The organism is Pseudomonas sp. Larv2_ips, from assembly GCF_963879675.1.
Lineage (GTDB): Bacteria > Pseudomonadota > Gammaproteobacteria > Pseudomonadales > Pseudomonadaceae > Aquipseudomonas.
In genome coordinates, this window is record NZ_CAWOAW010000031.1 from 81,606 (window position 1) to 165,970 (window position 84,365).

The window sequence follows — 84,365 nt, forward strand, 5'->3', positions numbered from 1 at the left end:
TTAACTGATCCACCGCATTCGCGAGCAAGCCCGCTCCCACATTTGATCTGCGCCGCCTGTTAGACTCACCCCATCTTTCCGCCCGCGAGCCGCCCTCATGCTCCACGTGTTATTCAGCGTTTACCTGAAGATGCTGGTGCTCTACAGCCCGTTCTTCGTGCTGTCCTGTTTTATCAGCCTGACCCGCGGTTACTCCAGCAAGGAGCGGCGGCGACTGGCCTGGAAAGTAGCGCTGGCAACGCTGGTCTCGAGCGTGTTGCTGTACCTGTTCGGGCGAGTGATTTTCAGCGTGTTCGGCATCACCGTGGACGCTTTTCGCATTGGCGCCGGCAGCGTGCTGTTCATCTCGGCGCTGGGTATGGCCCAAGGCAAGTCGGCAGTGCAGACCGACAACGTGCAGCAGGACGTGACCATCGTGCCGCTGACCATCCCGCTCACCGTCGGCCCGGGCACCATCGGTGCGCTGCTGGTAATGGGTGTGAGCCAGCCGCACTGGGATGACAAGATCATGGCCATCCTCAGCATTGCCCTGGCCAGCCTCACGGTGGGCGTGGTGCTGTACCTGTCCAATCGCATCGAACGCATTCTGGGCGACCAGGGCTTGCAGATTGTCAGCCGGTTGATGGGATTGTTCGTGTGCGCCCTCGCCGCGCAGATCATCTTTACCGGCGTACGCGGTTACCTGGTGCCCTAGATACGGTACTTGGCGATGGCCAGCTGGACCTTGTCACCGGCGCTCTCACGCATCAGCTGAAGCGTCGTTTCGTTGACCACCGCGGTATTGAGCACCAGGCAGGTTTGCCCGCTGAAGGCCTCGAACGAGGCGCTGTCCCATTCCAGAAAGGGCAAGCCCACCTGTTTGCTCACACCGTGGCTGCTGTAGGTCACCAGCACCATCATCACTTCCCCTTCGGTTTCGGCGCAGGAAGCCAGGCCGAAATCACCGCCCTGATGCACCGAGCTATTGCGTTTGAACAGGTCGAACGTCGCGGGTTGCTGCTTCAACGCCTCCAACGCATCCGCCGCCAGCTTGGGCAGTGCGGTGAGCAAAGGTCCGGCCAGTGACATCGAGGCCAGCATCGCCGCAATGATGTTCAGCGCCGCCAATTGCACGGTCAGGCCTTTGCCCGAGCGCGTGACCCGCTCGAAGCGGCTGCGCACCGGCAGCCAGCCCAGGCTGACCATCACCTTGATAAATTCGTCGTACCAGGCTTCGGTGCCGCGCTGAACCTTCAACACATCGCTGACGTAGCTGCTCGCAAGCAAGTAGCTCTTGCGAACGTATTCGCGGTTCAGGGCGGACATCCCCTCGATAAACGAGATCACGCCGTTGTTCACCACCGCTGCATTGCTGTCATCGTCCGCGCCCATCGGCACAGAGGTCTGTGCACCCGGCGCTCCCGGCAACTTGTAGGCGGCAATCAACTTGCGCCTCTTTACGCTGTTGATCCTTCGGTGCTGTCGCTCCATTTTCAGTTCTCCACAAGCACCCCACATGGGGCGTGTGTTCACACTAGTCCAGCCGCGAGAGCGCTTTCCAGGCCACAAACATCACTTGCCGGCATGCGGCAAGTCCCGCCACCCAACGATTGCTGGGCGGCCCGTGGGCCCTTCCGGATTTCGTCGATAAAAAAAGAAAAAGCCCCGAATAACGGCGGGCGTTCACCCAGCGTTACTCGGAGCTTTCCGGCGTGCGACAGGCCGTTTTCAGGAGGCGGGTTTTTCACCATACCAGCGCGGCGTGTACACCCACTCACCGCCACCGGCGCGCGCAAATACGCACGTGGTGGACGAGCCAATCAGCACCATGGTGCGCATATCGACCTGTTCGGGCGTCAGCTGCCCAAGCGTGGTGACACGCAGTGTCTGGCCTGGGCGACCGATATCGCGCCCCAGCACCACCGGCGTTTCAGGCGTGCGGTGCAGCGCGACGATTTCCAGCGCGCGCCCCAATTGCCATGGCCGCGAACGCGAGATCGGGTTGTAGAACGCCAACGCCAAGTCGGCCTGGGACGCGAGGTCCAGGCGCTTTTCGATGATCGACCAGGGCTTGAGGTTGTCCGACAGCGACATCACACAGAAGTCATGCCCCAGCGGCGCACCCGCTTGCGCAGCGGTGGCAAGCGAAGCCGAGACGCCTGGCAGAATCTGCAGGTCAACCTGATGCCAGGCCGGGTCACTCGACTCATGCAAGGCCTCGATCACAGCCGCCGCCATGGCGAATACGCCGGGGTCACCGGACGATACCACCACGACTGAGCGCCCTTGCGCAGCCAGCTCGAAGGCATGGCGCGCACGCTGCATTTCTTCGCGGTTATCGGTGCAGTGCTGCACCTGGTCGTCACGAAATGGCCCGGCCATGCGCACATAGGTTTCGTAACCGAGCACATCGGTGCAGCGCGCCAGTTCAGCCTTGACCGCCGGCACCATCAATTCGGCGGCGCCAGGGCCCAGGCCAATCACCGCCAGACGGCCGCGCGGGCGACCAACATGCGCCAGGTCCAGGGGCTGCTCGGCGACGCTGATGACGATGTCCGCCTCCTGCGTGACGCTGGAAAACAGCAGCGGCACACTCAATGCCAGCGCAGCCTCGTGCAGCGAAGGTTCGGCCATCTGTGTATCGCTGGCCAACACGCAGGCCAGGGATTGAACGGCAATACCCGCGTCGTGCAATGCCGCCCGCACACGTTCAGCCAGGTGCGCGCCGGGCTTGCAGGTGACGCACACGTTCTGCGGGTAAATCAGCAACTCGTTGGCGGCGGGCACGCGCTCGGCGCTGCCCACATGAATCGCCAGGCGTGCCTGCTGATCCTGCGGCAGATTGGCCTGAGCCAGCCAGGGCGCTGCGCCTTCGATGCGCACGCTTTCGCCGGCCAGCAGGTCCGAGACAAAACGCTTGCCCAGCTCCAGATCCGCCAGTTGATAACCCGCAGGCGGGTTGAGCAGGCAGGTGCCGAACCGCAACTCGCCACTGGTGGTGATCGCGGCAGACACGCCCAATGCAGCGCCAATGTCGCGCGCCATCACGTTCACGCCACCGAGGCCGCCGAGCAACGGCACCACGGCACTGCCGTCTTCCGCCACGGCCAGCACGGCGGGTTCCTCGCCTTTTTCCAGCAGCAGCGGCGCCAGGGTGCGGATCACGATGCCGGCAGCGCACAGCGCAATCAGCGGCGTACCCTGTTGATACAGCTGGCGCAGGGTCGCGCCGAACTCGCTGTAGGTCTGGTCGGCGCCTTCAACGCGCCCGGCCAAACCGTGGATCAGCGCGCCGGGGTAAACCTGCGCAATTTTGCGCGCCGTGGCCAGGCTGCCCTGGCCCAGAATGACAATCGCCGGGCGCATCAACCTTGCCACCGTTCGCCAGGCACGATGATCAGCGAGAAGTACGGTGAAGACGCCGGGTCGACCTGATCCAGCGGCACGATTTTCTGGTTGGCCATGGTCGCGCGCTCGACATACAGCGCGCGCTCGGCCAGGCCGAGTTCTTCCAGCACCTGACGCACCTTGGGGAAGTTACGCCCCAGCTTCATGATCACCGCCGCATCGGCATCCGCCAGGCGACGCTTGAGGTCGTCATGGGGCAGCACGCCCGAGAGCACCGACAGGCTCTGATTGCGATACACCAGCGGCGCGCCGAGTACCGAGGCGCCGCCGAGCATCGAGCACACGCCGGGAATGACCTGGGCGTCATAGCGCTCGGCCAGGCGGTCGTGCAGGTACATGTAGGACCCGTAGAAGAACGGGTCACCTTCGCAGATCACCGCCACGTCGCGGCCGGCGTCCAGGTGCGCGGCCACGTCCAGGCTTGCCGTGTCGTAGAAGTCGCTGATGACTTGCTCGTAGGACAGCGGCGCCGGCAGCACTTCGGTGGTCACCGGGTACACCAGTGGCATCAGGGTCTGCTGCGCAACCAGGTGGTCTTCGATGATGCCGAACGCATTGCCCTTCTTGCCCTTGGCCACGAAGTACGCCACCACTGGCGATTCGCGCAGCAGGCGCAGGGCCTTGAGGGTGATCAGTTCCGGGTCGCCGGGGCCCACGCCCAGGCCGATCAAACGTCCGCGTGCCGACATTATTCGACCTCCGTGGCCAGGGCGTTGACCGCAGCGGCCGCCATCGCACTGCCGCCCAGGCGCCCTTGCATGATCACGAACGGCACGCCACGGCTGTCTGCTGCGAGCATCGCTTTGGATTCGGCAGCGCCGACAAAGCCGACCGGGAAGCCCAGAATCAATGCAGGTTTTGGCGCACCGGCATCGAGCATCTCCAGCAGGTAGAACAGCGCGGTCGGCGCGTTGCCGATCACCACCACACTGCCTTCCAGGTGTGGGCGCCACAGCTCCAGGGCAGCAGCGGAACGGGTGTTGCCCAACGCGCGCGCCAGTTCCGGCACGCTGTCGTCGCGCAGGGTGCAGATCACCTGATTGTTGGCCGGCAGGCGCGCACGGGTTACGCCTTCAGAGACCATCCGCGCATCGCACAGGATCGGCGCACCGGCGGCCAGCGCATCGCGCCCGGCCTTGCCTGCGCCTTCGGAGAACTGCAGGCCATCGATGGCCTCGACCATGCCGCAGGCGTGGATCACCCGCACCGCGAGTTTTTCCAAATCAGCCGGGATGCGGTCCAATTTGGCTTCCGCGCGAATAATGGCGAAGGAGTTGCGATAGATCTCCTGACCGTCGCGGATGTAATCAATCATCGGTGTTGCTCCGTGAGCGTGCGCGTAACAGGGCGCCCGCCGCTTCAATGGAAAGAGTGCGCGCGTGCAGCCGGCCGAAACCTGGCTGGGCTGCATCGCGAAAATAGACGTCGTAGTGGCCGGGGCTCACTGCCAGTAACGTGACTGGCGCGGTGTGCGCGGCCGCGCAGGAGCGTGCGCAGCCGGATAAGTGCACCTCAACGCCAGGTTGCAACGCGGCCAATTGCAGGGCGTCGGCCTTGGTATCGGCCAGGCCTTTGCCACAGCCGCTTGAGCCGGTGCAGGCGATCAGGCGCGCCAGGGGTTGGTCGACTGAGCAGAGAAAGCCCAGGTGCTCCAGACGCTCAGTCACTGCGCCGTGGCTTTTAATGTTGGGCAGCAGCACGCCCTGCCATGGCGTGAAACGTAAAGTGCCGTCGCCCAACTCCATGGCCAACTGCGCGGCGCCTTTGAGCATGGTTGAATCCAGGCGACCCAGCGGTGCAACGGCGGCGACGTAGAATTGATCTTTTTGCCGCTGTGGATAACTGCCCAAGTGCAGCAAAGCCCCACTGGCCGGGCGTTTGAAGCCCTCCACCGGCAGCAGCGGCAGGCTCAGACGGGCCAATAAGTTATCCACAGACACCTGACGCATGCGGGTTTGCGTCGGCGTCGCCAAGTCGAGAAACAGCTCCAGCACTGCGACGACCAGGGCATGACCCTGCTCCAGGGGCACGGCCGCCACCGGCGCATCCAACCCAGGGCAACCCGCCAGCCCGAAGGCCAATAATGTTTCGCCATCGCGCTCAAACGCCGACAGCCATAGGTCGTGGTGATGCTCGAGCATCGCCAGGGCTTCACCGCCATCGAGCTGCACGGCGAACTTGGCCGACAACTCATGGAAACGTGGACGGTTTTGCAAGGTGGCGAGGATCTGCCCGGCCAACGGTCGGGTGTCGAACAACATTTGAGTATCGATACCGGCGCTGGGGCTGAGCATCAGGTTGCGCACATCATCGCCAGCAGCGTTGTTCGGGCCCAGGCCTGCGGCCAGCAGCGCGGCGATCAAGGCCTGCTGCTCGGCACCGATCCCGCGAATCTGCAGATTGGCGCGGTTGGTGGCCTCGATCACTCCACCGGCGTAGGCCTGGGCCGCGTCCGCCACGGCCACCGCCTGCGCGGCGCTGATGGACCCACCGGCCAATTTGATCCGGCAAATGCCGCCATCCAACGCCTGGACAATACGCAGCAACCCCGGACAAGCCGAGGGGCGCAAGGTGTTCAGAGCGGGTGTTGGGTTCACGGGGCTACCGGTTGACGGGTAAAGGCGCGGTATTATGCCTGCTTTGTCCGGCGGCATGAAAAGCCTGCCCGTCGGATGTCGTTCAAGGAATTGATATGTCGCCCTGGCTGACGGTAGTAGGCATCGGTGAAGACGGCTTCAAGGGGCTGGGCAGAAACGCCCGGCATGCCCTGTTGCGCGCCTCCCGGATTATAGGCGGCCAGCGTCAGTTGGACCTGTTGCCGGTGTGTATTCGTGGTGAGCGGCAGCTGTGGCCGAGCCCGTTTTCCCTGGCGCCCGTGTTGGCGCAACGCGGCGAGCCTGTGTGCGTGCTGGCCAGCGGCGACCCGATGTTCTATGGCGTGGGCGCCAGCCTGGCGCGGCAGGTGGCGGCTGAAGAGTTGCTGGTTTTACCGGCGCCGTCGTCGGTGTCGCTGGCGGCGGCGCGATTGGGCTGGCCGTTGCAGGACGTGGTGACGTTGTCGGTGGTGGCGCGGCCGCTGGCGGCACTGAATGCGCATCTGGCCAGCGGCGTGCGGTTGCTGGTGTTGAGCAACGATGGCCGCAGCCCTGCGGCGATTGCCTCGCTACTGGTTCAGTCCGGGTTTGGCGCCAGCCGTCTCAGTGTGTTTGAACACGTGGGCGGCGCGGATGAACAGCGCATTGACGGGCTGGCGGTTGATTGGCCACACGCCTCGGTTGCGGATTTGAATCTCGTCGCCATTGACTGCGTGGCCGACGCCAACACACCGCGCCTGTCGCGCCTCGCCGGCCTGCCGGACTCAGCCTTCCAGCACGACGGCCAACTGACCAAGCGTGACGTGCGCGCCATGACGCTCGCCCGCCTCGCACCGGTGCCCGGCGAGTTGCTCTGGGACGTAGGCGCAGGCAGTGGCTCCATCGGCATTGAATGGATGCGTGCCCATCCCAGCTGCCGCGCGCTGGCGATTGAAGCCGACGCAGGCCGCCAAGGCCTGATCGAACATAACCGCGACGCCCTTGGCGTGCCCGGTTTGCAATTGATTCGTGGAAAGGCGCCGGACGTGCTGCACGGACTGGAAGCACCAGACGCGATCTTCATCGGTGGCGGCGTCACCCGCGACGGCGTGCTCGACACGTGCTGGCAGCACCTGCGCCCGGGCGGCCGTCTGGTCGCGAACGCCGTGACCCTGCAAAGCGAAATGACCCTGATGGCCTGGCGCGCAGAGCACGGCGGCGAGCTGACTCGCATTCACGTGGCGCAGGCCCAGCCGCTGGGCGAGTTCGACACCTGGCGCCAGGCGTTGCCGATTACCTTGCTGGAAGTGGTCAAGCCGTTATGAAACGCATCCTGCTGTTGGGCGGCGTGACCGAAGCGCTGGCCATCGCGCGTACGCTGGGGCCTGAACATATCTACAGTCTGGCCGGTGTGGGCCGTGTGCCTACCGACCTCACCTGCCACGTGCGCGTCGGTGGGTATGGCGGGGTTGAAGGGCTGGCGCAGTTTGTTCGCGATGAACACATCAGCCTGATCCTCGATGCCACCCATCCGTATGCCGCCCAGATCAGCCGGAACGCCGCGCAGGCGGCGCGGCTGTGCGGCATCCCTTGCTGGGCGCTGCGCCGTCCGGCGTGGCAACCGCAGGCAGGCGATAACTGGCGTGAGGTGAGTGATTGGGCCGAGCTGGTTGAAGCGTTGAGGCCCTTCAAGCGCCCGTTGTTCACACTGGGGCGCGAGCCATTGCAGCATCTTGATGAGATCCCCGCCGATCAGCTCTGGACGCTGCGCGCACTGGATGTGTATCCGGGCAATGCACGCTGTGAAGTCATCGGCGCACGTGGGCCGTTTCTGATTGAAGACGAGCGCGCGTTGTTTGAGCGGCGTGGGATTGATGTGTTGATCAGCAAGAACAGCGGCAGTACGGCGACCGAACCGAAACTGGAAGTAGCGCGGGAGCTGGGAATACCGGTGCTTGTCTTGAAGCGTCCAATACTGGCTGCGGTAGATCGAGAGTTCACCGACGTGGCTGCGGTGCTACAGGCCGTCAACACGCTCTAAACACCACCTTTCCAATGTGGGAGCGGGCTTGCTCGCGAAGGCGCTGGGTCAGCCAATTAATCACTGGCTGACCCAGCGTTATCGCGGGCAAGCCCGGCTCCCACATTTGGTTTGTGGCGGGCGCAAAATTTTGGCCAGGCACAAATAAGTGTGGGAGCCGGCTTGCCTGCGATGGCGGTGGGTCAGTGAGCCTCGCCGTTACTGATACACCGCCTTCGCGAGCAAGCCCGCTCCCACATTTGGTTTGTGGCGGGCGCAAAATTTTGCCCAGGCACAAATAAGTGTGGGAGCCGGCTTGCCTGCGATGGCGGTGGGTCAGTGAGCCTGGCCGTTACTGATACCCCGCCTTCGCGAGCAAGCCCGCTGCCACATTTGGTTTGTGGCGGGCGCAAAATTTTGGCCAGACACAAATAAGTGTGGGAGCCGGCTTGCCTGCGATGGCGGTGGGTCAGTGAGCCTGGCCGTTACTGATACCCCGCCTTCGCGAGCAAGCCCGCTCCCACATTTGGAACTGCGTTATCAGGCTGCAGTTTTCGTTTGTCCGACGCCCATGTGCACTCGATCGGCCAGCAACTGCGCCAGCTCAATCAACTGCGCAACGCCGAGCAATTTCTCTGATTTAGGGCCATCCAGGTCAAAGGCAAGGTCGCACCTCAGCGCATTGGTCGAGGCGAGTGTTTCGCCGAGTTTTCAGCGGTGTCCGGGGACTAGAGTTCCATCTTCCTAGGGACAACCTTGAATCGTTGTCGGACGTTCCTATACGCCTCCATCCACCGCCGAACACAAGCCAGCCCCCACAGGGTTCAGCGTCACGCTGAATGTCGCGGCCCATCTGCAAAATTGGCAATCTGTGGTTCCCGGCTATCCTGTAGACAACCACTGCGACACCAAACCACACCGGCCTTTTTTACTTATCCCCACCGATCAGGCTAAATACGCACCTGATCGCTTAACCCTACGGATTGTCCGCCATGGCCCGTCAACGCTTTGCAATTGTGTGGATCGCCTGCTTTGCAGTGCTGTTCAACGCCTTTGCCATGCCGATGGCGAGTGCGATGCAGCAGTCCAGCGACCCTGTTCAGCAATTGCTATGGGGCAGTTTTTGCTCCTCCAATGGCGCCAGCCTGAAGACCATTGCCCTGGGCAAGCTCGACATTCCGGCGCCGCAGCAGGACGACCACTCCACCATGCAGCACTGCTGGTGTTGCTCGGGCTCACCGCCTTTGGTGGCCTTGCCGGGGCATGTGCCGCAGTTGTATCTCACCCGTTTTGCAGCGGCGCAGAGCCTGCCGCCGCCTTCATTGCAAGCCCCTACCCCGCGCCAGCAATGGCCGAGCCTCAACCCGCGCGCGTCTCCAACGGTCTGATTTCTTCGCAAGTGAACTGCGTTTAGAACCGTTCTGGAGAACTGCCATGCTCAAATCTTCCCTGCTTCTGGCTGCGTTGTTGCTGCCGGTGTGTGTTGCTGCGAATGCCGATGACTACAAGGCCGGCGACCTGCTGGTCAGCGATCCCTGGTCACAGGAGCTGCCACCGAATGCGCCGACCGTCGCTGCGTATTTCGTGATTCATAACGCCGGCGAAACGCCGGACCGCCTGCTTGGCGTCGAGACGCCGGTAGCGGACAAAGCCGAGCTTCACGAGCATGTGATGCAAGGCGACTTAATGAAAATGCAACAAGTGCCCAGCGTTGCCGTGCCGGCCAAGGGGGATTTGACCTTCGCGCCAATGGCCTATCACGTGATGCTGCTGGGCCTAAAAGACCGCAGCCTGCTGGCCGACGGCAAGCAATTCCCACTGACCCTGACGTTCGAAAAAGCCGGCAAGGTTGAAGTCGAAGTTTCGGTTCAGAAAACGCCGCCAGCGGCTGGCCACGAGTCTATGCACGCTCAATAGGCCAACCTCGATGGGCGCCCCTCGCGCCAGGTTATCCGCGCAACGCCGCAAGCCCCTGGGTTTGATGCGCGCCAGCTGGATCAGCCTGTTCGCCATGCTGATGATCTTCATCGGTCCGCTGATTTCCCAAGCGATGCCGATGGATCATCACGCCGGTATGTCGATGGAAATGTCCATGGACATGCCCAGCTGCCATGGCGATGCACCGCAACACAGCAAAGCGCCTGACGAGCACCACGTGCTCTGGGAAAAGTGCGGCTATTGCAGCCTGCTCTTCAGTTGCCCGGCCCTGCCCGGCAGCGTGTCCTATATCACCCTCGGCACCGCGCCACCCGCCAACGCCCTCACCCCCGCCCCACACCTGGGCCATGCCCGGCAGAGCATTTTCCCCGGCGCCCGCAGCCGCGCGCCCCCCATCACCGCGTAAGCCTTTCACCGCGCTACTTCACACCGGCCGACTTTAGACAGACAGCCGCAGGCTGCTGGCCGTGTTGTTTACGAATGATTGATGGAATTTTTCATGTCCAGGTTTTCTGCTGACACCCGTATGGGATGTACCCCCGTTTTCGCTGTTCTGTGTGGCGCACTGTTGGTGCCACAGGTACACGCCGACGATCATGAGTTAAGCCCCACGGTGATCACCGCGATTGCTCCCAGCTCGCCGCTGACCGTGATCACCAACCCCAAAGACCCACGCCAACCGGTGCCCGCCAGCGATGGCGGCGACTACCTCAAGACCATCCCTGGCTTCGCCCTGGTGCGCAACGGCGGCACCAATGGCGACCCGGTGCTGCGCGGCATGTTCGGCTCGCGCCTGAATATCCTCACCAATGGCGGCATGATGCTCGGCGCCTGCCCAGGCCGGATGGACGCACCGACCTCCTACATTTCGCCGGAAACCTACGACAAGCTCACCGTGATCAAAGGCCCGCAAACCGTGCTCTGGGGCCCGGGCGCGTCGGCCGGCACCATTCTGTTCGAGCGTGAGCCGGAGCAGTTCGGCGAGCTGGGCACGCGGGTCAACGCCAGCGTGCTGGCCGGCTCCAACGGGCGCTTCGACAAAGTCATCGATGCCGCCGCCGGCGGGCCGCTGGGCTACGTGCGCGTGATCGGCAACCAGGCACACGCCGATGACTACAAGGACGGCAACAACGACACGGTTGCCTCGCGCTACGACAAGTGGAACGGCGATGTCGCCGTCGGTTTTACCCCCGACGCCGACACCCTGCTGGAACTTACCGCCGGCCGTGGCGATGGCGAAGCACGCTACGCCGGGCGCGGCATGGACGGTTCGCAGTTCCTGCGCGAAAGCCTGGGCCTGCGCTTCGAAAAATCCAACATCGGCGAGGTGCTGGATAAAGTTGAAGCCCAGGTCTACTACAACTACGCCGACCATGTGATGGACAACTACAGCCTGCGCACGCCGTCCGGCACCGGCATGATGGCCGGGCCCATGGCCTCCAACGTCGACCGCCGCACCCTCGGCGCGCGGATCAAGGCCACCTGGCGCTGGGCCGATGTGCAACTGATCAGCGGCCTGGACGCGCAGACCAACGAACACCGCCAGCGCAGCAGCATGGGCGTCGACACCTACAAGGATCTGCCGCGCAACAAGGACGCCAACTTCCACAACTATGGCGTGTTCGGCGAACTGACCTGGTACGCCGCCGACCGCGATCGTCTGATCACCGGCGCACGCCTGGACCGCGCCTCGGCCAAGGATTTTCGCCAGACGACCGGTTCAGGGATGATGTCCCGCCCCAACCCGACCGCCGACGACACCCGCGCCGATACGCTGCCGTCGGGCTTTGTGCGCTATGAGCATGACTTGGCCGACAGCCCCACCACTGTCTACGCCGGGCTGGGCCATTCGGAACGTTTCCCGGATTACTGGGAGCTGTTTTCCCCTAATACCGGCGCGGTCGGTTCAGTGAATGCTTTCGAAGGTGTGAAGCCGGAAAAAACCACCCAACTCGACTTCGGCGCGCAGTACAAAACCGCTGACGTAGAAGCCTGGGCCTCGGCTTATGTCGGCCAGGTGCGCGACTTCATCCTGTTCGACTACACGCCCGGCATGATGGGCACCACCTCCCAGGCGCGTAACGTCGATGCCCGCATCATGGGCGGCGAACTGGGTGCGGCCTATAAGCTGACGCGCCACTGGAAGGCCGATGCCAGCCTCGCCTACGCCTGGGGCAAGAACACCAGCGACGGCAAGGCCCTGCCGCAAATGCCGCCGCTGGACGCGCGTTTCGGCCTGACCTACAGCGAAGACGACTGGAGCGCCGGTGCCTTGTGGCGCGTGGTGGCAGCGCAAAACCGCATCGACCCGAACAAGGGCAACGTGGTCGGCAAAGACTTCGACAAAAGCGGCGGCTTTGGCGTGTTCTCGCTGAACGCGGCGTACCGCATCAATAAGCACTTCAAGGTCAGCACCGGCGTCGACAACCTGTTTGGCAAAGCCTATGCCGAGCACTTGAACCTGGCCGGCAACGCCGGCTTCGGCTACCCGGCCAGCGACCCGCAAGCCATCAAGGAACCGGGGCGCACGCTCTGGACCAAGGTGGACATGAGCTTCTAAAAGCTTCGCGAGCAAGCCCGCTCCCACACTTGGAATGCATTTCAAATGTGGGAGCGGGCTTGCTCGCGAAGGCGGCATAACTGAATAAAATTTTTAAAGCCTTTGCGGAGCATCCTGATGACCACTCAAAAGATTTCCTTCTACAACCTGGCCTGGCGCTGGCACTTCTACGCCGGGCTTTTCGTCGCGCCTTTCATGGTGCTGCTGGCCCTCACCGGCATCATCTACCTGTTCAAACCCCAGCTCGACCCGCTGATGTACGCCGACCTGCTCACCGTGCAAAGCGCCGAACACGCCTTGAGTGCCGACGAGCAATTACAGCGCGCGCAGGCAGCTTTTCCCCAGGGCAAAATCAGTAAATACCTGCCACCGGCCGACGCCACCAGCAGCGCGCAGTTCGTGATGCATGACAGCGGCCGCGAAGTGACCGTATTCGTGGACCCGTACCGCGGCACCGTGCTTGGCGAACAGGATGCCAAATACAACCTGCAAGCCATCGCCCGCGCACTCCACGGTGAGCTGATGATCGGCACCGTCGGCGACCGCCTGGTGGAACTCGCCGCCGGTTGGGGCGTGATGCTGGTGGTGTCCGGCCTGTACCTGTGGTGGCCGCGCGGCAAGTCGTCGGCCGGGGTGTTATGGCCACGGTTCAACGCGCGTGGGCGCGTGTTCTGGCGCGACATGCACGCCGTCGCCGGTTTCTGGGGGGCGGCGTTTTTACTGGTGATGCTGCTCAGCGGCATGACCTGGACCGGCTTCTGGGGCAAGCAATACGCCGCGTTGTGGAATCGCTTTCCGGCGGCGATGTGGAACACCGTGCCGCAGTCGGATCAGCAGGCGCGCAGCCTCAATACCGCCAGCCAGCAAACCGTGCCGTGGGCGATGGAAAACACGCCGATGCCAATGTCCGGCGACCACGCCGAACACATGAACCACGGCGCCATGCATTCGGGCCCGGCTGCGCCAACCGTGCGTCTGCAGCAGGTGGTCGATCTGGCCAATGCTCGCCAGGTTGAACCCGGCTACAGCATCACCTTTCCCAGCACCGCCGACGGTGTGTTCACCGTCGCGGTGTTCGCCAACGACCCACGCAACGACGCGACCCTGCACGTGGACCAATACACCGGCAAGGTGCTCGCCGATGTGCGCTGGGAACACTACAACACGGTGGCGCGCGCCACCGAAACGGGTGTGATGCTGCACGAAGGCAAGATGTTCGGTTGGGTCAACCAACTGATCGTGCTGCTGATCTGCCTGATGATTTTGCTCAGCGCGGTCAGTGGTGTGGTGATCTGGTGGAAACGCCGGCCTGCCGGTGGCCTGGGTGTGCCGCCGCTGCGCCATGACGTGCCGAAGTGGAAAACCGCGATGGGGATCATGCTCGCGCTGGCGATCATTTTCCCCTTGGTCGGCGCCTCGTTGATCGGGGTGTGGGCATTGGATCGGCTGGTATTGGCGCGCGTTTTCAACCAACGTGAATCTACCTCAGGTTCTGCATGAGGCAGGCGAGATGCCCACGGCAGAGCCCTTCTGTAGCCTTGCGCGACTTTTGTCCCGCAGCCAATAAGTGTTAACTTATAACACTTTCTGCGTTATCGTTGCTCGCCGCGCACTGCGGCGAGTACCCCTCCAAGAAGTGATTGATTGATCGATGAACAAGTACCTAGCGCCCGGCCTGTGCCTGCTCGCCCTGCACACCAGTGCCCAGGCCCTGACCCTGCCCGCCAGCCCCGTCACCGCAACCGCCGTGGATGACGAACGCGTCGACCTCAACACCCCGACCACTGCGGGCTCGCGCCTGAACCTTACGGCCCTGCAAACCCCTGGCAGTGTTGAAAGCCAGACCGGCGAAAAAATCCGCGAACGCGGCGACGCCAGTGTGCAGGACGCTATCTCGCGCGCCACCGGCATCAGCCGCACCGGCACGCCGGGCGACGGCGGCACCTCGTTGCAGGCGCGCGGCTTTACCGGGCAGAGTGCAGTGCTGCAACTGTACGACGGCCAGCGCATGTTCGACGGCGCGGGCACTTCCACCTTCCCGGTAGACACCTGGTCGGTTGAACGCGTGGATGTGTTGCGCGGCCCCGCCTCGGTGATCTACGGCCAGGGCGCCACGGGCGCGGTGGTCAACACCCTGCCGAAAAAGCCGTTTGAAGGCGAGATCGAAAACCACCTGCGCCTCGGCTACGGTTCCTATGACCGCCAGCAGCAAGCCCTGGACAGCGGCGGCTCGCTGACCGACACCCTGAGCTACCGCCTGAACATCAACCGCCTGCGCAGCAACGGTTTCATCGCGCGCGGCGACTCTGCCAGCGACTTCGTCAGCGGCGCCCTGCGCTGGCAGCCGGCCGACAACCTGAGCGTCACCCTGGCACACGACTATGGCGACCAGACCCCGCAGAATTACTACGGCACGCCGCTGATCAATGGCCAGTTGCACAAAAGCCTGCGCGACAAAAACTACAACGTCAGCGACGACAAACAGCACTACAACGACCAGTGGACACGCCTGACCAGCGAGTGGCAGATCAACGACAACGTCACGGCCACCAACGAGCTGTCGTACCTGAAAAACCAGCGTCGCTGGCAAAACGCCGAGAGCTACAACTATGTGGACGGCGGGCTCGTACGCCAGAGCTACCTGGGCATCAAGCACGATCAGGAACAGGTCGGCGACCGCCAGACCTTCACCTTCAAACACACCCTGTTGGGCCTCGACAGCCAGACCGTGACAGGTGTCGAGTACAACCGTATTCGCTTCCGTCTGGCGAGCAACGCGCCCTTCGACGACCTGCCGGGTGGCGGCCAGCCGGTGGACATCAACCATCCCGTGCCACAACCGTTTGAAAGCGACAGCCCCTTTATTGCGCAGTCGGTCAGCACCACCAAACAGCTCGCCGCCTTCGCTGAAAACCGCCTGCAACTGACCGATAAACTGTCGCTGATCACCGGCGCGCGCCGTGACTATCTGCACATCGACAGCAACGACCTGACCACAGCGAACCAGGGCGCCGACAGAACCCTCACCGGCAACAACTGGAAAGCCGGCCTGGTCTACGCGATCACTCCGGACACTTCGGTCTACGGCCAATACGCCACCAGCACCGACGGCGTCGGCAGCCTGATCAGCTTGAGCCCGAGCCAGCAGCAGTTTGGCTTGTCCACCGCCAAACAAGCCGAAGTCGGTATCAAGCAGGCATTCTGGGACTCGCGCGGCGAGTGGACGCTGGCGGCCTATCACATCGTCAAAAAGAAGCTGTTGACCAACATCCCCGGCACCACGCTGCAACAACAAGTCGGCCAGCAATCCTCGAACGGCCTGGAAGCCAGCCTCGACCTGCAACTGCCGAACGCCTGGCAATTGCAAGCGAACGCCGCCATCGTGCGGGCCAAGTACGACGACTTTTCCGAAGCGGTGAATGGCCAGGCGGTGTCCCGCGCCGGCAACCGCCCGGTGGACGTCCCCAACCGTACTGCCAACCTGTGGCTGAGCAAGGCCGTGACCGATAATGTGCGCGCCGGTGCCGGGGTGCGTTACGTCAGCGCGCGGTATGCCGACACCGCCAACAGCAGCGAGGTGCCGAGCTACACCGTGGCCGACGCGACCGTGTCGTGGAAGGCGATGCGCAACACCACGCTGGGCCTGGAGCTGAACAACCTGTTCAACCGCACTTACGCGGTCAGCCAGTACAACAACGGCCAGCAGTGGATTTTGGGTGAGCCACGTTCGTTCTTCGTGACGGCGGATTACACCTTTTAACGGATACACCATGGAACCCTGCAGGAGCGGGCGTGCTCGCGAATGCGGTGTGTCAGCCATCACGTCTTTCACTGAACCACCGCCTTCGCGAGCAAGCCCGCTCCCACGTCGTTTGATCTGCGCTGACCTTGAGAATATGAATGGCCTCACTCTCACTCACCGACCTGACCTGGACCCCACCGGGCCACGACCACTGCAATCACCAGTTCCAACTGCGTGACGCCAGCCTGCAGGTCGGTGCGGGGGAGTTTGTCGGGCTGATCGGTCCCAATGGCAGCGGCAAAACCAGCCTGTTGCGCTGCGCCTATCGCTTCACCAAACCGGAACACGGCGACGTACTGCTCGAACACCAAAACGTCTGGAAGCACAGCGCCAAGTGGTGCGCACAACGTATCGCCGTGGTGCTGCAGGAATTTCCCGACGCCTTCGGTGTACGCGTGGATGAAGTGGTCGCCATGGGCCGCACGCCTCATAAAGGCTTGTTCGATGGCGACACGCTTCACGACCGACAATTGATTCAAGCGGCACTGGCATCGGTCGGCATGCAGGGCTTTGAAGACCATGCGTTCGCCACCCTCTCGGGCGGTGAAAAGCAGCGCGTCATCCTCGCCCGCGCGTTGGCCCAGCAACCGCAATTGCTGATCCTCGACGAACCGACCAATCACCTCGACCCGCGTTATCAGCTTGAGCTACTGCGGCTGATCAAACGCCTGAACATCGGCACCCTGGCGAGCATCCACGACCTGAACCTGGCCGCCGCCTTCTGTGACCGCCTGTACGTGATCAACCACGGGCGCATCGTCGCCAGCGGCACACCTCACCACGTGCTGACCGCCGAATTGCTGCGTGACGTGTTTGGCGTTGACGCACTGATCGACACTCACCCCTTGTCCGGCTACCCCCGAATCACCTGGATAACCCAACCATGACCCTGCGCGTCCTGTTGTCTCTCGCCCTGATGTTCGGCACTGCCCAAGCGTTCGCCCAAGCGACCCATTACCCGGTGACCGTCAAAAGCTGCAACCGCGACGTGACCTTTCAGGAAGCGCCCAAACATGCGGTCAGCCACGACATCAACATGACCCAGATGATACTCGCGCTCGGCCTCAAGCCGCAGATGGCCGGCTACAGCGGAGTGACCGGCTGGAAGTCGGTCACTCCGCAAATGGCCAGCAGCCTCGACGGCCTGCCGGAGCTGGCGAGCAAGTATCCGTCGGTGGAAACGCTGCTCAATGCCAACGTCGATTTCTTCTTCGCCGGCTGGGACTACGGCATGCGCGTGGGCGGCGACCTCACGCCGCAAACCCTGCAACCTTTGGGCATCAACGTGTATGAGCTGACCGAGTCGTGCGCCTTTGTGATGAAGCGCCCCGCCGCCACCCTGGAAGACACCTATAACGACCTGCGCAACCTGGGCAGGATCTTCGACGTGCAGGACCGCGCCAACGCCTTGATCGCGCAGATGCAGGCGCACGTTGCCGAGGTGCAAAGAGACCTGCCCGCCGAGAAGCCTCGCGTGTTCCTCTACGACAGCGGCGAAGACCGCGCCATGACCTCCGGCCGCCTGGGCATGCCGCAGGCGCTGATCGAGGCCGCCGGTGGGCGCAATATTCTCGATGACATCGACGCCAGCTGGACCCGCGTCAACTGGGAAACGGTGGTGGAACGCAACCCGCAGGTGATCGTGATCGTCGATTACAGCGAAGTCACAGCCGAGCAAAAGGCGCACTTTCTGCTCAACAACCCGGCCCTGCAATCGGTGGACGCCATCCGTAATCAGCGCTTTATCGTGATCCCCTACGTGCAGGCCACGCCGGGCATCGATAACGTGCTGGCGGTGGAAACCCTGGCCAAGGGGTTCCACGGCGAATGATCACGCGGCGCTACGTCCTGCTGTTAAGCGCCCTGGGTGCGTTGCTGTTGGTCTCCTGCGTGATTTCGCTGGGGTTCGGCTCGGCGCGGGTGCCGGTAGACGTGGTGTGGCACATTTTGCTGAACAAGGCGTTCGGCCTCGGTGAAGTGAATTGGAGCACCGGGCAGGAACACATCGTCTGGCTGATCCGCGTGCCGCGCATGCTGCTCGGCGCACTGGTGGGCGCCGGGCTGGCGCTGATCGGTGCGGTGTTGCAAGCGGTGACGCGCAACCCGCTGGCCGACCCGCACCTGCTGGGCGTGACCTCCGGCGCCACCCTCGGCGCGGTGATCGTGGTGCTGCATGTGGGGGAAATCATCGGCCTGCTCACGCTGCCCATCGCCGCCTTTATCGGCGCGCTGCTGAGCATGCTGGTGGTGCTGGCGGTGGCGAGCCGCAACGGGCGACTGGAGAGCGATCGCCTGCTGCTGTGCGGCGTGGCCGTGTCGTTTGTCATGATGGCGGCAGCCAACCTGTTGCTGTTCATGGGCGACCACCGCGCCGCGTCGGCGGTGATGTTCTGGATGCTTGGCGGGCTCGGGCTCGCACGTTGGGAGCTGTTGACGATTCCGTGTATCACGGTGCTGCTGGGCTTGCTGTTGCTGCTGAGCATGGCGCGCCCGCTCAATGCCTTGATGGCCGGCGAACAGACCGCCGTGACCCTCGGCCTCAACGCACGCACTGTGCGGTTGAAGGTGTTCCTGGTCGCCTCGTTGATGACCGCAGTGCTGGTGTCGATCAGCGGCTCCATCGGTTTTGTGGGGCTGATGGTGCCGCACATTGCCCGGCGCCTGGTCGGCGCCGAGCATCGGCGTTTATTGCCGGTGTGCGTGCTGCTGGGCAGCGTGTTCCTGGTGTGGGTCGACGTGGCCGCACGCACGCTGATCGCCCCCGAGGACTTGCCGATCGGCGTGGCCACGGCGGCGATTGGCGGGCTGTTTTTTATCGGGCTGATGCGCAAGCGCTGATAACACCTCAGAGTTCGTCCTTGTCCCGACCGTACTGGACGTCCAGCGGATCAGGTTCGGCCTGCAGGTTGGCTTGCCAGGCCGTGCCCAACACCCCTGCGCGGGTCCAGAAGGCGTCGGTTTCCAGCACCGCAAGCTGGCCGGCCGCCCATAAACCGCTGACCAACGCGCTGGGCAAAACCGACGCACCGGCACTCAGCAATTGCGTCTCGGCCGCCGTGAAACCGGGCACATACTTGAGCAGCGCGCCGCCTCGGCACGTCAGGTACACACTCTCGGCGACGGGGCGGTTGATCTTGACGATGTCCAGGTACGACCTCAGCTCGTTGCCGGAGACAAAATTGTTCAGCAGCTTCCATTCCTGCGCCTGCAGGTTCGGCACGGCAGCCATGCCTTTGTAGAAGGCCTGGACGGCGTTGACGGCGTAGCCGAACAGCGGGTGGGCGACGGTGACCTCAAGCCCGGCGCGCTCGAACCGGAACAGTTTCACAATCGTGTCCTGCAGCCAGGCGTGGCGGTCCTCTATCGGGTCAAGTGGCACAAACCCCGTAATCCCGGGACAGGTCAGCACCGCGCCGAGGTATTCGACGCCCTTGAACGGGCCCACCTGTTTACGAGCCCAGCGCGCCGCGTCATCGGCATGACTGAACAACGGCCCACAAAATGACAGCACGTGCGGGTTGTGTTCGAACGGCCAGGGTTCGGCGTTGGGCTGCCATTGCGCCGTCACGGCCTGCTCCTTGCCCCACACGGTGCTGCGCACCCGCACCTCCAGCGCGCCCTTGGCCGCCAGTTCTCTGACAAAGCTTGCGACGGTCGAGCTGCCCTCAAGCATGCGCCGGGCGATGGCGCCCGCTTGGCTGAGCATCGCGTAGGCCAATTGCCGGCCGTTCTTGTCGACCACATAGCTGAGCAGCGCCCCGTCGGCACACAGCAGGTAAAGCGGCAAGCCTCGGCTTTTGGACAGATTGCTGACGAAGCCGACGCCACCGGCCAACGCCTGGGGAGTGAAGAAGCTGGTGGCCATGGCATCGCTGGGCGGCGCAATCGCAGCGGTAGAGGCGCACAAATACAGGCCATCCAAGCCATAGCCCTGGGGCAGCAACCCGTCGGCAAAAACCTGTGCGAGCCGCGTGTAATCCCCGCGTACCAGCGGCAGAGTGGTCATGTAAGCATTTTTATTGACGGCCTTGAGCACGTAACCGAACTGCACCTCTGGCCGGGGCGATGCCAATCGTTGTGCATAACGTACGGCGTCGTCGGCGCGGGCAAAGATCGGGCTGCACGGCGCATCGGCGAATACCTGCTTGATCTCCAGGGCCGGCAGGGTCGCCAGATTCGCCACGAAAGGCGCGCTCAAGCGCCGGGCAAACCCCCACAACGCATTGCCCTTGATAACGCGCAGGTCGCCGGCCTTGGCGACCTGGCCGACGAAGTCACCCGGCAGCAGGGTACCGGCCCGCAGTTGGCGTTCAACCTCGGTGTCTACTTGGTTGCCGTTCAGTGGGTTCAGGGGCACCAGACGCGCTTTCAGCGCCGCTTCCTCCACCGAGCCGGTCAACTGGTAACGCAGGATCGTGCCGTGGGGCCCGAACAGGTATTCGCGCTGTATGCGCGGGTCACGGTGCAACAGGTTCGACAGCACGGCGGTGGGCAGCATGCTCTGGTAGATAGCCTTTTGCTCGGCGGCCAACAGCATTTGCGTCTCCTCGCCAAGCACCGAGCGGTAGCGCGCCACGACAGTGCTGCCATGGGGATAAAGCCCGCCAGTGACGGCCACATCGGGGTACACCCAGTTCAGCGCAACACCCTGGGGCGGCAAGGCCAATGGGTCCGTCGCCACGTACAGGCCATCCGCCTGCCGCAGCAGCACTCCGCCGTACGTGCGGCGGCGTCCCTCGCCGATAATGTCGGCGGCATAACGCGCCGCATCATCCGCGCTGGCGAAGGCCGGGCTCAACCGGCGTCGAGCCAGGTGCTCGTAGCCGGCCCAGGTACGCGATACCACGCCCGGGGTGTCCCAGCACTGGCTGGTGTGGATCACCTTGAGTTCACCTCGGTCGGCCCAGTCGCGGACAAAGGCTTGCGCCGTCTTCTGGCCCGAAATCAACAAGCGTTCGTCTTCCTCAAGGACCCTGTCCACCGGGCCGCCACTTCCCACGTTGAAGGGCAGCGACACGTACCGCAGCAAAGCGCCCTCCTCGGTCGAGAAGTACACCGGCAGGTTTTTGCCATGGTTGTATTTTTCGCCCGCGCGCTTGGTGTCGTAGAGGGCGACGTACAGCACCTTGGGCATCACGAAGTAGCGGGTCAGCCAGGCGGTTGGGGCAGGCAGGTCCGCCGGTTGCCACTGCTGCGAACGAAACAATCCACACAGAACGAACCCGTCAGGAAAGCGGAAATCGCCGCCCGCAATCGGGGCAAACACACGGTTGAGCTTGAACAGGGCATTCTGGTCGCCCGCGCCTGCGACCTCGCTCGCCAGGTATTGCTCGGTGTCCTTGTGCTTGAGAATAAAACCGAAGTACGCCTGCTCGGCAAGGTTGCGCCCATGAACCCGTGCGTGAAGGTTGCGAGCGGCCGCGTCTGCGCTGGCAAACAGCGCACCATAGGTCGCGTAGTCCGGCGCGCCGACTCTTGGCGCATAGTCAAAATACGCAGTCCAGTCGTCATAGACCGGTGAGCGCGGGCCCCACAAGGCATTGCCCAGGATCACCCGCAAATCACCGGCTTCGGCCAGCACGATGACCCATTGCGCAGGCTTGACCTGCCCGCTGTCCAGCCGTTGCTGAGCGGCACTGCCACCCGGTTGCGGCGCAGTTTGGCTCAGCAGCCGTTGCTCAGCACTGGAAAAACTCGGCGTGTACGCCAGTAAACAATCCTCGGCGGCCGACAGATAGGCCGGCTGCCTGTGACTGATCACATCGTGCATTTCATCGGCGGAAAAAACCTGCAGGTTGATCAGCGCGTCTTCACGGCTCCAGCGTCGTTGCGCCACCCACTCGGGGTCGACCATCGACAGCGCGGGGTGCGAGCCGTAACGCGCAAATACCTGATACGGCTCAGGCGGAATCAACGGGCCTTGCCCATCCGCAGGAAAAAACAGCAACTGGGCGAACGGGTTGGCATCACTTGCCTCAGGCGCGGTGATAAAGAAATGTCCTTTAGCGTCTTCGAGCACGTAGCCGCCGTAGGCACGCTCGCGGCGCCGCCCTATCTGCTCGTGCGCATACACCGCCGCATCGTGAGCCGAAATAAAGGCGCGGCTTATCACCGCCCGCGAAACACCGTCCAGCACCGCCGACCGATTGTCCACCGGGCCGACCGTTCGCCAAAGCAACCCCGTCGCCACTACCGACACCGTCGTTGAGGCAATCACACGGCGCACATAGCCACGCGGGCTCAGCGTGCCGGCCAGCAGCGCGGCCTGGGCGCCGTTGTCGTCAACATCAGCGCCGGCCAGGTCGGTCTCGGCGCCGGGCACTTGCAGTTTGAGCAGCGCGCCATCCGATGCCTGCAGATACAGCTGGAGCCCACGCGCCTTGTCCTGCAGCGCCAGGGTCGCGCGCGACTGGGTGATGGCGGCAGCCACTTCGGCGGGGGTAAAGAAGGTGGAATACAGCCAGGGTTCACGTGCGGGAATGTCCACGGCCAAGGGCGTGGCGCGGTAATAGATGGCCTCCAGTCGAAAGTTTGAGGGCAGGCGTAACTGGCCATCGGCGCGCAACGGAAACCGGGCTGCGGGAGAGAACAACGGCGTGCCAAGCGCCTCGGGGTAAGTCGCCACATACGCTTCGCCGCGCGTGTGCTTAAGCACAAAGCCCTGAGCTGAGCCTTCAGGGAACAACGCGCGCGCGGCCATCAGCGCCAGGTCTGCACGCTCGAAGACCGACGTGCAGAACGGCTGTTCCTCTGTCACCTGCGTGACGGCGGCGTTGATCCGCCAGCCGTGCTTGACCCGCCCGCGCACGCCGCCCCAGTGCGCGTTGGCCACCACCACGCGCAGATCGCCGGCTTGCGCGGCCAGCCAGATCAACGACTCGAAGTCTGCCGAGGGCGCGAATGGCTCCTCGCCGGCAATGCGCTTTCTCAATAGCACTTCGGCCGCCGAGCCACTGCTCACGTATTTGAGCAATGAGCCTTCGGGGCCAAACACATAGTGCGCCACCACTGAACGCCGGTGTTCGATGATAAAACGCAGGTCGGCAGGCGAGAAAAAACTGATGAACACCGAGGCCTGCTCATCGCTCATGCCGGGGTTGTGCCGCTTCACCTGCGCCATGTCCGGCGGGTGCGAGTGATAGAGCGCCTCGCAGGTATAGCCCTCGGGGGCGATGAAATTATCCTCGGCGTCGGTGGCCAGCACGATCCGATGATCGAAGGTGACGTGCTGGTCGGCCACAGGCGTTGTGGCAAACCAGTAGTGGCCCTGCTTGAGAATCGCGCCACCCAATTCCTTGTCGGCCGCTGCGTAGTCGGCCTGCCCATAGGCCCAACGCGCGGCATCGTCGGCGCTGATAAACGGCGGGCTCAAGACCGGCAGGGTCGGCTGTGGCGCAGCGACTCTTGGGGTACGTGGCATAAGTTCAGTCCTTGGAAAGTGAGGAGCGGTCACTGTTCCATCAACGCGATTCCAGGCGGCGCTAGATAGTTGTCGACCCCGGCACCACTTCAGCGCACCCCGTGCACGCCCACCCCGCCAGCGCGCCGATCTGGTGCGCGCGCCCGGCCCGGCAGCGTCCGTCTGCTGCGCAAACAAGCGCCCGCGTGCACCTCGGCACAGCCTTTGCAAAAGCCTGTGCAATGCCCTCATAACAACTTGAGTTTCTGGAGACCGCACCATGAAGCGTCGCAGTTTGATCAAGGCTTTCACCCTGTCCGCCTCCATTGCCGCCATGGGTCTGACCTGGACCGTGCAGGCCGCCGAGACCATCAAGGTCGGCATCCTGCACTCGCTGTCCGGGACCATGGCAATCTCCGAGACCTCGCTCAAAGACATGGCGTTGATGACCATTGACGAGATCAACGCCAAAGGCGGCGTGAACGGCAAGATGCTCGAGCCGGTGGTGGTCGACCCTGCATCGAACTGGCCGTTGTTCGCCGAAAAAGGCCGTCAGCTGCTGACCCAGGACAAAGTCGCCGTGGTGTTCGGCTGCTGGACCTCGGTGTCGCGCAAATCCGTGCTGCCGGTGTTCGAAGAACTCAACGGTTTGCTGTTCTACCCCGTGCAATACGAAGGCGAAGAGATGTCGCCGAACGTGTTCTATACCGGTGCGGCGCCCAACCAACAGGCGATCCCGGCGGTGGAATACCTGATGAGCGAAGAAGGCGGCGGCGCCAAGCGCTTCTTCCTGCTCGGCACCGACTACGTGTACCCGCGCACCACCAACAAAATCCTGCGCTCGTTCCTGCACTCCAAAGGCGTAGCCGACAAAGATATCGAAGAGGTCTACACCCCTTTCGGCCACGCCGATTACCAGACCATCGTGGCCAACATCAAGAAGTTCTCGGCCGGTGGCAAGACCGCGGTGATCTCCACCGTGAATGGCGACTCCAACGTGCCGTTCTACAAAGAGCTGGCCAACCAGGGTTTGAAAGCCACCGACGTACCGGTGGTGGCCTTCTCCGTGGGTGAAGAAGAACTGCGCGGCATCGACACCAAGCCGCTGGTGGGCAACCTCGCCGCCTGGAACTACTTCCAGTCGGTGGAGAACCCGGTGAACAAGAAATTCGTCGCCGACTGGAAGGCTTACGCCAAGGCCCACAACCTGCCGGGCGCGGATAAAGCGGTGACCAACGACCCGATGGAGGCCACGTACGTCGGTATCCATATGTGGGCGCAGGCGGTGGAGAAAGCCAAGTCCACCGACGTCGACAAAGTGCGCGAAGCCATGGCCGGGCAGACCTTTGCCGCGCCGTCGGGCTTCACCCTGACTATGGATAAAACCAACCACCACCTGCACAAGCCGGTGATGATCGGCGAGATCCAGTCTGACGGGCAGTTCTCGGTGGTGTGGCAGACCCAGGAGCCGATTCGTGCGCAGCCATGGAGCCCGTATATCCCTGGCAATGACAAGAAGCCGGATTACGCCGTCAAGAGCAACTGATCAAAGGGGTGTCGGCACCTCAGAGCCGACACAAACCCTGTGGGAGCTGGCTTGCCTGCGATGCTGACAACTCGGTATGTCTGATGCACCGCTATCGCAGGCAAGCCAGCTCCCACATTTGTTCGAGCAAGGCCCAAGAATATGCCCACTGCCCTCCACCGCTTCATCCTCGCCGCCCTGCTGTTGCTGCCTTTTGCCGCGCACGCCAGCGACGCCGAAGACTTCCTTGCCGCCAACCCGATGCAACAAGCCAAGCTCCTCCAGGACTGGGCTGCCCAGCCTGACCCGGCACGCATCGAGCTGGTGGACGCCCTGCAACAAGGCCAGATCACGCTCAACGGCGAAACCAAAACCGTGCGCCTGAACAACCGCCTGCGTGGCTTGATCGACAACGTGCAGGCCAGTCAGCAGTTGCTCGCCGCCGACCCCAAGGTGCGCCTGGCCGCCGCGCAAACCCTGCAAAAAACCGCGCAGCCTGCGCAGCTCAAATTCCTCGACCAGCAAGTGGCCGCCGAAACCAACGAAGACGTGCACACCGCCCTCAGCCTGGCCCTGGCCAACCTGCAATTGGTTGATACCGACCCCGTGGTGCGCCTTGCTGCCGTGCGCTTGCTCGGCAGCACCGGCGACCCGCTGGCGCGCACGCGCCTCGAAGCCCTGCTCGCGCCGGGGGTCGAAACCGACGCCGCCGTGCATACCGCCGCCGAGACCAGCCTGGCGCAGGTCAAACGCAAATTGATGGTCGGCGAGATCCTCGGCCAGGCCTTCAGCGGCATGTCCCTGGGTTCGATTCTGCTGCTTGCGGCCCTGGGCCTGGCGATCACCTTCGGCCTGCTCGGCGTGATCAACATGGCCCACGGCGAGATGCTGATGCTCGGCGCTTATTCGACTTACGTGGTGCAACTGCTGATGCAGCGCTACGTGCCAGCGGCCATCGAGTTCTACCCGTTGATCGCGTTGCCGGTGGCGTTTTTTGTCACCGCCGCCATCGGCATGGCCCTGGAACGCACCGTGATTCGTCACCTCTACGGCCGTCCGCTGGAAACCCTGCTCGCCACCTGGGGCATCAGTTTGATGCTGATCCAGTTGGTGCGCCTGGTGTTCGGTGCACAGAACGTCGAAGTCTCCAACCCGCAGTGGCTGTCGGGTGGCATTCAAGTGCTGCCCAACCTGGTGCTGCCGTACAACCGCATCGTGATCATTGCCTTCGCGCTGTGCGTGGTGGTGCTGACCTGGCTGCTGCTGAACAAGACGCGCCTGGGCCTCAACGTGCGTGCCGTCACCCAGAACCGCAACATGGCCGCCTGCTGCGGCGTGCCCACCGGGCGTGTGGACATGCTCGCCTTTGGCCTGGGCTCCGGCATCGCCGGCCTGGGTGGCGTGGCCCTGAGCCAGGTCGGCAACGTCGGCCCGGACCTGGGCCAGAGCTACATCATCGACTCGTTCCTGGTGGTGGTGCTCGGCGGTGTCGGCCAGTTGGCCGGTAGCGTCATGGCCGCCTTCGGGCTGGGCATCGCCAACAAGATTCTCGAACCGCAGATCGGCGCCGTGCTCGGCAAGATCCTGATCCTCGCGCTGATCATTCTGTTTATCCAGAAACGCCCGCAAGGACTCTTCGCACTGAAAGGACGGGTGATCGACTGATGAACCAGCCATTGATGCTTACGGCCACGCGAAAGGCCGGCCCCACGCTGACAATAGCCGTCGGCGCGGTGATCCTGATCCTGCTGCTGGCGTTGCCTTTGTGTTCGCTGCTGGCGCCGGAAAACCCGCTGCACGTGTCGGCCTACACCCTCACGCTGGTGGGCAAGATCCTTTGCTACGCCATCGTCGCCCTGGCCCTGGACCTGGTGTGGGGCTATGCGGGCATGCTGTCCCTCGGCCACGGTTTGTTCTTTGCCCTCGGCGGTTATGCGATGGGCATGTACCTGATGCGCCAGGCCTCCGGCGATGAGCTGCCGGCGTTCATGACCTTTTTGTCGTGGACCGAACTGCCCTGGTATTGGGTTGGCACCGAGCACTTCCTCTGGGCGATGTGCCTGGTGGTATTGGCGCCGGGGTTGCTGGCGCTGGTGTTTGGCTTCTTCGCCTTCCGCTCGCGGATCAAGGGCGTGTATTTCTCGATCATGACCCAGGCCCTGACCTTCGCCGGGATGCTGCTGTTTTTTCGCAACGAGACCGGGTTTGGTGGCAATAACGGCTTCACCAATTTCCGCAGCATTCTGGGCTTTGGGATTACCGAACCGGGCACGCGGGCGGTGCTGTTTTTTGCCACGGTCGTGTTGCTGGTCGCCAGCCTCTACACCGGCTGGCGCCTGGCGCAGAGCAAGTTCGGCCGCGTGCTCACCGCCCTGCGCGATGCCGAGAACCGCTTGATGTTCTGCGGCTATGACCCGCGTGGCTTCAAGCTGTTTGTGTGGGTGTTGAGCGCGGTATTGTGTGGCCTGGCGGGCGCGTTGTATGTGCCGCAAGTGGGCATCATCAACCCCAGCGAAATGTCGCCGACCAACTCCATCGAAGCCGCCGTGTGGGTGGCCTTGGGCGGGCGTGGCACGCTGATCGGGCCATTGCTCGGCGCCGGTGTGGTGAACGGCATGAAGAGCTGGTTCACCGTGGCCTTCCCGGAATACTGGCTGTTCTTTCTGGGAGCGCTGTTCATCCTCGTCACCTTGTATTTGCCCAAGGGCGTGATCGGCCTGTTGAAGAAACGGGGTGAACAATGAGAGTCACTGCGACGGCGGAATTTATGCTCGAACCCATTCTTGAGCCAAACAAAGACGCGGGCAGCAGCCGCGATGCGATCGGCCTCGGCCAGGCCGCCGGCAAGGGCCTCAATACCCGCCACGGCACAATACTGACCCTGGAAGACATCAGCGTCAGCTTCGACGGTTTCAAGGCGCTCAACGACTTGAACCTCTACATCGGCGTCGGCGAATTGCGCTGCATCATCGGCCCCAACGGCGCGGGCAAGACCACGCTGATGGACGTGATCACCGGCAAGACCCGCCCCAGCCACGGCAAGGCCTGGTTCGGCGAAACCCTCGACCTGACAGGCATGAGCGAGGTGCAGATCGCCCAGGCCGGCATCGGCCGCAAGTTCCAGAAACCCACCGTGTTCGAAGCCCTCAGCGTGTTCGAAAACCTGGAGCTGGCGCAGAAAACCGACAAATCCGTGTGGGCCAGCCTGCGCGCACGCTTGAGCGGCGAGCAAAAAGACCGCATCGATGAAGTGCTCGACACCCTGCGCCTGAGCGCCTCGGCGCAGCGCCCGGCGGGCTTGCTGTCACACGGGCAAAAGCAGTTCCTGGAAATCGGCATGCTGCTCGTGCAAGACCCGCAACTCTTACTGCTGGACGAACCCGTGGCGGGCATGACCGACGCCGAAACCGAATTCACCGCCGAACTGTTCAAGCGCCTGGCGGGCAAACATTCGCTGATGGTGGTGGAGCACGACATGGGCTTTGTCGGCTCGATTGCCGACCACGTGACGGTGTTGCACCAGGGCAGCGTGCTGGCCGAAGGGTCACTGGAACACGTGCAGGAAAATGAGCGAGTGATCGAGGTTTACCTCGGTCGCTAACCCAAAATGCGGGCTGCTTAGTGGGAACCGATTCAGATGTGGGAGCTGGCTTGCCTGCGATGGCATCACTCGGTCCATCAGGCATATCGAGTTGCCTGCATCGCAGGCACGCCAGCGCCCACAGTTGATCCGGTTCCTACCAGGGATTTGAGGAGATTTCGAACATGCTGCAAGTCGACAAGCTGCATCAGTACTACGGCGGTAGCCATATCCTGCGCGGGCTGTCTTTTGACGTGAAGATCGGCGAGGTCACCTGCCTGCTCGGCCGTAACGGTGTGGGCAAAACCACCCTGCTCAAGTGCCTGATGGGTTTGCTGCCGGCCAAAGAGGGCGCGGTGAACTGGGAAGGCAAAGCCATTACCGGGTTCAAGCCGCATCAGCGCGTGCACGCTGGCATTGCCTACGTGCCACAGGGCCGGGAGATTTTTGCGCGGCTGACGGTGGAAGAGAACCTGTTGATGGGCCTGTCGCGCTTTCCGGGTTCTGAGGCCAAGCAAGTGCCGGCGTTTATCTATGAATTGTTCCCGGTACTGCTGCAAATGAAACACCGGCGCGGCGGTGACTTGTCCGGCGGCCAACAGCAACAGTTGGCGATTGGCCGCGCCCTGGCCAGCCGCCCGCGCCTGTTGATCCTCGATGAGCCCACCGAAGGCATCCAGCCGTCGGTGATCAAGGAAATCGGCATGGTGATCAAGAAGCTCGCCGCACGCGGCGATATGGCGATCCTGCTGGTGGAGCAGTTCTATGACTTCGCTGCCGAGCTGGCGGACCAATACCTGGTGATGTCACGCGGCGAAATCGTCCAGCAAGGCCGCGGTGAAAATATGGAAAGTGAGGGTGTACGCGGGCTGGTTACCATCTAATCTGTAGCGTCCTGACGATAAGCACTCAACCATGAACCTGCCCGTTTCCCCTGCCCTGTTCACCCCCAGCTGGCATGCCGAGCTGGACCTCGGCTACGCGCGTTTCGGCGACACCACGCGCCCGGTGATGCGCCGCCACCTCGGCCCGCTGCGCGTGCAAAAGCACCTGTACGCCGAAGGTCCCCAGGTGTGCCAGCACATCATCGTGCACCCGCCCGGCGGGATTGCCGGCGGTGATCGCCTGGACATCCGCGCCCATGTTGGCGCCGGTGCCTGGGCGCAATTGACCAGCCCCGGCGCAGCCAAGTGGTACCGCGCCAGCGGCCCGGCCTTTCAACAGCTTGAATTGACCGTGGAAGCGGGCGCCACGCTGGAGTGGATGCCCCAGGAAACCATCGTGTTCAGCGCCGCCCAGGCCGAACTCACCACCCGCATTGACCTGCAAGGCGATGCCCGGCTGTTCTACTGGGACGTGGTCGCTCTCGGCCGGCCAGCCAGCGGCGAGCGTTTTGACCTGGGCCACTTTCAAGCGCACCTGGACATCCGCCGCGACGGCCAGTTGCTCTGGCATGAGCGCCAGCGCATTGTAGGCGCCGACGGGTTGCTCGACTCGCCCATCGGGCTGGACGGGCAACCGGTGTTCGCCACACTGCTGCTCACTGGCGATATCGAGCCTGACTTATTGGAAAGCTGCCGCGCCTTGCCCCATGCGGTGCGCGGCGACCTGACCCAACTGCCCGGGCTGCTGGTGGCCCGCTGTTTGGCCAGTGAAGCGCTGCTGGCGCGGGGCTGGTTGATTGATGTGTGGAAACTGCTGCGTCCGACCGTACTGGGGCGAGAGGCGGTTCCACCAAGAATTTGGAGCACATGACGATCTGAAGTGGAACCTGTCCCCTGTGGGGGCTGGCTTGCCTGCGATGCAGGCAACTCGGTATAGCTGATGTACCGAGGTGATGCCATCGCAGGCAAGCCAGCTCCCACTCTCGGATCTCTGTTGTTTTTAAGAATGCTGTCTATGAAGGACCTTGAACCATGGATTTGACCCCACGGGAAAAAGACAAACTGCTGATCTTCACCGCAGGCCTGGTCGCCGAACGCCGCCTGGCACGAGGCGTGAAGCTCAACTACCCGGAAACCATCGCCTACATTTCCGCCGCGTTGATGGAAGGTGCCCGCGATGGCCGCACCGTCGCCGATTTGATGCACTACGGCACCACCCTGCTCAGCCGCGAGCAAGTGATGGAAGGCATCCCGGAAATGATCCCGGATATCCAGGTGGAAGCCACCTTTCCCGACGGCACCAAGCTGGTCACCGTCCACCAGCCTATCGCGTGAGAGCCGATCATGATTCGTGATGCAACCGAGCAAGACCTGCCGGCCATTCGAGACATCTACAACGACGCGGTGCTCAACACCACGGCGATCTGGAACGAACAACCCGTCGACCTGGCCAACCGTCAGGCCTGGTTCGCGGCGCGTCAGGCCCAGGCGTACCCGATCCTGGTGGCGGTGGAAAACGATGAAGTCACCGGCTACGCCTCGTTCGGCGACTGGCGACCCTTTGAAGGCTTTCGCTACAGCGTCGAGCACTCGGTGTATGTGCGCAATGACCAGCGCGGCAAAGGCCTCGGCCCGCGCCTGATGCATGCGCTGATCGAGCGCGCCCGCAGCGCCGGCAAACACGTGATGGTCGCAGCCATCGAAAGCGGCAACCAGGCGTCTGTTCGCCTGCATGAGCGCCTGGGTTTCACCACCACCGGGCACATGCCGCAAGTGGGCATCAAGTTCGGCCGCTGGCTGGACCTGACCTTTATGCAACTGACATTGAATCCGGGCGCCGAACCGCCCAAGGAGTGAGATCGATGAACACTGCTCAACTGCGTCGAGTAAATGCTGAAAGTTTTGCCCATTACCGTCTGGGCTTGATCGAGCTGTTGCTGGACGCGGTGAAGCATGGTGCGTCGGTAGGCTTCATGGCGGATTTCGATGAAGCCCAGGCCCGCGACTATCTGAAGGGCGTACAAGCCAGCATCGAAGACGCCAGCCTGCTGCTGTGGGTGGTGGTGCGCGATGAACAGGTGATCGCCAGCGTGCAATTGGCTCTGTGCCAGAAAGCCAATGGCCTCAACCGCGCCGAAGTGCAAAAACTGTTGGTACACAGCAGCGCCCGCCGCCATGGCCTGGGCCAGCAATTGATGAGCGCTCTGGAACTCGCCGCGCGCCAGCACAAGCGCGGCCTGCTGTACCTGGACACCGAAGCCGGCTCCGGTGCCGAAGCCTTTTACCAGTCGCTGCGCTACACCAAAATCGGTGAATTGCCCGACTACTGCCAAAGCCCGGACGGGCGCTACAGCCCGACCGCCATCTACTACAAGACCCTGGGGCAACCTGCATGATTCCTGGTGAATATCAGATCCAGCCTGGCGATATCGAACTGAATGTGGGCCGGCGTACCGTCAGCCTCAGCGTGGCCAACAGCGGCGACCGGCCGATCCAGGTGGGTTCGCATTACCATTTTTTTGAAACCAATGACGCGCTGACGTTTGACCGCGCGGCGAGCCGTGGCATGCGCCTGAATATTCCGGCCGGGACGGCGGTGCGGTTCGAGCCGGGGCAGAGTCGCGAAATCGAGTTGGTGGATTTGAGCGGTGGGCGCCGGGTGTTCGGGTTTGCCGGACGGATCATGGGCGACCTTTAGGGCTCATCGGGGGCAAGCCCCCTCCCACATTTTGACCGCGTCCACAAACCGAAGGTGGGAGGGGGCTTGCCCCCGATAGCGGACTCACATTCAACATAATTTTTCAGGGTTCACACACATGAAAATCAGCCGCCAAGCCTACGTCGACATGTACGGCCCCACCGTCGGTGACAAGGTCCGCCTGGCGGACACCGAGCTGTTCGTCGAAGTCGAAAAAGACTTCACCGTGTATGGCGAGGAAGTGAAGTTCGGCGGCGGAAAAGTCATCCGCGACGGCCAGGGCCAAAGCCAGTTGCTCGCCCATGAGGTCGTGGACACGCTGATCACCAACGCGCTGATCATTGACCACTGGGGCATCGTCAAGGCCGACGTCGGCCTGAAGAATGGCCGCATTCACGCGATCGGCAAAGCCGGCAACCCGGATATCCAGCCGGGCGTAACCATGGCCATCGGCGCCAGCACCGAAGTGATCGCCGGAGAAGGCATGATCCTCACCGCCGGCGGCATCGACTCCCACGTGCATTTCATCTGCCCGCAGCAGATCGAAGAAGCACTGACCAGCGGCGTCACCACCATGATTGGCGGCGGCACCGGCCCGGCCACCGGCACCAACGCCACCACCTGTACGTCGGGCCCGTGGCACCTGGCGCGCATGCTTCAGGCCAGCGATTCGTTCCCGATGAACATTGGCTTCACCGGCAAGGGCAACGCCAGTTTGCCGCAGCCCTTGATCGAGCAGGTCAAGGCCGGCGCCATCGGTTTGAAGCTGCACGAAGACTGGGGCACCACGCCTGCGAGCATTGATAACTGCCTGAGCGTCGCCGATGAGTATGACGTGCAGGTCGCCATCCACAGCGACACGCTGAATGAATCGGGCTTCGTCGAAACCACGCTCGCCGCGCTCAAGGGCCGCACCATTCACACCTACCACACCGAAGGCGCCGGAGGCGGCCACGCGCCAGACATCATCAAGGCCTGCGGCTTCCCGAACGTGCTGCCCAGCTCCACCAACCCGACCCGGCCGTTCACCCGAAATACCATCGACGAGCACCTGGACATGTTGATGGTCTGCCATCACCTGGACCCCAGCATTGCCGAAGACGTGGCCTTCGCCGAAAGCCGCATCCGCCGCGAGACCATCGCCGCCGAAGACATCCTGCACGACCTCGGCGCGTTCTCGATGATCAGCTCGGACAGCCAGGCCATGGGCCGCGTCGGTGAAGTCATCACGCGCACCTGGCAGACGGCCGACAAAATGAAAAAACAGCGCGGCCCGTTGCCGGGTGACGGCGAAGGCAACGACAACTTCCGCGCCAAGCGCTACATCGCCAAGTACACCATCAACCCGGCGATCACCCACGGCATCAGCCATATCGTCGGCTCTATCGAAGTCGGCAAGTGGGCCGACCTGGTGCTGTGGCGCCCCGCTTTTTTTGGCATCAAACCGACCCTGATTCTCAAAGGCGGCGCGATTGCCTCAAGCCTGATGGGCGATGCCAATGCGTCGATTCCCACGCCGCAGCCGGTGCACTACCGCCCCATGTTCGCCAGCTTCGGCAGTTCGTTGCATGCCACCAGCCTGACCTTTATCAGCCAGGCCGCGCAGGCAGCCGGATTGCCCGAAGCCCTGGGCCTGAAAAAGCAGATTGCGGTGGTCAAGGGGTGTCGCGACGTGCAGAAAACCGACCTGATCCACAACGACTACCTGCCGGCTATCGAAGTGGACCCACAGACCTACCAGGTCAAGGCCGACGGCGTACTGCTGTGGTGCGAACCGGCCGACGTGCTGCCGATGGCGCAGCGTTACTTCCTGTTCTGACGCCTCGGCGGCCAGGTCATGGGGTTCTGCCCAAGGCCTGGTCGCTGAGTTGGCGCAGCAGGTTTTTGCGCGCCACGCCCATTGCGCTCAACTGCGCGAAGTACACCTCATCCGACATCACCTGCCCCGGGCTCAGCTCGCTGGCAGGCAACCCCAGGCGCCGTCCGGCTTCTTCGATGGTCTTGCGCAGCGCGAGTTTGTGCGGCGCGGCCAAACCGCCGTCGGCAGCCCACGTTTGCTGCGCCACCAGCAAGTCGTCCAGGGCATCGGCCTTGGCTTTCAACTCATCGAACTGCGCGCGGTTGGCACCTTCCAGGTAAGTGCACCAGAAATCCTGTTCCAGCAGGTTTTCCCTGAGCAGGTCACCTTGCTCCAGGCGCGTGACACGCTCAAACGCGGCATCCAGCATCGCCGCCGTGACGTCCGGCTCGCGGAACATCATGCTGCGCGACTGCCAGGGCAGGTCCAAGCGTTGCGCGAGCCCCGTGACGTACGCCAGGTGGATCTCGACTTCGTCAATCGGGCGCAACACCCTGCCCTGCGCATCGCGGTGAACAATCGGGTCGCCATTGCCGTTGTACTGGGCAAAGCGCCGGCCGCTCTTGAGCAATTCGCCTACGCGGGCATGGGCAATCCGGCCAAGCTCGTCCAGGCGTGATTTGCCCTTGGCGAGGTCCAGCAGTTCAAGCCCGACCAACTGCTCATTGGGCACCGAATAAGCTTCGCTCAGGAGCACTTCAACCCCCATGGCGTTGAACAGTTGCGCACCGGCATCGACACAGGTGGTGGGCGCACTGGCCATCTGGAACAGTTTGTCGCGCAGAGAGGCATCGGCGTACGCGGCCTCCAGCATGCGCCAGACTTTAGCCGCCAATTCATGCTTGTAGGCCGGGGAGGCCGCGTCGGACGACTCGGAGAGCTTTCTGATTTCGTCAAAAAAACCCTCGGCGCCCGGCGACGCCTCCAGTGCGTCCCACAGCGGTTGCTTGGCTTCCCACTGCGTCGGCGTCAGCTCGCCCTTCCAGTGGATACTGTCTTGCGCGCCCCGTGGCGGAAACCGACGTTCGGGGTCCAGGCCAATCGATTCGATATACAGCTTGAGCCTGGCGAGCACGTCGGGGCTCAACAGGTTGCGGTCTACCACCGTGCGGGCAATCAGCGCCGCGCGGTCAGAGCCGGGTGCCACATCGGGTATACGGCTCAACCGATTGGCAGTCATGTTCAGATAGAACCCACGCGGCCTGACCCGCCCGAACAGGCCGGTGGGCCAACGGTCCAGCCCGGTATTGCTCAGCAACAGCATCTGCAGGTTGGGCATTTGGCTGACATCCGGCGCCAGCCCCAGCGGGTTGCCTTCCATTTCAAGCATCCACAGGCTTCGCAGTGCACGTAACTGCGCCACGCCGTGCGCGTCCAGCACGATGTGGTTTTCCGAGAGGCTCAATACCCCCAGGCGCGGCATCCGCGACAGCGGCGCGGGCAGGCGGGTCAACCGGCAATTCTCCAGATTGAGGCTGGATACGCCGGTGAAGTACGTGAGGAAGCGGTGGTTATCATCGCCAAAATCGCTTTCGGACAGGTTCAATTCACTGACGTGACCAAAGCGGGCCGTCAACGCCGGCAAACTGTCGAGTTGGCGGCGAATGCGCACGCCACTCAAGTCGATCTGCTGGCCCAGGTAGTTGCCCAAGTGATCGATATGCCGGGGCCCGATGCCACGCCAGGCGTCCTTGAGCGCGCGCACAATTTTGCTGCGCACCTGCAGTTGCCGCCGGTAAGCGGCACTGCCGAATTCACCGACACCTTCGATAGGCGCGCTCAGCCAGGTTTGCAAGGTGTGATCCAGGGTCTTGTATTCACCTTCCAGGTTCTTGAGCCACTGGTCATTGAAGGGGTCGTTGTCTGCGCGCAATTGCGTCAGTTCTTCGGTGCTGATGTCCGGGAACAATGCACGCACACGCTCTTCAATAATCTGCCCCCAGGTGCCTTGCCCCCTGCCGCTCAGCGGATACCCGCGGCGGCCGTCCGGCAATCGCCGCGCCGGGACAAAAAATGGCCGGCTGTCGGGCTGCATCCCCAGTACCTTGAGCAACTGCTGACGGGGCAGCGCATACCGTTGAATCAACGCTTTCAGCGCCAGCCCTTGCCCAACATGAGGCAGGCCCAACGACGTCCGGTGCGCGTCAGTCAGTGCGTGCTGCAACGAGTCGTAGAAACTGTTGATGCCATGCAAGGCGTTGGCCTCCTCGTCGAAGGCCTGGTACTGCCCGTCCGCTACCTGCACGATCACTTTGCGGTGGGAGGCATTGACGGGCCCATAGCTGGCCCGCAACGCGCCATTGAACCCCTCGGCACGCACCTCCAGGCGCAAGTCGTCTTGCCAGCCCGGCAGGGTTTCCAGGGTGTTGAGCACCAGCGCCTCGGTGTCCGGGTTGGCCAGGGCATCCAGGTAAAGGCCTGCATAGGCGCGAACCAAACGCATCTGTCGTTGCAACTGATGCGCCTGCGTGGCCAACGCCAAAGGCACTTTGCCGCGGGTTTCAAGCGCGCTCACCTGACTGGGCCGCGCCCGCGCCAGCAGCTCGCGGGCCATGATGGCGGGCACCCCTTTGAAGTCGCGCTGCAACAGCTGCACAGCTTTTTCGGTGGGCGGTTGCTGGTCGGCATAGAAGCTTTGGAACAGCGTGGATCGATACTGCCGAGCATGCTGCGCCAGCCGATTCTGCAGCAACGTCGCACGCTGCAACGGGTCGTGGGGCGCGTGTTGCCCGAGCAGCTCGCGGGCATGCTCATCACTGAGCGCACGCGCCACCCGCTCGGGGAGCTTGCCCGCCATCAGCTCCGGAAGGCTGATCCGGATCACCTTCTGAACCGGGGTAATCCCATCGCCATAAAGCACCGCGTCGCCGCCCTCGCCCCTGAACCCCTCAATCGCCCAGGCACGCGGCCAACCTGGCAGGTGCACCATCAGCGCCGCCGCATAGCTGGCCAAACGGCTCGATAAACGCCCACGGTCGATCTGCTCACTCACACTCACCGCATCGGCGTAGGCACGAAACTGCCGCGCGGTGTCGATCAACACCGCAGGCACCGGTTCACTTTCGACATGCAAGCGGCGCAACACGCTTTCGTCAACGTCACTGACCCGCCGAATCTGCTCAAGCTGGGCGTCGCTCAAGCCATCCAGAAACGGCCCGAGGCGCCGCATCAGACGCGGCTGCTCCCAGCCCAGCGGATACTCCGCCTCATGCACCCAGCCACCGACACCGTTATGGCGCACCTCAGGCTGATAAGCCTCCAGCCGGCCAGGATGCTGGAGGCGACTTTTACCGGGATACGGCTCGCGTTTGAGCACAAACGTCCTGCCTTCCAGGTTCAGCACGTGCTGATTGGCACGTCGATATACGCCCTCCTCAGAGGCGACAGACTCAGGCGCCAAGGCAATGTCCGCCACATAGGGCTGGATGTCGGGCTTCCATAAACGGGTTTTCCCGCCGGGCAGCCGCACGCTTTTAAGCTGTTCGATAAACGGCGACACCGTGAAGTGAAACGCCACGCCACCGGCGGCCAGCATCGCCAGGTTTTCCACCACATCGTTGAGGTGTGACCAGCCAGCCTCACGGTCCCCTTGCGCCATGTCGACAACACCCTCGAAGGTCTCGTACAGCAACTGCCCGGCCGTCACCGCGAGCATGGCGTAACCCAGCGGCGGCACTGCCATCGAGACCACATTGACCACCAACAGCCCCAGGTTCAGGTAGTGCGACAGGCGCCTGGAGCGGTCGCGCGCATCCGCGTCGGCTGTCGGGATGGCCTGTGTTTTAGCATCGTCGAACAGGCGCACCAGCATGCCTTCATACAGCTCCTCCCACAGGTCGACCTCTTCCCAGATCTGTTTGAACGCTACGCCATTGATGTGCAGATTCGGCCCGCTGACCGGCACGCGCGAGGTGTGCGCCGGGTCGCCCAGGCTTGAGCTCGCCCAGCGCGTCTCGGGCGCCAGCACACCCGACCAGAAGCGCCCTTGCTCGGAGCGCAGCCACTGGGCAGCCTGCGACTGCAGCGGCGCGTCGACGACCAGTTCGGTCAGCCGATGAAAATAATAAGGTCGATCTTTTTGCGCCACGAAGCGGCTGAAAAACAGTTGAAAGTCGGTGGGCGACCATGGCTGCGAACGGTCGGCCCGGGCTGCCCCCTGAGTCAATCGGTCGGTCATGGCCTGCACAAACGCCGAAGACGTTTCGTAGCGTTTGATCGGGTGCTGCGGGTCGCTGGGGAACCAGGCGATAAACCAGGTGCTGTAGCGGTATTTGACGCACGGCTCGATCAACACGCAGCCCTGCAAACGCAGGTTCATCACGGTTGGCGTGCGATACCAGAGCTGTTTGTCGCCGACCCGGATGTTTTTCTCGCCGCTGGCCACGCGCATCAGCAAGGCGAAATCGCTGTCGCCAATGTCGCCCTGCAGCAACGCCAGATGGGCTGCGGCGCTGAACGCATCTTTTTGGGCGGTGAGATAGCGCTGGCGCAAGACGGCCTGGGACACCACGTCATCAGAACGCAAATGCGACTGCAGGTAGGCCTGGTACTGGCCGCCCAGATCGAGGTCGCGACACAGCCGGGCAAACGCCTCAAGCCTCATGCGCGTGGGGTGCCGCTCGAAATGGCCGCGCTCATCGGGTTGAGTGATAAAGCCGGACGCGCTGTTGAAATGACCGATGGCTGTTTCAGGCGCCTCGAAATTGTTCAGGGCCGCCTGCAGCAGGGAGAAGGTCTTGGGCACGAAACCCCCGGTCGCTCTGCCGAACGTATCCTGAACCGGGCTATAGAGGCGCACAAAGGTCTGCTCTACGTCCAGTTCATGCCCCGCGTGTTTCAACGCGGTTTCCAGCAACGGCCGGGCAAACGCAACGAGCGTCTGGACCTTGCTTTGGAGCTTTTCCCAGGCGTTGGTTGACTGCCAGGTGGCGTCCAGCACGGTTTTGAGGGTGTCTTTTTGCGCCGGTGTCGCTTGCGCATACCAGGGCGCTACAAGGGGTTTGACGCCGCGCAAGCCAGAACGGTTTTGCGTAGACGCCTGCACCAGATACGGCGGGATGACAGAGGACAGAAACGCGTAATGCTGCCCTTGGTCCCCCGGCAGCGCGAGCGCCGGGGGAAGGGTGATGTGAAGGTCCATGGCGGGTTCCCTTGGGAGGTGATAAAGCGCTGGAGCTTATTCACCACCCGCCATTGGCTGGGCCTATCTATGCAGTGCTGCCCTGCAGTGCTCGGTGCCTGGACGCGAGCGTCCCGGCGTCAGCTGTTCCAGTTTTCTCGCGGATCGAACGCGGCTTTTTTTGCCAGCTCCTGCCACAACGCCTTGACCTCATCGTCGCTGGTCTTCGGCATCACGGCCTTGAGCTGCACGAACAGGTAACCGCGCTGCCCGGCCTTGTTCAGCAGGCCATGACCTTTGGCGCGCATGCGTTGGCCGTTCTGGCTGCCGGCCGGCACCTTGAGGTTGATCTTGCCGGTGAGGGTCGGCACGGCCACTTCTGCGCCCAAGGCCAATTCCCACGGCGCCAGGGGCAGGTTGATGATCAGGTTTTCACCGTCCACTTCAAACCGTGGGTGCGGCGCAAACTTGATGATCAGGTACAGATCGCCATTGGCGCCACCGCCAATGCCCGGCGCACCCTGGCCCTTGAGGCGGATGCGCTCGCCGTCGGCCACGCCGGCGGGGATTTTCACGTTCAGGCTTTTGGTGGTGTTGCTGACGTGACGACCCGAGGCGTCGTATTGCGGCACCTGGAAGCTGATCTGCTTGGACTCGGTGGACAGCGTCTCTTCAAGGAATACCGACAGCTGCATTTCCACGTCCTGGCCCTTGCGCCCGGTTGGACGGCGCTGACCGCCGCCAAACGCGTCGCCGCGCGAGCCGAAGATCGAACTGAAGAAGTCCGAAAAGTCGCCCGCGTCCTGGCCGCCGCCAAAGCCGCCACGGCTCTGCCAGCCCGGTGGCCCCTGGAACGGCTGGCCATGTTGGCCGTATTTGCGCAGTTCGTCGTATTCCGCGCGCTTATCGGCGCTTTTAAGCGCTTCATAGGCTTCGGACGCGTCCTTGAATTTCTCTTCGGCGTCTTTTTCCTTGCTCACGTCCGGGTGATATTTGCGTGCGAGCTTGCGATAGGCGGCCTTGATTTCCTTGTCATCGGCGCTCGGCTCGACACCCAGAATCTTGTAGTAGTCTTTGAAATCCATCGGCGGTTCACCATCCTTAATCGAGATCGCACAGCCCGGGGCACAACGTGCGCTGCATTGCACCTGTTGAGTGATGTGGCCTGGGGGTGCGTCAAAGTGTTATCGGCGCTAGCCGTATGCAACAGATGTGGGGGCAAATCCTGCACTTTCAAGCACGATTTAACGGATGGTCGGCCTACGCATCCGTGCCCGACTGGCATACACTGCGCGGCCGTTTTTCAACCGGAACCCGATAGACATGAAAAACCCATCCCCAGCCCGTGCCTGCGGTATCGACTTCGGCACGTCCAACTCCACCGTCGGCTGGATCCGCCCCGGCATGGAAACGCTTATTGCGCTGGAGGACGACAAGATCACGTTGCCGTCGGTGGTGTTCTTCAACTTCGAGGAGCGCCGCCCGGTGTACGGTCGCCTGGCCCTGCACGAGTACCTGGAAAACTACGAAGGCCGGCTGATGCGCTCGCTCAAGAGCCTGCTGGGTTCCAAGCTGATCAAGCACGACACCAGCGTGCTGGGCACCGCGATGCCTTTCACCGACTTGCTGGCGCTGTTTATCGGCCAGCTCAAGAGCCGCGCCGAAGCCAACGCCGGCCGTGAATTCGAAGAAGTGGTACTGGGCCGCCCGGTGTTTTTCGTCGATGACGACCCGATGGCCGACCAGGAAGCGGAAAACACCCTGGTCGATGTCGCCCGCAAAATCGGTTTCAAGGACATTTCCTTCCAGTACGAACCGATTGCAGCGGCGTTCGACTACGAGTCCACCATTGAGAAGGAAGAGTTGGTACTGATCGTCGACATCGGCGGTGGTACGTCCGACTTCTCGCTGGTGCGCCTGTCACCGGATCGCCGTCACAATGACAACCGTCACGACGACATCCTTGCCACCGGCGGCGTGCACATCGGCGGTACCGACTTCGACAAACAGCTCAGCCTGCAAGGCATGATGCCGCTGTTCGGCTACGGCAGCCGCATGAAAAGCGGCGCCTACATGCCCACCAGCCACCACATGAACCTCGCCACCTGGCACACCATCAACTCGGTGTACTCGCAAAAGTCCCAGCTGGCATTGGGCAGTATGCGCTACGACATCGAAGACACCGGTGGCATCGACCGCCTGTTCAAGCTGATCGAACAGCGCGCCGGGCACTGGCTGGCCATGGAAGTGGAAGAAACCAAGATCCAGCTGACCCACGAAGACAGCCGCCACGTGCTGCTCGACCGGGTTGAACCGGGCCTGAGCGTTGAGCTGAGCCGCGCGCTGTTCGAGTCGGCGATTGATGGCTTGCTGGAGCGCGTGCGCAACAGCGTCACGCAACTGCTCAACGATGCCTCGGTGGAAGTGGCGCAAGTGGACACGGTGTTCTTCACCGGCGGTTCCAGCGGCATCCCGGCCCTGCGCCACAGCATCTCGGCGATGCTGCCGAATGCGCGGCATGTGGAAGGCAATATCTTCGGCAGCATCGGCAGTGGTTTGGCGATTGAGGCCAGCAAGCGTTACGGCAGCTGACCAGCCCCGATTTCACCAACACAGCAAATCCAACATGTGGGAGCGGGTTTGCTCGCGAAGGCGGTGGTTCAGTCGATATCTCTGTCGACTGACACACCGCTTTCGCGAGCAAGCCCGCTCCCACATTTTTGACCTGCGAACGCTCGAAGCCCCAGTCGTCATCGCCCCCCTCGTGGGGAACGGGCTTGCCCCGCGTTGGACTGCACAGCAGCCCCAAGACGATCCACGGCCGCGCGTTGTTGTTATTAGACTTCGCCGCTGCTTGAAATCGTGATCCTGCTCTTGGGTGCACCGCTATCCAACCCTAACTGCTCAATCGCCTTCACCAAATCCATACCTTCGACGACTTCACCGAACACGACGTGTTTACCGTCCAGCCAACTGGTGATAACTGTGGTGATAAAAAACTGGCTACCGTTGGTGTTCGGACCTGCGTTAGCCATGCTCAACAAACCTGGCTTGTCATGTTTCTTATAAAAGTTTTCGTCAGCAAATTTTTCTCCATAGATAGACTTGCCGCCTGTGCCGTTATGTCTGGTGAAATCTCCGCCTTGCAACATAAAGTTCGGAATGACCCGGTGAAATATGGACTTTGCGTACCCAAACCCATTTACGCCTGTACAAAGTTCGCGAAAATTTCTGGTGGTTTTCGGGACAATGTCGTCATAGAGCCGCATGACGATTCGACCTGCGGGTTTGTCGGCGATAGTGATATCAAAATAAACATCCGGCCCGGCCATAAAATCACCCTTTCCTTGTCAGTCATTAAAGAACAGGAAATACCCGGTATTTTCTGTTATCCGTTGATGTGCCACAGAAGTAAGGTAGGTGTTACGAGCCGGTTAAAAAACTGTGAAGAATGACAGTTTTTTAGATGGTTTCGCGATCAGCCCAAAAGCCAATGCCCACTCGAGTTGGGCACTGTTTGAGCAGGCGATTGATGGGTCGTTAGGACAGCTGACCGGCCCCGATTTCACCAACACAGCAACAAAATGTTGGAGCGGGCTTGCTCGCGAAGGCGGTGTGTCAGTCAGGACATCTGATACTGAACCACCGCTTTCGCGAGCAAGCCCGCTCCCACATTTAGGCCTGCACACACCCTAAATCCCAGTCGCCACAGCCCTCCTGTGGCGAGGGAGCTTGCTCCCGCTGGGGTGCGCAGCAGCCCCAAAACCATTCAACCCACTCTCCCGCCTGAATGCTGTAACCAAGCCATCCTGCGCCTTGCACCATTGACTCAATGACGTTTATAGTCCGCCCGTCGCCCCTATGGCGATCAGGTTTGGCGACCTGAATCCACGTTCAAAAATGCCTGCTTTCTTGGCAGGCATTCTTGTACCCGCAAAGCTGCGTCTATGGTAGCTGTGCGCGGGAGACCTTCGGGTCTGCCGGTTCCGTGGTTTCCGGTTCGCCAACCTGCGTACAGCTGCCACCCTATTGTTTGGCGACAATCGAGTGGAAGCTCCCTATAGACCACGGAGTTTCACTATGAATCGTTACATGCCCTTAACCGGCCACGACTGCACCATCCCCGCGTTAATCATCGACACCCAAGCCCCTCTCGATGTGCTCTATGAAGCCGCCGCCTTTCGCATTCGCGCGGTGACACAGCTGTTGGAGAACCTCGCTTTTCGAGAGGAGATCAGCAGCGACGCCGTGGTACTTCACGACTTCGCACAACTGATGGCTATCCCATTGCGGGATGGGTGTGACTTGATGGATGTGATTGGGCGCCGGCTAACTTGACAAGCGTCCTAAGCGGGAACAGGGCGGCTCTTCAGTCGCCCTGCCGGAACACAGTCAAACCATGCCGGCGAGCTTCAGCTCACTCTTCAGGTACGCATAGTAAATCGGCCCCGCCACCACACCCGGCAGGCCGAATGCGGCTTCGAACACCAGCATCGCCAGCAACAATTCCCACGACTTGGCGCTGATCTGCCCGCCAACGATGCGCGCGTTGAGGAAGTACTCGACCTTGTGGATCACGATCAAATACCCCAGCGCCGCCACTGCGACCCAAATCGACAGCGACAACGCGACGATGGTGATCAGCGTATTGGAGATCAGGTTGCCGATCACCGGCAGCAGGCCGACCAGGAAGGTCAGCACGATCAGGGTCTTGGTCAGCGGCAGGTGAATCCCGCACAGCGGCAGCACGATCCCGAGGAAGATCGCAGTGAACAGGGTGTTGAGCGCGGCGATCTTGATCTGGGCGAAGACGATGTTGCGAAACGCCTGGACCAGCAGGTGCAGGCGGTCGAACAACGCGGCGGCCAGCGGTTTGCGCTTGGTCAGGTCGGGCACGCGCTGCAGGGCAATGATCGCGCCCAGCACCATGCCGATGAGCAGGGTGACGAACATGTGGGCAGCGTCTTTGCCGACCAGTTGCAGTTCGCTCAGGTGCTTGCTCAGCCAGTCGCCGATGGCCACGCGAAACTCGGCGGCGCTGGCGGGCAGGTAGGCGTCGAAAAACGGCGGCAGCTGGCCGCGCGCGCGATCGACCACGCCCATGAATTTGTCGAGGGAAGCCCCGGGATTTTCCGCTTCGTGGAGCAGGAAACTGATGGCGCCGGCAAAGATCAGGGCCAGCACGCTGACGATCAAGGTGCCGAGCAACGCCACAGCGAGCCAGCGCGCGCGCCGACCTTCGATCAGCCGCTGCAATTGCGGGGTGAGCATGTTGACCAGTTCATAAACCAACAGGCCGGCCAGCAGGCTGGGCAGCAGCTTGAGCGGCAGGACCAGCAGTAATCCACCGAAAATGATGATGCAACTGACCAGCAACAACACGTGACGCTGAGAAAACGTTGGCATACAGCCTCAAAACGAACGGCGTTAAAGGATGGGCAGTCTGCCAGCCTTGAGGGAATCAAGCGAGAGGCCAGGGTGTGAATGCGATCAACTGTGGGAGCTGGCTTGCCCGCGATAGCATCACCTCGGTTTGCCTGATACACCGAGGTGTCTGCATCGCGGGCAAGCCCGGCTCCCACACCTGAACGCCAGCGGGCGCGAAAGCGTGATCAGCTACCCTTGAGGCAAGTGCTCATAAAGGTCTTGCGTGCATCGCCGGTCAACGCCTTGGTTTTCGCCGTGGCATTGCAGTCTTTCATCTTCTGCTGCTGGGGCGTCAGGGTCTTGGCGTCGTTGGCTGCCGGAGCGGCCTTGAGGCACGTGCTCATGAATGTTTTGCGCTCGTCGCCCGTCTTGCCTTTGGCTTCGGCGTTGCAGGTGGTCATTTTTTGTTGCTGGGCGGTCTGTGCGGCGGTGGCGGCAAACCCTTGGGAACACAGCAGCAGGCCCATCATCAACAGCGGAATACGCAGCATCTTCATGGAGTTTTCTCCCTGTTACCGTGCCGGGGGGCACGGCCTACGCAGGAGTGTAGTCAAAGCCCGTTACATCTTCACCGACCGCGAATATTAGTTCGACGATACTGCTCCGGTGTGCAGCCGGCGTGGCGCTGGAACATCGCGATGAACGCCGAGGCGGTGCTGTAACCCAGGTCAAATGCCACGTGTTGCACGCTGCGCTCGCTGTCGAGAGCTTCGATGGCGGCGAGGTAGCGCAGGCGCTGGCGCCATTCGCCAAAGCTCATGCCCAACTCCCGCACAAATTGCCGCGCCAGGGTGCGTTCGCTCACATGCACCTGCTCGGCCCAGTGCGCCAACGGGCGGTTGTCCCCGGGCGCGGCCTGCATGCCTTCAAGCACACCGAGCAGGCCGGGGTGACGCGCGTAGGGCAGGAAGCAATCGTGAATCGGCGCTTGTTTGAGTTGGTCCACCAGCACCTGGGCCAAACGGATATCGGCTTCGGTCTGCGGGATATTGACGTCACGCTGGGCAAAGTCGCTGAGGATGGCTTTGAGAATCTCGCTGATCGCCAGGGTGCACGGCGCCTGCGGCAATTGCTCGCAGAGTTCCGGGGCCAGGCCTACCGAACGATAAACAATCGCCTGGGCGTTGTAGGAGCTGTGCTCGGTGTTCGGCGGGATCCACACCGCGTACTGCGGCGGCGACATAAAGCGGCTGCCGGCCACCTCCATGCGCATCACGCCGTTGGCCGAATAGTCCAGCGAACCCCAGAAATGCCGGTGCGGGGTGCACTCGGTATCGGGGGCGAAATCGGAGTAACGGAAGTAGACCGGGCTTGGCAGGCTGTGGAAATCCGCGAGGCGTACGGTGTGTCTGGCCATATTGTCTGGATACAAAGGTCGGTTGTCTGGATCGCAGTATAGGCTTCGATCCAGACAGGGGATAATCCCGCCTCATCAACACACCTGGTTCCTTTCAATGCAATACGCGTATCCCCTGCTGGCCATCTTCATTTGGGCCGGTAATACCGTGGTCAACAAACTGGCCGTGGGCACCCTCTTCCCGGCAGAAATCGGCTTTTACCGCTGGTTGCTGGCGGCGCTGCTGTTTACCCCGTTCATGCTCAAGCCGGTGATCGCCAACTGGACGCTGATTCGCCCGAACCTGGGCAAGATCTTCATCCTCGGTGTATTGGGCATGGCGGTGTATCAAAGCCTGGCCTACTACGCCGCGGCCCTGACCTCGGCGACCAACATGGGCATCATCCTCTCGCTGATGCCGTTGATGGCATTGACCGCCGCCATTATCAGCCTCGGCCAGCGCCTGACCTTCGGCGCGCTGACCGGTGCGGTACTGTCGTTTGCCGGCGTGGTGGTGGTGGTGTCGGCCGGCAGTCTGGGCGCGTTGCTGCAACACGGGCTCAACCTGGGCGACGCCATGATGCTGATCGCCACCCTGGCCTATGCGGTTTACAGCACGCTGCTGAAAAAATGGCAGTTGCGCCTGCCGCCCCTGGTGTTGCTGTATTTGCAGGTGCTGGTGGCGGTGGTGGTGCTGTTTCCATTGTTCCTGTTCTCGAACAAGGCTGGCCTGGGCTGGGCGAATATTCCGCTGGTGCTGTATGCCTGTCTGCTCGCCTCGATGCTCGCGCCGTTGGCGTGGATGCATTCGGTGAAGACCTTGGGGCCAAGCCGCACCACGCTGTTTTTCAACCTGTTGCCGTTGATTACCGCGCTGATTGCGGCGGTGGTGCTCAAGGAAGAGCTGGCGATGTACCACTTGGTGGGTGGATTGCTGACATTGGGCGGGGTGATTTTGTCGGAGCGCTGGACCACGCCGGTGCGCCAAGAGGTCAGCGTCGCCTGATAGACCGCTATCGCGGGCAAGCCCGGCTCCTACAGTTGACCGAGTTCCAAGCTTGGAATGGGGGCGAATGCCGGAGCTGGCCTTGCCTGCGATGAACGAAGACGCGGCCCACCTGCTAAACCCCGGCAGCCTTCAACCGCTGCGCATGTTCAACAAACAACCGAATCGGCTCCGCCCCCTTGCCTACCAGCCCCATCGACTGGTTGACGATATCAAAGTGGTCCAGCGGGTAGTCATCGCCAATCACCAGCCCCAGGTGTGAGCTATACCGCCCGACCATGCCGTCGCACTGGCCTTTTTCGCGCACAAAACTGCGCGCAAACAACCGACAACTGCGGTGTGTGCCGTCCAGCAGGTTACGCCCGCGATCGGTCTTGCCCGGCTGCAAGGTGCCGGACCACGAGTAATAACGCACGCCGTTGACCACCTCGGCGCCCTGCCCGCCCCATGTTGACGGCAAACCCTGGGGGAACTGACGGTTGAACAGCGCCACGCCTTCGCAGGTCAGGGACTGGTGCGAGGCCTGCACATCCACCTTGAAGCGCGGCCCGCGATAGCCGGTCTCAAGCACGCCCATCACCCAGGCAGCCAAATGCAGCACCGCGCTTACGAGCCGGCCCTTCCAATGGTCTGCGGGGTAATGAACCTGGAAGTGGTCTGCCAATTCCGAGCCATGGTTAGGCCCGGCCACCGATGTCACCGACGCCACCCAATCTGGACGCCTGGCCGCCGCGTAACGTGCCGTCAGCGAGCCCTGGCTGTGCCCGATCAGGTTGACCTTTTCGGCACCTGTTTGCCGGCGAATGCGCTCGATCTGGGCCAGCAACTGCTCGCCGCGCACCTCACTGGCGTTCAGCGGTGCCACCTGCACCGGGAATACCTGCGCGCCGCCCGCCTGCAACGCCGGGACAATGCCGTACCAGTAGGGGAACAGCCCCAGGCGCACAAAACCCAGCATGCCGGGCACCAACACAAGCGGGTAACGCGTGGCGAGGGATTCGTCCATGCAGCGGATATCCTGATCGGGAAGACGATACGGTCATCCTAGACCACGCGAGATGACCGCCCCGTGACCGCCAGCGCTTTAGAAATGCCCCGCCAGGTCGTGCAGCTGGCGCTCGGCTTCCTCACAGGCACGCAGGAACACGCTTTTGTCCGACTCTTCACCTTCGGCAGCGATCACCCGAATGTCATCGATGCCGATGTAACCCAGCGCCGTGCGCAGGTGCGGGTCGGCATGGTTCATCGCCTCGTTTTCGCCACCGGGGCCGAACCCGTTGCTGCCACGGCTGGTGATGATCAGTGCGCGCTTGCCCTTGAGTAACGGCTGGTAGTGCGCGATGCCCTGGCTGTCGTGACTGATGTCGAAGGTCAGCCCCATGCGCACGATTTGATCGATCCAGGCCTTGAGGCCGCTGGGTACACCGAAGTTGTACAGCGGCATGGAAATCACCAGCCGCTCATGTTCAATCAGCTCGCCGACCAGCTCATCACTCAGTTGCAGGTCGGCCTTCATCACCTTCGGCAGGGACTGCGGCTCGGGGTAAAAATTTGCCGCGACGAACGCCTCGCTGACATGCGGAATAAAAGCCCGACCGACTTCGCGTCGGGTGATCTGCGCATCAGGGTTGGCCGCCTGCCAGGCATCGAGAAACGATTCGGCCAAGCGCCGGGAGTGAGAACGTTCGCCACGCGGGCTGGCGTGGACCACTAGTATTTTTTTCATCTGTTAAAACCTTCACAGGGTAGACTCGGGCAATCGGTATAACTGCCGCGCTTGCTCGCAAATCTAGAGCCGGGCGCGCTGACCGACAAATGAGCAATAGTTAATCCAGATGAATTCATCTCATTCATGGAGCCCCTGATGTTTGCCTCGCTGCCCCTTACTGCCCTGCGCACCTTTGAATCAGCCTCGCGCCTGTTGAGCTTCAAGGCTGCTGCCCAGGAACTGTCAGTCACACCCACGGCGGTGTCCCACCAGATCCGCGCATTGGAAACCTGGCTGGGCGTGCGATTGTTCGAACGCCTGCCGCGGCAGGTGCGCCTGACCGAAGGCGGCGAGCGCTTGTTTCACAGCGTGCACGGCGCCCTGCTGGACGTGGCGCAAAGCGTCGACAGCCTGCGCCCGCAGCGCAGCGCCGGCCATCTCACGGTGTCCACTACGCCGGCGTTTGCAGCCCTGTGGCTGGTGCCTCGACTGGGACGCTTCTATACCGCCCACCCGGATATCAATTTGCGCCTGGACACTCAGTGCGAGGTGGTCGACCTGCAGCAGGACGCCAGCATCGATCTGGTGATTCGCTACAGCATCGGCGATTACCCAAACCTCTACGGCCAGTGCCTGTTCGATGAGTGCTTTGCGGTGTATGGCGCGCCTGACGTGGTCGCGCGGGCCAGCGCGCAAGTGCCGACGCTGATCAGCGTGCGCTGGCACAATTCCCGGCTCTATGCCCTCGGCTGGCAAGCCTGGTGCGAAAAGGCCGGCGAGACTTGGCTGAACCACGCACTGCCGTTGCGCGAATACGACGAAGAGCATTACGCGCTGCAAGCGGCGATCGCCGGCCAGGGCTTGGTGCTGGCAAGCAATATTCTGGTGTCGGAAAGCGTCGCCACCGGCTTACTGGTGCCCTACCGGCCGCAGATCAGCGTGCAAGGGGCCGGTTACAGTGCGCTTTGCGTGCCGGGCCGTGAACGGCATCCGCCGGTGCGCGCGTTTTTCCAGTGGGTACAGGCGCAAGCGAAGCTGTCCGGTCAGGCACTTTAAAATCCGATAAAACTTTTTGCGTCGCGCAGCACTCACAACTTGGAGCGATCACGCCGGCAGAGCGTGGCGTAAAACCGGATTAGCACCAGGAGATTGAGATGACTGAAGCACATTTGACTGACGTTGCGACCCTGCGCTCACGCGCCCGCCAGAACGTCGAAAACGGCGCCGTCACCGAAGGCTACGACGCTGACCGCGAAGAAATCATTCGCCTGCTCAACGCGTCGCTGGCTACCGAGCTGGTGTGCGTGCTGCGCTACAAACGCCACTACTTCATGGCCACCGGCCTGAAAGCCAGCGTCGCGGCCGATGAGTTCCTGGAGCACGCCACCCAGGAAGCCGAGCACGCCGACAAACTGGCCGAGCGCATCGTGCAACTGGGCGGCGAGCCGGAATTCAACCCCGACTTGCTGTCGAAAAACTCCCACGCTCAATACGTGGCCGGCAACAACCTGAAGGAAATGGTCTACGAAGACCTGGTAGCCGAGCGCATTGCCGTGGACAGCTACCGCGAAATCATCCAGTACATCGGCGACAAAGACCCGACCACGCGTCGCATCTTTGAAGAAATCCTGGCTCAGGAAGAAGAACACGCCGACGACATGGCGGATATTCTGCAGGACCTGTAACCCGCCACACCGCTGAACCCTTGTGGGAGCGGGCTTGCTTGCGAAAGCGCAGTGTCAGTTGATGAAAGTGTCGACTGAACCACCGCTATCGCAGGCAAGCCAGCTCCCACATTTGGTTTTGGGTTGCGTCAGTTACTTTTTCACCGTGTTCGGCGGCTGATCAGGGCGGATACTTTGCCAGCCCTGCCATCCGCCACACCGCTGAACCCCTGTGGGAGCGGGCTTGCTCGCGAAAGCGAAGTGTCAGTTGATGAAAGTATCGACTGATCCACCGCTATCGCAGGCAAGCCAGCTCCCACATTTGGTTTTGGGTTTCGTCAGTTACTTCTTCACCGTGTCCGGCGGCTGATCAGGGCGGATACTTTGCCAGCCCTGCCATCCGCCAAACCGCTGCCCCCCTGTGGGAGCGGGCTTGCCCGCGAAAGCGGTGGGCCAGCCAATAAAGATATCGACTGAACCACCGCTATCGCAGGCAAGCCAGCTCCCACATTTGGTTTTGGGTTTCGTCAGTTACTCTTTTAGCGTGTCCGACGGCTGATCAGGGCGGATATTTTGCCAGTCCTGCCACCCGCCACACCGCTGAACCCCTGTGGGAGCGGGCTTGCCCGCGAAAGCGGTGGGCCAGCCAATGAAGATATCGACTCAACCACCGCTATCGCAGGCAAGCCAGCTCCCACATTTGGTTTTGGGTTTCGTCAGTTACTTCTTCACCGTGTTCGGCGGCTGATCAGGGCGGATACTTTGCCAGCCCAGTAACCCGCCACACCGCTGAACCCCTGTGGGAGCGGGCTTGCTCGCGAAAGCGGTGGGCCAGTCAATGAAGATATTGACTCAGCCACCGCTTTCGCAGGCAAGCCAGCTCCCACATTTGGTTTTGGGTTGCGTCAGTTACTCTTTTAGCGTGTCCGGCGGCTGATCACGGCGGATACTTTGCCAGTCCTGCCACCCGCCACACCGCTGAACCCCTGTGGGAGCGGGCTTGCCCGCGAACGCGGTGGGCCAGTCAATGAAGATATTGACTCAGCCACCGCTATCGCAGGCAAGCCAGCTCCCACATTTGGTTCTGGGTTTCGTCAGTTACTCTTTCACCGCGTCCGGCGGCTGATCAGGGCGGATACTTTGCCAGCCCTGCCATCCGCCACACCGCTGAACCCCTGTGGGAGCGGGCTTGCCCGCGAAAGCGGTGGGCCAGCCAATAAAGATATCGACTGATCCACCGCTGTCGCAGGCAAGCCAGCTCCCACTTTTGGTTTTGGGTTTTGTCAGTTACTTCACGGTTTTCGGTGCTTTGCCTTCCTTCATCTGCTGCAGCAACGGTGCGCACTGGTTCGGCTCATCGCCGCTCGGTGCTACCAATGCCAGCAACCCGGCGGCTGGGCCGGCGATGACGCCCAGCGCGACCATGCCGGCGCCGCGCAGGGCCAGAGGAATGGCTTTCACGCCCGCATTAGGCTTGATAAACGGCCCGTTGACGTACAGCGGCGAACGCAGGGAGAACAGCCGAAAGCCCTTGGACTCCGGCGTGATGGTGAGGTCCAGCTGTTCGGTCGCCATGTTCGCCGTGCCGTCGATGTAGATGATCGCGTTCTCGGTATCGAACACAAACAAGCGTGTCGTGGCCAGGCCGGTCTTGATACCGAAGTCTGCCGCCGCGCAGTTGATCTTCACTTCCTTGTCGCCAAACAAGCGGCCCACCACGTAGTTGCCTACGTTGAGCCCGGCAATTTCCATCAGCCCACGGCTGATCGCGCCATCGTTGATGAGCATTTTCAGGTCGCCGTTGGACGTGCCCAGCAGCGCCGCCACGGAATTGCCGCGCCCGGAAATGTCCGCGTCGCCGTTGAGTTCACCGAAGCTGGTTTTCATTGGCTCGAAGGTTGGGAACAGCTGCTTGAGCTTGAAGTTACGCGCCGTGAGTTTGGCGCGACCCTCCATCGGCACGGTGCGGCCGTTCAAGCGAATCTGCGCATCCAGCTTGCCGCCGGCGACGCCGAAACGCAGGGGTTCCAGGCTGAGTTCGCCGTCATTGAGCACCAAGTGGGTGTAGAGGTCGGTGAACGGCAATTCAGCGCTGTGCACGATGCGCTTGCCGGTGAACTCTACGTCGGCGTCCATCTCGCGCCAGCGCTCGGTGCGGAACTCTTCCACCGGCAGCACTTTGGTCGCCGGTTGCTTGCTTTCACCACCGCGGGCTTTTTGCTTGGCGTTGGAGTCGGCGCCGATCAAGGGCGCAAGATCCGCCATTAGCAGTTGGTTGGAAACCAACGCGCCACTGAGTTTGGGCCGTGGCTGGCTGGCGACGTAAGCCAGGTTGCCATGGATGTCGCTGTCGCCGATCTTGCCGTTGAAGTTCTCGTAGCGGAATGACGCGCCGCTGGTTTCATGCAGTTTGGCGATCAGGTGGCCGTCAGTGGAATAGGCCGGCGAGTCTGGCAGCGTCACGCCGGTCAGTGGGTACAGATTGCCCAGGCTGCTGCCGGCGAGTTTCAGGCGCAGGTCCAGGGCGCCAAGGTTCAGCGGGTCGGTCAGGGTGCCGGCCAGCGCGATGCTGGTGTCGGCGATTTTCACCTGGGCCTGCAGCGGGAACGGCTTGGCCGCGTCCTGCAAGGCGAGCAGGCCGCCGATCTTGCCCGTGCCCTCGAGTTTCTGGCCGTGGTACTGCCCTTTGACCTTGAGGCCAAACGCGTGGTCCTGAGGCGCCGAACCTTTTTCCAGGGCCTTCTTGGCATCGGCGTCGCCGACGATCTCGCCGAAGGGAATCGGTTTACCCAGCGGGTCAATGATGACGTCCAACTGACTCTTGAGCGTCTGGTCGTCCAGGGTCACGTGGCCCTTGTCGAAGCCGATGGCACCGATGTCCACCACCCAGCTGGACGGCTCGGCGTTGGGGTCTTTGGGATCGAACTTGAAGGTCCAGTTGGCGCGACCGTCGGCCAGGCGCTGCAGGTCGGCACTCGGCTCGGTGAGGTCGATACGTGGAATCACGACACGCTGCGCCAGCAGCGCCAGCGGTGAAATGCGCAGTTCCACGCGTTTGAGCGTGACCATCTGCGGTTTTTTCGACCAGTCCGGGTTACCCAGCGTCAGGTCTTCGGCAATCACGTGCGGCCACGGCACCCAGGCACGCCAGCCGCCTTCGTCAGGCTCACGCGCCCACACCACCGCAAGGTTGCCATTGATGGCAAAGGGGCGATGCAGTTCTTCGGAGACCTTGGCATTGATCGGCGGTTTTATGCGGTTCCAGTCAAAGAACACCAGCACCAAGACCACCACGGCGATTAACAGAACGAAGCTGGCGCAGCTCCAAGCGACGATTTTACGAGTGCGCGTCATTGCACAGGACTCCTGGTTACGACTGAGGGTGCGCGTTGCCACGCACCTTTTGACTACAGCTTATAAGGCTACGACTGACAAATGGCGTGGGGGTTTAGCCCAAGTACGAATTCCGAGCAAAAAAAGCGATTCCTCCTACAGCTCGAATCGACCAAACCATCAACAATGCACCGGTGTTACCCATGAACGGGTCGAAAATACCCACCATGGTGCAAAACCGCGGGCTTGAGAGGCGCGTTCTAGAGCCTCTGATGGGAACAATCAATTCTGTTGATTATTACCATTGTGTTTATGAACTTTTATATCGACTTATCGAGAGTAGCATTAGCCCTGTACCCACTTTATCGCCCTCCTAAGGAGCAACCCTCATGAAACGCCAAATACTCGCTACTGTTCTGCTGTCTGTACTGGCTTCCAGCGCCTTTGCCCTGCCAGCCGCTGAACAAGCCACCCCACAGAACAAAGCTCAAGCCGTTCAATCCAGCCAAACCCTGGCTCGCAGCGGTTCGCAAGAAGACGAAAACCGTGACTACGCCAAAGGCGCCGTTGCAGAAAATGGTTCGGAACACGCCAACAAACGTGCTTACACCGAAGGTGTTGCTGAAGGTGGCCGTGATCGCCTGGAACAGAAAGGTCTGGTAGAAGGCGGTGCTGAACAAGCCAACAAACGCGCTTACACCGATGGCGTTGCCGAAGGTGGTGCTGATCGTCTGCAAGAACTGCATCAAGCACAGAGCTAAGCCCGTGGTGGCCGAGAAAAAAGCCCGATCAGCCGATCGGGCTTTTGCTTTTTGACAGACCGCCTCACGCCTCACTCCCGCCAAGTTCGACGCCGACGAAGCTGTTTTGCTAGAGTGCGTCGCTGTACTTGCCGACAAAGTCCGCCCGCCGATGCTGCCCCGCGCTGAACAGAAGCAACAGACCCGCCTCGCTTTGATGGACGCAGCCCGCCATCTGATGGAGTGTGGCCGCGGGTTCGGCAGCCTCAGCCTGCGCGAAGTGGCCAAGACCGCTGGCATTGTGCCGACCGGCTTCTATCGCCATTTTGACGACATGGATCAGCTGGGCCTGGTGCTGGTAAGTGAAGTCGGCCAAACCTTCCGCGCCACAATTCGCCTGGTACGCCACAACGAGTTCGTGATGGGCGGCATCATTGATGCGTCCGTGCGGATTTTTCTGGATGTAGTGTCGGCCAACCGATCGCAATTCCTGTTCCTGGCCCGCGAGCAATACGGGGGCTGCCTGGCCGTGCGCCAAGCCATCGGCGCCTTGCGCGAAGACATCACCAGTGACCTGGCGGCTGACCTCACGCTGATGCCCAAGCTCCAGCACCTGGATGCCGAAGGCCTGCACGTGATGGCCGACCTGATCGTCAAAAGTGTATTCGCCACCCTGCCCGACATTATCGACCCGCCGGCCCAGGCCCTGCCTGCCCATCTCACACCCCAGGCGAAAATCACCCAGCAATTGCGCTTTATCTTCATCGGCCTCAAGCATTGGCAAGGCCTGGGCAGCACCGAGTAAGCCGATCAGCCCGCCACGTGAAAGCGTTTGGCAGTGGTGTAGTGCTTTTTCCAATAACGGCTGCTCAACGAATCGATGCGCACGCGCTTGCCGGTGCTGGGCGAGTGGATAAATTTGCCTTTGCCCACATACAGGCCGACATGGCTGATCTGCCCACTGCCATTGCCCTTGAAAAACACCGCATCGCCCGGCTTGAGCGCGGCTCTCTGAACCGTCGCGGCGCTTGATCGGTGCATCTGCGTTGTAGTGCGCGGCAGGCGGATATTGGCTTCGGTCTTGAACAGATAGACCAGCAGGCCGCTGCAATCGAACCCTTGGCCGACGCTGTTGCCGGCACCGTTATTGGGTGTGCCGAGCAACGCATGGGCGCGGTCGATAACACGCGTGATCGGCGCGCCAGGCAGCGCATTGGCCGCAACCGACCCCGCGGCGCACCACAGACTGAAAATGACCAGATACGTAAAGCCTTTGAACATGATCGACGCCGCGGTGAATTAAGGACGGCGAATATCCTAATGAAACAGCCCGTAGGTGCTTGAACGCCCTATCCGGCGTTCGTGTAGGTCAATTCCTGGAAAATTCCAGCACGAATCAGATGAAAGAAATTTCATGCAGCGCGCTACGGATCTCAACGCAAAACGCCCACATCCGGTGCTATAAATCCTGCCACGCACCAATTAGAAGCACCGTCGGAATCGACTGACGCCCTATTCGGTGGCACGCCGGTGCTTGCCTACAAGGATTTCCCACGCGCGTGCGTGATTGGCAAGCCCCTTGCTCTAGCACTCTTATCGCTCATAGCTGGAAGCCTCCTGATGCTGGTGATCCACCGCCGAATCGCGCCTCAAACCCTCTGGGCCGCTGAGCTGCTGCTGAATTTCGAAGCACGCAGCAAAAGCCGGCTGCGCTGTTTCAGTGCCGACGGCGAAGACGTCGGCCTGTTTCTGGAGCGCGGTCAGCCGCCGTTGCATGATGGCGAGTTCCTACAGGCTGAAGACGGACGCGTCGTACGCGTCGTCGCGCGCCCTGAACAACTGCTGCACGTCACCTGCAGCAGTGCGTTTGAACTGACCCGCGCCGCCTACCACCTCGGCAACCGCCACGTCGCCCTGCAGGTGGGCGATGGCTGGCTACGCCTGCTGGATGACTACGTGCTCAAGGCCATGCTCGAACAGCTCGGTGCGCAGACCGAAACCCTCGAAGCGCCGTTCCAACCGGAACACGGCGCCTACGGCGGCGGCCATCATCATTCGCGCCATGGCGACGAAGACTTCAACTACCCGCCCAAGCTGCACCAGTTCGGCGTACGTCCATGAACCCAGCCTGGGCGCTGTTGCGTCTGGCCAGTCCGCAATTGCCGATTGGTGGCTACAGCTATTCCCAAGGCCTGGAAATGGCCGTGGAAAATGGCCGCGTCAATGATGCCGCCAGCGCCCGTCGCTGGATCAGCGACCAGTTGCTGCTCAACCTGGCGCGCTTCGAAGCGCCCTTGCTGCTCGCCCATTGCCGCGCGGCGGCGGACCAGGACTGGCCGCGCCTGACACAGTTATGCGAAGAACACCGCGCCAGCCGCGAAACCCGCGAGCTGTACCAGGAGAGCCGGCAAATGGGCTACTCCCTGCAGCAACTGCTCAGTGGTTTGCCGGAACTGGACGCCGCCGCGCGCGCATTTGTGGACAGCTGCGCCGAACCGCACCTGGCCCTGGGCTGGGCGCTGGCGGCCCGCGCGTGGCAGATCAGCCCTGACGACGCCCTCGCCGCCTGGCTATGGAGCTGGCTGGAAAACCAGCTTGCCGTGCTGATGAAAACCTTGCCGTTGGGCCAGCAAGCCGCCCAGCGCCTGACCAGTGAGCTGCTGCCGTTGCTGCAGCAAGCCCAGCACGACGCCAGCCGCCTGGGCCCCGACTCATTTGGCAGCGCCGCCTTCGGCCTGTCCCTGGCGTGCATGGCCCATGAGCGCCAGTACAGCCGCCTGTTCCGTTCCTAAGCCCTTTTACTTCTGTGGAGAAGCACATGAACACACAACCCTTGCGTGTCGGCATCGGCGGCCCGGTGGGCTCCGGCAAGACGGCCCTGACCCTTGCGCTCTGCCTCGCGCTGCGCGATCGCTACAACCTGGCCGTGGTGACCAACGACATCTACACCCGCGAAGACGCCGACTTCCTGGTGCGCAACCAGGCCCTGGCGCCGGAGCGCATCATCGGCGTGGAAACCGGCGGCTGCCCGCACACCGCGATTCGTGAAGATGCCTCGATCAACCTCGAAGCAGTGGACCAGCTCAATCGCCGCTTCCCCGGCCTGGACCTGATTCTGGTGGAGTCCGGCGGCGACAACCTGTCGGCCACCTTCAGCCCTGAACTGTCAGACCTGACTATCTACGTGATCGATGTGTCGGCCGGCGACAAGCTGCCGCGCAAGGGCGGGCCCGGTATTTGCAAATCCGACCTGCTGGTCATCAACAAGATCGACCTGGCGCCGCTGGTGGGCGCCTCGCTGGAATTGATGAACAGCGACACTCAGCGGATGCGCAACGGCAAGCCCTTCGTGTTCAGCAACCAGAAAACCGGCGTCGGCCTGGATGAAATCGTCGCCTTTATCGAACGTCAGGGCTTGCTGACCGCAGCCTGACATCACCCTAAAAGGAGCCTGTTCATGGGTCTCAACAAACTTCTCGCGACCGCCGCCTTGCTGCTCACCCCAGCCCTCGCCTTCGCTCACCCCGGGCATGGCGATAACGGGCTGGTAGCCGGCATCAGCCACCCACTGGGCGGCATCGATCACTTACTGGCCATGGTCGCCGTCGGCCTCTGGGCGGCGCAGCAAAAAGGCAACGCACGCTGGGCGCTGCCTTGCGCCTTTGTCGGCACCATGCTGATTGGCGGCCTGCTGGGCTTTGAAGGCCTGGAACTGCCGGCACTGGAAAGCGGGATCGCGGCCTCGGTGCTGGCGCTGGGCCTGGCCGTGGCGCTGGCGGTGCGGCCGCCACTGTTCGTCGCGGTGGCTGCCACGGCGTTGTTTGCACTGTTCCATGGCGTGGCGCATGGCTTGGAGCTGCCGGACATGTCCAGCCCTTGGGCGTATGCGGCGGGCTTTGTCGGCGCGACGGCGGTGTTGCACGCGGCCGGGTATGCGGTGGTGCGTTTTCTGCCGGCGGCGGCTGCGCCGTTGGTGCGGGTGGCCGGGGCGGCTTCGGCGGCGACGGGGGTCTGGTTGCTGGCGGGCTGATGTGCGGCGCTGCTGAAGGCCTCTTCGCGAGCAAGCCCGCTCCCACATTTAACCGCGTCCTGGCGTTGGAAAGCGGTCGAATGTGGGAGCGGGCTTGCTCGCGAAAGTGGTCTCAAAACCACCAGCCATCCCAAGCCTGCTACCATGCGCGCCTACACCCCTGCCGTGACGACGCCAGCCGATGCCCACCGCTCCAAGTTCCGCCTCCCAGCCTTCGTTGAATGCCGTGCTCACGCACTTCCATGACCTGATCGTGCCGCTGTGGCAGGGCCCGGGCTGGAATGCCGAGCTGGCGTTGCCCTATGAGGCGCTGGACGCCCATCACCAGCCTTTGCCCCCGCAACGCTATCGGGCCATGGCCTGCGCGCGGCAGCTGTACCTGTTCGCCAGCCTGATCGGTGAGCCCCAGTCGGCGTTTGCCGAAGCGCGCGCGGCGGCGCTGTTTCGCTCCCTGCAACGGCACTTTCACGACGCCGAGCACGGCGGCTGGTTCTACAGCATCGACGCGCACGGCAAACCGCTGGATAAGCGCAAAGACCTCTACACCCACGCCTTTATCATCTTCGCCTGTGCCCACTACTGGGCCAAAGTGCGTGAACCGTTGGTGGAATCGGTGCTCGATGCGGCGCTGGCCGTGGTCGCCGACCGTTTCGCCACAGGCGACGGCCTGTACGAAGCGGTATTGGAACGCAACTGGTCATCCCTCAAGTCCGGCCCGCTGCAAAACCCGCTGATGCACTTGGCCGAAGGCTTTCTCGCCACCCTGGCCGTGCGTGAAGACGCCGTCACCCAAGATGCACTGCTGGACCTTGCCACGGCCATGCAGAAGCGCTTCATCGACCGCCAGCACGGCGTGATGATGGAAAAACCACTGGGCGCTGTGGATAACTGGTTTGAGCCGGGCCACCAGTTCGAATGGTTCTTTTTGCTGGCGTCTTCAGACGTGCTTCGCGGCACCGCGCTGCATGCCTCGTTGACGCGGGCGTTTGCCTACGCCGAGCTCAAGGGTGTGGATAAATCGAGCGGCGCGGTCAGCGGCATGCTCGCCCTGGACGGCACGGTGCGCGATGGCACTCAACGGATCTGGGCCCAGGCTGAATACCTGCGCGCGCTGACCTTGCGGCCTGCCAGCGAGGCGGTGCTGCAACGCCAATTGCTGGCGCTGCAACAGCACTTTTTGCATGACAAAGGCTGGCATGAATGCCTGGATGCCAAGGGCGCCGTGAGCCGACGGGACATGCCGTCGACCACGCCGTATCACTTGGCGACCTGCTATCAGGGTTTGATCCAGTATCTGGGCTGACTTTCAGGGCCTCTTCGCGAGCAAGCCCGCTCCCACACTCGGCCGCATTCCAAGGGTTGGCCGCGGTCAAGTGTGGGAGCGGGCTTGCTCGCGAATGCCTCACCTCGGTCTATCTGCCTGTTAGGCAATCCACTTGCGATCCCCGGTAAAGCTGATCGTCAGCCAGCGCGCCGCATCCGGCGTGCCCAGCGCTGTGGATATCTCTTCGCGCAGCGCGTCGAGGGTCGCGACGTTGTCCACCGGGTAATCCGCCGGCAGCACCACATGAATCTCGATAAACCGCGCCCGCCCGTGTTTTTGCACGTAGGACTCGTAGTCATCGAAACCATGCTTGGCTAGCGCCGCATCCATCACTTCGCGCACCTTGTCGTCCAAGTGATCGGGGGCAATCCCCAGCACTTCGCGCAAGGCCGGGCGCAAGATCTTGAACGCCGGCGCCAGCATGCTCAGGGCCAACAGGATCAGGATCAGCGGGTCGACATACACCGCCCACTCGTCATACCCCTGAGACTTGAGCAACAGCGCGGCGAGAAAGCTGATCAGTAAGCCCACCGAAAGCATCGCGTCCACCAGCCAGCTGATGTTGTCGAACTGGATCAGCGAAGATTTCAGCTTGCGATTGCGGTAGCGCACGTAGAAGAAGTAGGCGAATTCGACGACGGTAAACACCGCCGCATAGACAATCACCAGGCCCAACTCGATCTCGCGCCCGCCATTGATAATGCCGAACACGCCGTTGAGAAACGCGTAGATGGCGATCAGCAGCAAAAAGCTGCCTTCAATCAGCAATACCATCGGCTCCAGGTGCCAATAGCCAAACTGGAAACGCTCGTTGCTTTTTTTGGCGATCAGCTTGGCCGTGATCAGCATCAACACCTTGATGGCGGTGGCGATCAGCGAGAAAAAGCCGTCGAACAGAATGGATTGGGCGCCAGATATCACACCCGTGACAATCCCGGCGATCGCTACCGCGAACATCAGAATCGTCGATTGTTTGAGCAGTGCCTGCTCACCTCGGTTACTCACATTTCCTCCCGTCAAAACCTTTAAACCGCACAGTGCGGAGGGGTTTTCAGGGGTGGAGTGTACCTTATGTCGTGTTTTGGCCGATTTGACGCCATCGGGGGCAAGCCCCCTCCCACATTTGACCGCATTTCAAAGTTGAAACTCGGTTGAGTGTGGGAGGGGGCTTGCCCCCGATGGCAGCGACTCAGTCTTAAGCCTTACTTGGCCCCACGCTCAATCGCAAACCCAGCCCAAGTCTGACTAACCGGCATCAACTCCAACCGGTTGATATTCACGTGGGCCGGCGTGTTCAGCACCCAGAAGATGGTGTCGGCAATGTCCTGCGGCTGGATCGGCTCAGCACCGGCGTAGGTCGCGTCGTAACGCGCCTGGTCGCCGCCGAAGCGCACCAGCGAGAATTCACTCTCGCACAGGCCTGGTTCGATGTTGGTCACGCGCACGCCGGTGCCTTGCAGGTCGCAACGCAGGTTCAGCGAGAACTGCTTCACGAACGCCTTGGAGCCGCCATACACGTGGCTGCCCGGGTACGGGTAGCTGCCGGCGATGGAACCCAGGTTGATGATCCCGGCGCCACGGCCGTGAGCGATCAGGCGTGGCAGCAGCAGGCTGGTGGTGGTCAGCAGGCCTTTGATGTTGGTGTCGACCATGGTTTCCCAATCGTCGAGGCTGCACTTGGGCGCAGGGTCAGTGCCCACGGCCAGGCCGGCGTTGTTGATCAGCCCGCGCAGCTTGGCGAACGATGGCGGCAGGTTGGCGATGGCGTCTTCCATGCCCTTGCGGTCACGAACGTCCACGACCAGCCCGTGCACTTCGGTTTGCTTGGAAAGCTCTTCGACCAGTGCATTCAAACGGTCGGCACGACGGCCGGTGAGCACCAGTTTCCAACCGGCGTCGGCAAAGCGGCGGGCGCAGGCTTCGCCGAAACCTGAGGTTGCGCCAGTAATAAACAGCGTGTCGGACATGGTGTTCTCCTTGCGGGCATCTGGGAAAAAGTTGCCAGCAGAATGCCCTTACGCCGCGATTGCGGCAACCGCTGTGCACACACCTTCATGCCATGCTGGTCACTTTTTAACCACCGCGAACGAGGCCTTATAGACCGTGGCCTGCAGCCATATGCGCGCAGGTTATCCACAACTGCGCCCACAGTCTTTGGGGGCAAGTGCAAAAAGCCAAAAGCCGCTGTGTACAAGGCCTGCAGGCAGTTTTAGAAAGTTTTTTGCTTGACCTTGGACGGGCCGTATGTAGGCCCGGTTAACAACGGCAAACTCGAACGATGGCTCCAGGCCAGTCATTCCGGCCTCTGCGGCCGTCTTTCCAGAGTTTAGTCACAGACTTATCCACAGGCCAAGACGACATAAATCGGTCATATACCTGTGTCTTTAAACAGGTTGACAAAGCGCTCGACAGGTCCCGAAAAAACCGCTGATCAATAAACAACCACCGCCCTGCAGGCCACGGTTTTAAAGGCGTCCAGCCAGCTACTCCCACGTTACCCACAGCCGGTTCCACAGCGGATGGGGACAAGTCAAAACTGTGACAAAACAGGGATTTGCGGCGGCTATATGTCGCGCTTTGGAGGGTGGCTGGATTTGTTTTCCACAATTTGGCGGGGAGCCTGGGGATACCCCAAAAACAAATGTGGGAACCGGCTTTATGTGGGAGCCGGGCTTGCCCGCGATAGCATCACCTCGGTTTGCCTGACAGGCCGAGGTGTTCGCATCGCAGGCAAGCCAGCTCCCACATAAAGCTGGTTCCCACAGGGGTTATTGCATCAAGCCTTCAGATCAGTGCCCGCCCAAGTAGGCATTACGCACTTCCTCGTTCACCAGCAGCTCCTTCCCAGTGCCGGTCAGGCGAATCTCACCGTTGACCATCACATACGCCCGGTCCGACAAGCGCAACGCATGGTTGGCGTTCTGCTCCACCAGGAAGATGGTCATCCCGGTCGCCGCCAGTTCACGCAAGGTCGCGAAGATCTGCTTCACCACAATCGGCGCCAGGCCCAGGCTCGGCTCGTCGAGCAGCAACAGCTTGGGCCGGCTCATCAGCGCGCGGGCGATGGCGAGCATTTGCTGCTCGCCACCAGACATGGTCATGGCGCGCTGGGTGCGCCGCTCCTTGAGCCGCGGGAACAACTCGAACATGCGCTGCATGTCTTCCTGCGCGTACTTGTCGCCGATCGGGATGGTGCCCATCAGCAGGTTTTCCTCGACGGTCATGTCGGGGAACACCCGCCGCCCTTCGGGCGACTGCGCAATGCCGTTGGAGGCGATGTAGTGGGACGACTTATGGGTAATGTCGACGCCGTTGTAGAGGATCTGCCCGGACTCGGCGCGCGGTTGGCCGAAAATCGACATCAGCAGCGTGGATTTACCCGCGCCGTTGGAGCCGATCAGGCTGACGGTTTCGCCTTCGTTGATGTGCAGCGAGACTTTTTTCAGGGCCTGGATCGGGCCGTAAAACACGTCCAGGTCCTTCATTTCGAGGATAGGTGCACTCATACCAGCTCCTCTTCGTCGGCGCCCAGGTAGGCGGCAATCACTTTCGGGTCGTTGCGGATCGCTTCCGGGCCGCCCTCGGCGATCACGTTGCCGTGGTCGAGCACCACAATGTGGTCGGAAATACTCATCACCATGCCCATGTCGTGTTCGATCAGCACCACCGTGAGGTCGTGTTCGTCGCGCAGCAGGCGAATCATCGCGCTGAGCGCTTCGGTTTCCTGCGGGTTAAGGCCGGCTGCCGGTTCGTCCAGGCAGATGATCTGCGGCCGGGTGCACATGGCACGGGCGATTTCCAGGCGGCGCTGCTGGCCGTAGGAAAGCTCGCCGGCCAGGCGGTTGGCGCAGTCCACCAGGTCGACCACCTCCAGCCAGTAGAAGGCGTGGTCGAGCGCATCGCTTTCGGCCTTGCGGTAGCCCTTGGTGTTGAGGATGCCGGCGAGCATGTTGCGGTTGACCCACATGTGCTGGGCCACCAGCAGGTTCTCCAGCACCGACATTTCCTTGAACAGGCGAATGTTCTGGAAGGTGCGCGCCAGCCCGGCACGGTTGACCAGGTGAGTGCCGCCAAACATCTTGTAGTAAACGCGGCTGAAAAAGCTTTTCGGCGACACAAAGTCGGTGACCTTGAAGCGCTCGCCCAACAACTGGATCACGTTGGTCTGCTTGCCGCGGATGTTGAGTTGGATCTTGCCGCCACTGGCCTTGTAGAAACCGGTCAGGCAGTTGAACACCGTGGTCTTGCCGGCGCCGTTGGGGCCGATCAGGGCGAAGATCGAGTTGCGTTCGACCTTGAGGCTTACATCGCTCAAGGCCTTGATGCCACCGAAGTGCATCATCAAATGTTCCACGGACAGGACGACTTCCTTGCTCATGGCGCCACTCCTTTACGTGGGGTCACACCGGTACGGCTGATGCGAATCAGGCCGCGTGGCCGCCAGATCATCATCACCACCATCAACACGCCAAACAGCAGCACGCGGTACTCCGAGAAGCTGCGCAGCAACTCCGGCGCGACGGTCAATACAAACGCCGCAATCACCACGCCGACCGTCGAGCCCATGCCGCCCAACACCACGATGGCCAGGATCAGAGCCGATTCGAAGAAGGTGAACGACGACGGGTTGACGAAGCCTTGATAGCTGGCAAAAAACACCCCGGCCAAACCAGCAGTCGATGCGCCGATGGTGAACGCCGAGAGCTTGACCAACACGTGGTTCAGGCCCATGGAACGGCAGGCGATTTCATCTTCGCGCAAGGCTTCCCAGGCGCGGCCGACCGGCATGCGGGTCAGGCGATGCTTGATGTACAGCACGGCCAGTACCACCAGGAACAGCACAACGTAAATGAACATGAACTTGATATTGGGGTTGTAATCGATGCCGAAGAACTCGTGGAACGGTATTCCACCGTCCTTCGCCTTGCGCCCGAACTCAAGGCCCAGGAAGGTCGGCGAAGGCACCGGCATGCCGTTCGGGCCGCCGGTAAACGACAGCCAGTTGTTCAGCACCAGGCGGATGATTTCACCGAAGCCCAAGGTCACGATGGCCAGATAGTCACCGTGCATTCGCAGTACCGGGAAGCCGAGTATGCAGCCCGCTAACGCGGCGGCAATGGCCGCCAGTGGCAGCACGCTCCAAAAGCCCAGGCCCAGGTATTGATAACCCAGCGCCAGGCCGTAGGCACCAATGGCGTAGAACGCCACGTAACCCAGGTCGAGCAGACCGGCCAGGCCCACCACGATGTTCAGGCCCAGGCCGAGCAACACGTAGATCAGCCCGAGAATGACCACGGTCAGCAGGTACTTGTTGGCGAAGATCGGGAACACGATGGCGATCACGATCAGCGCCGGGATGATCCAGCGCAGGCGTGATTTGTAGTCGGGCGGCAACACGTGCACGCCGGAGCCACTGCTCTCGAAACCCTGCAGAATCTTCAGGCCCTTGGGGGTTTGCAGGAACAGGCTGAGGGCAAAACGGCCAGCCATCACAATGGCGACCAGGATCGCCACGCGTGCCGGTTCCAGGTTGAAGCTGTAGCCGTCGAGCACCACGCCGACAATCGGACCGAAGACGATCAACGAAATCAGCCCGGCGAGGACCGTATCGACCACACTTTTCTTGATATCGATAGATTTGGCAGCAGACATGTTTACACCTTCGCCACGAGCGGGCGACCAAGCAGGCCCTGAGGACGGAAAATCAGAATCACCACCAGCAGGGAGAAACTGAACACGTCTTTGTAGTCAGAGTTGATCAACCCCGAGAACAGCGACTCGGAGATACCCAGGATGATCCCGCCGAGCATGGCCCCAGGCAGGGAACCGATGCCGCCGAGTACCGCTGCGGTAAACGCCTTGATGCCGATGATGAAGCCGGCGTAGAAGTCGAACGTGCCGTAGTTGAGGGTAATCAGCACGCCAGCCAGGGCCGCCATCGCTGCACCAATCACGAACACGTAGGAGATCACCCGGTCGGTGTTGATGCCGAGGATCGACGCCATCTTGCGGTCTTGCTGGGTCGCGCGGCACATGCGGCCCAGCTTGGTGTACTTGATGATGTAGGTCAGCAGCCCCATGCCCAGAAACGCGGCCACCAGGATGAACACCTTGGTGTAGGTCAACTGCACGAACCCACTGCCGATATCGACGCGCCAGGCGCCGGCCAGCAGGGTAGGAATGCCTTGTTGTTTCGCGCCCTGAGCGATCTGCGCATAGTTTTGCAGGATCAGGGAGATACCGATGGCGCTGATCAGCGGTGCCAGTCGGGTGGAGTTGCGCAGCGGTTTGTAGGCGACACGCTCGATGACCCAACCGTAAACGCCGGTGACGACCACGGTGAATATCAGGGTGCCGAGAATGAGCAGCGGGAAGGATTCGATGCCGAAGTAAGCCAGCAGTGCCAGACTGATCGCCGCGAGGTAAGCGGAAATCATATAAACCTCGCCATGGGCGAAGTTGATCATGCCAATGATGCCGTAGACCATTGTGTAGCCGATGGCGATCAGGCCATAGACCGACCCGAGGGTCAGGCCGTTGACCAGTTGCTGCAGGAAAATACCATCCATAACGCAATCTCACGCGGTGAGCACCTGCACACCGGTGGGTGTGCGGCGCTTCTGGAGGAAAAGACAGACTTGTCGCCTGACACGATGGTGCGAGCAACCGCGCTCCCTGTGGGAGCCGGGCTTGCCCGCGATGACGGACTGACAACCAACACCTGTGTTGAAGGTGAAACCGCTATCGCAGGCAAGCCAGCTCCCACAGGGGATCGAGGCGCTTAAACGATCGTGTTTGTTCTTACTTCTGCTTTTCCAGCTGGTGGTATTTGCCGTCTTTATCCCACTGGTAAACCACGTAGTCGGAGATTTTCAGGTCGCCCTTGGCGTCCCAGTTTTTCTCGCCCATCACGGTTTTGACCGGGTGCGATTTCAGCCACTTGGCGGCGTCTTCGCCTTTATTGGACTTGGCGCCGTTGAAGCCAGCGGCCAGGGCCTGGATCGAGGCATAGGCGTACAGGGTGTAGCCTTCAGGCTCGGTGCCGTTTTTGCGGAACTCTTCCACGACGGTCTTGCTGTATGGCAGCAGGCGCGGGTCGGCGCCGAAGGTCATGTAAACGCCGTCGACGTATTGCGCGCCGCCTGCGGTGGCGACCAGTTCGTCGGTGACGACGCCGTCATCGGACATGAACTTGACGTCCTTGAGGCCCGCTTCACGGATCTGGCGCACCAATGGACCGGCTTCAGGGTGCAGGCCGCCGAAGTACACCACATCGGCACCGGTGGAGCGGATTTTGGTGACCAGCGCGCTGAAGTCTTTCTCGCCACGGGTCAGGCCTTCTTCCAGCACCGGCTTGACGCCACGCTTGGTCAACTGCTGAGCGGTGGCGTCAGCCAGGCCTTTGCCGTAGGTGTCTTTGTCGTTGATGACCGCGACTTTCTTGCCCTTGAGCACGTCGACGATGTAGTCGCCGGCGACGATGCCTTGCTGGTCATCACGCCCGCACATACGGAACACCGCGCCCAGGCCACGTTCGGTCACCTGTGGGTTGGTGGAACCCGGGGTGATCATGATGATGCCGGCTTCGTCGTACACTTCGGAGGCCGGGATGGTGTTGGAGGAGCAGAAGTGCCCGACCACGCCGATCACTTTGTCCTGGTCCGCCAGGCGGTTGGCTACGGCCACGGCCTGCTTCGGCTCACAGGCGTCATCGCCGGCCACCAGCTTGAGTTGCTCGCCGTTGATCCCGCCGGCCTTGTTGATCACATCGGCTGCCGCTTGGGCACCCTTCATGTACTGCTCACCGAAAGCTGCGTTGGCGCCCGTCATCGGCCCCGCTACGCCAATCTTCACATCAGCTTGAACAAACGCAGAAACACCCAGCGCCGCTGCAACGGCGAGGGCCAGAAAACCTTTCTTGTAAAACGTCTGGGACATGAGTGGTGCTCCGAGGTTTTTGTTTATTGGCACTACGATTTCACTGCGAACCTTCAACTGAAACTTTCAGGGAAAGCCCAGAGCAAGCCGCGTGCCATTACGTTTTTATTCTTCAAAAAGACACGGTGTCATTGTTATTACAGGCGTTTCGACTCCTTTTGCCAGGACGTGCAACCGTCTAGCATCGAGAGGTGCAACCGATGGCGCGAAAAAGTACAACCCTGGCAGGTCGCACCTGCAACCAGACGGATAAACGACCGTTCCTACGCCTGTAACAATGTGCGTAACGGAACTGCACATTTACAGTGCGTGATTGCTACGACTTGCACCAATACAGATTAGTAGCCTGCTAAGAAAATGCAGGCTTCTGACAGGTATTTCGCTGATCAGATCACGATCCGCAGGCATTGGCCCGCGTGGTACAGCGAAAATCCAGCTTCATACAGGCAGCTGCGCAGACCCACCCCGGCCAGCGGTTGCATCGGTGCAAAGGGAATTGGCAGGGCTTGGGGATTCTGGTGACACAAATAGTCGGCAAATGCCTTGCCCACCACGCTGCCGGTGGTCACGCCCCGCCCGTTATAGCCGGTCACCGCCACCAGGCCCGGCGCGGGTTCGAACAGACGCATCAGGTGGTCCGGGGTGAAGGCGATGCAGCCGGTCCAGGTGTATTCCCATTGCACCGATTTGAGGTACGGGAAGTAATGCTGCTGCACCCGATCGGCCCACGCCTTGAGGAACCACGCAGGTTTCTGATGACCATTGCCCAGGCTGCCGAGCAACAGGCGGCCTTCTGCATCGCGGCGGATGCTGCTCAACACCTGACGCGTGTCCCACGAACCCTGCCCGCCAGGCAGGATCTGTTTGGCAGCCTCGTCCGTCAGCGGCGCCGAGGCGACCTGGTAGTAATAGCCTGGGAAGAAGTTGCGCCGCAGCTCGGTCCATTCGCCTTCGGTGTAGGCATTGGAAGCAATCACCACTTGTGCAGCCTGCACCGAGCCCTGCGCGGTTTGCACCGACCAGTTTGCGCCCTGGCGCTCCAGTTGGGTGACCGGGGAATGGTCGAAAAGCTGCCCACCCAGGCCAACCGCCGCATTCGCCAAACCACTGGTGTAGGCCATCGGGTTCAAGGTGCCCGCGCGCCGATCCAGCAGCGCGGCGGCGATCTTTTTGGTGCCGGTGGCGTGTTCGCAGGCTTGCCCGGTCAGCAACTCAACCGGCGCGCCACGGCGCTTCCATTGTGCTTCACGACTGCGTAAATCCGCCTCGCCACGGGCATTGTGCGCCATGTGCAACGTGCCCTCGCGGCGCAGTTGGCAGTCGATGCCGTACTTGTCGATCAAGCTGAACACCAACGATGGCGCTGCGCCCAACATGCGGTTGAGCTGGCTGCCCACCGCCTCGCCAAAACCGGCTTCGATCTCGTCCGGTGGAATCCACATGCCGGCGTTGACCAGCCCGACGTTACGCCCCGAACCGCCGTGGCCGGTGCGATGGGCCTCCAGCACGGCGACGCTTTTACCTTGCTCCAGCAAATGAACGGCTGCCGACAACCCGGTGATCCCGGCGCCGATCACGCACACATCCACCTTGACCTCGCCCTTGAGCGCGGCCCGGTCCGGGCGGCCAGGGGTCAGGTGCTCCCACAAACATCCTTCGCGTAATGCCATTGCCAGACTCCGATGAGACCCAACAAACCACTTTTCCGAACTGCAAATGAAGTCAAATGTGGGAGCGGGCTTGCTCGCGAAAGCGGTGTGTCAGTCAACAGATATACAGCTGATCCACCGCATTCGCGAGCAAGCCCGCACCCACATTTTCAACCGCGTCTCGACAGGGATTTAGTCGAAGGTAATACCCTGCGCCAGCGGCAATTCCAGCGAGTAGTTCACGGTATTGGTCTGGCGACGCATGTAGCCGCGCCATGCATCCGAACCCGACTCGCGCCCGCCGCCAGTCTCTTTCTCTCCGCCAAACGCGCCACCGATTTCCGCACCGCTCGGGCCGATGTTGACGTTGGCGATCCCGCAGTCACTGCCTACCGCCGACATGAACTGCTCGGCTTCACGCACATCGGTAGTGAAGATGCACGACGACAGGCCTTGCGGCACGGCGTTATTCAAACGCAGGGCTTCGGCAAAGTCGCTGTAGCCGATCACATACAGAATCGGCGCGAAGGTTTCGGTGCACACCACGTCGCTTTGCTCGGGCATTTCCACAATCGCCGGCGACACGTAGTAGGCATTCGGGAATTTATCTTCCAGCTGACGCTTGCCGCCGAACACCTTGCCGCCTTCGCTCAAGGCCTGCTCCAGGGCGTCCTGCATGTTTTCGAAGCCGTGTTTGTCGATCAGCGGACCGATCAGGTTGCCTTCCAGCGGGTGGCCGATGCGCACCTTGGAATACGCCGCCTTGAGGCGGGTCACGATTTCTTCTTTGACCGACTCATGCGCGATCAGGCGGCGCAGGCTGGTGCAACGCTGGCCGGCGGTGCCGACGGCGCTGAACAGGATGGCGCGTACGGCCATGTCCAGGTCGGCGCTTGGGCCGAGGATCATTGCGTTGTTGCCGCCCAGCTCGAGAATGCTGCGGGCGAAGCGGGCGGCGACTTTGGGCGCCACTTCGCGGCCCATGCGGGTACTGCCGGTGGCGCTGATCAGTGCCACGCGCGGGTCATCCACCAGCGCGGCGCCGGCGTCGCGACCACCGATGATCACTTGGCTCAGGTACTCGGGCGCATCGGTGAATGTTTTCAGCACACGCTCGAACAGCGCCTGGCAAGCCAGCGCGGTGAGCGGGGTCTTTTCCGACGGTTTCCAGATCACGGCGTTGCCGCACACCAGCGCCAGCGTGGTGTTCCACGCCCATACGGCCACCGGGAAGTTAAAGGCGCTGATCACGCCGACCACGCCCAGCGGGTGCCAGGTTTCACGCATATGGTGGCCCGGGCGCTCAGAGGCGATGGTCAAGCCGTACAACTGGCGCGACAGGCCGACGGCGAAGTCGCAGATGTCGATCATTTCCTGCACTTCACCCAGGCCTTCCTGAGTGATCTTGCCGGCTTCCCAGGACACCAGCTCGCCCAGGTCTGCCTTGTATTCGCGCAATACGTCGCCGAACTGGCGCACCAGCTCGCCACGGCGCGGTGCCGGCACCTTGCGCCAAGCCTCGAATGCATGCTCGGCGCGACTGACCTGTTGCTCCACCTCGGCGGCGCCTTCCCAATGCACACTGCCGATACGGCTGCCGTCGATCGGCGAATGCACGGGTTGTTTTCCCGACTGGTACAGCGCCGGGTTCACCCCGAGACGATCAAGCAATGCGGCAACCATGGGTCACTCCTTCAATTCCAAACAGAAAATTCGCGCCGCCACGGACACGGCGATCCAGGCCTTATTTGTAGCTGGCCCAAGACTTGCCAACAAACGACGATTAGGCGAGATATCATTCCGTTTATTCATGCAAAGAATAAAAAGAGGCGTGCCGTGCTGAACAAAAGACATTTGCCCTCGATCACCGCCCTGCAGTGTTTCGAAGCCGCCACCCGCCACCTGAGCTTTACCCGGGCCGCCGAGGAACTGAACCTCACGCAAAGCGCGGTGAGCAAACAGGTCGCGCAGTTGGAAGAGTTGCTGCAACACCTGCTGTTTCGCCGGGTGCGCCGCCGCTTGCAGATGACCCCGGCGGGTGATTTGTACTTGGTGGAGGTGCGAAAAATCCTCACGCAGGTGGAGATGTCCACCCATTACCTGCGCTCCTACGGCGGCGAGACCGAAGTGCTGCGGGTGTCCACGCCCTACACCTTCGGCGCGCGCTGGCTGGTGCCGCGCCTCAAAGGCTGGCGTTTACGCCATCCGCACATCCATTTGGACCTGTGCAACGAGCAGGAGCCGGACGAACTGCTGCAAGGCAAGGCCGACATGGCTTTTTACTTCGGCCAGGGCTCACGGCCCGGCACCGAGAGCCTGAAACTGTTCAGCGAAGAGTTGGTGGCGGTGTGTGCGCCGGAAAGCCTCCCTGCGCAGCCGTTCACCGACCCCACGCAACTCAGCGACCTGGTACTGCTGCAGAACGCCTCGCGGCCCCAAGGCTGGCATGACTGGTTCGCCAGCCAGGGTTTCCACACCGAGCACAGCTACCACGGGCCGCGCTTCGACACCTTCTATATGTGCATTCGCGCGGCGCAAGTGGGCTGCGGCGTGGCCTTGCTGCCGCGCTTTCTGGTGGAAGAAGAATTGGCCGAGGGCAAGCTGGTGATTCCCTGGCAGCACGCGTTACCCAGCCAGGATGCGTATTACCTGGCGTATCCGGAGCATTCGGCGGAGGTGCCCAAGGTGCGCGATTTTGTGAAGTGGATGATGGAACAGGTAAAGCCTGTTTGAGGTGCGTCGCCTGCAATACCGCCTTCGCGAGCAAGCCCGCTCCCACACTTGAAATGCATTCCAACTGTGGGAGCGGGCTTGCTCGCGAAGGCGCCAGTGGCCACAACAACAGTGCCAAGCTGAAAAAACACTGGCAAAACCCCACGGGTCTATGCGCCACTAGCGCCATTCCTTAATAGTGCGTAAAGGTCGGCGCCCATCGTCGACCCGTCTGGAGATTCCCGTTATGAGCGAGAGTGTGTTTGCCGATCGCATCGTGCAGAACTTGCTCGACACCGACTTCTACAAGCTGACCATGATGCAGGCGGTGCTGCACAACTACCCGAATGTGGAAGTTGAATGGGAGTTCCGTTGCCGCAACAGCGAAGACCTGCGCCCGTACCTGGCGGAAATCCGCTACCAGATCGAGCGCCTCGCCGAGCTGAGCCTGAGCCCGGATCAATTGGGCTTTCTGGAGCGCATCAGCTTCATGAAGCCGGACTTTTTGCGCTTCCTGGGGCTGTTCCGCTTCAACCTGCGCTATGTGCAAACCGGCATCGAGAACGGCGAGCTGTTTATCCGCCTGCGCGGGCCGTGGCTGCATGTGATCCTGTTTGAAGTACCGATGCTGGCCATCGTCAGCGAAGTGCGTAACCGCTACCGCTACCAGACCGTGATCCTCGAACAGGCCCGCGAGCAGTTGTACCGCAAATTCGACTGGCTGACCGCCAACGCCAGCAGCGACGAGCTGTCGGAACTGCAGGTGGCCGACTTCGGCACGCGCCGGCGCTTCTCGTACCGGGTGCAGGAAGAAGTGGTCAGCGTGCTCAAGCACGACTTCCCAGGCCGCTTCGTCGGCACCAGCAACGTGCACCTGGCCCGCGAATTCGACATGAAGCCGCTCGGCACCATGGCCCACGAATGGATCATGGCCCACCAGCAACTCGGGCCGCGCCTGATCGACAGCCAGATCGCCGCGCTCGACTGCTGGGTCCGCGAATACCGAGGCCTGCTGGGCATCGCGCTGACCGACTGCATCACCACCGATGCTTTCCTCGGCGACTTCGACTTGTACTTCGCCAAGCTGTTCGACGGCCTGCGCCACGATTCCGGTGACCCGGTGCAGTGGGCAGAAAAGGCCATCGCCCACTACCACAAGCTCGGCATCGAGCCGATGAGCAAGACGCTGGTGTTCTCTGACAGCCTGTCGCTGCCCAAGGCCCTGGAGATTTTCCGCGCGTTGCGCGGTCGCATTAATGTCAGCTTCGGCATCGGCACCAACCTGACCTGTGACATTCCAGGGGTTGAGCCGATGAGCATCGTGCTTAAAATGACGGCCTGCAATGGCCAGCCCGTCGCGAAAATCTCCGATGAAGCGGGCAAGACCCACTGCACCGATCCGAATTTCGTCGCCTATTTGCGTCACGTTTTCAAAGTACCTGCCCTTTCCAGCAAGGAGTGAATCATGCAAGCCGTACAGCGTGAGATTGCGCAGCAGCTCAAGGTCCAAGCCCCGTTCAAGGACCAGGCCGCCCTGGAGGCCGAAGTTGCCCGCCGCGTGACCTTTATCCAGGATTGCCTGCGCAATTCCGGGCTCAAGACCTTGGTGCTGGGCATCAGCGGTGGCGTCGACTCCCTGACCGCCGGCCTGCTGGCCCAACGTGCGATGCGCGAACTGCGGGCCAGCAGCGGCGACGAGGCCTACCGTTTCATCGCCGTGCGCCTGCCCTACGAAACCCAGTTCGACGAAATCGACGCTCAGGCTTCGGTGGACTTCATCGAACCGGACGAGCGCCACACTGTGAACATCGGCCCGGCGGTCAAATCCCTGGCCAATGAAGTGGCGGCCTTTGAAGGCAAGGCGGCGGTGTCGCGTGATTTTGTACTGGGCAACACCAAGGCGCGCATGCGCATGGTGGCGCAGTACACCATCGCTGGCGCGGCCGGTGGCCTGGTGATCGGCACCGACCATGCGGCGGAAGCGGTCATGGGCTTTTTCACCAAGTTTGGTGATGGTGCCTGCGACCTGGCGCCATTGAGCGGGCTGGTGAAAAACCAGGTACGTGCGATTGCTCGGCACTTTGGTGCGCCGGAATCGCTGGTGGAGAAGATCCCGACGGCCGACCTCGAAGACTTGTCGCCAGGCAAGCCGGACGAAGCATCCCACGGCGTGACGTACGCCGAGATTGATGCCTTCCTGCACGGCGAGCCAGTGCGTGAAGAGGCGTTCAAGATCATTTGCGACACGTATCGCAAGACCGAGCACAAGCGGGTCATGCCATTCGCGCCGTGAGGTGAGCCAGATAGTTTTGTACTGATTGTTAGATCGCCTTCGCGAGCAAGCCCGCTCCCACATTTGAACGCATCCTCATGCTGGAACTCGATCAAGTGTGGGAGCGAGCTTGCTCGCGAAGAACGATAACGCGGTACTACAGGCCGCCCACAAAAAAGCGCCCCGCAAGGCGCTTTTTTTTCGACCGGAATCGGCTTACTTGACGGTCACAGTGCCTTTCATCATCGAGATGTGGCCTGGGAACGAGCAGAAGAACGCGTAATCCGTACCGGCGGCCAGTTTCGACACATCGAAGGTCACGGCGTCTTTCTCGCCAGCACCAATGATCTTGGTGTGGGCGATGATGCGCGTGTCGCCGTCTTTGAGGTAATTCTTTTCAATGCCGGCGGCCATGCCGTCGCTGGCGATGCCAGGCATGTCGGCGGCGGAGCTCAGCACCCAGTTATGGCCCATGACGTTCTTCGGCAAGCTGCCGGAGTGTTCCAGGTTTACGGTGAACGTCTTGCAGCTCTTGTCGATGGTGATTTCTTTGGTGTTGAAGGACATCTGGTCGGTGGAATCAACAGTGACCGCGCACTCTGCAGCAAGCAACTGGCCGCTCGCCAGTGTCAGCAGGGAAACAGCAACGATTTTGGCAAACATGTGAATCTCCATGGCAGGGTTTAAAAAACGCGTATTGCGACAAGGGTGCCTCAAGCAGGCTTGAATTCTTATGATCTGCATCAACAGATTGTATACAACTTTAGGCTATCAGACTGATCAACACAATCTACCAGCCAAAGTTCGACCACCTGCCTATGATCAGCTCATCCCCCTTGGAGCCCGCGCCATGCATCTGAATCAACTGTTCAACGGTCTGCTGGCCGCGTACGCCTGCGGTAAGTGAAGGCCAACCGCGCCGCTAAGCTGCTACCATAGCGACCCAAGGCAGCTGCGCGCCGCCACCCTCACCTTCGACCCTAGAGGATCGCCCATGGCCAAACCTAATTACTCCTTCGCCAAACGTCAGAGAGACTTGGCCAAGGAGCAGAAGAAAGAGGAAAAGCTGCAACGCAAGAAAGCCGCTGCAGATGAAGAAGCAAGTGCACTGAACCCGGATGCCGAAGGTGAAGTGGCAACCGACGAAACCGAGACACCGAAAGACCCGGCTGAATAAATTCTGTTGAGGTGAGCAGGCCTTCCCTGCTCGCCTCAATCCAATGCTATTGCAGCGGCATCACCGTCACCCGCACCTCCGGGTCATGGTTCCCTCCTCCCAGAATCACCCCCCGCAACGGCGACACATCCGAGAAATCCCGGCCCCAGGCCAAGGTGATGTGCTCCAGTGCCGGCTGCACATTGTTGGTCGGATCAAAATCTACCCAGCCCGACACCGGGCAAAACACCGAAACCCACGCGTGCGACGCATCGGCGCCGATCAGCCGTGGCTGGCCGGGCGGTGGCTGCGTAAGCAGATAGCCACTGATGTACCGCGCTGCCAGGCCACGCGAGCGCAGGCACGCTAGCATCAGGTGGGCGAAGTCCTGGCACACGCCGCGTCGGCGCTCCAGCACTTCCACCAGCGGCGTGGCGACCTGAGTGGCTTCGGCATCGAAGGTGAACTCGCTGAAAATCTTCTCCATCAACGCCTGCACGCCGAGCAGCAACGGCTCGCCGGGCGGAAAACAGCTTTCGGAAAACTCGACGAAGGTTTTTTTCAGGTGCACGTAGGGCGACTCGAAGCGATAGCGGCAGGCTTCGATCAGTTCGGCTGACAGCGGCTGGCTGCTGTAAGTCAGGCTGTCGCGGGTCTGATCCCAGGCCGGCGACTGCTGAAAATCCAGCGCAGGCCGCGCCAGCACTTCGACGGTCAGCCCTGCATTCACCAGCAGTTCATCATGGGGCCGTTCGAACGCCAGCCGGGTGATCGGGTTGCCGAACACGTCCAGCTCATCGCGCCGCGCCGTCGGCTCCGGGCTGATGTCCAGTTGCTGCGAACTGCAACGCTGCCACGCGCACGGCCGTGGCCACAAGTGCGCCAGCTGTTGCGCCAGCGACACCGGGCTGTCGTAGTGGTAGTGGGTATCGTGAAAAATCTGGTAGCGCGCACTCATCACACCGACACCGTCTGCTGGCTGACATCATCCACATGGGCAAAATGGCGCAACGCCAGGCGATCCGACACTTGCCCACTCTCATCGGCCACCGCTTGCAGCAGGTCAGCCAGGCCACCCAACGCGGCACGCACGCTGGACTCGCCGAACAGCGGGTTCTCCAGGCAACCCAGGTCAAAACGTGCCAGGCGCTCCACCAGCGGCGCCAGCCCGGTTTCCCGAGGCACACCGAAGTCATCGTTAAGACGACGTAACGTGCGGCTGACCAGTTTCAGCTGGAACAGCACCGCATGCGGGTTCTGCTCATCCAGCAACAACAGGTCGAGTACCGGGATCAACTGCGGCACCGCCAGGTAGCGCGAGCGATAGGTGATGCTGCTGTTACCCAACTCCAGCAGCCACTCAAGCCCGGCCTGATCAAACACCGCCACACCACGCAGGAATGCCGCCAGGCTGCTGCTCAGGAACTGCAGGCGCTCGATGCGCCGGCCCATCATCAAGAAGCGCCAGCCTTCATCACGGGTCATGTCATCCAGGGCAAAGCCGGACAGCGCCGCCAGGGACATCACCAGGCGGTTGAGGAAATCCAGCAGCTCGCCGAAGTCCGGGGTCTGGCTTTCCAGCTCCAGGGCTTCGCGCTGCAACTCGACCAAGGCCTGCCAGTTTTCTCGCGACAGCTTGCCGCGCACCTGGGACGCCGCCCACTGCAGACGCTGCAGGTTGGCGCGCAGGCTCGATGGCCAGTCATCGCCAAGCAAGGCGGCAAGCAGCCGCTCGGGCAATTCCCCTTCTTCGGGCAGCAAGCGCAGGGTCTCGCCCAGCTCGACCGCCGCCTGCAAGGCCAGCGGATCGTCACCGTCCACGTACCGCGCCAGCACAATCCGCAACCAGCGCGCACTGTCATCACAGCGCTCGCAGTAACGGCCAAACCAAAACAGGTTTTCCACCACGCGTGACGGCAGGTAGGGGTCGCGGCGCACCAGATCGTGGGCGCCAATTGGCCGCTGCGCGCGCCACTGCTCGCTACCGGCAGCGCTTTCGCCCAGCACCCACGTGTCTTTGCTCGCGCCGCCGCGTTGCATCGATACCACCTCGGCGTCGGCCTCGGCCGCCACACGGGTGAGGCCGCCGGGCAGCACGCGATAACCTTCGTCGCTGGCCACCGCGTACACGCGCATGCCGATGGCGCGGTGCTGCAAATGGTCATCCACGGTATGCCACACCGGCGCCTGGGACAGTTGCGCCAATTCCTGGGCGACATACGCATAAGGCCGCGCACGCATACGTTCGGCCAGCGCCTGGCGTTGTTCGTCGTTCAAGTCGCGGCCAAATACCGGGGCGAAACTTTGCGATGGAAACGCCGGTTTGATCAGCAGCTCGGGCAGTTTATCCAAGGCCTCAGCGAGCACCGGCGCCTCACCGCACCACCAGGTGGCGATGGACGGCAGGATCAATTCTTCGCCAAACAGGAACTGGTTGATCTTCGGCAAAAAGCCGAGCAAGCCCGGCGACTCCAGCACGCCGCTGCCCAGGGCATTGGCCACCAACACATTGCCTTGGCGCACGGCATCCAGCAGGCCGGGCACGCCCAGGGCAGAGTCGGTGCGCAGCTCCAGCGGGTCGCAGAAGTCGTCGTCCAGGCGACGCATGATCGCGTGCACCCGGCGCAGGCCGCTGAGGGTTTTCAGGAACACGGTGCTGTCGCGCACGGTGAGGTCGCCGCCTTCCACCAACGGGTAGCCGAGCTGTCGCGCCAGGTACAGGTGTTCGAAATAGCTCTCGTTGAAACGCCCCGGCGTGAGCAGCACGATCAGCGGTGATTGGTCGTCGCAGGAAGCCTGGCGGGCCAGGGTTTCCTGCAGCGTGCGGAAGAAACCGGTGAGGTGCTGAACCTGCAGGTCACGGTACAAATCCGGAAAGGCGCGGGACACGATGGTGCGGTTTTCCAACGCATAACCCGCGCCCGAAGGCGCCTGGGTACGGTCGGCGGTGACCCACCAGCGGCCATCCGGGGTGCGCGCCAGGTCCACGGCGTACAGGTGCAGAAAGGTACCGTCCGGCGGCTGGATGCCCTGGCACGGCCAGAGGAAGTTGTTATGCCCTAACACCAGCTCAGCCGGCAGCAGGCCTTCTTTGATCAGGCGCTGCGGGCCATACATGTCGGCCAACACGGCATTGAGCAGGCGCGCACGCTGGGCGATACCGGCCGACAAGTGCCGCCACTCATCGGCGGCCAGCACATGCGGGAGTAAGTCCAGCTCCCATGGGCGATCGGCGCCCTTGGGGTCGGCGTAGACGTTGTAGGTCACGCCGTTTTCCTGGATCTGCCGGGTCAGCAGCGCCTGGCGCTGGGCCAGTTGCGCGGGCGTGCTGCGTTGCAGGTGATCAAGCAAGCGCTGCCAATGGGCACGCACCGCGCCACTGTCGTCCAGCAGTTCGTGGTAAGTGCCCGCGGTCAGCGGGTAACGGTCGAGCAAGTCGGACATGGAACGCTCGGCAGAGGCAAGGGAAGTCAGGTTAACTCACATTCACTGCAATCTATTGTGGGAGCTGGCTTGCCTGCGATTGCGATTTCCAGCCACCTTATTGGCTGGTTGATATATCGCTATCGCAGGCAAGCCTGCTCCCACATTTAAATCGCATTCAGTCATTTTTATTGGGGAAACGCCGCAAATCCAGGGTCATGGGTAGTTCGTCATTGATAACCAAAGGTGGCACAGGCAACTTGCCAGGGCTATGCCCCAAGCGGAAAAACCGCGCCATACGCCGGCTCTCTGCCTCATTGGCGTTCACCGGCAAGCTGTCGTAATTGCGCCCGCCAGGATGGGCGACATGATACTGGCAGCCGCCCAGCGAGCGTTGCATCCAAGTGTCGAGCAGGTCGAATACCAGCGGCGCGTGCACCGCGATGGTCGGCTGCAGGCAGTTGGCCGGTTGCCAGGCGCGGTAGCGCACGCCGGCGACAAACTCACCCACGCGCCCGGTCGGCTGCAGGGGCACCGGAATGCCATTGCACGTCAGCAAATAGCGTTGTGGCGGCAGCCCGCTCAACTTCACCTGCAAGCGCTCAAGCGACGAATCCACATAGCGCACCGTGCCGCCCACCGCGCCCTCCTCGCCCAGTACGTGCCAAGGCTCCAGAGCCTGGCGCAGTTCCAGTTCGATGCCGCTGACGGCGTAGTCGCCGACCTTGGGGAAACGAAACTCCAGGTGCGCGGCAAACCATTCGGCTCGCAGCGGGTAACCGGCGGCGTTCAGTTCGACGATCACGTCGGCGAAATCCTGCTCGATGAAGTGCGGCAACAGGAAGCGGTCATGCAGCTCGGTGCCCCAGCGCGCCAGTTTTGGCGGCGCGTACGGCTCACGCCAGAAACGCGCGACCAAAGCGCGCAGCAGCAATTGCTGGGTCAGGCTCATGCGCGCATGCGGCGGCATTTCAAACGCGCGCAGCTCCAGCAAACCCAGGCGTCCGGTGGCGCCGTCCGGTGAGTAAAGCTTGTCGATGCAGAATTCGGCGCGGTGGGTGTTGCCCGTTACGTCGATCAGCAGGTTGCGCAGCAGGCGGTCGACCAACCACGGCGGGCATTCTTCGCCGGGCTCGGGCATCTGCGCGAAGGCAATTTCGAGCTCGTACAGCGCGTCGTTTCGCGCCTCATCCACTCGGGGTGCCTGGGAGGTCGGACCGATAAACAGCCCGGAAAACAGGTACGACAGCGACGGGTGGTTATGCCAGTAACTGATCAAACTGCGCAGCAAGTCCGGGCGGCGCAGGAACGGCGAATCCTTGGGCGTGGCGCCGCCGAGCACAAAGTGGTTACCACCGCCGGTTCCGGTGTGGCGACCGTCGATCATGAATTTCTCTGTGGTGAGGCGGGTTTGCCGCGCCTCTTCGTAGAGAAATTCGGTGCGCTCGACCAACTCGTCCCACGTGGCGGACGGCTGCACGTTGACCTCAATCACACCCGGGTCCGGCGTGACCCGGAAGTTGCTCAGGCGCGTGTCGAACGGCGGCTCGTAGCCTTCCAGCAACACCGGGCAATGCAGCTCCTCGGCGGTGGCTTCGATGGCGGCCACCAGTTCGAGGTAGTCCTCGACGCGCTCCAGCGGCGGCATAAACAGATACAGCCGCCCTTCGCGCGCTTCAGCGCACAAGGCAGTGCGGGTCAGCCAATCGGCGGACTCGTCCACCTTCGGCACGCGCTCATCGCTGGGCGCGGGTTCGCCGTGGCTTTGCAAGTGTGAAGCACTCGGCAGCGCCGGCTGATCCTGGTTCGGGTCGGTCGGGTGCACAAACGGGTACTCCGCCGCCGTCACCCAAGGCTGCGAGGCCAACGGCAGGCGATAGCCCAGCGGCGAATCGCCCGGCACCAGGCGGCAGTGGTTGTCGCGCAGGTACCAGCGCCCACTCTGCCAGCGGTCATTGGCGGCCGTGCGCGCCAGCGGCAACACTTGGCCGATGACTTTATCCAGGCCCTGGCTGAAGACTTTGCGCAGGCGTTCACGCTCCAGGTCGTCGCTCAGCCGTGGGTCTTGGGCGGTGACATTTTGCGGCAGCGCGCCTTCGCGCCACAGGTAGTAGAAATTGTCTTCGAAGGCCGGAAACACGAAGCGCGCCGGCAACTTCAGGCGCTCGGCGACGCTGGCCAGGAAGCGTCCGGCCATCACGCCGTCGGCGCCGTAATCCTGCTGTTCATCGGCGATCAGCGCGCTGTTGTGCCAGATTGGCACGCCGTCGCGGCGCCAGTAACAATTGAGCGACCAGCGCGGCAGTTGCTCGCCGGGGTACCACTTGCCCTGGCCGAAGTGCACCAGCCCCGTGGGCGCGTAGTGTTTGCGCATGCGCTGGAACAACTCGGCAGACAGGCGACGCTTGTCCGGCCCCAGCGCAGCGGTGTTCCACTCGGCGCCATCGGGGTCGTCGATGGAAACAAAGGTCGGCTCGCCGCCCATGGTCAGGCGTACATCGTCCTTGAGCAGGTCGCCGTCGATCTGCCGGCCCAGCGCCTGGATCGCCAGCCACTGCTCTTCGGTGTAGGGCTTAGTGACACGGGGCGCTTCCCAAATCCGCTCAACCGACATCTCGTGGGTAAATTCGCACTCGCAAGGCTCCACCAGCCCACTGATCGGCGCAGCGGACGACGGATCGGGACTACAGGCCAACGGGATATGACCTTCACCGGCGAACAGCCCGGAGGTCGCATCCAGGCCGATCCAGCCGGCGCCGGGCAAATACACTTCGCACCAGGCGTGCAGGTCGGTGAAATCCACTTCGGTGCCGGAAGGACCGTCGAGGGCTTTGACGTCGGCGGTCAGTTGGATCAGGTAGCCGGACACAAAACGCGCCGCCAACCCCAGATTGCGCAGCAACTGCACCAACAGCCAGGCCGAATCGCGGCAGGAGCCAGAAGCGTTTTGCAGGGTGAACTCCGGGGTTTGCACACCCGGCTCCATGCGGATCAGGTAGCCGATATCAGCCGCCAGGCGCTGGTTGAGGCCGACCAGAAAGTCCACGGCCGGCAAGGGCGTGCGGTCGATGCCGGCCAGGTAGGCGGCAAACTTCGGTGTCAGCGGCAGGGTTTCCAGGTACGGCGCCAGCTCGCGCTGCTCATCGGCGGCGTAGCTGAAAGGGATCTTTTCGGCGTAGGGCTCAAGGAAAAAGTCGAACGGATTGAATACCGCCATCTCAGCGACAAGGTCGACTTCAATGCGCAGCTGGTCAGTCTTTTCCGGGAACACCAGGCGCGCCAGGTAATTGCCCTGCGGGTCCTGCTGCCAATTGATGAAGTGCTGCTCGGGCAGCACTTTGAGTGCGTAGGACAAAATCCGCGTGCGGCTATGGGCAGCCGGGCGCAAACGCACGATCTGTGGGCCGAGTTCGACAGCGCGGTCGTAGCGGTAATGCGTAACGTGGTGCAACGCGACATGAATCGACACGGCGGCCTCCTGCGAGCCAGGGCATGGACACAAAGCGCGCAAGACTTATGCCAGAGCGGCCGTCATTGCGCTTTATCGTAAGACCCGCTGCAGTACAGCACCAAAACAGCGCCATCGTCAGTGCGATGGTGCATACGCTGCACATCTTTGTGGCGTGTGCGCGCGATTGGGGTGGTGAATCTACCCAGTCAAGCAGCCTTGGACGCGTTGCGCAGGCGCCGTACCTCAACCAATTTCCTGACCATCGCCCGATAGCCCTTGCTGTTGATCAGCAACAACCCGAGCAATGGCCAGAACAGGCTTTCACTGTAGATAAACCAGTGCGGGTGAAACTGCAGCGTCGGCAGCACCACCAGCAGGCACACCACAAAAAAGCCGACCATGCCCCACACCGCCCAGGCGTGCCCGCGCACGACCAGGAAGTTGCTGTTGACCACGAACAAGGCCGCGAAGATCACCACGAACCACGAGACGGTGGCATTGGTGGCCATGGGCACGTCGGCAAAATAGGTGGCGGCCGCCAGGGAAATTGCGCCGGAACCGCCCAGGCAACCGGCGAGAATCACGCCGATGAACGAGGGGAAATGTTCCAGCAAAAAGGGTTTCAATGACGGGGCGCCATTCATTATTCAAGCTCCTCGTACAACCCTATCGCCAAGGTTTTGAGCTGTTTGGGGTTGTCCGAGCGCACCAGCCCCCAGACGCTCAGCCCTGCACTGAAAGCGTCGCCGAGCTGGACGATGGTGGCGTGCTTGAGCTGCGTGTGGGTAAAGCGCTTGGGCAAATCGCCGCGCAATTGCAGCAGCTTGCGCATCTTGGTCGACATCTGTGGGTCGGCGATTTTCAGCAGCTCTTTTGTCAGCTTTTCCCGCTCCTGACCGTTCAGGCCTTTGAGCACTTGGCGCAGGGTTTTGCCGGTGGATGCACGGGCCACATTGACCAATTTGACCGTGGTCAGCGCAGACGCACCCACGCCCACCAAGGCAGCGCCATCCATGATCTTGGTAGCGGTCTGGTACCACTCCTCGTTATCCAGATAGTCATTCATGCCAGGGTTGACGATCTCATTGCGGGTGCGAAAGGCCCCCATCAGGCAGGACGCCGTACTGGCGGTTGCGCTGGTGTAGCCAATGACGGTGATGACCGAGCTGGCACCACCGCTGAACGGCACCGCGATGGTGCCGCTTAACATCACCAGCCAACCCAGCACCGCGCCGCCGCAGGACAAGGTGGTGTTGAAGGCTTCGCTGATCAACCGCGACTCGCGCGCGTTATTCATCACTTGGTCAGCAAACTGCGCTGGCGCGACGTATTTCTGCGCCTCGCGCACAATGATGCGCTTGGGCTGAATGCTGCAGATGGGCTTGAACTCACGCAGGGTGACGACATTGAAGTCGGCGTCGATATACACCACGCCTGCACCAACGATGTTGGGGTCGGCGTCGATGGCAGCAAATATCCGCGGCAGGTTGAGTTCGCTTTCGATGCGCTGGCGCGCCATGAATTGCGAGCGGTTGGAGTCCATGCCGATACCGGCCAGGGGGTTGCCCATGGGGGGTGATCTTCCTTGAAATGGGTGATGACTGAACTGACGCCTTCGCGAGCAAGCCCGCTCCCACATTCTTCCGAGTTCCAGCATGAGAATGCGCTCGAATGTGGGAGCGGGCTTGCTCGCGAAGGCGATTCAATGCGCGCCACCTTAACAAACAGGTTACCCACCGACTAGAAAGCAAAACGCCAGCACGAGGCTGGCGTTCTGCATATTCAGGCTGCGATCAACGCGGCACGACCGGCTTGCGCGCAGGCTTGCCGCCTTTGCCCTTGGCCGCGTCGGC

General features: G+C 61.9%; 70 protein-coding genes and 1 pseudogene. 39 read left to right on the top strand and 32 right to left on the bottom strand.

What is annotated here, in order from left to right:
- Nucleotides 1–97 precede the first annotated feature (97 nt).
- Nucleotides 98–694, top strand: coding sequence for a MarC family protein (locus AACV02_RS26055; RefSeq protein WP_017253590.1), 597 nt, complete (start codon nt 98–100; stop codon nt 692–694).
- Here AACV02_RS26055 and AACV02_RS26060 read toward each other — a convergent pair.
- The 5 genes from AACV02_RS26060 to cobG form a co-directional block, all read right to left on the bottom strand.
- Nucleotides 691–1,470 carry a hypothetical protein gene (locus tag AACV02_RS26060; RefSeq protein WP_119737813.1) on the bottom strand — a complete coding sequence of 260 codons (780 nt, stop codon included), beginning with the start codon at nt 1,468–1,470 and terminating at the stop codon, nt 691–693. The genes AACV02_RS26055 and AACV02_RS26060 overlap by 4 nt on opposite strands.
- 237 nt (nt 1,471–1,707) lie before the next feature.
- On the bottom strand, nt 1,708–3,345 hold the full coding sequence (gene cobJ / locus AACV02_RS26065) for a precorrin-3B C(17)-methyltransferase (RefSeq protein WP_119737815.1): 1,638 nt from the start codon (nt 3,343–3,345) through the stop codon (nt 1,708–1,710).
- The gene (locus tag AACV02_RS26070) at nt 3,345–4,079 is read right to left on the bottom strand and encodes a precorrin-2 C(20)-methyltransferase (protein ID WP_177410092.1); all 735 of its coding nucleotides are present in this window, start codon (nt 4,077–4,079) and stop codon (nt 3,345–3,347) included. The genes cobJ and AACV02_RS26070 overlap by 1 nt, the downstream gene beginning before the upstream one ends.
- On the bottom strand, nt 4,076–4,702 hold the full coding sequence (locus tag AACV02_RS26075; RefSeq protein WP_119737817.1) for a precorrin-8X methylmutase: 627 nt from the start codon (nt 4,700–4,702) through the stop codon (nt 4,076–4,078). The genes AACV02_RS26070 and AACV02_RS26075 overlap by 4 nt, the downstream gene beginning before the upstream one ends.
- Entirely contained in the window at nt 4,695–6,041 is a 1,347-nt protein-coding gene (cobG, locus tag AACV02_RS26080) for a precorrin-3B synthase (protein WP_119737819.1), read from the bottom strand. The genes AACV02_RS26075 and cobG overlap by 8 nt, the downstream gene beginning before the upstream one ends.
- 38 nt (nt 6,042–6,079) lie before the next feature.
- On the opposite strand from cobG, the gene cbiE reads away from it, so the two are divergent.
- Together cbiE and AACV02_RS26090 are read left to right on the top strand one after the other, a co-directional pair.
- The gene (cbiE, locus tag AACV02_RS26085; protein ID WP_119737821.1) at nt 6,080–7,285 is read left to right on the top strand and encodes a precorrin-6y C5,15-methyltransferase (decarboxylating) subunit CbiE; all 1,206 of its coding nucleotides are present in this window, start codon (nt 6,080–6,082) and stop codon (nt 7,283–7,285) included.
- On the top strand, nt 7,282–8,001 hold the full coding sequence (locus tag AACV02_RS26090; RefSeq protein WP_119737823.1) for a cobalt-precorrin-6A reductase: 720 nt from the start codon (nt 7,282–7,284) through the stop codon (nt 7,999–8,001). The genes cbiE and AACV02_RS26090 overlap by 4 nt, the downstream gene beginning before the upstream one ends.
- Nucleotides 8,002–8,520: 519 nt before the next feature.
- On the opposite strand, the pseudogene AACV02_RS31015 reads toward AACV02_RS26090, so the two are convergent.
- Nucleotides 8,521–8,688 (bottom strand): annotated as a pseudogene (locus AACV02_RS31015) (DUF6124 family protein); the annotation flags it as partial.
- Nucleotides 8,689–8,972: 284 nt separating this feature from the next.
- On the opposite strand from AACV02_RS31015, the gene AACV02_RS26095 reads away from it, so the two are divergent.
- The 9 genes from AACV02_RS26095 (at nt 8,973) to AACV02_RS26135 (ending at nt 19,118) form a co-directional block, all read left to right on the top strand.
- Nucleotides 8,973–9,368 (top strand): DUF2946 domain-containing protein, encoded by a 396-nt coding sequence (locus tag AACV02_RS26095; protein WP_106577683.1) that lies wholly within the window; start codon nt 8,973–8,975, stop codon nt 9,366–9,368.
- Nucleotides 9,369–9,414: 46 nt separating this feature from the next.
- Nucleotides 9,415–9,897 carry a copper chaperone PCu(A)C gene (locus AACV02_RS26100; protein WP_106577682.1) on the top strand — a complete coding sequence of 161 codons (483 nt, stop codon included), beginning with the start codon at nt 9,415–9,417 and terminating at the stop codon, nt 9,895–9,897.
- Between the two features lie 64 nt (nt 9,898–9,961).
- On the top strand, nt 9,962–10,324 hold the full coding sequence (locus tag AACV02_RS26105) for a DUF2946 domain-containing protein (protein WP_119738385.1): 363 nt from the start codon (nt 9,962–9,964) through the stop codon (nt 10,322–10,324).
- A 93-nt stretch (nt 10,325–10,417) separates the two neighbouring features.
- The gene (locus AACV02_RS26110; RefSeq protein WP_106577768.1) at nt 10,418–12,478 is read left to right on the top strand and encodes a TonB-dependent copper receptor; all 2,061 of its coding nucleotides are present in this window, start codon (nt 10,418–10,420) and stop codon (nt 12,476–12,478) included.
- Nucleotides 12,479–12,595: 117 nt separating this feature from the next.
- On the top strand, nt 12,596–13,978 hold the full coding sequence (locus AACV02_RS26115) for a PepSY-associated TM helix domain-containing protein (protein WP_119737825.1): 1,383 nt from the start codon (nt 12,596–12,598) through the stop codon (nt 13,976–13,978).
- A 151-nt stretch (nt 13,979–14,129) separates the two neighbouring features.
- Nucleotides 14,130–16,238 (top strand): TonB-dependent receptor, encoded by a 2,109-nt coding sequence (locus AACV02_RS26120; RefSeq protein WP_119737827.1) that lies wholly within the window; start codon nt 14,130–14,132, stop codon nt 16,236–16,238.
- A gap of 140 nt (nt 16,239–16,378) precedes the next feature.
- Entirely contained in the window at nt 16,379–17,167 is a 789-nt protein-coding gene (locus AACV02_RS26125; RefSeq protein ID WP_119737830.1) for an ABC transporter ATP-binding protein, read from the top strand.
- Complete coding sequence (locus tag AACV02_RS26130) at nt 17,164–18,111, top strand: ABC transporter substrate-binding protein (protein ID WP_119737832.1); 948 nt, start codon at nt 17,164–17,166, stop codon at nt 18,109–18,111. The genes AACV02_RS26125 and AACV02_RS26130 overlap by 4 nt, the downstream gene beginning before the upstream one ends.
- The gene (locus AACV02_RS26135; RefSeq protein WP_119737834.1) at nt 18,108–19,118 is read left to right on the top strand and encodes a FecCD family ABC transporter permease; all 1,011 of its coding nucleotides are present in this window, start codon (nt 18,108–18,110) and stop codon (nt 19,116–19,118) included. Before AACV02_RS26130 ends, AACV02_RS26135 begins: the two co-directional genes overlap by 4 nt.
- 7 nt (nt 19,119–19,125) lie before the next feature.
- On the opposite strand, the gene AACV02_RS26140 is transcribed toward AACV02_RS26135, so the two are convergent.
- Nucleotides 19,126–23,700 carry a hypothetical protein gene (locus tag AACV02_RS26140; protein WP_119737836.1) on the bottom strand — a complete coding sequence of 1,525 codons (4,575 nt, stop codon included), beginning with the start codon at nt 23,698–23,700 and terminating at the stop codon, nt 19,126–19,128.
- 259 nt (nt 23,701–23,959) lie between these two features.
- Between AACV02_RS26140 and urtA the strand changes: the two genes are divergently transcribed.
- The 11 genes from urtA to ureC all read left to right on the top strand — a co-directional run bounded on the left by urtA (nt 23,960) and on the right by ureC (nt 34,185).
- Nucleotides 23,960–25,225, top strand: a complete 1,266-nt coding sequence (gene urtA / locus AACV02_RS26145; RefSeq protein WP_106577675.1) for an urea ABC transporter substrate-binding protein — start codon at nt 23,960–23,962, stop codon at nt 25,223–25,225.
- A gap of 141 nt (nt 25,226–25,366) precedes the next feature.
- The gene (gene urtB / locus AACV02_RS26150) at nt 25,367–26,869 is read left to right on the top strand and encodes an urea ABC transporter permease subunit UrtB (protein WP_119737838.1); all 1,503 of its coding nucleotides are present in this window, start codon (nt 25,367–25,369) and stop codon (nt 26,867–26,869) included.
- On the top strand, nt 26,869–27,948 hold the full coding sequence (gene urtC / locus AACV02_RS26155) for an urea ABC transporter permease subunit UrtC (RefSeq protein ID WP_119737840.1): 1,080 nt from the start codon (nt 26,869–26,871) through the stop codon (nt 27,946–27,948). Before urtB ends, urtC begins: the two co-directional genes overlap by 1 nt.
- A complete protein-coding gene (gene urtD, locus AACV02_RS26160) occupies nt 27,945–28,805 on the top strand; it encodes an urea ABC transporter ATP-binding protein UrtD (RefSeq protein WP_106577672.1) in 861 nt (286 codons plus the stop codon). The genes urtC and urtD overlap by 4 nt, the downstream gene beginning before the upstream one ends.
- Before the next feature lie 164 nt (nt 28,806–28,969).
- Nucleotides 28,970–29,668, top strand: a complete 699-nt coding sequence (gene urtE / locus AACV02_RS26165) for an urea ABC transporter ATP-binding subunit UrtE (RefSeq protein ID WP_119737842.1) — start codon at nt 28,970–28,972, stop codon at nt 29,666–29,668.
- Between the two features lie 31 nt (nt 29,669–29,699).
- Complete coding sequence (locus tag AACV02_RS26170; RefSeq protein WP_119737844.1) at nt 29,700–30,539, top strand: urease accessory protein UreD; 840 nt, start codon at nt 29,700–29,702, stop codon at nt 30,537–30,539.
- A gap of 161 nt (nt 30,540–30,700) precedes the next feature.
- The gene (gene ureA, locus AACV02_RS26175) at nt 30,701–31,003 is read left to right on the top strand and encodes an urease subunit gamma (protein ID WP_003171437.1); all 303 of its coding nucleotides are present in this window, start codon (nt 30,701–30,703) and stop codon (nt 31,001–31,003) included.
- 9 nt (nt 31,004–31,012) lie between these two features.
- The gene (locus AACV02_RS26180; RefSeq protein WP_119737846.1) at nt 31,013–31,525 is read left to right on the top strand and encodes a GNAT family N-acetyltransferase; all 513 of its coding nucleotides are present in this window, start codon (nt 31,013–31,015) and stop codon (nt 31,523–31,525) included.
- Nucleotides 31,526–31,530: 5 nt separating this feature from the next.
- The gene (locus tag AACV02_RS26185) at nt 31,531–32,064 is read left to right on the top strand and encodes a GNAT family N-acetyltransferase (RefSeq protein WP_106577668.1); all 534 of its coding nucleotides are present in this window, start codon (nt 31,531–31,533) and stop codon (nt 32,062–32,064) included.
- Nucleotides 32,061–32,366, top strand: coding sequence for an urease subunit beta (locus AACV02_RS26190; protein ID WP_119737848.1), 306 nt, complete (start codon nt 32,061–32,063; stop codon nt 32,364–32,366). The genes AACV02_RS26185 and AACV02_RS26190 overlap by 4 nt, the downstream gene beginning before the upstream one ends.
- A gap of 118 nt (nt 32,367–32,484) precedes the next feature.
- A complete protein-coding gene (gene ureC, locus AACV02_RS26195) occupies nt 32,485–34,185 on the top strand; it encodes an urease subunit alpha (RefSeq protein WP_119737850.1) in 1,701 nt (566 codons plus the stop codon).
- Between the two features lie 16 nt (nt 34,186–34,201).
- On the opposite strand, the gene AACV02_RS26200 is transcribed toward ureC, so the two are convergent.
- Both AACV02_RS26200 and AACV02_RS26205 read right to left on the bottom strand, forming a co-directional pair.
- A complete protein-coding gene (locus AACV02_RS26200; RefSeq protein ID WP_119737852.1) occupies nt 34,202–39,364 on the bottom strand; it encodes a dermonecrotic toxin domain-containing protein in 5,163 nt (1,720 codons plus the stop codon).
- Nucleotides 39,365–39,483: 119 nt separating this feature from the next.
- Complete coding sequence (locus AACV02_RS26205; protein WP_106577664.1) at nt 39,484–40,428, bottom strand: DnaJ C-terminal domain-containing protein; 945 nt, start codon at nt 40,426–40,428, stop codon at nt 39,484–39,486.
- A 238-nt stretch (nt 40,429–40,666) separates the two neighbouring features.
- Between AACV02_RS26205 and AACV02_RS26210 the strand changes: the two genes are divergently transcribed.
- On the top strand, nt 40,667–41,935 hold the full coding sequence (locus AACV02_RS26210; RefSeq protein ID WP_119737855.1) for an Hsp70 family protein: 1,269 nt from the start codon (nt 40,667–40,669) through the stop codon (nt 41,933–41,935).
- 245 nt (nt 41,936–42,180) lie between these two features.
- Here the strand turns inward: AACV02_RS26210 and AACV02_RS26215 are convergent, their stop codons facing one another.
- Nucleotides 42,181–42,675: a peptidylprolyl isomerase gene (locus AACV02_RS26215; RefSeq protein WP_119737857.1), complete on the bottom strand. Its 495-nt coding sequence runs from the start codon at nt 42,673–42,675 to the stop codon at nt 42,181–42,183.
- Between the two features lie 748 nt (nt 42,676–43,423).
- On the opposite strand from AACV02_RS26215, the gene AACV02_RS26220 reads away from it, so the two are divergent.
- Nucleotides 43,424–43,681 carry a hypothetical protein gene (locus AACV02_RS26220; protein ID WP_177413685.1) on the top strand — a complete coding sequence of 86 codons (258 nt, stop codon included), beginning with the start codon at nt 43,424–43,426 and terminating at the stop codon, nt 43,679–43,681.
- Nucleotides 43,682–43,735: 54 nt separating this feature from the next.
- On the opposite strand, the gene AACV02_RS26225 is transcribed toward AACV02_RS26220, so the two are convergent.
- The 3 genes from AACV02_RS26225 to AACV02_RS26235 form a co-directional block, all read right to left on the bottom strand.
- Nucleotides 43,736–44,749, bottom strand: coding sequence for an AI-2E family transporter (locus AACV02_RS26225; protein ID WP_106577662.1), 1,014 nt, complete (start codon nt 44,747–44,749; stop codon nt 43,736–43,738).
- Nucleotides 44,750–44,955: 206 nt separating this feature from the next.
- Entirely contained in the window at nt 44,956–45,267 is a 312-nt protein-coding gene (locus AACV02_RS26230) for a PsiF family protein (protein ID WP_106577661.1), read from the bottom strand.
- A gap of 71 nt (nt 45,268–45,338) precedes the next feature.
- Nucleotides 45,339–46,127 carry an AraC family transcriptional regulator gene (locus AACV02_RS26235; protein ID WP_119737859.1) on the bottom strand — a complete coding sequence of 263 codons (789 nt, stop codon included), beginning with the start codon at nt 46,125–46,127 and terminating at the stop codon, nt 45,339–45,341.
- A 97-nt stretch (nt 46,128–46,224) separates the two neighbouring features.
- Here AACV02_RS26235 and AACV02_RS26240 point away from each other — a divergent pair, with 97 nt between their 5' ends.
- Nucleotides 46,225–47,112, top strand: a complete 888-nt coding sequence (locus tag AACV02_RS26240) for a DMT family transporter (protein ID WP_106577660.1) — start codon at nt 46,225–46,227, stop codon at nt 47,110–47,112.
- A gap of 115 nt (nt 47,113–47,227) precedes the next feature.
- Here the strand turns inward: AACV02_RS26240 and AACV02_RS26245 are convergent, their stop codons facing one another.
- Both AACV02_RS26245 and AACV02_RS26250 read right to left on the bottom strand, forming a co-directional pair.
- On the bottom strand, nt 47,228–48,118 hold the full coding sequence (locus AACV02_RS26245; RefSeq protein WP_119737861.1) for an esterase/lipase family protein: 891 nt from the start codon (nt 48,116–48,118) through the stop codon (nt 47,228–47,230).
- Between the two features lie 78 nt (nt 48,119–48,196).
- Nucleotides 48,197–48,838 carry an FMN-dependent NADH-azoreductase gene (locus AACV02_RS26250; RefSeq protein ID WP_119737863.1) on the bottom strand — a complete coding sequence of 214 codons (642 nt, stop codon included), beginning with the start codon at nt 48,836–48,838 and terminating at the stop codon, nt 48,197–48,199.
- Nucleotides 48,839–48,964: 126 nt separating this feature from the next.
- Here AACV02_RS26250 and AACV02_RS26255 point away from each other — a divergent pair, with 126 nt between their 5' ends.
- Nucleotides 48,965–49,876, top strand: a complete 912-nt coding sequence (locus AACV02_RS26255) for a LysR substrate-binding domain-containing protein (RefSeq protein WP_177410088.1) — start codon at nt 48,965–48,967, stop codon at nt 49,874–49,876.
- A 98-nt stretch (nt 49,877–49,974) separates the two neighbouring features.
- Nucleotides 49,975–50,505 (top strand): ferritin-like domain-containing protein, encoded by a 531-nt coding sequence (locus AACV02_RS26260; RefSeq protein WP_106577657.1) that lies wholly within the window; start codon nt 49,975–49,977, stop codon nt 50,503–50,505.
- A 1,266-nt stretch (nt 50,506–51,771) separates the two neighbouring features.
- On the opposite strand, the gene AACV02_RS26265 is transcribed toward AACV02_RS26260, so the two are convergent.
- Nucleotides 51,772–53,838: an AsmA family protein gene (locus AACV02_RS26265; protein ID WP_119737866.1), complete on the bottom strand. Its 2,067-nt coding sequence runs from the start codon at nt 53,836–53,838 to the stop codon at nt 51,772–51,774.
- 368 nt (nt 53,839–54,206) lie between these two features.
- Between AACV02_RS26265 and AACV02_RS26270 the strand changes: the two genes are divergently transcribed.
- Nucleotides 54,207–54,578, top strand: coding sequence for a hypothetical protein (locus AACV02_RS26270; protein ID WP_119737868.1), 372 nt, complete (start codon nt 54,207–54,209; stop codon nt 54,576–54,578).
- A gap of 151 nt (nt 54,579–54,729) precedes the next feature.
- Complete coding sequence (locus tag AACV02_RS26275; RefSeq protein ID WP_053254084.1) at nt 54,730–55,362, top strand: TetR family transcriptional regulator; 633 nt, start codon at nt 54,730–54,732, stop codon at nt 55,360–55,362.
- Between the two features lie 5 nt (nt 55,363–55,367).
- Here AACV02_RS26275 and AACV02_RS26280 read toward each other — a convergent pair whose 3' ends face one another.
- The gene (locus AACV02_RS26280; protein WP_119737870.1) at nt 55,368–55,838 is read right to left on the bottom strand and encodes a C40 family peptidase; all 471 of its coding nucleotides are present in this window, start codon (nt 55,836–55,838) and stop codon (nt 55,368–55,370) included.
- A gap of 339 nt (nt 55,839–56,177) precedes the next feature.
- On the opposite strand from AACV02_RS26280, the gene ureE reads away from it, so the two are divergent.
- From ureE to AACV02_RS26305, 5 genes are all read left to right on the top strand, one after another.
- Complete coding sequence (gene ureE / locus AACV02_RS26285) at nt 56,178–56,678, top strand: urease accessory protein UreE (protein ID WP_119737872.1); 501 nt, start codon at nt 56,178–56,180, stop codon at nt 56,676–56,678.
- Nucleotides 56,675–57,349, top strand: a complete 675-nt coding sequence (locus tag AACV02_RS26290; protein WP_119737874.1) for an urease accessory protein UreF — start codon at nt 56,675–56,677, stop codon at nt 57,347–57,349. Before ureE ends, AACV02_RS26290 begins: the two co-directional genes overlap by 4 nt.
- Before the next feature lie 26 nt (nt 57,350–57,375).
- Complete coding sequence (ureG, locus tag AACV02_RS26295) at nt 57,376–57,990, top strand: urease accessory protein UreG (protein ID WP_017849719.1); 615 nt, start codon at nt 57,376–57,378, stop codon at nt 57,988–57,990.
- Nucleotides 57,991–58,014: 24 nt separating this feature from the next.
- On the top strand, nt 58,015–58,587 hold the full coding sequence (locus AACV02_RS26300; RefSeq protein WP_119737876.1) for a HupE/UreJ family protein: 573 nt from the start codon (nt 58,015–58,017) through the stop codon (nt 58,585–58,587).
- Between the two features lie 181 nt (nt 58,588–58,768).
- Nucleotides 58,769–59,890, top strand: a complete 1,122-nt coding sequence (locus AACV02_RS26305) for an AGE family epimerase/isomerase (protein ID WP_119737878.1) — start codon at nt 58,769–58,771, stop codon at nt 59,888–59,890.
- Between the two features lie 120 nt (nt 59,891–60,010).
- On the opposite strand, the gene AACV02_RS26310 is transcribed toward AACV02_RS26305, so the two are convergent.
- The 9 genes from AACV02_RS26310 to amaB all read right to left on the bottom strand — a co-directional run bounded on the left by AACV02_RS26310 (nt 60,011) and on the right by amaB (nt 71,181).
- Nucleotides 60,011–60,916 carry a cation diffusion facilitator family transporter gene (locus AACV02_RS26310; protein ID WP_106577649.1) on the bottom strand — a complete coding sequence of 302 codons (906 nt, stop codon included), beginning with the start codon at nt 60,914–60,916 and terminating at the stop codon, nt 60,011–60,013.
- Nucleotides 60,917–61,113: 197 nt separating this feature from the next.
- On the bottom strand, nt 61,114–61,878 hold the full coding sequence (locus AACV02_RS26315; protein ID WP_064450434.1) for an SDR family oxidoreductase: 765 nt from the start codon (nt 61,876–61,878) through the stop codon (nt 61,114–61,116).
- A gap of 822 nt (nt 61,879–62,700) precedes the next feature.
- Complete coding sequence (locus AACV02_RS26320; protein ID WP_069786861.1) at nt 62,701–63,417, bottom strand: ABC transporter ATP-binding protein; 717 nt, start codon at nt 63,415–63,417, stop codon at nt 62,701–62,703.
- The gene (locus AACV02_RS26325) at nt 63,414–64,289 is read right to left on the bottom strand and encodes an ABC transporter ATP-binding protein (RefSeq protein ID WP_119737880.1); all 876 of its coding nucleotides are present in this window, start codon (nt 64,287–64,289) and stop codon (nt 63,414–63,416) included. Before AACV02_RS26325 ends, AACV02_RS26320 begins: the two co-directional genes overlap by 4 nt.
- Nucleotides 64,286–65,563, bottom strand: coding sequence for a high-affinity branched-chain amino acid ABC transporter permease LivM (gene livM, locus AACV02_RS26330; RefSeq protein ID WP_119737882.1), 1,278 nt, complete (start codon nt 65,561–65,563; stop codon nt 64,286–64,288). The genes AACV02_RS26325 and livM overlap by 4 nt, the downstream gene beginning before the upstream one ends.
- 2 nt (nt 65,564–65,565) lie before the next feature.
- A complete protein-coding gene (locus AACV02_RS26335) occupies nt 65,566–66,480 on the bottom strand; it encodes an ABC transporter permease subunit (RefSeq protein ID WP_053254074.1) in 915 nt (304 codons plus the stop codon).
- Between the two features lie 232 nt (nt 66,481–66,712).
- A complete protein-coding gene (locus AACV02_RS26340) occupies nt 66,713–67,849 on the bottom strand; it encodes a branched-chain amino acid ABC transporter substrate-binding protein (RefSeq protein WP_119737884.1) in 1,137 nt (378 codons plus the stop codon).
- A 386-nt stretch (nt 67,850–68,235) separates the two neighbouring features.
- Entirely contained in the window at nt 68,236–69,519 is a 1,284-nt protein-coding gene (gene amaA / locus AACV02_RS26345) for an L-pipecolate oxidase (protein WP_119737886.1), read from the bottom strand.
- A gap of 171 nt (nt 69,520–69,690) precedes the next feature.
- Nucleotides 69,691–71,181: an L-piperidine-6-carboxylate dehydrogenase gene (gene amaB, locus AACV02_RS26350; RefSeq protein WP_119737889.1), complete on the bottom strand. Its 1,491-nt coding sequence runs from the start codon at nt 71,179–71,181 to the stop codon at nt 69,691–69,693.
- Between the two features lie 153 nt (nt 71,182–71,334).
- On the opposite strand from amaB, the gene AACV02_RS26355 reads away from it, so the two are divergent.
- The 3 genes from AACV02_RS26355 (at nt 71,335) to nadE (ending at nt 74,503) form a co-directional block, all read left to right on the top strand.
- Nucleotides 71,335–72,231, top strand: coding sequence for a LysR family transcriptional regulator (locus AACV02_RS26355; protein WP_119737891.1), 897 nt, complete (start codon nt 71,335–71,337; stop codon nt 72,229–72,231).
- 226 nt (nt 72,232–72,457) lie between these two features.
- The gene (gene pncB, locus AACV02_RS26360; protein WP_065900159.1) at nt 72,458–73,672 is read left to right on the top strand and encodes a nicotinate phosphoribosyltransferase; all 1,215 of its coding nucleotides are present in this window, start codon (nt 72,458–72,460) and stop codon (nt 73,670–73,672) included.
- Between the two features lie 3 nt (nt 73,673–73,675).
- Nucleotides 73,676–74,503 carry an ammonia-dependent NAD(+) synthetase gene (gene nadE / locus AACV02_RS26365; RefSeq protein ID WP_119737893.1) on the top strand — a complete coding sequence of 276 codons (828 nt, stop codon included), beginning with the start codon at nt 73,676–73,678 and terminating at the stop codon, nt 74,501–74,503.
- A gap of 195 nt (nt 74,504–74,698) precedes the next feature.
- Here nadE and azu read toward each other — a convergent pair whose 3' ends face one another.
- Nucleotides 74,699–75,145: an azurin gene (azu, locus tag AACV02_RS26370; RefSeq protein WP_119737895.1), complete on the bottom strand. Its 447-nt coding sequence runs from the start codon at nt 75,143–75,145 to the stop codon at nt 74,699–74,701.
- Between the two features lie 331 nt (nt 75,146–75,476).
- Here azu and AACV02_RS26375 point away from each other — a divergent pair, with 331 nt between their 5' ends.
- Nucleotides 75,477–75,659, top strand: a complete 183-nt coding sequence (locus AACV02_RS26375; RefSeq protein WP_106577640.1) for a hypothetical protein — start codon at nt 75,477–75,479, stop codon at nt 75,657–75,659.
- 46 nt (nt 75,660–75,705) lie between these two features.
- On the opposite strand, the gene AACV02_RS26380 is transcribed toward AACV02_RS26375, so the two are convergent.
- From AACV02_RS26380 to AACV02_RS26400, 5 genes are all read right to left on the bottom strand, one after another.
- Entirely contained in the window at nt 75,706–76,596 is an 891-nt protein-coding gene (locus AACV02_RS26380) for a transglutaminase family protein (RefSeq protein ID WP_119737897.1), read from the bottom strand.
- On the bottom strand, nt 76,596–79,082 hold the full coding sequence (locus tag AACV02_RS26385) for a circularly permuted type 2 ATP-grasp protein (RefSeq protein ID WP_119737899.1): 2,487 nt from the start codon (nt 79,080–79,082) through the stop codon (nt 76,596–76,598). The genes AACV02_RS26380 and AACV02_RS26385 overlap by 1 nt, the downstream gene beginning before the upstream one ends.
- Before the next feature lie 157 nt (nt 79,083–79,239).
- Nucleotides 79,240–82,530, bottom strand: a complete 3,291-nt coding sequence (locus tag AACV02_RS26390) for a transglutaminase family protein (protein WP_119737901.1) — start codon at nt 82,528–82,530, stop codon at nt 79,240–79,242.
- A gap of 188 nt (nt 82,531–82,718) precedes the next feature.
- Nucleotides 82,719–83,156, bottom strand: coding sequence for a hypothetical protein (locus AACV02_RS26395; protein ID WP_119737903.1), 438 nt, complete (start codon nt 83,154–83,156; stop codon nt 82,719–82,721).
- Nucleotides 83,156–84,082 (bottom strand): NAD synthetase, encoded by a 927-nt coding sequence (locus tag AACV02_RS26400; RefSeq protein WP_119737905.1) that lies wholly within the window; start codon nt 84,080–84,082, stop codon nt 83,156–83,158. Before AACV02_RS26400 ends, AACV02_RS26395 begins: the two co-directional genes overlap by 1 nt.
- Nucleotides 84,083–84,365: the final 283 nt, after the last annotated feature.

Excerpts from the sequence above, each read along its gene's own strand:
- AACV02_RS26255 (WP_177410088.1), top strand. The coding sequence starts at position 48,965 with ATGGAGCCCCTGATGTTTGCCTCGCTGCCCCTTACTGCCCTGCGCACC.
- AACV02_RS26170 (WP_119737844.1), top strand. The coding sequence starts at position 29,700 with ATGAACCTGCCCGTTTCCCCTGCCCTGTTCACCCCCAGCTGGCATGCC.
- AACV02_RS26220 (WP_177413685.1), top strand. The coding sequence starts at position 43,424 with ATGAATCGTTACATGCCCTTAACCGGCCACGACTGCACCATCCCCGCG.
- AACV02_RS26340 (WP_119737884.1), bottom strand. The coding sequence starts at position 67,849 with ATGTCCCAGACGTTTTACAAGAAAGGTTTTCTGGCCCTCGCCGTTGCA.
- AACV02_RS26235 (WP_119737859.1), bottom strand. The coding sequence starts at position 46,127 with ATGGCCAGACACACCGTACGCCTCGCGGATTTCCACAGCCTGCCAAGC.
- AACV02_RS26290 (WP_119737874.1), top strand. The coding sequence starts at position 56,675 with ATGAACCCAGCCTGGGCGCTGTTGCGTCTGGCCAGTCCGCAATTGCCG.
- urtE (WP_119737842.1), top strand. The coding sequence starts at position 28,970 with ATGCTGCAAGTCGACAAGCTGCATCAGTACTACGGCGGTAGCCATATC.
- AACV02_RS26260 (WP_106577657.1), top strand. The coding sequence starts at position 49,975 with ATGACTGAAGCACATTTGACTGACGTTGCGACCCTGCGCTCACGCGCC.
- ureC (WP_119737850.1), top strand. The coding sequence starts at position 32,485 with ATGAAAATCAGCCGCCAAGCCTACGTCGACATGTACGGCCCCACCGTC.
- ureG (WP_017849719.1), top strand. The coding sequence starts at position 57,376 with ATGAACACACAACCCTTGCGTGTCGGCATCGGCGGCCCGGTGGGCTCC.
- AACV02_RS26115 (WP_119737825.1), top strand. The coding sequence starts at position 12,596 with ATGACCACTCAAAAGATTTCCTTCTACAACCTGGCCTGGCGCTGGCAC.
- AACV02_RS26400 (WP_119737905.1), bottom strand. The coding sequence starts at position 84,082 with ATGGGCAACCCCCTGGCCGGTATCGGCATGGACTCCAACCGCTCGCAA.
- AACV02_RS26100 (WP_106577682.1), top strand. The coding sequence starts at position 9,415 with ATGCTCAAATCTTCCCTGCTTCTGGCTGCGTTGTTGCTGCCGGTGTGT.
- AACV02_RS26280 (WP_119737870.1), bottom strand. The coding sequence starts at position 55,838 with ATGTTCAAAGGCTTTACGTATCTGGTCATTTTCAGTCTGTGGTGCGCC.
- amaA (WP_119737886.1), bottom strand. The coding sequence starts at position 69,519 with ATGGCATTACGCGAAGGATGTTTGTGGGAGCACCTGACCCCTGGCCGC.
- AACV02_RS26205 (WP_106577664.1), bottom strand. The coding sequence starts at position 40,428 with ATGGATTTCAAAGACTACTACAAGATTCTGGGTGTCGAGCCGAGCGCC.
- AACV02_RS26250 (WP_119737863.1), bottom strand. The coding sequence starts at position 48,838 with ATGAAAAAAATACTAGTGGTCCACGCCAGCCCGCGTGGCGAACGTTCT.
- AACV02_RS26060 (WP_119737813.1), bottom strand. The coding sequence starts at position 1,470 with ATGGAGCGACAGCACCGAAGGATCAACAGCGTAAAGAGGCGCAAGTTG.
- AACV02_RS26090 (WP_119737823.1), top strand. The coding sequence starts at position 7,282 with ATGAAACGCATCCTGCTGTTGGGCGGCGTGACCGAAGCGCTGGCCATC.
- livM (WP_119737882.1), bottom strand. The coding sequence starts at position 65,563 with ATGTCTGCTGCCAAATCTATCGATATCAAGAAAAGTGTGGTCGATACG.
- cbiE (WP_119737821.1), top strand. The coding sequence starts at position 6,080 with ATGTCGCCCTGGCTGACGGTAGTAGGCATCGGTGAAGACGGCTTCAAG.
- pncB (WP_065900159.1), top strand. The coding sequence starts at position 72,458 with ATGAGCGAGAGTGTGTTTGCCGATCGCATCGTGCAGAACTTGCTCGAC.
- AACV02_RS26315 (WP_064450434.1), bottom strand. The coding sequence starts at position 61,878 with ATGTCCGACACGCTGTTTATTACTGGCGCAACCTCAGGTTTCGGCGAA.
- AACV02_RS26055 (WP_017253590.1), top strand. The coding sequence starts at position 98 with ATGCTCCACGTGTTATTCAGCGTTTACCTGAAGATGCTGGTGCTCTAC.
- cobJ (WP_119737815.1), bottom strand. The coding sequence starts at position 3,345 with ATGCGCCCGGCGATTGTCATTCTGGGCCAGGGCAGCCTGGCCACGGCG.
- nadE (WP_119737893.1), top strand. The coding sequence starts at position 73,676 with ATGCAAGCCGTACAGCGTGAGATTGCGCAGCAGCTCAAGGTCCAAGCC.
- AACV02_RS26275 (WP_053254084.1), top strand. The coding sequence starts at position 54,730 with ATGCTGCCCCGCGCTGAACAGAAGCAACAGACCCGCCTCGCTTTGATG.
- AACV02_RS26225 (WP_106577662.1), bottom strand. The coding sequence starts at position 44,749 with ATGCCAACGTTTTCTCAGCGTCACGTGTTGTTGCTGGTCAGTTGCATC.
- AACV02_RS26215 (WP_119737857.1), bottom strand. The coding sequence starts at position 42,675 with ATGGCCGGGCCGGATGTTTATTTTGATATCACTATCGCCGACAAACCC.
- AACV02_RS26385 (WP_119737899.1), bottom strand. The coding sequence starts at position 79,082 with ATGTCCGACTTGCTCGACCGTTACCCGCTGACCGCGGGCACTTACCAC.
- AACV02_RS26325 (WP_119737880.1), bottom strand. The coding sequence starts at position 64,289 with ATGAGCAAGGAAGTCGTCCTGTCCGTGGAACATTTGATGATGCACTTC.
- AACV02_RS26240 (WP_106577660.1), top strand. The coding sequence starts at position 46,225 with ATGCAATACGCGTATCCCCTGCTGGCCATCTTCATTTGGGCCGGTAAT.
- AACV02_RS26335 (WP_053254074.1), bottom strand. The coding sequence starts at position 66,480 with ATGGATGGTATTTTCCTGCAGCAACTGGTCAACGGCCTGACCCTCGGG.
- ureE (WP_119737872.1), top strand. The coding sequence starts at position 56,178 with ATGCTGGTGATCCACCGCCGAATCGCGCCTCAAACCCTCTGGGCCGCT.
- urtD (WP_106577672.1), top strand. The coding sequence starts at position 27,945 with ATGAGAGTCACTGCGACGGCGGAATTTATGCTCGAACCCATTCTTGAG.
- cobG (WP_119737819.1), bottom strand. The coding sequence starts at position 6,041 with ATGCCGCCGGACAAAGCAGGCATAATACCGCGCCTTTACCCGTCAACC.
- AACV02_RS26135 (WP_119737834.1), top strand. The coding sequence starts at position 18,108 with ATGATCACGCGGCGCTACGTCCTGCTGTTAAGCGCCCTGGGTGCGTTG.
- amaB (WP_119737889.1), bottom strand. The coding sequence starts at position 71,181 with ATGGTTGCCGCATTGCTTGATCGTCTCGGGGTGAACCCGGCGCTGTAC.
- urtA (WP_106577675.1), top strand. The coding sequence starts at position 23,960 with ATGAAGCGTCGCAGTTTGATCAAGGCTTTCACCCTGTCCGCCTCCATT.
- AACV02_RS26130 (WP_119737832.1), top strand. The coding sequence starts at position 17,164 with ATGACCCTGCGCGTCCTGTTGTCTCTCGCCCTGATGTTCGGCACTGCC.
- urtC (WP_119737840.1), top strand. The coding sequence starts at position 26,869 with ATGAACCAGCCATTGATGCTTACGGCCACGCGAAAGGCCGGCCCCACG.
- AACV02_RS26075 (WP_119737817.1), bottom strand. The coding sequence starts at position 4,702 with ATGATTGATTACATCCGCGACGGTCAGGAGATCTATCGCAACTCCTTC.
- AACV02_RS26185 (WP_106577668.1), top strand. The coding sequence starts at position 31,531 with ATGAACACTGCTCAACTGCGTCGAGTAAATGCTGAAAGTTTTGCCCAT.
- AACV02_RS26105 (WP_119738385.1), top strand. The coding sequence starts at position 9,962 with ATGCGCGCCAGCTGGATCAGCCTGTTCGCCATGCTGATGATCTTCATC.
- AACV02_RS26270 (WP_119737868.1), top strand. The coding sequence starts at position 54,207 with ATGAAACGCCAAATACTCGCTACTGTTCTGCTGTCTGTACTGGCTTCC.
- urtB (WP_119737838.1), top strand. The coding sequence starts at position 25,367 with ATGCCCACTGCCCTCCACCGCTTCATCCTCGCCGCCCTGCTGTTGCTG.
- azu (WP_119737895.1), bottom strand. The coding sequence starts at position 75,145 with ATGTTTGCCAAAATCGTTGCTGTTTCCCTGCTGACACTGGCGAGCGGC.
- AACV02_RS26375 (WP_106577640.1), top strand. The coding sequence starts at position 75,477 with ATGGCCAAACCTAATTACTCCTTCGCCAAACGTCAGAGAGACTTGGCC.
- AACV02_RS26300 (WP_119737876.1), top strand. The coding sequence starts at position 58,015 with ATGGGTCTCAACAAACTTCTCGCGACCGCCGCCTTGCTGCTCACCCCA.
- ureA (WP_003171437.1), top strand. The coding sequence starts at position 30,701 with ATGGATTTGACCCCACGGGAAAAAGACAAACTGCTGATCTTCACCGCA.
- AACV02_RS26200 (WP_119737852.1), bottom strand. The coding sequence starts at position 39,364 with ATGGACCTTCACATCACCCTTCCCCCGGCGCTCGCGCTGCCGGGGGAC.
- AACV02_RS26380 (WP_119737897.1), bottom strand. The coding sequence starts at position 76,596 with ATGAGTGCGCGCTACCAGATTTTTCACGATACCCACTACCACTACGAC.
- AACV02_RS26125 (WP_119737830.1), top strand. The coding sequence starts at position 16,379 with ATGGCCTCACTCTCACTCACCGACCTGACCTGGACCCCACCGGGCCAC.
- AACV02_RS26190 (WP_119737848.1), top strand. The coding sequence starts at position 32,061 with ATGATTCCTGGTGAATATCAGATCCAGCCTGGCGATATCGAACTGAAT.
- AACV02_RS26245 (WP_119737861.1), bottom strand. The coding sequence starts at position 48,118 with ATGGACGAATCCCTCGCCACGCGTTACCCGCTTGTGTTGGTGCCCGGC.
- AACV02_RS26120 (WP_119737827.1), top strand. The coding sequence starts at position 14,130 with ATGAACAAGTACCTAGCGCCCGGCCTGTGCCTGCTCGCCCTGCACACC.
- AACV02_RS26230 (WP_106577661.1), bottom strand. The coding sequence starts at position 45,267 with ATGAAGATGCTGCGTATTCCGCTGTTGATGATGGGCCTGCTGCTGTGT.
- AACV02_RS26140 (WP_119737836.1), bottom strand. The coding sequence starts at position 23,700 with ATGCCACGTACCCCAAGAGTCGCTGCGCCACAGCCGACCCTGCCGGTC.
- AACV02_RS26095 (WP_106577683.1), top strand. The coding sequence starts at position 8,973 with ATGGCCCGTCAACGCTTTGCAATTGTGTGGATCGCCTGCTTTGCAGTG.
- AACV02_RS26305 (WP_119737878.1), top strand. The coding sequence starts at position 58,769 with ATGCCCACCGCTCCAAGTTCCGCCTCCCAGCCTTCGTTGAATGCCGTG.
- AACV02_RS26265 (WP_119737866.1), bottom strand. The coding sequence starts at position 53,838 with ATGACGCGCACTCGTAAAATCGTCGCTTGGAGCTGCGCCAGCTTCGTT.
- AACV02_RS26210 (WP_119737855.1), top strand. The coding sequence starts at position 40,667 with ATGAAAAACCCATCCCCAGCCCGTGCCTGCGGTATCGACTTCGGCACG.
- AACV02_RS26395 (WP_119737903.1), bottom strand. The coding sequence starts at position 83,156 with ATGAATGGCGCCCCGTCATTGAAACCCTTTTTGCTGGAACATTTCCCC.
- AACV02_RS26180 (WP_119737846.1), top strand. The coding sequence starts at position 31,013 with ATGATTCGTGATGCAACCGAGCAAGACCTGCCGGCCATTCGAGACATC.
- AACV02_RS26110 (WP_106577768.1), top strand. The coding sequence starts at position 10,418 with ATGTCCAGGTTTTCTGCTGACACCCGTATGGGATGTACCCCCGTTTTC.
- AACV02_RS26320 (WP_069786861.1), bottom strand. The coding sequence starts at position 63,417 with ATGAGTGCACCTATCCTCGAAATGAAGGACCTGGACGTGTTTTACGGC.